Below are 111717 nucleotides of genomic sequence, written 5' to 3'. Positions count from 1 at the left end.
ATCTATCTCGCCGCCAACGAAGACCAGCGACAGGTGATCGCCGATCCTTCCACCTCGTATTTCGGCGTCGAACTCACCGGTGACGTGTTGCTGCCTCATGTCGGCGCGCGCGTGGCGACCCAGAAGCTCTCCGAATGGCTCTACCGATCGATGGCGGCTTAGCGGCCATCGTGAATTTTACCGAATGAAGGAAGTAATACCTTGTTCTTGGAGAGTATTACAGAAGGCGTTCGCTATGGCCACGACCGTTACTGCGAAAGGGCAGTGACTATTCCGAAGCCTGTACGGAACATCCTTGGCATCGTTCCTGGCAGCCAGATCGATTTTCATCGTGCTGCCGACGGCAGTGTGGTTCTGACGCGCGCCGACAAGAAACGGCCGGCAAGCCGCTGCGAGAAGCTGCGCGGCCATGCCGGCAAGGGCCTCGATACCGACGCTATCATGGCTTTGACGCGCGGGAAAACGTGACCTTCGTTGAGACCAATGTGTTCCTGGACCTCGTAACTGACCACTCGGAATGGGCGGATTGGTCTATTGCCCAGCTCGAAGCCGCGAGTATCGAGAGTCCTCTGCTCATTAACGATGTCGTTTAGAACTTGCGGTTCATACGAGAGATCGAGGCGCCGGCGGCCTTTGTGGAACAGGCTGCCCTCGAGATGAGGCCGATGCCGATACCCGCCTTGTTTCTTCCGGCAAGGGTTCGGCGAATGGCGGGTCGCACCAAACGTTGTATTCTGTGCTAATGATAGTTAGAGCATGATGCGTCCGAGACAGGCGCCATGCGTCAGCCCTGTCACGCCCGACGGGCGTTTCTCGTGCCTATCTCGGCGCTTGCGCGCCATCGAAGATATGCCGCGCCTTGGCCCTCGGCGCAGCGACGGAATGACGATTGACCAGCGAGCATTCGAGCTTCGTAATTGGGTAGCGCTTGCCGGGCATGGTCTGCAGGTTGAGATGTTCAATCGCCCACTGACCCATGGCGAGGTGCGGAAGGACCGAAGTGGTCAGCGCCGGTACCAGATGTCTCGAAATTTCTTCGTCGTCATAACCGACCACCGACATGTCCTGGGGAATGCGAAGGCCAGCATCTTTGAGCGCTTCGTAGCATCCCACGGCAGTGCGATCGTTCTGGCAGAAAATCGCGGTCGGGGGTTCCTGCAAAGCAAGCAATTGCATCGTAGCGGAGTAGCCGGCACCGGCCGACCAGTCGCCTTCAACGACTAATTCCGGATCGAAGGGTATATCGGCGGTCGCCAGTGCGCGGCGGTATCCCGTCAGCCGGTCTTGTGCAGCCTGCATCCAGATTTCACCAGTGATCGTCCCTATGCGATGGTGGCCGTGCGTGATCAGATGCCGGGTGGAGCTCTGGCCGCCGGCGATTTCACTTGGCACCACGGCTGGAAAGGCGTGATCCGCCGTGTAGCAGTTCAACAATACCGTCGGGATGTTGAGTTCACAGACATAAGAAGGGAGTTTGACCTCTCTGGTATAGATTGTCATGTATATGAGTGCGGATATGCCCCCGTTCGTCAGAGCCTTGATTGCTTTTGGCTCCATGACGGGATCACCGAGCGTTTGGGTAACCAACAGCACGTTGCCCGTATTCCACGACGCTTGGCGGGCGCCCTCGATCGCGACAATCGCTTCCGGGCTGGTAGCGAGCTGATCCACGGCGAAACCAATCACATTGTCCAGGCCCGAATAAGAGGCCTTCATATAGCTTGTCCCCATGTAGCCGAGGGCGCGCGCCGCCTCCAATACGCGGTCGCGCGTCTGCTGTGAGATGCGGGTGCCGGGCGTGTCGTTGAGCACGAAGGAAACAGCAGCCTGTGAGCAGCCGGCCGCTGCCGCGATGTCCATCATGGTCACGCGGGCGGGCTTATCCATTTCAGGATTCTTTCGGGTCTTAGGCTTTCGCATTCGGGGGGAATGATCTCCGGATCTTAGAAGGATTGGCGGTTTAGGTAATTAATATTAGCATTTATCCGAAAGTGCTGGCAATCTCGCGAACGCCTGCAATGCTTGCCAATCCTCACTGTAAAACTTCATTCTCACTGTTCCGCGATGAAATGTTTTGATGTGCATTGATAATACTATTTACTAATTAAGATTCTTGTATACCGTCAGAGAGCGATCGGAACCTATGCCACTCGTCGCGTTTTTGCGGCGGCCCTAGGAGGGGGCGCGCATTCGGCCGGCCGTAATTCGCAAACGGGCCCATGCGACTGCGGCCCCTCGGGAGGTATATTATGAAACAGCTGAAACGGAATGCAGCCTTGTTCCTTGCCGGGCTGATACTGAGCGCGGCGCCGATTGCAGTATCCGATGCCGCCGACAAACCGACTCTTGCTTTCGTCGTCAACGGAGCGTCCGACTTCTGGAAAGCTGCGGAAGCGGGCGTGAAGAAGGCCCAGGCCGAATTGCCAGATTACCAACTGGAGCTGAAGTACCCTGAGCAGGCATCGGTAGCCATCCAGCAGCGCCTGATGGAAGACCTCGTCAGTGCGGGGGTCAAGGGGATCATGGTTTCCGCAGTCGATCCCAAGACTCAGACCGAGGGCTTGAACAAGATCGGCTCACAAACAGCTCTCTTCACGACCGACAGCGACGCGCCGCAGACCAACCGCGTCGCTTATATCGGCTCATCCAATATCGACGCCGGTCTGCAGGCGGCCGAAATCGCGAAGAAGGCAATGCCGGATGGCGGCAAGTGCATTGGTTTTGTCGGGCTCCTTGGAGCCGATAATGCCAAGGAACGCATTCAGGGCATGAAGGATGGGCTTAAGGGCACGAAGATCGAGCTGACAGATGTGCGTGGCGACGATATCGACCAGACACGCGCAAAAAAGAATGTCGAGGATGCGCTGGTGGCCAGCCCGGACGTGACCTGCATGGTCGGCTTCTACTCCTATAACACGCCACGCATCTATGAGGCGCTGCGCGACGCCGGAAAGCTCGGCCAGATCACCGTCGTCGGCTTTGACGACGATCCGATCACGCTCGGCGGCGTCAAGGAAGGCACGGTCGCGGCAACCGTCGTGCAGCAGCCGTTCGAATGGGCTTATCAGGGGATGAAGCTGATGGCCGCCTACCTCAAAGGCGACAAATCAGGTGTTCCCAGCAACGGTTTGATCATCATTCCGACGGTGATCATCGGCAAGGATGACGTCGACAAATATGCCGCTAACCTGAAGGCCATGGCTGGAAAGTAATTCTCTTTCGCGGCGGGGTACTCCCCGCCGCGAAAGGCGTTTCATGCCGCAGCACCCGCAGTCATGGACAGGCAATGAATCATAGCTCAGACATCCCGTCACCGAACGCGCCTGCAACGCCGTTCCTTTCGCTTTCCGGCGTTGGTAAGACTTTTCCAGGCGTTGTAGCGCTTGAGGGGTTGTCGCTCGACATCGTGCCGGGAGAGGTCATCGGCTTGGTCGGCGAGAACGGGGCCGGGAAATCGACGCTGATGAATATTCTTGGCGGCGTGATCGCTCCGGATCGGGGCACGATCCTGCTCGACGGCGTAGAACTTCGCCACCTCACTGTGGAGTCGAGCATCGCCTCCGGCATCGCTTTCGTGCATCAAGAACTCAACCTCTTTGACAATCTCGACGTCGCCGCCAATATCTTCCTGGGCCGTGAGCCGTTGAAAGCGGGACCTTTCAAGTTTGTCGATCGCGCCCGGCTTCGAGAGATGGTGACCCCGCTCTTGAAGCGGGTAGGGGCACATTTTTCCGCCGACACACCCGTTGCGTTGCTTTCCCTTGCCGAGCAACAGATGGTGGAAATCGCCAAGGCACTGTCGATCAAGGCCAGGCTTGTCATCTTCGATGAACCCACTTCCAGCCTGCCGCTGGCCGAAACCGAACGGCTGCTGAACATCATCAAATCGCTGAAAGCGGACGGTATCAGTGTAATCTTCATCTCGCACCGCCTCCACGAAGTTGAGCGCGTAGCAGACCGGGTGGTCGTCTTGCGCGACGGCACGCTCGTGGGTACGCTCGCCAAGAAGGACATTGGCCATGATCAGATGGTCAAGCTGATGATCGGCCGGTTGCTCGCGGCACGGACGGCAAAACCGCAGCGTTCGCCAGGTCCGGTCGCATTGAAGGTAAACGGCGTGCGCACCGAGGCCTATCCCAGCCGCCCCGTTGACCTGGAAATCAGGTACGGAGAAATCCTCGGGCTTGCCGGCCTCGTCGGGTCGGGCCGCAGCGAGCTTGCAAGGGTACTCTTCGGCATCGACCGGAGTTACGGTGGAGCCATTCTGCAGGACGGACGCCAAATTACGATCGGTTCTGCCCGGGACGCTGTCGCCCGCGGCATCTTTCTGGTGCCGGAGGATCGCAAGCGCAATGGCATTCTTCTAGATCTTCCGATCGCCCAGAACATCACGCTTGCCGATCTTCCCAGGATTTCCAGCCGCTTCATGGTCTCCGCTGCGCGGGAGATCGAGGCCGCTGAAAAGCAGCGTGTTCGTCTCGGTATCAAAGCGCCCTCCGTTTCGACACGAACCGGCACTCTGTCCGGTGGCAACCAGCAGAAGGTGGTTCTGGCCAAATGGTTGTCGATGAGCCCGAGGGTAATGATCTTCGATGAGCCGACACGCGGCATCGATATCGGCGCGAAGAACGAAATCTATGGCCTGATGCGAGCGCTTGCCGATGCCGGTGTCGCGATCCTGATGATCTCCAGCGACATGGAAGAGGTGATCGGCGTTTCTGACCGCATCGCCGTCATGCACGAGGGCCAGATTGCCGGCATTCTCGAAGAGGACGAATTCAGCCAGGAAAGCGTCCTTTTGCTTGCTGTCGGCAAAAGCGTAAAATAGCGGCTGCGGCCATTATGAATTGGTATCGGGGGATGGGTCTCGAATGATCAAGAAAGATCTTGGACTGCTGCTTTTGATCGTCGTTGTCGGCGTCGTTGTCGCCATCATCAACCCGCGCTTCTTGCTGCCGATCAACCTTGCGAACACCGCCAACCTGATCGGCCTGTTCGGCATCCTGTCGATGGGGCAAGCTTTTGTCATTATTACGGGCGGTATCGAGCTTTCGGTGGGCTCGCTCGTAGCGCTTCTTGGCGTACTGTTCGTCGATTTCATTGCCGTACAAGATATGCCCTGGACGCTGGCGCTACCGCTCATTCTCCTGCTCGGCGCAGTCATAGGGGCCGTCCACGGTTGGCTCATCACCCGGCTCAACTTGCAGCCATTCGTCGTCACCCTCTGCGGCCTCCTGATCTATCGCGGGGCTGCGCGCTTCTATACGGCCGACGGAACGGCGGGATTTGCTTTCGGCCAGAATTTTCCGGAGCTTGAGTTTCTGACCGCGGGGCGGCTCTATGGCATTCCGAGCACCTTCATTGCTATGGTCGTCATTGCCGTGGCCATGTGGTTGGTGCTTCATCGCTCTGTGTTCGGCCGTTATCTTTACGCGATTGGAAAGAACGAAGAGGCTGCTCGCTATTCAGGTATCCGGACCGACCGTTTGGTTATGACGGCCTATGTCATCTGCGGACTGCTTACGGCGCTTTCGGCGATCTATTTCGCCATGTACACGCGGTCGATCTCGCCGGCGAGCCATGGCCAGTTCTACGAGCTCTACGCGATCGCCGCCGCCGTGCTCGGCGGCTTTTCACTCCGCGGCGGTGAGGGATCGATCGTCGGGGTCGTGCTGGGTACGGTCCTACTGCAAGAGTTGCAAAATCTTGTGAACCTGCTCGGCATTCCCTCGTCGCTGAACTTCGCCGTCATGGGTGGCGTGATTCTCATCGGCGTCCTGATCGACCAACAATGGCATTCGATCCGCGCAAGGCGACGTCTCGTCTCCGCCGCACGAAAGGCTGAATCCCGCCATCCGAATGACGGGACCTTGCCACTCGTTGCAAACAGGGATTAGGCAGGTTAGTCGAATTTTTACTGCTGCTCGTCGAGGTGAGCGTGACCGAAATTGGAGGACATTGTCGCGCCTTCCAGATCGATGATCGCCTGCCAATTTTCCTCAAGAAATCCGCTCGTCCCTCCGCGAGGGACAACGTTCGTGAAACGACCTTGACCGCAAACACAGACCCGAAACATACATAAAAGGCGGGTCAGATCTCGTTGGAAATACCGGTCAGTTCTCAGTGGAAACCAACGGGCCCTCCTTTATCCCTACTCCTTTTGAATTATCGAAAGCGTCGGGCCGCGCGGAGCGTGGCTTTGGGAGCAGACCGGGAAACTTACCTCCGCACGACCCAACTCTGGGATGGAGTGGATCGCTAAGAGAAAGGGCATTGTGCGATCTGAACGTTACTTGCTTTCTCTCGCGATCCGGTGAGTTAACTTTATTGTATCAACGCGGTTCCGATACGATGCCAAAAAAAGCCCCGCCGAAGCGGGGCGAGTCTTGACAACGGATCGCACAGGAGGAACACCCGTGCTTCCTGTTACTTCAACGAAAGAGGGACTGACTAGGTTCCACTGCGGTGTTGAACATAGTTTAACTCATCTTGGCAAGTGTTATTTGCTTCGCCAGGGAGGTTCTGACTGGATACGCAGCAACATTGCTAAAATCTCCCTGGCGTCCTCTCGACAAGGATGAAGAAAATCTATCTTGAATCTTAGCCAGAGAAAGACGGACTAAAGTCGCACTATGGGGCGCCGTGATTTGTAGTGCGGTTCCAGTAGATGCCAAACAAAAAAAGCCCCGCATTCTCGCGGGGGTGAACACCATGGGGTTATTTTACGGCATTATGGAGCAAGTGCCACAAAGCATCGACGTGTTCCTTGAAATTGTCACGGCGACAACAAGCGAATTGACTGCTGGTCAATCAGCGGCTGTCTGGGAGCAAATGAACGGAGACCTTAATGTTGGTACAGATTTTCCAGGTAGACGCCTTTACGCGGCGGCGCTTTGGCGGCAATCCGGCTGCCGTGATGATCCTCGAAAGCTTCCTCGATGATGCGCGTCTGCAGGACATCGCCGCCGAGAATAATCTCGCAGAGACCGCATTCCTAGTTCGTGACGGCGCCGACTATCGTTTGCGTTGGTTCACGCCGACCGTTGAGGTGCCTCTATGCGGCCATGCCACGCTCGCAAGCGCTGCTGTGGTTCTTGAGCGGCTTGAGCCGCGTCGGGAGGTCGTAACCTTTCATTCCGCGAGCGGCCCGCTCGTCGTTTCCCGTTCGGGGGACAGCTACGTCATGGACTTTCCGGCTCGGCCCATGCTTGCCACTTCCACGCCCGAGGCGCTGACCGCGGCGATTGGGCAGAACCCGACCGAGACTTTGGTGGATCAGCATAACTATCTCGCGGTCCTGGAAACTGCCGAACAGGTTCGGAAACTGGCCCCGGATCTCGGGGTAGTCACCCTTCTTGGTCGGGCTGGTCTGATTGTCACCGCACCGGGCGACGATGGTTATGACTGCGTCAGCCGCTATTTCGCCCCCGCCAAAGGCATTCCTGAAGATCCGGTCACGGGCGGAGCGCATTGTGCGCTCACGCCCTATTGGGCAAACCGGCTCGGCAAAACCAGCCTACACGCATTCCAGGCCTCCGCGCGTGGTGGTGAGCTACGTTGCCGTACTCTAGGCGAGCGCGTCGAGCTTGAGGGTTCTTGCGTCTTCTACCTCGAAGGCCAGGCAGAAATTTGATGCTGCCATTCGAACCGCTAGTGTTTTCAGCAGCGCCGACATAGTTGCGGCATTATGTAGCAAGTGCCACGGTAGCATCAGCCCTTCGCTTGGATATTGTGGCAGCTGCTCCATAATGTCGCTATTTGCTAGCAGCTTTGGGCGACTTAGGTGCCTTCGAGCCTGCTCGAGGCAGGGCATCGGACAATTTCGTTGCTGCGACAAGCTCCAGTGCCACGGCATCGTGTGAAGTCAATTCGGGGCGGCAAAAGAGCAGCTTCAGGACAGGCCCAGCGCCCCTATCTGCTCCGGTTGAGCCTGAGAATCCGCGTTAATCAGGTCATTGCGTGCTTCTTTACAATCATGATTGGCAGCGCTACCATTGGCTGCGTGACGCCCTCGGGAGGAGCCCATCCGGCGTCATTTGGATAGCGTGTCGACATGCATTGCCGGACCGGCAACCGACTGCAGAACAAACTGCAGCGGACAGTCGATGATTCCGACACCCATTCGATGCCGATCCGAACATGGCAACAAATGGGAGGATTCGATGTACAAGACATTGGTCGGCGGCCTTCTCGCCGCGGCTGTATTTACGCTTTCCCACTCCACGGCTCTTGCCCAACCGGAAATTGTCAGCGGGCCTGCGGCCGACCCTGACTGCTTCGTGCCGTGGACGGCGGATACCAAGTTCTTCAAATTTCCCAAAAAAGACGGACCGTATCGCATCGCGCTCGCCAATGGGTATATCGCCAACACCTGGCGCATTCAGATGATCCAGACGGCGAAAGCCTATGCCGCTCAGCCGGATGTCGCCGCCAAACTTAAGGAGTTCAAGGTCGTTTCCACCGGTGAAGACGTGCCGGCGCAGATTTCGGCGATCAACAACTTCATCGATTCCGGTTACGACGCCATCGTCGTCAATGCCCAGAATCCGACGGCATTCGGACCCGTCATCAAGCGCGCCAAGCAGGCCGGCGTTGTCCTGGTCGCCTTCGACAATATTCTGGATACGCAAGACGCAATCAACGTCAACGTCGATCAGAAGGGCCTCGGCGTGTTGTGGGCGAACTGGCTAGCAAAGCACCTGCCTGACGGCGGCAAAGTTCTCGAGGTGCGCGGGGTTGCCGGAACGTCAGTCGATACCGACCGCCACAACGGCATACACGAAACCCTGGATGCCACGGGCAAGAAGTGGGATGTGGTCGAAGTACTAGGCAAGTGGGACGACCCAACGGCACAGAAGGCCACCGCCGACGCGATAGCCGTGCACAAGAAGTTCGACGGCATCACCGCGCAAGGCGGCGATACCGGCGTCGTGCAGGCAATGATCGATGCCAAACATCCATTCGTGCCGTTCGGTGGCGAAACCGAGAACGGCTTCCGTAAGTTCTGCGCCAAATATGCTGGTGAGGGCCTGAAATGCTCCTCGGCCGGCACCGGGCCTGCCCAGGTGGCGGTTGCAATCAAGACGGCGATCGCAGCACTTGAAGGACAGGTCGTGCCGCAGTCCATCAAGCTGCCGCTGGCAATCGTCGAAGACCCGAACTTCAAGGAGGGCCAGGACTACTATCCGGATCAGTCGGACAATTTCTTCGTCGGCAACGCTTTTCCGACCTGCGGCATCAATTTCACCGCACAGGAGATCATGGGGCAGTCGAAGGAAAACCAATAGGCCGGGGTCCAACCGGATCGCTTGAGCGGCGTGCCGCGGCTCTGCCCGCGGCGCGCGAGAAACACCTGCCCCGAGGACATTCATGACGGTAACAGAAAAAACGGCGGCAACCCCGCTCTTTGAGATGAGCGGTGTATCGAAGCGTTACGGCGGCGTGCATGCGTTGGAAAACGCCAAACTCGCCGTGGAAGCCGGGAAAATCCACGCCATTCTCGGCGAGAACGGGGCGGGCAAATCCACGCTGATCAAGATCATGGCCGGCGTCGTCGCGCCGGATGAAGGCCGCATGCTGCTCAACGGACATCTGGTGACCTTCCGCTCTCCGGCCGAGGCTTCCGCCGCCGGCGTCACCTGCGTATTTCAGGAACTCTCGCTGATCCCGGACCTCAGCGTTGCTGACAACATCTCTATCGCCGCTCCGCCGCGCCGTTTCGGCCTGATTGACCGGAAGGCGCAACGCGTCATCGCCGAGGAGATGCTCGCGCGGGCAGGCGCCAGCGACATTCATCCGCGCGAGCTGGTCAAGGACCTGCCGCTCTCGCGCCGACAACTGGTGGAGATCGCCAAGGCGCTTGCCTGGAAACCGCGCATTCTCATTCTTGACGAAGGAACGTCGGCACTGACGGCAGCCGATGTCGCCGAGGTCTTCTCCGTTTTGCGGCGGCTGAGGTCCGAAGGGCTGGCACTCCTTTACATTTCTCATCGCATGCAGGAGATCGCCGAATTGGCGGATCAATGCACGGTCTTGCGCAACGGCCGCAATGTGGCGAGTTTCCCGGCAGCCACGCGCAGCGATGGCGAGATCGTCGAAATGATGATCGGACGGGAATACAGCCGCGCCTTTCCGCCGAAACCGGAACGGGTTGCGAAGGATGAAGTTCGTCCGGTCCTGGAATGCCGCAAGCTCGGCTGGGCGGATACGCTGCACGACATTTCACTCACTGTCGGTCGTGGTGAAGTCGTCGGCCTTGGAGGCCTGGATGGACAAGGGCAGCGCGAGCTGCTGCTTGCGCTCTTTGGCGTCCTGCGCGGGACCACAGGTTCCGTCCTTGTCGACGGCAAGGCGGTTACGCTCGCAAGCCCGGCAGCGGCAAAATCCGGACAGATCGGCATGGCGCTCATCCCCGAGGACCGCAAGACGGAAGGCTTGATGCTGCCGATGACGGTCCGGGAAAATCTATCCTTTGCGGTACTGGACCGGGTGTCCAGAGCGTGGGTGATAGATCAGGAAAAGGAAGAACGGCTGATCGAGGAGATGGTACAGCTACTGGCGATCAAGACGGCAGGTCTCGACATTCCGGTAGGAGCGCTCTCCGGCGGCAACCAACAGAAGGTCGTCATCGCCAAGTGGCTGATGCGCAAGCCGCGGATCATTCTGCTCAACGATCCGACACGCGGCATCGATGTCGGCACCAAGCAGGAGATCTATCAGTTGCTGCGACGCTTGGCCGAAGCGGGAGCAGCCATTCTCTTTTATTCGACGGATTACGGCGAGTTGATCGGCTGCTGCGATCGCGTTCTCGTCTTCTACAACGGCAGCATCAGACGCGAATTGAAGGGCGACGGCATCACCGAGCATGCGCTGGTGGCGAGCGCACTGAATGTCGGCAGCGAGAATGTGGGGAGCGCGGCATGACGGAGTGGCGTTACCGGTTGGGCGAACGGCGCGGCACGCTGATGGCAGCCGGCATATTCCTCGTCATGTTTGCAATCTACGTCTCCAATCATCCCGCCGGACTGACGGCCAACGTCGTCCAGACCGCGGCGAACAAGGGCGTGCTGCTTGCCTTCGTCGCGATGGCTCAGACGTTGGTGGTGATCACCGCCGGCATCGACCTCTCGGTCGGCATGATCTTCATCCTGACCAATGCGCTGGCCTCCTGGCTCGTGCTCGGCTCGCCGCTTGAAACTGCTCTTGGGGTGATGGCCGTCCTGGCAACCGGTCTTGCCTGCGGCGCGCTCAACGGCCTGATCGTCATCTATGGACGGTTGCAGCCGATCGTTGCCACGATCGCCACCGGCGCTGTGTTCTTCGGCATTGCCCTCCTGCTGCGACCCTTTCCCGGCGGATCGGTCAACGAGGAACTGGCCGACGTCATGACCGGCAAGGTCTTCGACCTCTTGCCGGCCAGCCTTGTCGCTCTCATCGCCGTCGTTCTCGTCATATGGGTACCGTTCAGCCGCTCCCTGATCGGGCGGGCAGCCTATGCCTCCGGTTCATCGGAGATCGCGGCTTATATGTCCGGCCTGCCCATCCGCCGCGCGAAATTTACCGCCTATGCGCTCGCCGGTCTTCTTGCGTCGATTGGCGGGCTTTTCCTCACCTTCTTCACCTTCACCGGCGAGGCAGCCTTTGCGAGCGGCAATGCCTACACGCTGTTCTCAATCGCTTCGGTGGTCCTCGGCGGCGTATCCCTGTTCGGCGGCAAAGGCAGCGCGATCGGCGCAATCTTCGGAGCCCTCGCCTTCCGAACCATCGGCGACCTGCTCTTCGTCTTCGATTTCGATCCGCTGTGGCAGCCGCTGTTCCAGGGTGTGGTGCTGCTCGTCGCGGTGAGCCTTGGCGCGTTCGCATTGTTCCGTGTGCGCAATCGCCTGGAATGGTTCGGATGAACAAACTAATGCGAGAACACTCAGTGACCCGGCTTTCCAAGTTCATGCATCGGCTGGACCCGGCCATCGCCACCGCCTTCGCCTGCATTTTCCTGCTGCTCATCATCGGCAGTTTCTATTCGGCGAGTTTCCTGTCGCCGGAATATCTCCTGCAGCAGTTGAAGGTCGCATCCTTTCTTGGCGTGATCGCCACAGGCATGATGATCGTCGTGCTGCTCGGCCAGATCGATCTTTCCGTACCGTGGTCTGTCGCCGTCGGCGGAATGATGGCGTGCGCGGCTGCCGCTTACGGGCCACTCGGCGAGGCTCTGGCCATTCCCTTCGGCATTGCCTGCGGCATGGCGATCGGGCTCTCCAACGGGATCGGCGTCGCCTATTTGCGCATCCCCTCGATGATCATCACGCTGGCGACCAACGCCGTCGCGCAAGGACTGATGGTCGTCTATACTGGCGGCTTCTCGCCACAGGATTCGGCAACATTTGCGATGCGCTATCTGGCAACCGGCTTCCTTCTGCCCGGGCTACCCAATGCCGTTCTCATCTGGGCGGTCGTCGGCGCTGCAACGGTCTTCGTCCTTAACCGCACGACATTCGGCCGGTCCGTCTATGGTATCGGCAATCGGGAGAGTGCCGCCTATCTTTCCGGTATCAATACCCGCCGGATCGTCATGATCGCCTTCATTGCCTCAGGGGCGCTGAGCGCCTTCGGCGGTGCGCTGCTTGCTGGCTATGCCTCGAAAGCGGCACAATCCATGGGCGATGCTTATCTCCTGCCCTCGATCGCCGCCGTCGTCCTCGGCGGAACCTCCATTCTCGGGGGCAAGGGCTCCTATCTCGGCACCGTCGCCGGCGTGATCCTGATTACGCTGCTGCAATCGATCCTCTCCGTCATGCAGATGCCGGAGGCAGGGCGGCAGATCATCTACGGCATCGTCATCATCGCCATGCTTTTGCTTTACGGCCGCAGCCCAGCCAACCGGCAGTAGCGCGCCTGCGTTACTGCAACGCCGGATCAAAATCGCAGGACCACCGCCGCCCCGTCAGTCCGGCACCCGCCGAGCCAGAAGGAGCGTCTCTCCTGGAACAAACCGGCGCTCCTCATTGGCAATCGACAGCGACAGCGGAATGGTCGTGGCGGACGATTGCCGTAATCGCCGATCGTGTTCACCGTCTTCGCAGTCGGGATACCCAGCTTCTCGCACACAGCGCTGAAGATTCTAGTATTGGCCTGATGCGGGGCAAAGCGGCTGATAACCTCTACCGCAATTCGTGACTGGTCGAGTGCCCGCTTCGAGGTGACTGTCATCATTTCAACGGCCCGCGAAAACACCTCGCGTCCATCGCGCATCGTCATCAGGAAGTTTTCCGTCCTGATCCCGGTGCAAAGGGGCGGTTGCTGCCGCCGGCGGAAATCGAGATCAAGTCGCAACCGCTTCCGTCGGCGGCAAGATCGCCGCCGAGGAGACCGCTGTAACAATCACGCGATGATAAAAGCACGACTGCGCCGGCCGCATCGGCGAAGAGAATCGAACTCGCGCGCTCTCGTCGAGATCACCACGATCTTCAGGAATTAGGTGACTACTTCGTTCGGCAAGGCGGGCAATTCGGACCCAGCCCACACGAGACCCCGCTGTCGGAGAAGAAGTATTGTCCTTCTTTGAGGTAAGTATACACGCCTCGAGCCTGGAGTGGACAATGAAGCTTACCGGCGTCTCGATCGCGGTTTCGTGGATCAGGCGGTCGGCCGCCTTGGACCAGTATTCGGCGAATTCGCAGAGCTTGCCGTTGTTGCCGATTATCGGGAGATCGAACTCGTTGAAATCGTCTTCCAAAAGGAGAGTAGAGACACGATCGGGATATCCGGGCCACAGTGATCGGGGGAATGCTATTCTGAAGCTTCACGGGCTTTCAGCCCTACTTGAAATCCGACCGGCCTGCCAGTCGAATGTCGCCGTCGAGATGGCTGGCAAAGCCATGAAATCTATCTCGCTCGGTTCACCGTCTGGGATCTGAACAGTGCTGTTTAGTTAAGCGTTTGTAAAGTGCCAACGAATCGGGGCATATAGCAACTGCGCAACTGAAGCGCTTTCGTTAAAAATTGCGCAGTTACGTGGGAAAACCAATATGCAGCCGAGTCTTGCTCTCCAAGACGATCAAGAGCATCTCCCGTCGCTTCTGGCAACAGATGCGCAGGAGTTATCCTATCAACTTCAGCAGCATCAGGCCAAAATCTTTCCCCCGTTGTCGCAAAAGACGATCAGGACATTTTCGCCGGCGGAAGCCGCTGCCTTCATCGGCATCGGCGAAGGTTATCTCCGGCAGGTGGCGGCCGATGGTCATGGTCCGGATCCGCTGGCAAACGGACGACGGCTCTATAGCGCAACCGACATGGACCGGATCCGCCGCGTCCTCGACGAGCGGAACGGAACGCCGAAATATGTGCCGGCCCGCAGGCCGGGCGAAAAGCTCCAGATCGTCTCGGTGATGAATTTCAAGGGCGGCTCGGGCAAGACCACGACCGCGGCCCATTTTGCGCAATTCATGGCGCTCCGGGGCTATCGCGTGCTCGCCGTGGACCTCGACCCCCAGGCCTCCCTGTCCGCGCTGTTTGGCCATCAGCCGGAGTTCGACGTCGGCGAAGGCGAAACGATCTACGGCGCAATCCGCTATGACGATCCGCGCCCGATCGCCGATATCGTGCGCGCCACCTATACGCCGAACCTGCATCTCATTCCCGGCAATCTCGAATTGATGGAATTCGAGCACGAGACGCCGAAGGCCATGGCATCGGGCACGGCGGAGACGATGTTCTTTGCCCGTATCGGCGAGGTGCTGACCGACATCGAAAGCCTTTACGACATCGTCGTCGTCGACTGCCCGCCGCAGCTCGGCTTCCTGACGATGTCGGCGCTCTGCGCCGCGACCTCGGTCCTGATCACGGTTCACCCGCAAATGCTCGACGTCATGTCGATGTCGCAGTTCCTGACAATGACCAGCGAATTGATGTCTGTCGTCGAGAAGGCCGGCGGGCGCACCAGCTATGACTGGATGCGCTACCTCGTGACCCGGTTCGAACCGAATGACGGGCCGCAAAGCCAGATGACCGGCTTCATGCGGGCGATCTTCGGCAATCGCATGCTCCACAACGCGATGGTGAAGTCGACGGCCGTTTCCGATGCCGGCGTCACCAAGCAGACACTCTACGAAGTCGAACGCTCGCAGTTCACACGCGGAACCTATGATCGCGCGCTGGAGTCGCTGAACCTCGTGAACGGTGAGATCGAAGCGCATATTCGCTCCACCTGGGGAAGGAGATAGCATGGCGCGCAAGAACCTCATCGAATTCTCCGCACCGAGCCCAGCAAGAGCAGAAGCGGTCGCGCCCCGCGATAATCGCCCGATTGCCGGTTTCGTACCGCAGGAGCGCAGTGGAGGGCCGGTCGGCGGCATCACGAAGACGCTCGGCAACATCACCGAGAAGATGGAGCGCGCCAGCGAGCTGGAGCGGCAGCTTGCCGCGGGCCAGATGATCATCGAGCTCGATCCCGGTCTGATCGATGCGTCCTTCGTCAGCGATCGCCTGGCGATCGACGCTGGCGAACTGGCCGAGCTGGTCGAGCAGATCCGCGAGCATGGGCAGCAGGTCCCAATCCTCGTGCGTCCGCATCCGGAAGTCAAAGGCCGCTATCAGGTTGCCTATGGCCATCGCCGCCTTGCGGCTGCGCGGGCAATCGGCATCAAAGTGCGCGCGGTCGTTCGCGACCTGACAGACGGCCAGCTGGTCGTCAGCCAGGGCCAGGAAAACAGCGCCCGCACCAATCTCTCCTATATCGAGCGCGCGCTCTTCGCGTCGCGGCTGGAAGAACGCGGTTTTGGCCGTGACGTAATCATGGCGGCGCTGAGCGTCGACAAGGCGGCGCTGTCCAGAATGCTGATCGTGATACGGCAGGTGCCCCTTGATCTCATCAACGCCATCGGGGCGGCGCCTGACATCGGCCGGCGGCGATGGCTGGAACTGGGCGAACGGCTGGAAAGCGCCGACGTCGACAGGATCATCGCGGAGTTGTCCGCGGACGACGCACGCAAGATGCCGAGTGACGAGCGATTTCACCGGGCATTCGTTTTGTCAACGAAGAGGGTCGCGGCGCCTAAGCCGGCAGTCGTCAAATCCGAGGTCAGCGGCGTGCCGGTGACCGTTAAGAAAACAGCGTCCGGCGCCACCTTTATCTTCGACGGCAAGACCGCGCCCGGTTTCGATCAATTCGTCCAGGAACGGCTGCAGGGCCTGTTCCAGGAATTCAAAAAGCACAGAGGAGCGTAGCGCGCAAAAGAAAAAGGCCCCCAACGACGCCGTCGCGGAAGCCCTTCTCAGATCTTAAGCACATCGAGAATCGCATTTCCACGAATCACAGTCAAGCGTCTTAGGCACCAAATTGGTGGACTGTTTTCTTTTGCCTGAACGAAGGTGAAGGCGAATGGAGAGTGGATATGTGACGACGCCCTTTGGGCGGCGGCCGATGTCGCTCGGCATGCTGGCAAGCCAGCAACTGGCCGAGACGATCGAGCCTGGAATGAGACGCAGCAAGTGGAAATTGTTCAGGGCGATCTGCGAAGCGCGGCCGGCGCTTGGCGTGACCGACCGGGCGTTGACGGTGCTCGATGCGCTGTTGACCTTCTATCCCCACGACGAAATTTCCGAGGAAAACGGCCTGATCGTCTTTCCCTCGAACGCGCAGCTTTCGCTTCGCGCCCGCGGAATGACGCCGGCAACGCTGCGGCGGCATCTTGCCGTGCTGGTTGAGGCCGGCCTGATCCTGCGCAAGGACAGCCCGAACGGAAAGCGTTATGCGCGCCGCGACAGGGAAGGGGAGATCGATGAGGCTTTCGGCTTCAGCGTCGCGCCACTGCTGGCGCGCGCGGTCGAAATCGAAAACCTGGCCGCCGAGGTGGTTGCCGACCGAGAGCTCATCCGGGCGACCAGGGAGCGCCTCACCGTGTGCCGGCGGGATATCTCGAAGCTGATCGCAGCAGCGATCGAGGAAGCTGTGCCTGGCGACTGGGAGCAGATGTCGCTGATGTTTCGCGATCTTGTTCGCAGGATTCCGCGTGTCGCAGGGGCCGAGGAATTGGCATCACTGCTCGACGAGATGGGGCTGCTGCGCGAAGAAGCCATCAACCTGCTGGAAAGACATATAAAATTACAAAAATTAGACGCCAATGAGTCTCAAACTGAGCGCCACAAACAGAATTCAAACCCCAACTCCATATCTGAACTTGAACCAAGCTTCGAAACGAAGCAGGGCGCGAAGCCGGTGGCCGACAATAGACCTGTCGCCGGGCCGCAAGACGAGCAAGGGCTGAAACATTCGGCATCTGCCGGCGGAATGAATGGTAGGAGATCCGGCGCGGCTGAACCGGATCCGGGACATACGCTGAAATCCTTCCCGCTGGGCCTTGTCCTCCACGCTTGTCCGCAAATCCTCGATTACGGGCCGGGTGGGACGATCGGCAACTGGCGCGACCTGATGTCGGCTGCGGTCGTTGTCCGCTCCATGCTCGGCGTCAGCCCCTCTGCCTATGAGGAAGCCTGCGCCGGCATGGGGCCGGAAAACGCCGCGACGGTGATCGCCTGCATTCTGGAAAGGGGCGGGCATATCAATTCGCCTGGCGGTTATCTCCGCGATCTCACCCGGAGGACCGAGAGAGGTGAATTTGCGATCGGCCCGATGCTGATGGCGCTGGTGCGCGCGAATGGTGGAGTGCGGCGCGACGCCAGCTGATGGACTTCGACTGGAGCGCAATCGTGCATCGGGTGGTTGCTCAAGTCAGCGCGGCGGCGCGGTACTTTCCCGCAGGATCAGCTCGACAGGCCACAGTTCGTGGATCTCGTCTGCGGGGCGGCCAGCGATAAGCTGTAGTGTCAGCTCGGCACAACGTGTGCCCGCGGCGCGCATGGAGGACCGCGTGGTCGAAAGCGACGGGACCATGTTCTCGGCCGTCAGATAGGGGAAGACGTCGTCATGGGCTATGACGGAAATATCCTGTCCCACCGTCATCCCAAGCGAACGGACGGCGCGATAGACACCAAGGGCTGTCATGGTGGAACCGGCAACGATGGCGGTTGGCGCGTTCGAACTCTCCAGGAAAGAGCGGGCATGGCGAAAGCCGCTTTCGTCGGAGAATTTGTCGCAGACCATCAGGCTGGGATCGGCGGTGAGCCCACGCTCCTGATGGGCGATGCGAAAACCCTGTTCGCGATGGATCGAATAGGTCTTGCCACGCAGGCCATTGATCATCCCAATGCGCCGGTGACCGAGATCAAGCAGGTGTTCGGTGGCCCGGCGAACAGCACCTTCGTTATCGATGTCGAGCCAGGCATGAACGTGCTCGGTCTCCGAGCGGCCGTGGACCAGGAAAGGCACGCCCAAGCCGTTTAGCATCTCGATCCGCGAGTCCCTGGGGCGAGGCGAATGAATGATCACAGCATCCACCCGGCGGCTCTCGACTAGGCGCCGATAGGCCTGGATCTCGTCGTCATCATTGTGAGCGGTAATTGGTGTGATGAGAATATCCGTATCGGCCGTTTCCAGGCGCTGCGCCATCCCCGATACGAACTCTGAGAAATGAATTTCACCCGAACGCCCCATCAGAACGCCGATCGCTCCAGCTCGGCCGGTCTTCAGGCGCACAGCATTGATATCGGGGCGATAGCCAAGCCGGATTGCTTCGCTTGCAACCCGGGCGCGCGTGGCTTCGCTCACCTCCGGATAGCCGCTAAGTGCGCGGCTGACCGTTGTCGGAGAAAGCCCAAGCTGCTTTGCAAATTCACGAAGTTTCATCGATGTCTTCTTTGTCCGGGAAATCAATGGACGATGCGTTGATGATGCGCAACGGGCAAGTGCTGATTCAGTTCAAATTGAAAACGGTTTCAATTATGTGGCGATGAAATGTCGGCTGCGGATGCCGAATCTACGCCCTTATCCGCGCAGCATGGCTGTTATTATCAAACCAATGCAACCTCAAGGAGCTCATTTTGGTGTCTTGACGTCATCAAAGCCTTCTGCAATGTTCCGTTTGCCAAATCGATTTCAATTTCTGGGAGGAGATTATGAAAAAGTTTGCTCTGGCCTTGTCCGCGCTTGGCCTTGCTATCGCGGCCGGCCCCATTCACGCCGCAGAAATTTCGTTTGCCGCGAACACCACCGGGAAAAACGTCGAATTCCTGAACAAGCAGCTTGCGATTTTCGAGAAGGAGACCGGCAATCAGGTGAAGCTCGTCACCATGCCGTCATCGAGCAGCGAGCAGTTCTCGCAATATCGCTTGTGGCTTGCAGCAGGAAACAAGGACATCGACGTCTATCAGACCGATGTCATCTGGGCGCCGCAGCTTGCCGACCAGTTCATCGATCTGAAGGAGGCCACCAAGGACGTGGTCGGGCAGTTCTTCCCGTCGATCATCGCCTCGCAGACTGTCAACGGCCGGCTCGTGGCGCTGCCGTTGTTTACCGATGCTCCGGCGCTGTTCTACCGAAAGGACCTGCTCGAGAAATATGGCAAGCAGCCGCCGAAGACCTGGGACGAGATGGCCGCAACCGCCAAAGAGGTTCAGGACAAGGAACGCCAGGCCGGACAGAAGGACCTATGGGGCTACGTCTTCCAGGGCAATTCCTATGAAGGGCTGACCTGCAACGCGCTGGAATGGGTGAAGTCGTCGGGGGGCGGCCAGATCGTCGAGCCGGACGGCACGATCTCGATCAACAATGAGAAGGCGGCAGCAGCGCTTGAACGCGCCAAGGGATGGATCGGTACGATTTCGCCGCCCGGCGTGCTCGCCTATCAGGAAGAAGAATCGCGTGGTGTCTGGCAGACCGGTAACGCCGTCTTCATGCGCAACTGGCCATATGCCTATTCCCTCGGCAACGGCGCCGACAGCGCCGTGAAGAGTAAGTTCGACGTGATGACGCTGCCGGTTGCGGCCGCCGGCGACAAGCCATCCTCGACACTCGGCGGCTGGAACCTGGCGGTGTCGAAATATTCGGAAAAACAGGAAGCAGCCATCGCGCTCGTCAAATTCCTGGCGTCGAAGGATGTGCAAAAGGCTCGCGCCATCGAGCTGTCCAATCTGCCGACACTGACCGACCTTTATGACGACAAGGATATTGCCGCCGCGCAGCCCTTCATGCCCAACTGGAAGCCGATTTTCCAGGATGCGGTGCCGCGTCCTTCGGCGACGGCCAAGGTGAAATACAACGAAGTTTCCTCGAAGTTCTGGACGGCAGTGCACAATACGCTATCCGGCAGCGGCTCGGCCGCCGAGAACCTCGAGCTCCTCGAAGCCGACCTGACGACCCTCAAGGGCGACGCCTGGTGAATATCGGGACCGCCGGCCGAGAGGTCGTCGGTCCATCCTCCGGATGGGCTTAACAGGGGATAGGCTTTCATGACTGAAATCGTAGCTCCACAAGCAGTTGAACGAAGGGTTTCCCGTCTCAGCGCCTCTACGGAGCTGCGATCCGAACGCATTCGATCGGCCTGGGTGTTTCTGGCGCCGACGCTGTTGATCCTAGCAATCGTCGCTGGCTGGCCGCTGTTCAGAACGATCTATTTCAGCTTTACGAATGCGTCACTCAACGACCTTGGCAATGCGCAATTCGTCGGATTCGCCAATTATCTGTCGTGGGTGACGCTGAAGAGCGGGAAGACCGTCTATCGGGGTCTGCTTGCCGATCCGGTCTGGTGGAATGCCGTCTGGAACACGGCCAAATTCACTGTCCTTTCCGTCGCGATTGAGACGATGCTCGGCTTGATCGTCGCGCTGGTGCTGAACGCTCAGTTCGTCGGACGTGGAATCGTTCGGGCTGCGATCCTCATTCCTTGGGCAATCCCGACCATCGTTTCGGCCAAGATGTGGGCCTGGATGCTCAACGACCAGTTCGGCATTCTCAATGATATTCTGCTCGGCCTCGGCCTGATCAGCGAGAAGATCGCCTGGACCGCCAATCCGGAAACGGCGATGGTCGCCGTGTTGATCGTCGACGTCTGGAAGACGACGCCCTTCATGGCGCTTCTGATCCTTGCCGGGCTGCAGATGGTGCCGGGAGATATTTATGAAGCGGCCAAGATCGACGGCGTCAACCCGGTCAAGGTTTTCTGGCGTCTGACGCTGCCGCTGATCCGGCCTGCCATCATGGTTGCCGTGATCTTCCGGATGCTGGATGCGATGCGCATCTTCGACTTGATCTATGTGCTGACGCCCAATAATGCGCAGACGAAGACCATGTCGGTCATGGCGCGTGAGAACCTGTTCGACTTCGACAAGTTCGCCTATGGCGCCACCGCCTCGACGGTGCTTTTCCTCATCATCGCCTCTGTCACCGTCTTCTATATCTGGCTCGGCCGCGTCAAGCTCGGCGGGGAGGAACGCTGATGCTGCTTTCGATCACCAAGAACACACTCTTTTACCTGCTCGTTACGATCATCGTCATCACTGCGGTTTTCCCGTTCTACTATGCGATCCTCACCAGCCTGAAGACCGGCACTGCGCTATTCGAAGTTGATTACTGGCCGACCTCGATCTCCTTCGGCAACTATGCTTCCGTGATGGGCCAAGGCAGCTTCGTCCGCAGTCTTGCAAATTCCGCGATGATCGCCTGCATCGTGGTTTCAGCATCGCTGTTGCTTTCGATCACCGCTTCGTTCGCTCTCGCGCGGGTGAATTTCCGCGGACGGGCACTGTTGATGCTGACCATCCTTTCGGTGTCGATGTTTCCGCAGATTGCGGTTCTTGCCGGCCTCTTCGAACTCATCCGATGGATCGGCATCTTCAACACGCCCTTCGCGCTGATCTTTTCCTACGTGATCTTCACGCTGCCCTTCACCGTCTGGGTGCTGACGACCTTCATGCGGGAATTGCCGATCGAGATCGAGGAGGCGGCGATCGTCGACGGCGCTTCACCATGGGTCATCGTCACCCAGGTGTTCATGCCGCTGATGTGGCCGGCGCTGGTGACGACCGGGCTGCTCGCCTTCATCGCCGCCTGGAACGAGTTTCTTTTCGCGCTGACGTTCACATCGTCCGATACACAGCGGACCGTGCCGGTTGCCATCGCCCTGCTGTCGGGCAACAGCGAATTCGAAATTCCCTGGGGCAACATCATGGCGGCTTCGGTGATCGTCACTGTCCCGGTTGTCGTGCTTGTTTTGATATTCCAGCGCCGGATCATTTCAGGGCTGACCGCCGGCGGCGTTAAGGGTTGAGGGAGTAGGACATGGCAGAAATCCGACTGGAAAATATCCGCAAGAGCTTCGGCGCGTTCGAGGTGATCAAGGGCGTGACGATGGACATCCGCCGAGGCGAATTCATGGTGTTCGTCGGGCCTTCGGGATGCGGCAAGTCCACGCTGCTGCGGCTTATCTCCGGGCTCGAAGACATCACCTCGGGAAACCTCGCCTTCGACAATGAGACGGTAAACCGGCACGCGCCGTCGAAGAGAGGGGTCGCCATGGTGTTCCAGTCCTACGCGCTCTACCCGCATATGACGGTCTTCGACAACATGGCTTTCGGCATGAAGCTTTCCGGGAGCAACAGAGACGAATGCCGCCAGCGCGTCGAGCAGGCGGCCGGTATGCTGCAGCTCTCATCCTATCTGGACCGCTTGCCGCGACAGCTTTCCGGCGGACAGCGTCAGCGCGTCGCCATCGGCCGGGCGATCGTGCGCGATCCCAAGGTCTTTCTCTTCGACGAGCCGCTGTCCAACCTCGATGCGGCGCTTCGGGTCGCGACGAGGCTCGAGATTGCCAAGCTTCATCGCAGCATGCACGGCACGACGATGATCTATGTGACGCATGATCAGGTCGAGGCCATGACGCTGGCCGACCGGATCTGCGTGTTGAGGGACGGCGTCGTCGAGCAGATCGGCACGCCGCTGGAACTTTATGAAAGCCCGAATTCGGTCTTCGTCGCCGGCTTCATCGGTTCGCCGAAAATGAATTTCCTGTCGGGCGGGCTGGCGCAGCCCTATGACAGCCATACGATCGGTGTACGTGCGGAGCATGTGCGCATCACGGCCGAGTCGCCGGTTTGGCGTGGCACCGTCATCCATTCGGAAATCCTCGGTTCCGATAGTTTCGTCTATCTGGACATCGGGGCGGATGAGCCGCTTGTCGTGCGGGAGGCCGGCGTCTCTCGTCATGAGCCGGGCCAGACGCTTGGACTCGCGCCACTTGCCGGTCACATCCACCGTTTCGACCGGTCGGGCCGGGCGCTCGAACGTGAATCCATGCGGGCAGCCTGATCCACGCATCGATTTCCTTCCCAGGCTCGATCCGCTTCAACTACAAGGAGAAAACGACGTGACCATACGCACCGTTGTGTGGGGTGAAAACATCCACGAGAATACCAATGCGATCGTCCGGGGCATCTACCCCGAAGGCATGCATACGACGATCGCCAATGCGCTGAATACCGACCCAGGCATCTCCGCCACCACGGCGACGCTGCAGGAGCCGGAACATGGGCTGAGCGAAGCCCGGCTTGCCGAAACCGATGTGCTGACCTGGTGGGGCCACAAGGATCACGGCGCGGTGTCAGACGTCGTCGTCGAGCGCGTCGCCAAGCGCGTCTGGGAGGGCATGGGCCTTCTCGTCTTACATTCCGGCCATTTCTCGAAGATCTTCAAGCGGCTGATGGGCACGCCCTGCGCGCTGAAATGGCGCGAGGCGGGCGAGCGCGAGCGGCTGTGGACGATCAACCCGCGCCATCCGATCGCCGCCGGCATCGGCGAGCATTTCGAGCTTGAGAACGAGGAAATGTATGGCGAGCAGTTCTCGGTGCCGGAGCCTCTGGAAACGGTGTTCATCTCCTGGTTCCAGGGCGGGGAAGTGTTCCGCTCGGGCCTGACATGGCGCCGCGGCGCCGGCAACATCTTCTATTTCCGCCCGGGCCATGAGACCTATCCGACCTATCACGACGCCACCATCCAGAAGGTGCTGATCAACGGCGTCAAGTGGGCCTACAACCCTGAAGGCGCGTTGACTGCCATTACCGACGCTCCAAATGTGCCGGTAGAGAAGGCACTGGAGCCGATCGTCGAGCGCGGCCCGAAACTGCACCAAGCCGGCGAAGCCGGTTACCGCTGAATTCGATAAACGACCATGAGGACAAAAATGCGCTTGATCATTCTCGGAACTGGAGGATGGGCAAATACCCATGCCATGAATTTCTCGGAAATCACCGGCGTCAAGATTGTTGCTGCCGTCGATACGGACGAGGTCCGGCTGCGGGCCTTCGCGCTCAGGCATAGCATCCCGCTTACTTTCACATCACTCGATGACGCCCTTGCGTGGGGGGAGTTTGACGCCGTGACCAATGTCACGCCGGATCGAGCGCATTATTCCACGACAATGAAGATACTCGGCGCCGGCAAGCATGTGCTCTGCGAGAAGCCCCTTGCGGTCAACTACCGCGAGGCCAAGGAGATGGCCGACGCCGCGGCGGCGTCCGGCAAGGTCACGATGGTAAACCTTACCTATCGTAACGTGGCGCCGCTGCAGGCGGCGCGAAAGATGGTGCTGGATGGCCGTCTCGGCGCGATCCGCCACTTCGAAGCCTCCTATCTCCAAAGTTGGTTGGTGTCCAAGGCTTGGGGCGACTGGACCAAAGAGTCGCAATGGCTTTGGCGGCTGTCGACAAAGCATGGCTCCAACGGCGTGCTGGGCGATGTCGGTATTCACATTCTCGACTTCGCGGTCTTTGCCGCCGGCAGCGACGTCAAGGCGGCGGCATCGCATCTCAAGGTTTTCGACAAGAGCCCCGGGAACCGGATCGGGGAATACGAGCTCGATGCAAACGACAGCTTCCTGATGATGGCCGAGCTCGAAAACGGCGCGGCCGGCGTCATCCATGCGACGCGCTGGGCAACCGGCCATCTGAACGAATTGCGCCTGCGCCTGCATGGAGACAAGGGGGCGCTGGAGGTGGTGCATACGCCTGAAGGTTCGACCCTCAGGGCCTGCGAAGGCGCCGATGCCGACAAGGCGATCTGGCGCAAGATCGAGGTCGAACCGGTGATCACCAATTTCCAACGATTTGCAAACGCCGTGCAAAAGGGCGAGTCGGAGGAGCCGGGTTTCGGCCATGCCGCCAAGCTGCAATTTGTTCTTGATCACGCAGTCAAGACGGCCGGCGCCCTGACGGAGCTGTAGACAGGTTCTTCGGAGGGCGGTCGAGCTCGTCAGATGCGCTGGTTCAGCTCGTCTTCGCTGATGCCGAAATGCTCGAGGATGATGCCGACATTCCGGCGGTGAGACTTGAAATAGACGTCGAAGAGATCGCCGATCAGCGGAACCGTGCCGCAGGCGGCGTCGACGCCGAGATTGACCGCCATGCGGGCGAGTTTGTGGGCGGGAAGGCCGAGCCGCCTTGCCTCGTCGATGATGAAAAGACCGATCAGGGATCCGGCAATGTCGCCGACAGCGGGGATAAGGCCGAGGACCGAGTCCGCGCCGATCCGCACGCCGACGACCGGCAATCGGACGGCGGTATCCATCAGACGGGCTATGCTAGCAGCGCGGCGAATTCGCGCGAGTTCGGCAGGGGTGAGATATGTCGTTTTGCCGCTGTCCATGGCCGTGAAACGCCGCTAAACCGATAAGGTTCGCCGGCGGTGTGATCGGGGAAGCGCACTATCTCTGGTCGGGAACCACGACCAATTTGCCGACGAAGTTCTTCGCCATGAAATCGGTCTGGGCGCGATGAAATTCCGACAGCGGATAAACACCGCCGACGAGAGGCCGGATCTTGCGGCTTTCGATATGGCCGACCAGCCGGCGGAAGTCGGCGCGGCTTCCCTGGCTCGATCCATGTAGTTCCAGCTGCTTCAGATACATGGTCCTCAGGTCGAGCTGGACGACGGGCCCGGCGATGGCGCCGGCCGTCGTGTAACGGCCTTCGGGACGCAGGATCTTCAGGAGATCGTTGAACAGCGGTCCGCCGACCAGATCGGCGACGACGTCGATCGGCTGGCCACCGCTTGCGGAATGGACGGCTTCGACAAGATCGCCCTTGCCGCGGGTCACGACCGCTTCGGCGCCGATATCGATCATCGCCGCCTCCTTGCCGGGACCGGCGACGGCGATCGGAATGGCGCCGCGGGCGCGCGCAAGCTGGATGATTGCCGAGCCGACGCCGCCGGAGGCGCCGGTGACGAGGACGCGTTCGCCGGCGGCAAGCCTTGCCCGTTCCAGCACTCGTTCGCCTGTGAGATAGGCACAGCAGAAGGTGGCGAGCTCGACATCGGTCAGATCGGTCGCGACGACATGCGCGTTCTCGGCAGGCAGCACCATATATTCGGCGTAGCCGCCATCCCGTCCGTGACCCATGTAATCGATGTCGGCGAGGCTGTCGTCGTCGCGATTATAGATCGAGAAGTCGACCATGACGCGTTCGCCGATGCGTCTCGGATCAACGCCGGTCCCGACGCCGACGACATGACCGACGGTATCGGTGCCCTGGATGCGCGGGAATGTCAGCGTGTTGCCCTGCCTGCGCCAGGTGGAGACGGCGGAGGGATCATCCTCTGTACCGTAGGCGCCTTGGCGCACCCAGACGTCGGTATTGTTCATGCCGCAGGCGGTAACACGGATCAGCACCTCGCCTTCAGTCGGCGTCGGGACAGGCACATCCGTGGCATAGATGAGCTTTTCCAGGCCGCCATGGCCGGTGAGCAACACCGCCGCCATCTTTTCCGGGATCGTCATGCGGCTCTTCTCCTCAGATGGTTTTGAAAACACTTTCGATCGCGTCCGCAGCCGCCTTGACGACGACGTCTGCTTCTTCGCGGGTGAGGCAGAGTGGTGGAGCGAAGCCGAGAATATCGCCCTGCGGCATGGCGCGGCCGATGACGCCACGTTCGAGAAGGGCGGATGCGACCTGCGGACCGATCTTGCGGCCGGGATCGAAGAACCGGCGGTCGTCCCGGTCCTCGACGAATTCGACAGCGGCCATCAGACCGTCGCCGCGGACTTCACCGACATTCCGATGGCCGCCAACCGCCTCTTGCAACTGCGACCGGAAATAGCTGCCGGTCGTGCCGGCATTGTCGACGATGCCGAGTTCGTCGATCAACTCCAGATTGGCGATACCTGCGGCAGCACAAATCGGGTGGGCGGAATAGGTCCAGCCGTGGCCGATCGCTCCCAATTCATCGGAACCCTGCACCAGCACCTGCCACATCTTCTCCGAAACGATCGAGCCGGAAAGCGGAGCATAGGCTGAGGTCAGGCCTTTGGCGATGGTGATCAGGTCCGGCTTCATGCCGTAGTGATCCGAGCCGAACATCGTGCCGAGACGGCCGAAGCCGGTGACGACCTCGTCGGCGACCAGCAGGATATCGTATCTGTCGAGCACCGCCTGGATCTTCTGCCAATAGCCCTGGGGCGGCGGGACGATCCCGCCGGTGCCGAGAATTGGTTCGCCGATGAAGGCGGCGATGGTGTCGGGCCCCTCGGTGACAATCATCTCCTCCAGTCTGTCGGCGCAATGTTGCGAGAATTGCTCCTCGCTCATCGACCGGTCGGGCCGGCGGAAATAATAGGGCGCTTCGGTGTGGAGGATCGGCGCGCGCGGCAGATCGAAAGCATTGTGAAAAAGCGCAAGACCGGTGAGGCTGCCTGTCATGACGCCGGAGCCGTGATAGCCACGCCAGCGTGAGATGATCTTCTTCTTTTCCGGCCGGCCGAGAATGTTGTTGTAATACCAGATCAGCTTGATGTTGGTCTCGTTGGCATCCGAGCCGGAAAGGCCGAAATAGACGCGGCTCATGCCCGCTGGTGCGCGGTCGATAATCATTTTCGCAAGCGTAATCGACGCTTCCGTGCCGTGGCCGACATAGGCGTGGTAGTAGGCGAGGTTCTTCGCCTGTTCGGCGATGGCGTCGGCGATCTCCTGGCGACCGTAGCCGACATTGACGCAATAAAGCCCGGCAAAGGCATCGACGCTTTTGCGGCCGCCGGTGTCGGTGATGTAGACACCTTTGCCCCCGGCGACGACGCGCGTCGGCGTCTCGCCGCGCGCATGCATGCCCATATGGGTGGAGGGATGAAAGAAGTGGTCGCGGTCCCAGGCGGTGAGTTCGTTGCTTTTGTCGAGCATGTCCTATCCTCTCTTGAAATGGGCGCTCAGGCGGCCGTGTCGATGCAGAGATATTTGAGCTCGGTGAAAGCTTCGAGCCCGTGGCGGGAGCCTTCCCGGCCGAGGCCGGACTGTTTCCAGCCGCCGAAGGGGATGGGGCCGCCGGTGATCTTCACGCGATTGATCGCCACCATGCCGTATTCCAGCGCGCGGCCGAGGCGCATCTGGCGGGCGCCATTCTCGGTGACGACATATGCAACCAGGCCATATTCGGTATCGTTGGCACGGGCGACGACCTCTTCCTCCGTATCGAAAGTGGCAAGTGCGGCCACAGGCCCGAAAGTCTCCTCCCGCATGATCAGCGCATCCGCCGGAACATCCGTCAGAAGCGTCGGCTTATAGAAGAGCGGGCCGGCCCTATGGCGGCTGCCGCCGGCAACGAGCCGGGCGCCACGCGCCAACGCGTCAGCCACTTGGTCCTCGATCTTGACGACGGCGCGTTCATGCATCAGTGGCCCGATTTCGCTGTCAGCCTCGATGCCTGCGCCGACCTTCAGCGGGCCGATGCGCGCGGCAAAAGCCGTGGCGAAGGCATCGGCAATGCGCCGCTGGACGAAAATGCGGTTGGCGGCAAGGCAATCCTGGCCCGATGTCGCAAACTTGGCGCCGACGGCGATCTCGACGGCTTTCGCGACATCGGCATCGTCGAAGACAATCAGCGGCGCGTGCCCGCCGAGTTCCATTACCAGCCGCTTCATGGTCGGCGCGCACTGGGCGGCGATCAGGCGGCCAACCTCGGTCGAACCGGTGAAGCTCATGGCGCGCAGGCGGTTATCGCTGCACATCCGTCCGACGATCGTTGCGGCATGGCCGGTGACCACGTTGAAGACGCCGGCGGGAATGCCGGCCCGTTCGCCGAGTTCGGCAAGCGCGAGGGCCGAAAGTGGCGTCTCCGAAGAAGGGTGGGCAACGACCGTGCAGCCTGCGGCAAGTGCTGCGCCCGCCTTGCGGGTGAGCATGGCGGAAGGGAAATTCCAGGGGGTGACGACGCCGACGACCCCAAGCGCCTCGCGCCGCACGATCATTTCCGCTCCGGCCAGATGGCTGGTGACACTTTCGGCGTTCAGCCGCTTGCCTTCTTCGGCATACCACTCGATGAAGGAGGCGGCGTAGTCGATCTCACCACGCGCTTCGGCAAGCGGCTTGCCCTGTTCGAGCGTCATGATCAGCGCCAGGTCTTCCCTGGCGGCGAGCATCAACCCGTGCCATTTCCGCAGGATCGCCGCGCGGTGCTGCGGCAGCATCGCGCGCCAAGCGGCAAAGGCCTGCGACGCCGCATCGATCGCCATCGCCGTCTCCTCCGCATCGAGGCTCGCAACCCAGGCCAGAGTTGCCGAAGAGGCCGGATCGGCAACAGCGAAGCTTTTGCCTGTCGCCCCCGCGATCCACCGGCCGCCGACATAGGCGAGATCGCGCAGGAGATGACGGTCGGCAAGCCGTGACAGCGCATCATGATAGTCGGGGCGGGCAAAAACGGCGTTCATGTCCATCTCCTCGTTTGCGGTTGACGCAAGTCTTCCACAAGAGCCGACGAGAGATTGTCCTTTACCGAAGGCGGAAAGAGACAGACGGTCTAAAGGACGGCCGTCTGCTAGACAGATTGTCTAGGAGACGTTGTGTTCTTCCTCCCCGGAGGCGGAGAAGGAAGAGACCGGAAGGACTGTGTCCTCCTTCACCGTCTTGGTGACGATGTAGGTGAAGTAGCGGTCGATGCCGAGTTCGCGGTCGAGAAGACCGTCGACCAGCCGCTGATAAGCGTCGATATCGGCCGCGATGATTTTCAGGATATAGTCGACGCCGCCGCCGACCGACCAGCAGGCGACGATCTCGGGGGTTGCGGCAACGGCGCGCTCGAAGCGCTCGAAATCGGCCTGGCGATGATTGGCGAGCGTCACTTCCATCATCACGCTGGCGACCGGCGCTATGCGCCGCGGCGCGATGCGGGCGTGGTAGCCGGTAATGATCCCCGCCTTTTCGAGCTTGCGCAGCCGCATCCAGCACGGCGTAGGCGACAGCCCTGCCTTTTCGGCCAGCGCCAGCTTGGTAATGCGTCCGTCGTGCTGGACGGCGTCGAGGATACGCAAATCGATGGCGTCGAGTTTCATGGCGCTTTCTTTAGAAAAAAACATTTCAAACGCGGTGAAAAGACAATGGAAGCGCATTTTGGCATTGTCAATTGAACTGATTTTCAGCAGTGTTGAAATCATGACAAATTGGCGCCCCGATCCCTCGCAACTCCGCCGGCCTGCCTATCTCTCGCTCGCCGAGCAGATCGCCAATGCGATCACCGACGGCAAGCTCTCCGACGGCATGCAATTGCCGCCGCATCGCAAGCTGGCGGATGATCTGCATCTTTCCGTGCAGACGGTGAGCCGAGCCTATGACGAACTGAGCCGCCGGGGGCTGATATCAGGCGAGATCGGACGCGGCAGCTTCGTGCAGACGCGGCCGCGCGAGCCGGAACCACCTTATCTGCCGGAACGGCTGGGCGAGGTGATCGATCTCTCTATCCTGAAGCCGGTCTGCGAGCAGATTCATCTGGAAAGGCTGCGCCAGGCCTTTGGCTGGCTCTCCGAAAATCTGCCGTCGAGCTCGGCCCTGTCGTTCCGGCCGAACATGGTCTTTCCCCGCCATCGCGTCGTTGCCACGGAATGGCTGGCGCGCTGCGGCCTCGACGTATCGCCGCTGAACATCAGTCTGACGAATGGCGCGACATCGGGCATGACCGTGGCGCTGATGAGCGTCGCCCCGCCCGGTTCGACCATTGCGACCGAGGCGATCAGCCATCATACGCTGGTGCCGCTCTCCACCTATCTCGGCCTGCATCTCGAGGGGCTGGCGATCGACGAGGAGGGCATGATTCCCGAAGCGCTGGACGAGGCCTGCCGGACCGGGCCGATCCGGGCGATCTTCCTGCAGCCGTCGGTGATCAATCCGATGGCGGCGCTGATGAGCGCAGAGCGCCGGCAGGCGCTCGCTGCCGTTGCCGCCAAGCATGACATAGCGATCATCGAAAACGACATTCTCGGGCCGATGGTCGAGGACCGCGCGCCGCCGATGGCCGCCTTCGCGCCGGAGCGGACGCTTTACGTCACGAGCTTCACGAAGATCACCGTTCCGGGCCTCAGGATCGGTTATCTCGCAGCGCCGGACCGCTATGTCGCCGCCGTTGCCAACCGGCATCTGGTCTCCAGTTGGATGGCGACGCCGGCGATGGCCGAAATCGCCACCCGCTGGGTCAGCGACGGCACGGCGATGGAGCTCGTCAACTGGCAGCGCCGCGCCCTTGTCGGGCGCCATGCAATCGCGGCGGAGATGCTGGCCGGCCTGTCCTATCGAACGCATCCGCAAAGCCTGCATGTCTGGCTGCCGCTTTTCGGCAGCCATACGGAGGATGGTTTCGTGTCGCAGGCAAGGCTGCGCGGCGTGGCGATCGCGCCGGGCAAATCCTTCCGCACCGCCGATCACGGCTGGACGCCGGCGGTACGCATCTCGCTCGGCTCGACGACGGAAGGCGAGCTGCGGACGGGACTGGGGATCGTTGCCTCACTGGCACAGGGAAATCCCGAAGAGCTGCTGCTCGCGATTTGAGGCGGGCGCCTCATTTGCCGGCAGCCGCAGAATAATTGTCATGATATTATTTTACGAATTGACATGATTTTCGAGCGCCGTCATCGTTAGGTCATTGCTTGTCTCAACAAGGAGAGACATGAATGCCTGCGCCCATCATCCGCATCGACAACATCGTCAAGAGATACGGCCCGCTGACCGTGCTCGACGGCCTGTCGATGAATGTCATGCCGGGCGAGAAGCTGGCGCTGATCGGGCCGTCCGGCTCCGGCAAGACGACGATCCTGCGCATTCTGATGACGCTGGAGACGATCAGCGGCGGTCATATCGAGGTCGATGGCGAACAGCTCTATCATATGCCGAACGGTGGCGGACTTGTGCCGGCCGATGAGCGGCATCTGCATCGCATGCGCGAGAAGATCGGCATGGTCTTCCAGCACTTCAATCTGTTTCCGCACAAATGCGTCCTCGACAACGTGACGCTGGCACCCATGTTGACCAAGGGTATCAAGCGGCCGCAAGCCGAGAAGCGGGCGATGGAGCTTCTCGAGATGGTCGGCCTTGCCGACAAGGCCAGAAGCGTCCCGGCGCAGCTTTCCGGCGGGCAGAAGCAGCGTGTCGCCATCGCCCGGGCGCTGGCCCTGTCGCCGAAGATCATGCTGTTCGACGAGGTGACCTCGGCACTCGACCCGGAACTCGTCGAGGAGGTGCTGAACGTCATGCGGAAGCTCGCCTCCGAGACCGATATGACGATGCTTCTCGTCACCCACGAAATGGGTTTCGCCCACGACTTTGCCGACCGCGTGCTGTTTTTCGATCGCGGCAGGATCGTCGAGGAAGGCAAGCCCGGCGACATCTTCCGCAATCCGACGCAGGAACGGACGCAGACCTTCCTGCGCAAGATCATCGCGGCAGGGCACCGCGTCTGACCTCAGACATTGCCCGCGAACAACAAAACTCAAAGAGAAAGCCAGAGGAGTTGGGAACGATGAAAGCAGGATATGTTTTGAGCGCCGTCAGCCTGTCGGTGCTTCTGGTTACGGCGGCCGCCCCGGCATCCGCCGCCGATGACAAGCTCGAACAGCTGAAGGAGCAGGGTTTCGCCCGCATCGCCATCGCCAACGAGCCGCCATTCACCGCCGTCGGCGCCGACGGCAAGGTGTCGGGCGCCGCCCCCGATGTGGCGCGTGTGATCTTCGAAAAACTCGGCGTCAAGGAAGTGGTCGCCTCGATCTCGGAATACGGCGCGATGATCCCCGGCCTGCAGGCCGGCCGACACGACGCAATTACGGCGGGCCTTTTCATGAAACCCGAACGCTGCAACGCCGTTGCCTATTCCGAACCGATCCTGTGCGATGCCGAAGCCTTTGCTCTCAAGAAGGGCAACCCGCTGAAGCTGACGAGCTACAAGGATATCGCCGACAATCCGAACGCCAAGATCGGTGCGCCGGGCGGCGGCACTGAGGAAAAGCTGGCGCTGGAAGCCGGCGTGCCGCGTGACCGCGTCATCGTCGTTCCGGATGGGCAAAGCGGTATCAAGATGCTGCAGGACGGCCGCATCGACGTCTATTCGCTGCCGGTCCTGTCGATCCACGATCTGATGGACAAGGCGAAGGATCCGAACCTCGAAACCGTCGCCCCCGTCGTCAACGCGCCGGTCTATTGCGACGGCGCCGCCTTCCGCAAGCAGGACGTCGCGCTGCGCGATGCCTTCGACGTCGAGCTGAAGAAGCTGAAGGAATCCGGTGAATTCGCCAAGATCATCGAACCCTACGGCTTCTCGGCCAAGGCGGCGATGTCGACGAGCCGCGAAAAGCTCTGCGCCGCCGCCAAGTAACCTGATGTAAGCAGCCGGCCATGCTCCTGATGGCCGGTTGCCCTTCACACCATCTCCAGAGAAATGAGCTGCCGATGTCGGTCTGGTCCGGCTATCTGACACTGATCCTTCAAGGCGCCCTGGTGACGCTCGAGCTGACGATCATGGGCTCGGCGCTGGCGCTCGTCATGGCCTTCCTGGCCGGCCTCGGCCGATTATCACGCTTCTTCGCCGTCCGCGCTGTGGCGACGGCCTATATCGAATTCTTTCGCGGCACTTCGATCTTCGTCCAGCTCTTCTGGGTCTATTTCGTCCTGCCCTTCGCGGGATTGACGCTGACGCCGCTGCAGGCGGGCGTGCTGGCGCTCGGTCTGAATGTCGGCGCCTATGGGGCGGAGGTGGTGCGTGGCGCCGTCAAGGCCGTCGGGCGCGAACAATCGGAAGCCTGTATCGCGCTCAATCTGTCGCGATACCAGCGCATGCGCCACGTCATACTGCCGCAGGCGTTGCCGCTCATGCTGCCGACCTTCTGCAACAATGCGATCGAGCTTTTGAAGGGCACGGCCGTCGTGTCGCTGATCTCGCTGACCGACATGACCTTTCAGGCGCAAGTGGTGCGGGCGCAGACCGGCAATACGCTGGTGCCCTTCGCAACGATCCTCATCCTCTATTTCCTCATGGCCTCCGCCATCTCGGCGGCGATGCGCCTTTTGGAGCGACGGATGACACGCGGCCTCGACGGTATGAGGACTTGATCAAATGGAATGGGATTGGGATTTCGTCTGGCAGATCATGCCGACCCTTCTCGAAGGGTTCAAGATCACCATTCTCGCGACCATCCTCGGCGCTGCTGTCGCCATGGTCGCAGGCCTCGCGCTTGCCATCGCGCGGCGGTCACCGGTCGCCGCCATTTCCGGAACGGTCGGCTTCGTCTCGGAATTCATCCGCGGTACGCCGCTGCTGGTGCAGCTCTACTTCATCTTCTACGTCCTGCCGGATATCGGCATCCGGCTGTCGCCGCTCACCGCCGGCGTCATCGGCATGGGCATTCATTATGCGACCTATACGGCCGAGGTCTATCGCGCCGGCATCGAGAACGTTTCGCGCGGACAATGGGAAGCGGCCAGGGCCACCAATCTGACGACGCGCCAGGCCTGGATCCACGTGATCTTGCCGCAGGCGATCCCGCCAATGATCCCGGCGCTCGCCAATTATTTCATCGCCATGTTCAAGGAAACGCCACTGCTATCGGCGATCACCGTGCTGGAACTGATGAACCAGGCCAAAAGCATCGCCAATAGCAACTATCGCTATATTGAACCCATGACGCTCGTCGGCGTCTTCTTCCTCGTCATCAGCCTGGTCTCGGTCGTGGGCTTGCGCTGGCTCGAGGAGCGCTATGCCAGGATGGATGACTGACATGACGAAATCGATCGAGATCATTCCCGCCGGCCGACTGCCACGGCTGGACGACCGGCCGCTGGAAAAACGCATCGGCCTCGTCATTCTGGCGACCGACCACACGACGGAAGCCGACTTCCGACGTATGGTCGCCAGCGACCGTATCGGCGTCTATGTCAGCCGCATTCACTACGCCAATCCCGTGACGGCGGAAAATCTCCTGAAGATGCAGCCGTCGCTGACCCAAGGCGCAGGGCTCATTCTGCCGGGTGAGACGCTGGATGCCGTCATGTATTCCTGCACCGCCGCCTCGGTCGTCATCGGCGACCGCAAGATCGAGGAAGCGATCCATGCGGCCAAGCCGGGCGTTTCAGTGGTGACGCCAACGGCGGCTGCTGTAGAGGCCCTGAAGGCGCTCGGCGCCAGGCGGATTTCCGTGCTGACACCCTATACGATCGAAACCAGCCGGCCGATGGCGGATTATTTCACCCGTCTTGGTTTTGCGATCGACCGCTTTACCTGCCTCGGTCTGAGCGACGACCGCGAGATGGCACGGATTGCGCCGGATGAAATAGCCGCCTTTGCCCGCCAGGCGCTGGCGCCGCAATCCGATGCACTGTTCATTTCCTGCACCGCCGTGCGCGCCGCAAAGGTCGCCGCCCGCATCGAAGCCGAGACGGGCAAGCCGGTGGTGACCAGCAATCTCGCCACCGCCTGGGCCTGCCTGCGGCTTTGCGGCGACGATCAGCCGCGGCCCGAGCTCGGTCAACTGATGACCAGGCCCTATGGGGAAGGCTGAGCGCATGAGGGGCCCCTTGCCAGTTTCCGTGGAGGATATCCGTGCGGCGGCGCACCGGATCGCCGGCCGTGTTGTGGAAACGCCGATCGTGTCGTCGGCATCGCTCGGCGAGATCGCGGGCGTTCCGGTCTGGCTGAAGCTCGAACATCGTCAGACGACGGGCAGCTTCAAACTTCGCGGGGCGACCAATGCAGCAGCGTCGTTGTCGCCGGCGGAACGCGCGCGCGGCGTCGTCGCCGCCTCGACGGGAAATCACGGCCGGGCGCTTGCCCATGCGGCGAAGGCACAAGGCATGGCCGCGACGATCTGCATGTCGCGGCTGGTGCCGGCGAACAAGGTTTCAGAAATCCGCCGTCTCGGCGCCGATGTGCACATCGTCGGTCGATCACAGGACGAGGCGCAGGAGGAGGTGGACCGGCTGGTGCGAGAGCAAGGGTTCGTGATGGTTCCGCCTTTTGACCATCCGGCTGTCGTAGCCGGTCAGGGGACGCTGGGGCTCGAGATCGTCGATGCATTGCCGGAGACAACCACGGTTCTGGTGCCGCTCTCGGGTGGCGGCCTTGCTGCGGGCGTTGCCGCTGCGATCAAGGGCGTCAATCCGAAAACGAGAGTGATCGGCCTGACGATGGAACGCGGCGCCGCGATGAAAGCGAGCCTCGATGCCGGACGGCCGGTGCAGGTCGAGGAAGTGAGAAGCCTTGCGGATTCGCTCGGAGGTGTCATCGGCCTCGACAATCGCGTGACTTTCACCATGTGCCAGGCGCTTCTCGACGAGGTCGTCCTGCTGACGGAGGCGGAGATCGCCGCAGGCATGCGTCATGCCTATGCCTGTGAGCGCGAGATCGTCGAGGGCGCGGGAGCGGTCGGAATAGCAGCGCTGCTGGCGGGCAAGATCAGCTCCGGCGGCCCGGTCGTTGCGATCCTTTCGGGGCGGAATGTCGACATGGAACAGCACCGCCGGGTGATCAACGGCGAGGGTACGGCATTCACGGAGGATGGCCCATGAACCGCATGATCATTTTGACGGAAGCGGAATTGCGCAAGATCGTGGTGCTCGATCGCGATGCGGTCGCCTGCATCGAGCAGGCTTTCGCGGCGCTTGCAACGAAGGCGGTCGCCATGCCGCCGATTCTGCGGCTCGACATTCCGGAATATCGGGGTGAGGTCGATGTGAAGACCGCCTACGTTCCGGGCATTGAAGGTTTCGCCATCAAGATCAGCCCCGGTTTCTTCGACAATCCAAAGATCGGCCTGCCGAGCACCAATGGCATGATGGTGCTGCTGTCCAGCCGGACAGGTCTGGTACAGGCGCTGCTTCTGGACAATGGCTATCTCACGGATGTGCGCACCGCGGCAGCCGGCGCCGTCGCTGCGAAATACCTGTCACGGCAAGACTCCAGCGTGGCCGCAATTTTCGGCGCCGGAATGCAGGCTCGGCTGCAGCTCGAAGCACTGACGCTGGTGCGACCTATCGCCGAGGCCAGGATCTGGGCCCGTGATGCCGCCAAGGCGCAGAAGGCAGCGGCCGAATTGCGCGGAGAACTCGGATTTCCCGTCATCGCTGCGTCGGATCCGAGAGAGGCAATCTCTGGTGCCGACATTATCGTGACCACCACGCCTGCGGAAAAACCGATCGTCGAAGCCGGGTGGCTCGAACCCGGGCAGCATCTGACAGCGATGGGATCGGATGCGGAGCACAAGAACGAAATCGATCCCGTGGCCATCGCCCGGGCCGGCCTTTATGTCGCCGACAGTCTGAAACAGACGTGCCGCCTCGGCGAGCTGCACCACGCAATCGAAGCCGGTCTGGTCGCGGCCGATGCGGATTTCGCCGAGCTCGGCCGGATCGTTTCCGGCCGGACGCCGGGCAGGACGAGCAGCGAGCAGATCACCATTGCCGACCTCACCGGCACCGGCATCCAGGACACCGCTATCGCCACTCTCGCCTTCGCCCGCGCCGGCGCGATGAAGGCAGGAACCACGTTCGAAAGCTGACCGGCGCGGCGCCGGAAAAGAAGGGAAGAAACATGACCCAGCCCAATCTGAAGTTTTCGCTCGGCGAATATGCCGCGCGGCTGGAAAAAACACGACGTGCCATGGAAGCGAAGGGTGTGGACCTGCTTGTTGTCAGCGATCCCTCGAACATGGCCTGGCTGACCGGCTATGACGGTTGGTCCTTCTACGTGCACCAGGCGGTGATCGTGCCGCCGCAGGGCGAGCCGATCTGGTTCGGCCGCGGCCAGGACGCCAATGGCGCCAAGCTCACCGCCTACGTCAAGCACGACAATATCGTCGGCTATCCCGATCACTACGTGCAGTCCACCGAGCGTCATCCAATGGATTACCTCTCCGGCATCCTGACGGAGCGCGGCTTCGCCAAGCTGACGATCGGCGTCGAGATGGACAATTACTGGTTTTCCGCCGCCGCCTTCGCTGCGCTGCAGAGGCATCTGCCGAATGCGCGCTTCGTCGACGCGACCGCGCTGGTCAACTGGCAGCGCGCGGTCAAGAGCGAGACCGAAATCAAATATATGCGCAACGCCGCCCGCATCGTCGAAGCGATGCATGCCCGCATCTTCGACAAGATCGAAGTCGGCATGCGCAAGTGCGATCTGGTGGCGGAAATCTACGATGCCGGCACCCGTGGCGTTGACGGCATCGGCGGTGACTATCCGGCGATCGTGCCGCTGCTGCCGTCCGGCGTCGAGGCGTCAGCACCGCATCTGACCTGGGACGATCGGCCGTTGAAGAAGGGGGAGGGCACCTTCTTTGAGATCGCCGGCTGCTACAACCGCTATCATCTGCCGCTGTCGCGCACCGTCTTCCTCGGCAAGCCGACGCAGGCCTTTCTCGACGCCGAAAAAGCGACGTTGGAAGGCATGGAAGCCGGTCTTGCGGTCGCCAGACCCGGCAATAGCTGCGAGGATATCGCCAATGCCTTCTTCGCGGTGCTGAAGAAATACGGGATCGTCAAGGACAACCGCACGGGTTATCCGATCGGGCTTTCCTATCCGCCGGACTGGGGCGAGCGCACCATGAGCCTGCGGCCCGGCGACCGGACGGAGCTGAAGCCCGGCATGACCTTCCACTTCATGACTGGCCTCTGGCTCGACGATATGGGGTTCGAGACGACGGAGAGCATTCTCATCACCGAAAGCGGTGTCGAGTGCCTCGCCAACGTGCCGCGCAAGCTGATGGTCAAGGATTGAGGCTGTCATGACAGAGACTGGCTTGCGGCCGTCGCCGATCAGCGCGACGGTGGATTTGGCCGCCGAGGGTGTCCAGCACGGGTTCCTGAGGCTGCCCTACAGCCGCGACGATTCCGCTTGGGGCTCGGTGATGGTTCCGATAACGGTCGTCAGGAACGGCAAGGGACCGACGGCGCTCCTGACCGGCGGCAATCATGGCGACGAGTACGAGGGACCGATTGCGCTCTTCGATCTCGCCCGCTCGCTGCAGGCAGAGGAGGTGAGCGGCGCTGTCATCATCGTGCCGGCAATGAATTACCCGGCATTCCTTGCAGGGACCCGGACATCGCCGATCGACAGAGGCAACATGAACCGCAGCTTCCCGGGTCGTCCGGACGGCACGGTGACCGAAAAGATCGCCGATTATTTCCAGCGTGTGCTTCTGCCGATGGCGGATCTCGTGCTGGACTTCCACTCCGGCGGCAAGACGCTCGATTTTCTGCCGTTCTGCGCAGCGCACATCCTGCCGAACAAACAACAGGAGGCGCAGGCTTTCAATTTCGTGACAGCCTTTGCCGCACCCTATTCGATGAAGATGCTGGAGATCGATGCGGTCGGCATGTACGACACGGCGGCCGAAGACATGGGCAAGATCTTCATCACCACCGAGCTCGGCGGTGGAGGTACCGCCACGGCCAGAACAGCGGCGATCGCCAAACGCGGCACCATGAACGTGCTGCGACATGCCGGTATCGTCGCCGGCGCCGTCGATATCGGGCCAACGATCTGGCTGGATATGCCGGATGGCCGCTGTTTCTCCTTCGCTGAACAGGGCGGTTTGATCGAACCCGCGATCGACCTCGGTGAAGCGGTCGCCAAGGATGCCGTTATCGCTCGCGTCTATCCGACCGGCAGGACGGGTGAGGCGCCGCGCGAGATCCGTGCCGCCATGGACGGTATTCTCTGTGCGCGGCATTTCCCGGGGCTGGTCAAATCAGGCGATTGCGTTGGGGTCGTGGCGATCGTGACGAACTGACGACGACTGGCGCGTGATGAACGTCACTGTCCGATCAACATCAAGCTGCCTTCCGCGCTCTTGATCCGGCAGCTGCCGCATCGGTCTGGAAGCGACCGACAATCCCTTCCAGCGTCTGCGTCTGGCCGCCGAGCGCACGGCAGGCTGAGACCGTTTCCGCGGCCATGGCGGCGTTGCGCTGCGTGACCTCATCGAGCGCGTTGACGGAAGCATTGATTTCCCCGATCGCCACCGCCTGCTCGGAGGAAACCGAAACGATGCGGGCGATCAGGCCGGCGACCTGCTCGACCTGGCCTTCGATTTCCATAAGCGCCTTGCCGGTGCGGTTGACGAGCTCCACGCCGGTGGAAACCTGAGACGATGACGTGGAAATCAGAGATCTGATCTCCTTGGCGGCATTGGCCGAACGGAGGGCGAGCTCACGCACTTCCTGCGCTACAACGGCGAAGCCTTTGCCCGCTTCGCCGGCGCGGGCGGCTTCCACACCGGCGTTGAGCGCCAGAAGGTTGGTTTGGAAAGCGATCTCGTCGATGACGTTGACGATCTCGCCGATCTGGGCGGATGAACCTTCGATCCGTTCCATGGCGGCAATCGCATCGCGAACGATGGCCGCCGAATGTTCGGCGCTGTTGCGCGTCTCGGCCATCATGCCGGTCGCCTTGCCGGCATGGTTCGAAGCATCCTTGGCCTTGGCGTTCATTTCGCCGAGCGCGCTCGTAGCCTCTTCGAGCATCGCTGCCTGCTGTTCGGTACGCAATGCGAGGCTGTCGGCGGCATTTGTGATGCCGGCGGAAGAGCTGCCGACCTGCCTGGAGGTCTGGGCGACCTCCGCCATCGAAACGCAAAGCGCATCCAGGCTGTCGTTGAACTTGGCACGCAACGTTTCGTAGGCCGGTGCGAAGGCTGCGGTGATGCGGCAATCGAGATTGCCGAGCGAGAGCTGGTCCAGGCCGTAGGTCAGTTCCTCGATCACCGTTTCGCGTCGCTGGTCCTCGGCGGTCTTTTCAGCCATCTGGCTGCGTTCGCGCTGGAATTCCTGATCGCGAAGCGCCGTCTCGCGCTTCTGGGCATCTTGTCGTTCCAGCGCATTGCGGCGGAACACCGCCACAGCCTTGGACATGGCGCCGATCTCGTCGGAGCGGTCGGAATAGGGAACCTCGGTCGAAAAATCGCCTTCGGCGAGGCTGCCCATATAGGCCTTCATGCCATCCAGCGGCACAATGGCTCGACGGCGCAGAAAATAGAGCCCGACCAGCAACAGGGCGAAGGAGCCGAAGCCCGCGGCGCCCGCATAGATTGTCCAGGTTACGATTTCCGAAGCGGCATTGCTCTCTTCGTCTTTCAGGAAAGCGTCGGAATTGGCGACGAGCTTCTCTACAGCATCCTGATGCGCATGGAAGGCGACGCGCAACTGCTCGATCGCGCCATGTGCTTTACTTTCGTCCTTGGCGTTCAAGGCGGGGATGATTTCGCGGTTCATCACCTGCCAGAATACATCGCCCTTGGCGAGCACATCGCTTTCGAGCTCATCCTTCAAAGACTGCGGCAACCGGGTGGTTTTCCAATAGGCGCGACGGTCGTCGTAAGCGGCTTTCAGATTGGCGATCTTCCCCAGATTGGTTTCGGTGAGTTCGGGGAATTTGCTCGCCTCGAAGGACAGCATGTAGGATTCGACCACAAAGAGAGGCGGCGGCAATATATCGGCGATGAGATCCTTGCCATAGACCACCTGCTCGTAAACCGGGCCATTGACTTTCAGCCTTTCAAGCGCCGATTGCTGCAATCCAATCGACATGAAAAGACCGGCTGAAACGGCGATGCCAAACGCCACCAGGCTGCGCGCAATGGTAAATGCCAAGACTCTCTCCAAATAACTTTGGGCTTCTCTTCTTCGAGATGCCTGATCTACGTATGCCATTATTTCTCAAGAACGCTGAAATATGGTTAACTTCTTACCCGGACGCGAAGTCGACTAACTGTCTAGGGTCGAGTAACCGTCCAAAATTGGGGTGATCGTCATATAGCCGTTAGTCAGCCATCATCTGCAATTTACATTTAATGGCTGTGGCGGAAAAGCAGCTGCTGGCGAAGCCCCACTGGCCGAAACGGTCCCGCGCCAGCGTCACAAACTGGGCCGTCAGTTTGTCGCCGCCGCTGGACGTGTCTCGGTCGAGCCGGCCGGTCGCAGTTGATTTTTTTTTAAATCAGACTACAGGAGAGGATGTTCTGGGATGCGGATGTCGGGCTCTTGCTTTAGGTAGGAAGAGACTGACGCGGCGGCAGAAGGGTCGACAAAAGCGCTATATCGCTAGAGGGTGGGGGCGCATCGCATTGCAGAATTATTTAGTTCTCTGAATCGAATTGCTGATGCCGCAACCGGAAAAATCATCCCTCAGATATAGCAGGCTGCTTTTCAGGATCGGTGGCATGCGCTTCGGCAAAGCGGTGTGATCGTCATGGATATTGCCGACGAGCGCGTAGATGAGCCGCGAAAGCGGGGGCGGCCGAAAGTCTCCAGCGACGAAGACAAGCGGACGCATATCGTTGAAGTCGCCCGCCGCGTTTTCGTAAAATATGGCTATGCCGGAAGCACGACCGCGGTCGTCGCCTCGGAGGCGGGTGTTTCCAAGCAGACGCTCTACAAGCTGTTTCAGAGCAAGGAAGAGCTGTTTGCCGCCGTGGTCGGCGCACACCGGCGCCTGATGCTCGACCTGCCGAGATCCGCTGAAGATATCCCGATCGCCGAGAGCCTCGAACGTATATTCATGATCGACATGGACGAGGAACTGGATGCGGAACGCGCCGGTTTCCTGCAGCTCGTCTTTCGGGAAGCGGCGCAATTTCCCGAGCTTATCGACATTCTCCAGCGCGAAGGCATACTCGCCAGCCGGCAGCATCTCGCTGACTGGCTCACCGATCGCCGGGCGGAGGGCAGGCTGTCGCTGGATGATCCGGAGAGCGGCGCCCGCATGCTGATGGATATGATCTTTGGCGGCATGGGCCCACCGGAAGGCCGCGTGCTGGCTTGGCCCGACCGGAGCCTGATGCTTGCCCATCTTCACCGCTGCATCGCGATCTTCGCCGCGGGCATCGGGGCCGCTTAGAGTGGAAGAGCGGCGCAGCAACTCTCGCTCTTTACACCGCCAATCTCTCGATTAAGTGCCTGCCGCTTGCCCTCGACCGCCGTCACCGGCCGATTTCGACTTCCAATTCCTGATTGTATTATTGATAGAACCATATGGTTCCATTAATTCGATTTCGCCATATTCACCTGGCCCCGCCTCTTTTCACCAAAGAACAGAAGCTTCAACCGCCGCTGATAGGCTTTCGCGCTACGTTGCCGTGTTGGAGCAATTTCAGCAAAAGTGCGTCGCGGTTGCGCGTCCGGAATTGCGGCTTCTCCGCCGATACGCTGCTCGCCGTGGCAACTAAAAAGCAGCGAAATGCGCCGACTGCATTTGTGGCGGGCTGAAGAAGACTCACCAGCCTCCGCTTTCGCTGAACTCGGAGTGCAGGGTCGTTCAGAGATATTTTGAGCACCCGAAAGTCGGCGAGAGGTTGTCCTGCTCCGCCGTCTGCGATGCTGGGTTGCAATCTCTGCGGACTTGAAAGCCACCTGCCGGCCCAGAGCGTGCAGGTCGAATATTCACTTCAGCAGCCCTGATCTCGCTTCGGTGTCTGCCGAGTAGCGCGCAGTGCGGCGACTTCATACTGCGCGTTTTTCGTCACAGCCCATTGACAATTCATCCGCAATGGCACTTGATACATCATTCCAGTAAAACAGACATGCGTCCATTATATTGGAATAATAGGAACTAATCACAAGGGGAACGCCATGACCATTTCCTTTCGCACCTGCGCGATGTCGCTGGCCGCCGCCGCGCTCATGTCCACGCCTGCACTGGCTGACGGCAGCAAGCTCGACGAAGTGCTGGCCCGCGGCCATCTTGTGCTCGGCACGGGCAGCACCAATGCGCCCTGGCATTTCAAGAGCGCGGACGACAAGCTTCAGGGCTTCGATGTCGACATGGGCCATATCGTCGCCAAGGCTCTGTTCGGCGATCCGGACAAGATCGAATTTGTCAACCAGTCGTCGGACGCCCGCATTCCGAACATCACCACCGATAAGGTCGATATCACCTGCCAGTTCATGACCGTTACGGGCGAACGCGCCCAGCAGGTCGCTTTCACCATTCCCTATTATCGTGAGGGCGTCGGCCTGATGCTCAAAGCGGATGGAAAATATGCCGATTATGCTGCGCTGAAGGCTGCCGGCTCCTCGGTCACCATATCGGTTCTCCAGAACGTCTATGCCGAAGCTATGGTGCACGCCGCATTGCCGGAGGCGACCGTCGACCAATACGAATCCGTCGACCTGATCTATCAGGCGCTGGAGTCGGGGCGCGCCGATGCCGCCGCCACGGACCAGTCGTCGCTCGCCTGGTACATGACGCAGAACCCGGGCCGCTACAAGGACGCCGGGTACGGCTGGAACCCACAGACCTATGCCTGCGCCGTCAAGCGAGGTGATCAGGACTGGCTGAACTTCGTCAACACCGCTCTTCACGAAGCGATGACTGGTGTCGAGTTCGATTTCTATGCCAAATCCTTCAAGACCTGGTTCGGCAAGGATCTGGCGCCGCCGCAGATCGGCTTCCCCGTCGAATTCAAGTAACCGCGATGCGGGGCGCGGGAGCGAGCTCCCGCTCCGCTGGAACAGGATGATCTTGGGTCCAGGTCGGGCTGAGATCCGAATCCGCTTCTGAATCGAATGGTTGGAGCATGACTTCGTCCGGGTCGCTCGTACATTCGGCGGCATGCTCCGGTCTGAAAGGACCCGTATGGGTTACACACTGAATTTCGCTGCCGTCTGGCGCAATTTCGACTTTCTTTTAAGCGGACTTGCCCTCAGCCTTGGCCTTGCCGTGATCTCGATCCTGATCGGGGCCGCAATCGGTCTTGTCGTGGCCTTTGCGCTGACGTCGAGGAGCCGCTTCGCGCTCGTGCCGGCGCGGGTCTATGTCACGGTCATTCGCAACCTGCCGATTCTCGTCCTCGTACTTTTCGCTTTCTTCGCACTGCCGCAGATGGGCTTGCGCCTCGACAAGATGAAAAGCTTCGTGCTGGTTCTTTCCCTCTATTCCGGCGCCTATCTGGCCGAGGTGTTCCGCGCCGGACTGCTGTCGATCCCGAGAGGATTGACGGAAGCCGGCCTCGCCATTGGCCTGACGCCAATACAGATCCGCAGCTCGATCATCGCTCCGTTGATGCTGCGCAACGTGCTGCCATCGCTCTCCTCGACGATCATCTCGCTCTTCAAGGACACCTCGCTCGCCGCCGCCATCGCCGTGCCCGAGCTGACCTTTGCCGCACGCAAGATCAATGTCGAGAGCTTCCGCGTCATCGAAACATGGATGGTTACATCAGCCCTTTATGTTGCGACCTGTTTCCTCATCGCTGCCTTGATGCGCCTCGTCGAGCGCCGTCTGGCCCTGCCGAGGTAATCCGATGTCTCACACCTTTCTCGAACAACTCTGGATCGCCCGCTATGTCATCGTGAACGGCATGGCCATGACCGTGTCGATCTCGCTGCTGGCCATTCTCGCCGGCTCCGTTCTCGGCGTATTTGTCGGCCTGGCGCTGGTTTACGGCGGCATCGTCTTACGTCTCCTCGTGCGTGCCTATACGGATATCATCCGCGGCACGCCGGTGCTCGTGCTCGTGCTGGCAAGCTATTACGTCTCGGCCGCGGTCGGTCTTGATCTCGGACCGTTCTCCGCCGGCGTCCTCGCCCTTGCCGTCTTCTGCTCTTCACATGTCGGCGAAATCGTGCGTGGAGCGCTTCAGGCGATCCCGAAAGGTCAGACCGAAGCCGCCAAGGCGATCGGCCTGACCTTTACCCAGACTTTCACTTCGGTACTGTGGCCGCAGGCCATGCGCCAATGCCTGCCGGCCTGGGTGAATACGGCGGCCGAGATGGTGAAGGCCTCGACGCTGCTCTCCGTCATCGGCGTCGCGGAGCTTCTCCTGCGCACGCAGGAGATCATTTCCCGCAATTTCATGAGCCTCCAGTTCTATTTTCTGGCCGGCGGTCTCTATTTCATCGTCAACTACGGCATCGAGCACTTCGGCAAATATGTCGAGCGCAAGACCGCCCTGCCGTCCTGAGGAGCCTATCGATGGCCAAGACCATTCTCGACATCAAGGGTCTGCGCAAGACTTACGGCATCCACGAAGTTCTCAAGGGCGTCGATTGCGCCGTGCAGGAGGGCGAGGTCATCTCCATCATCGGCTCCTCCGGCTCGGGCAAGACCACCTTGCTGCGCTGCGTCAACATGCTCGAGGAATTCCAGGGCGGCACGATCAGCCTCGACGGCGAGGAGATCGGCTATCACGTCGACGGCGCGACCCGGCGGCGCAAGAGCGAGAAGGAGATCGCGCGCCAGCGCGCCCTGACCGGCATGGCTTTTCAGCAGTTCAATCTCTTTCCGCATATGAGTGCGGCCGAAAACGTCATGCTCGGCCTCGTTAAGGTGAAGAAGATGACGAAGCCCGACGCCCGCATTATTGCTGAAAAATGGCTCGACCGGGTCGGCCTCGCCGCCCGTGCCAACCATTATCCCGGTCAGCTCTCCGGCGGCCAGCAACAGCGCGTCGCAATTGCCCGCGCGATCGCCATGTCGCCGCGGTTGATGCTGTTCGACGAGGTGACCTCCGCGCTCGACCCGGAACTGGTGGGCGAAGTGCTGCAGGTCATCAAGGGGCTTGCTGCCGACGGCATGACCATGCTGCTCGTCACTCATGAGATGCGTTTCGCCTACGAGGTTTCGTCCCGCGTGATCTTCATGAACCAGGGGGTCATCTGCGAGGAGGGCGATCCGAAGGAAATGTTCGTGCGTCCGAAGACCGAACGGTTGGCGGAATTTCTCAAGACCTCGAGCTTCAACTAAAAAGGCGATGGCCGGCTCGCCCCGTCAGATCGCCCGCGTCGCCTCAAGTCGGGCGGGGTCTTGAGCGGCGGCATCGGCCACGGGGCCAATGTCGGGGGAGGGGGAGCGGCTGCACAATTTACATTCAGTCTGCATTCCCGGCAGGCAAGTTTTCCACCAAAAATCCGGGACGGTTTGAAAAGTCTGAGGGCAGGGTTTTTGGCACGGGCTTTGCTTCCTGTCTTGTATGCAAGAGAGCCAGACATCCGAAACCACGCAGAAATCCATTGAAGCAACGATCGTCTCCGGGATCCTTTCTGCCAAGATTCGGCCGGGCACGCGTCTTGGCGAAAATCAGCTGGCGGCGCTCTTCGGTGTGTCCCGAACCCGCGTCCGTGAAGCGATGATGCGTCTGGAGACACGCGGCATCGTGCATGTCAGCCCCCGGCGCGGCTGGTTCGTCGTCGAGCCCTCCGCTGAGGATGCGATCGCCGTCTATGAGGCAAGGCGTGTCGTCGAGGCCGGATTGCTGCGCAGCATGGCCGTGCTGACAGAGGAGGGACGCAAGGCTCTCGACGCCCATCTGAATGAGGAGAGGAATGCCATGGCGGCGGGCGACCGCCAGCGGCTGACTTATTTGATGGGCGATTTCCATATCCGCATCGCGGAATGAGCGGGAACACGATCATCGTCGACATCCTGCGCGACCTGACCGCGAGGACGATCCTCATTTCGATGCTCTATCAATCCGAATTTCATGCGGCCCAGTCCCATGAGGGGCACTGCCGCATTTTCGAGGCGATGCAGACAGGTGATTTCGTCAGAGCTGCAGAGCTCTCCGTCGAACATCTTGACGAAGTGGAAATGGGCCTCGACCTGACGGCGCGGCCGGATCCGCTTTCGGATCTGCGCAAGTCCTTGTCGCTTCCGCCCAGGACCGCGTCCTCCACCTTCCAGCCGTCAGATCCAAAAATCACAACATCAAAGGAGCAATGAACACATGCTGACAAGACGGATCTTCTTCGCAATCGCGGCTCTCGCGGCGACCTTCGGCTTCAACTCCCCGTCTCATGCCGATGCTCTCGCCGATATTACGGCGCGCGGCACGCTGCGTGTCGCAGTCCCGCAGGATTTCCCGCCTTTCGGCAGCGTCGGCACCGATATGGCGCCGATGGGCTACGATATCGATATGGCCAATCTCATTGCTGAAAAGCTGGGCGTCAAAGCCGAACTCGTGCCGGTCACGAGCGCCAACCGCGTCCCCTATCTGCAGACGAATAAGGTCGATCTCGTGATATCGAGCCTCGGCAAGAATCCGGAGCGCGAAAAGGTGATCGATTTCTCGGTCGCCTACGCGCCCTTCTTCAACGGCGTGTTCGGGCCGGCCGATCTTTCGGTCGCCAAGGCGGAAGATCTCGCGGGCAAGAGCATCGGCGTCACGCGCGGCGCCGTGGAGGATCTCGAGCTGACGAAGATCGCGCCGGCCGATACGACGATCAAGCGTTACGAGGACAATAATGGCACCATCTCGGCCTTCCTGTCCGGCCAGGTCGACATCATTGCCACCGGCAACGTCGTGGCGGCCGCGATCCTCGCCAAAAATCCTCCCAAGCGCCCTGAGTTGAAGTTCCTCATCAAGAACTCGCCCTGCTTTATCGGCCTCAACAAGGAACAGTCAGCGCTTCTGGAGAAGGTGAACGGCATTGTCACTGCTGCCAAAGCCGATGGCAGCTTGAACGCCATATCGCAGAAGTGGCTCGGCGCCAATCTGCCGTCCGATCTCTAAGGAAACCCGGTCTCGCGCATGTCTTCTGCTGCCGCGGGATGACATGCGCTCCGTCACCGCAAGAGGGGACATTCCTTGAGCTACCATTTCGAATTCGGCTGGCTGCTTGAATATTATCCCGAAATCATCAAGGGCGTGCTGATCACCCTGGAGCTTATCGCGATCGGCGGTGTGCTCGGTATTTCGCTCGGCATCGTCTGCGCCTGGGTGCGGGCGCTCGGCCCGGTCTGGCTGAAGCCGGTCGTTGCGACCTATGTGGAACTGATCCGCAACACGCCGTTCCTGATCCAGCTTTTCTTCATCTTTTTCGGTCTGCCGTCGCTCGGCCTCCACCTTTCCGAATTGACAGCCGCCAACCTTGCGATGGTCGTCAACCTCGGCGCCTATAGCTGCGAGATCATTCGTGCGGGCATTCAAGCAACGCCGAAAGGCCAGTTCGAGGCGGGCGAGAGCCTCGCCATGACGCGCTTTGAGACTTTCCGCCATGTCGTGCTCGTGCCTTCGCTGCAGCGCATCTGGCCGGCGCTGTCGTCGCAAGTGGTCATCGTCATGCTCGGCTCGGCGGTCGTATCGCAGATCGCCGCCGAGGATCTGACCTTCGCCGCGAATTTCATCCAATCGCGAACCTTCCGAGCCTTCGAGGCCTACATCGTCTCGACATCACTCTATCTCGCGCTGGCGATCCTGCTCCGGCAGGTGCTGGGCCTGATCGGCTGGTTCATCTTCCCGAGGAGAGCAGCACGATGATCACGTTCACGCTTTGGGACATCCTGCGCAACCTGCTGCTCGCCACCCGCTGGACGATCCTTCTTTCGCTCGTCTCGTTCGTCGGCGGCAGTCTGGTCGGCCTGGGCCTGCTGTTCCTGCGCATCAGCAGGCGCAAGGCCGGCCGGGCATTTGCGAAATATTACATCGAGCTCTTCCAGGGCACGCCGCTGCTGATGCAGCTCTTCATCGCCTTTTTCGGTCTTGGCCTCTTCGGAATAGACGTGCCGGCCTGGCTTGCTGCGGGATTGGCGCTGATCCTGTGGAGCGCCGCCTTTCTCACCGAGATCTGGCGAGGCTGCGTCGAAGCGGTTGCGAATGGGCAATGGGAAGCTTCCGCCAGTCTCGGCATGGGGCGTCTGCAGCAGATGCGTTACGTCATCCTTCCGCAGGCCCCACTGCTGTCCGGTTTAAATTCGTTACCATTGGAGGCTCATCTGGTGGAGATGGTGTGGCGGAGTGGCGGTGGGTTGCAGCAGGCGGTCGATCCTGCGGCGGTGCATGAGATTGGCGCGCACCAGGCGGGCGAAAGCGAGCGGGCTTGTGACGGTGGTCTGGTCAGCCTTGGCCATCTGCAGCAGCAGGTAGGCGATCAGGGCAACGGCGATCTGGATGCGCACGGCATTCTCGCTGTTGCCGAGGAAATGGCGGATCTTCAGCGTCTGCTTGACCCAACGGAAGAACAGCTCGATCGCCCAACGGCGCTTGTAGAGCGCGGCGATCTCCTCTGCCGGGGCATCGAGATCGTTGGACAGGATGCGCAATATCTTGCCGGTTTCGATCTGCACGCAGATCTCCCGCACCGGCCCGCTCATCGGATTCCTGCGGCTTTTCGCCATGCGCTGCGGCAGGAGGCCGACCCGATCCGACATGATGGTTCCATCCGGGCTGACCGCTTTTTCCTCTGTGACGGCCAATCTGGTATGGGATTTGAGGCGCGTGACGATGCGGCAGCCGGCGGCATTGAGCTTCGCCCACCAGCCGAAATCGTAATAGCCGAGGTCGAAGACATAGGTGGCGCCCGCCTCGATCGGCATTACCTTGGCGGCGGTGATGTCGTTGACATTGGCCGGCGTCACCGCCGCATAGATCGGCCGTTCGGCATTGGCATCGTAGACGACGTGAACCTTGGCGCCGCAGGCCTGATCGGAAAAGCGTGCCCAGTCCGATCCCGCTCCGGAAAGGCGCAGACTGCTGCTGTCGATCAGATGGACCGCCTCGCCGACGGCCCGCTTGAGCCCACGCCCGGCGCGTGACACCATCTGCGCGAACAGCTCGGCGAAAACCGCACTCGAGCGCCGGCCATTGGCGTCGGCAAGGGTCGAGCGTGACACCGGTTGGGCGCCGAGATGGTAAAGACCGCTGCGGTGGCTTTGCAGGCCGCCGACGATTTCGCGCAGGCTGACAGCCCCGGAAAGCTGGCCGTAGAGCAGCGCGACCAATTGGCTCTTCGTCGACAGCCGCCGCACGTGCTTGTCGGCCTGATGCTCCTCCACAAGTCTTTCGAAGGCCGCCCACGGAATCCGCTTCAACAGATCATGAAAGACGCTATTCTGATGCCGCACGGTGTTGTTCCTCTTTCGTGTCCGGGATTGTCGCCAAACATCCGAATACGAGTAGAATCAACACCGTGCGCCATGTCCACCAAATTTAAACCGGACAGCCGTGCGCAGGCCCTGAGGATCGCCATACCGCCGACCGTCGGTTTCTCCGTTCAGATCATCAAGGGCACGGCGCTGACCTCGATCATCGGCTTCGTCGAATTGTCGAAGGCCGGCACCGTGGTCACCAACGCCACCTTCCAGCCTTTCGCCGTCTATGGGCTCGTGGCGCTCATCTATTTCGCCCTTTGCTGGCCCTTGTCGAAAAGCAGCCAGATCCTGGAGAGAAAACTCAATGTCGCTCATCGAAATCACTGACGTCCGCAAGAGCTACGGATCCAACGAAGTACTGAAAGGCATCAACCTGAATGTCGAGCCTGGCGAGGTCATCGCCATTATCGGCAAGAGCGGTTCGGGCAAATCGACCCTGCTTCGCTGCATCAATGGTCTTGAGACCATCACCAGCGGTTCCATCTCCGTGGCGGGCGCGCAACTCATCGATGACGAAGTCCATCTGAAGGCGCTGCGTCTCAAGGTCGGCATGATCTTTCAGCAATTCAATCTCTTCCCGCATCTGACTGCCGGCGGCAATGTCATGCTGTCGCAGACGGTGGTCAAAAAGACACCCAAGGCCGAAGCCGAGGCCGCCGCCCGCAGGATGCTGGAACGTGTGGGGCTGGGTCACCGGTTCGACGCCTATCCGGACGAGCTCTCGGGCGGGCAACAGCAGCGCGTCGCCATCGCCCGCGCGCTCGCCATGCAGCCGACCGCCCTTCTCTGCGATGAGATTACCTCGGCGCTCGATCCGGAACTGGTCGCCGAAGTTCTGGCTGTCGTGCGCGAACTTGCCGCCGAGGGCATGACGCTGCTGATGGTCACACACGAGATGAGGTTCGCCCGCGACGTCTGCAGCCGCGTCGTCTTCATGCATCAGGGCCGTGTCCATGAAGGAGGCCGGCCGGAGGATGTCTTCGCCAATCCGCAGACTGCCGAGCTCAGGCAGTTTCTCGGTGTCAACGCAGATTTGCCCGGCAAATCTGCAAGACTTTAGAATGCCGGATGCATTTATCGCTCGCCACAGCGAAGCGGTGCGGCCTCTATGCCGGGTATTTCTCTAGCCAGGATCAAAGGCGATCGGCTCGGACGTACCAATGGATATGCCTTCGCCAATCGCCTTTGCCCTGACGAAAACCTGCTCCGGCAGAGTGCTTCAAGCTAGCCCGAAAAGCTCAACTCAGTGGCTCAGCATTTCCTCGGCGATCCGCTTCCCACTCAGGTTTGAGGGGTAGTAGGTCGGCCAGTTGGTGACCTCATTCAGTAGCGCGGCGCGGTCATTGCCCCAATATAGATGGTAGTGGTCGGCCTTCTCTGGGGCGACGATGTGGTCGCTGAACTGGATGAACTGAGGTGCCGCGTCATCACCGGCGCTTTTTCTGAAGATGAAACGAACCCCTCGATTGCCTTTCTTGTAGGTGAGGGTTTCGTGCCCATCCGTCTCGTAGTCTCCGGTCACTGAGTCCCTGCCGCGGAAAAACGTAACCTTCTTTCCGCTGATGACGATCCGGTCGACGTCGGTCTTGTATCCCGTCTCGTAATAGGCACGATATTCCCCGGCGTTCTTGTCGCCATGTTTCGCCTTGTCGGCCATCACCGGATCCAAGGTTCCGTCGACAAGATAGGGGTAGACCGACTGCCAGTCGCCTTCCCAGTCCGACAGTTCACGCGCCTTTACCTGATCGTCATCGAAATACCCATCATACACCGACCCCTCTTTATCGTGGGTATGGCTGTGGTTGTGATTGTTTCCCGAGGATGTCTCAGCGCCTGCCATTCCTGCAAAAGTCAATGTTGCGGATACAGCCAGTGCGTAGCTGAGTGTTGTCATCGCCTTGTTCATTCACTGAAACCCTTTCGATTGGCCGACACGGCTTGTGCTAGTCTGTGATGTAATAACATTACAAACGCGAATTAGCGCGGTTTGATGGCAAGCGCAAGGCGGAAACCGCTGAGACGCATCGCTTGGGTCACCATGCACGACACCAAGTCAATTCAGGAGGCGCCCGTCGCTAGGCGCGGTCGGCGAGCGCGTGTTTGGACGGTCCAGTGACGGGATCACAGGAGGAACCGTCTTTTCCTCGTCGATCCGCTGCAGATCGCGCTCGCTCATCGCAATCAATCCCATCTGCAATCTCCCACGTCAGCAAATGCGGGGAGAGAGTGACATTCCTACTTTGCAGAAACAGGACATTCTAACTTTGCGGTGTGACTTCTAATGTAAATGCAACAAGGGCTTAAGGCTGCTACAGGGCAGGGAGATCAGCCCCCGATCCGACCGGCTGGGCCGGGTTGCAAGGGAGGAACGGGGGCGGGTGATGACGCTCCCCTTTGGCTTTAGCTTTCTCAGTAGCAATTGTTCCGTCGCCGGTTGATACTCGCTTGCACCTGCATGGGACGGGGTAGGGATCAAAGCCGCACGATGCTTCCGGAAATCAATCTGCACGGGGACGTCGATGTCGCCGCTCTGTCACCACTTGTTCGTGGCATGCTTCTTTCGATTGCCTATGCTGACGGTGAGGGTGGCATAGGATTGACGGCGACCGGCGCCATGAACCGCAAGTTCGTGCATTGGGCCGCTGTGCACTTCCTCTGGCCGGGCTTCACAGCCGAAGACCTCTACAGCATGAACAAGGTGCTCAATGAAAGCGACATGCCGCCGCTTTGGGTCGTGCGTGACATGACCCATCATCTGAAGCTTCTTCGCCGGAAAAAGGATGTGCTGCTGCCAACCAGACGCGGCCGGGAGTTTCTGGTGAACCCGCAAGCCTTCTTCGATCTGGTCGCCACGGATTATCTCTATTCGTATGTCCACGCCACCGAGCGGGAAGAGGAGGTCCGAGCGCGTTTACGCTGGTGGCGCATGTTCCTCAATCTTCTCAATATCAAGGCCAGAGAAGGTTGCACGCCAATGGAAGTTGTGAAGGTCCTCTATCCAGACCTGGCGCCTCTGTCGGACACCGAAATGACCATAGAAGCCTGGGAGTTGAAATCCGATCTTCGGTATGGCGTCTTCCAACGCTTATGCTGGCTCGGCTTGCTCTATGAGGCACGAGAGGGGCTCTCTCTTCTGCAGGATGGATCCTTCCACAAGACGCCACTTTGGGCAGCTTGCCTGCAGTTAGAGTCGGATACGCAAAGCGATATCGGCGTGCATTGACGATCTCTATCCTGCCGCTGGCTGCCTAATAACGCTTTCTCTCGCCGCGCAATCACCGCAGGATCATTCATAAAATCCGTCCTCCGCCCCGGCTTGCCGTCATTTGTTCACTTCACGCCTGAACACTTCAGCTGGGGTGTGGAAACCAAGGCATTTTCTGGGCGTACTGTTCAACCGATCGATCAGTAATCCTATCAATTCATCAGGAACTGACAGGACAGCAGTATCCCTCGGCAGGTAACGCCGAATCCGCCGATTCATGTTCTCGACGGAGCCTTTTTGCCAGGGCGCAGACGGATCGCAGAACCATGCATCGGTTCCCATTCCTTGCTTCAGTCGCCGCCAGGAGACGAATTCAAATCCGCGATCAAACGTCAAACTTTGCCGGGCATGCCTGGGCAGGGGGCTGAGCACGTTGATGAGCCGCTCCATGATCGGCTTGGACTGCCGGTCGTTGTTCTTGAACAGCATGGTGAACCGGCTCGTCCGCTCGACAATCGTTGCCACATTGGCATTGCCCTGAACCCTTTCGAAGATCATGAGATCGGCTTCCCAGTGACCGAATTCCTTGCGATCGTTGATGGCTTCCGGCCGATGTTTGATCGAACGCTCATCTGGAAAGACTGGATTCTGCGGCTTGCGAGCATATCGCGGCCGGCGCTTTCTCCGCCGTTCCGGTAGAAGCCGCGCGAGTTGCTGCCTTTGTCCTTCTGGTGAATAGACATATCGGTAGATCGTCTCGTGACAGACGCTTGCCTTGGCCGCTGGTTCGATCTTCAGTCGTCCAGCAATCTGTTCCGGTGACCAGCCGGATTCCAACTTTCCGATCACTTCGTTCCGCAGATCCTCGCGACGAAAGAGCTTGCCGATCCGCCGGCGCCTTTCGCGCGCCATGTCGTTGGCGGTCATCGCCCAGTAGCCCTCGGCATCGGGGAATTCCTGATCGTGCCAGTAGTTGCGTTTGATCTCCCGGGAGATGGTCGCACGGTCCCGGCCGAGGCGTCTGGCGATCTCAGACTGGCTAAACTTCTGATCCAACATCCTGGAAATCGATCGGCGTTCGTCAAAGCTCAAATGCGAAAAGGTACGGCTCAAACCATGGCTCCCGAAAGCAGGCAGCTTAGCGCCTTTGTTGCAGTTCGAGATAGAATGTGCCCGGCTACAGGCGAATCTGGCGTAAGATAGCTTATGGAACTCTCATAAGAGGCCTATCAAAATACGCCGAGCTAATCCGATGCTTCTAAATCCTGTAACCACGCCGGAATATCCTGCTTGGCGTGCAGAACCCGCCACACGTCGACCTGGTCGGCTCGTTCAAGATAGAAGATCACATAAGGAAAACCCTTCAGCGTCGCACAGCGCAGATCGGGCAGACCGAGTTCATATGAGTAGCGCAGTGAGCCCGATGCAGGATGCTCTGCGATCAAAGTATAGGTCGATTGCAGTGCATCGATGAAGCCTACCGCTATCTGCGCTCCCGCCACGCGAGCGTAATAGTCCACGGCATTCTCGACATCCCCGCGAGCCGAGTGGCGGGGGACGATAGGTTTTGCGGTCACTTGGAGCTTTGTTTCGTTGCGCGCTCGCGCAAGCTATCGAAATAGCTGGTATCGATGGGTTCGGTCGTCTCGGATGACGCGCCCTCGAGCAGAAGATTCCGCAACTGCTGCCGATCCTTGTCGCGACGGATCAGTTCGCGCACGTACTCGCTGCTCGTGCCATATCCTCGACCGGCGACCTGCTGGTCGACGAAGTGCTTCAGATTGTCCGGCAGCGAGATATTCATAGTGCTCATGGGACCAGGATAGCCAGCATGGCAAAATTTGGCAAGGTCTAGCCCGTTTCTCTCACAGCCGCGTTGATTTTGATTAGGGCAGTGGTGAGTTTTGGTAGTGGGAGGACGAACGATCCGAAACCTTGGTTGGCTTGCTCGGCGCGGTCTTCCGGGCGCGCTGCCGCGCCGGTCCGCCAGCGCTAACAAGATTATGTGCCGTATTGATCAGGCCGATGTGCGAGAAGGCCTGGGGAAAATTGCCGAGCAGGCGGCCCGTCGCGGCGTTATATTCCTCCGCGAGCAAGCCGAGATCGTTGCGGAGGTCGAGCAAGTGGTCGAACAACTCCCGGGCGTCATCCCCGCGGTTAGCAAGGACATAGGCGTCAGCCAACCAGAAGCTGCAGGCTAGAAATGCCCCTTCGCGGCCACCGACCCCGTCGTCGGTCTCATCGGTCGAGTAGCGCAGGACCAGCCCGCTCTGCAACAGATCCCGCTCAATCGCTGCGATCGTGCCGATGATACGCGGATCGTCGGGCGCCAGGAAACCGAGTTGCGGCATCAGTAGCAGGCTCGCATCGAGTGTATCCCCTCCGTAATATTGGACAAAACTGTTCTTTCCGGCATCGAAACCGTTAGTGCAGATATCGTCGTGAATCTGCTGGCGCAGCTCACGCCATTTGGCAATCGGTCCTTCGAGCCCGTATCTCTCGACGCCGATGACGGCTCGGTCGAAAGCAACCCAGGCCATCAAGCGAGAGTGGGTAAACGAGCGCGCCGGACCGCGCACTTCCCAAATTCCGCGGTCGGGAATATGCCATGCACTTTCCAAATGACGGAGCAGGACCTTTTGCAGCCGCCAAGCCTCGTCGCGCGGCTGAAGTTCGGCATCGCGTGCCGCATGGAGGGTGTCGATCAACTCGCCAAAAACGTCGATTTGCACCTGCTCAGCTGCCTTATTGCCGATCCTGACCGGACTACTTCTCTCAAATCCTTCCAGCCACGGCACCTCGACCTCGGGCAGCCAGCGCTCGCCCCCGATCCCGTACATGATCTGGAGTTGATCCGGAGAACCGGCGACTGCGCGAAGCAGCCATTGCCGCCAGTCTTCCGCTTCCTTGCGATATCCTGAATTCAACAGCGCGTAGAGCGTCAAGGCGGAATCACGCAGCCAGCAATAACGATAGTCCCAATTGCGCGTGCCTCCGATCTTCTCGGGAAGCGAGGTCGTGGGTGCGGCGACGATGGCGCCCGTCGGCGCGTAGATCAGCATCTTGAGCGTGATGAGCGAGCGGACCACCGGCTCGCGCCAAATGTCCGGCATGTCCTCAAAACTCCCCCTCTTGACCCATTCGCGCCACCAGATTGCTGTGCGTCCCAGCACCTCGCGGCGGTCAGCGACGAAGTGCGGCTTCTCGTTCGAAGCGTGGTAGGACAATGTCAGCGGTACGCTTTCACCTTCACTCACGCGGAAACGTGCGCAGGTCTTCATGTTGCGGCCTTCAATCGGCAAAGCAGTGTGCAGTTCAATCGCGTGAGGACCCGCGACCGCGCTCAGGCCATAATCCTTACGCCGCACCCAAGGTACTGCCTGGCCATTTTCGAACCTCAGAACGAGTTCCATATCCATTTCGACCGTGCCGGAGACACCCGTCACGATGCGGATCACGTCGAGTGTGCGATCCGTTTCGCTGATCGGCATGAAATCCGTAAGGGTAGCGGCACCGGTAGGCGTCTCGAACCGGGTTTCAAGAATTGCGGTGTCGGGAAGGTAGCGCCGGCTCGTTTTTACTCCCTTTCCGACGGGTGCGATCCGCCAACGGCCGTTGTCAGGGGTCCCGAGAACCGCTGCGAAGCAGGCAGGCGAGTCAAAGCGGGGGAGACATAGCCAATCGATTGATCCGTCCTTGCCCACAAGTGCTGCAGACAGCATATTGCCGATCAGACCGTAATCTTCGATGCGCCTGACCATGTCCTTATTCAACCACCGTGCGCAAAGGAAGGATAATCGGTCATACCGCCATCGACGAAAACTGTCGTCCCGGTAACGTAGCGGGCGGCCTCCGACGAAAGCATGATGGCCATACTTGCGACATCCTCCGGCTCGCCTATGCGCCGCAGTGGGATTTTCGTCAGCAAATCCTTGTGGCCCTCGGCATCCTGCCAGACTGCCTGATTGATCGGGGTGCGGATCGCTCCCGGAGCGATGCAAAGCACGCGCACACCATGCGGCGCCGCTTCCTGTGCCAGCGATTTGGACATCATCGAAACGCCCGCCTTGCTGGCCGTATAAGCGCTGTAGCCGGTCCAGCCGATGACCTCATGGACACTGGTGGTGTTGAGCACGACGCCGGACCTCTGCGCGACCATGCGCTTCAGCGCTTCGCGCGTACACAGGTAGGTTCCCTTGAGGTTCACATCAATGACCTCACACCAGGCTTCGACATCACCTTCCCAGCCAAGCGAATAGCTACCGTCGATTCCTGCGTTGTTAACGAGAATATCGATGCCGCCCCACGCGGCGTCGATAGCACGGAACGTCGCCTCGACTGCTGCAGCATCCCTGATGTCGGCCATCACTGCGAAAGCTTGACCACCAGCGGCGGTGACCTCGTCAACGAGCTTATCGGATTGCTCAGGGTTGGTCAGATAGTTGATCGCGACCCGTGCGCCCTCCGCGGCGAATGCCTTCGACATCGCAGCACCGAGACCAGAGTTGCCTCCTGTCACGAGAACGCGCTTGTTTGCCAGCCCAAGATTCATTGTGATTTCCGGTGAAATCGATTGAACGCGCGCCGCCAAGCAGCGCAACCATTAACGCCGAAGGGAAGCGCTTGTTCCTGACAATGAGGATGCTCGCTCCCAATCGACACGGGAGCAATCGCTACGGGATCCGCCGATCAGGCACCTGGCGTCCACTGAAACAACCTCATTGCCCCGCAGTTCCCGGCCTTTACAAAAGAGTCCCTCATTTCTTGCGGGCTGACGTGCATGATACGACGAACCATTCTGCGGCAAGCGAGGTGACGATGAAGCGCGGATTGGCCTTCGCCGTCGTCCATTCGGCCTTGGCCACGACCCGCCGGCGGCGTGACCAGCTGTCCTTCGTCGACCACAGCAAGTCACGGAAGACACGGGCCGCCGCGCCGCTTGCCTAGGCCGCCAGGCGCGCTTCTTCCGGGGCGCCGGCAATCCACGTCCGGCCTCATCTATTGAACTCGATATCGCTCATCTTCCGGGAAACGCGGACGTTCCAATGCCGTAGAGCATCGCACGCCTCGGCCCGCGTGGGTGCGCCGATGCGTCCGCCGAACACCTGGCATTTGAGAGCCGCCGCCATGGATGACAGTCGCATCGTCTCTTCGATCGGCATGCCTTCCGCGATTGCCAGCGCGAAGGCGCCGTGGAAGATGTCGCCGGCTGCAAGTGTGTCGATCGCTCTCACCTTCGGCGCGGCAAGGTGACGGATGTCGCCGCTTGGATCATCGAACCACAGGGAGCCATGTTCGCCAGCCGTGACGCTGATGAAGGCATGTTCGAATTTCCGTTTCAGCAGGCCGACGGTCTCGACGAGATCCGCCGTCCCGGCAAGCCGCTCGGCCGCGGGCTGCGAAAACACGATGTGGCTGGCGGCCGGCGCCAGCATCTCGATGACCCCCTCGCCGGCAACGTCGCCGTCGAGTATGGCCGGTTTGCCGGCTTTGCCAGCTGCGATCAACACCCGCAGTGCAAGCTTCGGCCATCGGACATCGACAAGCACCGCATCGAAAGCAGACATCTCCTGCTCGGTGACCAACCTGACCGTATCGTGGAGCCTCTCATCGTAGAAAGGCACAATCAGGCGTTCGCCCTCATCATCGATGAGGATCGTCGAGACGGCCGAGCGGGCGCCCTGCACAACCGTCATGCCGCTCGTGTCTATGCCGCTGTCGCCGAGGTCGGAAATGATCCGTTCGCCGGTGGCGTCGTCGCCGACCGCGCCCCAGAGGCTGGCATGGCCGCCAAGCCGGGCGACGGCGAATGCCGCGCTCGACGCCATGCCTTCGGCGACCTGCAGCATCTCATAGGGCAAGATCTTGCCCTGGCCCGATGGCAATGAGCGCACCCGGAACAGGGTGTCGAGCACCGCCGCGCCGATGCAAAGCACGCGGCGTGGCGGACCCGGCGGCGGGCCGAAGGCAGAGGAACTCATTAGCGGTCGCCTCACCTGCTCACTTGACGGCCCCGGCCGTCAGCCCGGCGACGATCTGTCGTTGCGCAAAGACGGTCAAGATCAGCACCGGCAAGGTGACGATCAGCGCGGCTGCCGCGAGCGGCCCCCAACTCACCTGTTCGAAGGACAGCATATTGTAGACGGCGACCGGCAGCGTGCGCGTCTCTCGGCTGGCGAGCACGATGCCGAAGACGAAGTTGTTCCAGGAGAAGATCACCGACAGGATGAAGGCGACGACGATGCCGGGCCTCGCGATCGGCAGGGCGACCAGGCGGAAAACCTGCCAGGGCGTGGCGCCGTCGATGCTCGCAGCCTCTTCCAGTTCCATCGGCGTCGTCTCGAAATAGCCGATCATGATCCACACGACGATCGGCACGGTGACGACGAGATGGATGATGATCTGCGGCATGAGCGTGCCGAGCAGGTTCAGCCACTGGAACAACAGGAAGAGCGGGATCAGGAAGGACAGGCCGGGCGTCATGCGCGCGATCATGATGACCATCGCGGATTTCTCCGCCTTCAGACGCGCGATGCCATATCCGGCCGGCACGCCGATCAAAAGCGCCAGAAGCGTGGCGCTGCCGGTCACCAGCAGCGAATTCCAGAGATAGAGGAAGAAATTGTTCTCCTCGAAGACCTTCACATAGTTTGACCAGGCGAAACGCTCCGGGATGAAGATCGGCGGATAGGCGCCGTTGTCGATTTCATATTTCAGCGACAGCGAGATCATCCAGAGGAAAAACAGCACGACCGGCGAGATCATCACCAGCGCGACGAACAGCAGTCCGATGCGATCGAGCGTCTTGCGCTTCATCAGCGTGCCTCCCCGTCGGACCAGTTGACGCGCTGCCGGATCATCATCAGGACGAAGGAGAGCAGCACGATGAGGATGAAGAAGACGACCGCCATGGCTGAGCCATAGCCGATATCGTAATAGGCGAAGGCGGTGTTGTAGAGATAGATGTTGATCGTTTCCGATGCCGTGCCGGGGCCGCCCTGGGTCATGGCATAGATGATGTCGAAGCTCTTCACCGCATCGATGCTGCGGATGATCACGGCGATCATCAGGAAGGGCGCGATCATCGGCAGCGTCAGATAGCGGAATTTCTGCCAGACATTGGCGCCGTCGATCTCAGCGCTTTCATAAGGTTCGCGCGGAACCGCCGCCAGGCCGCCGAGCACGATCAGCATGACGAGCGGCGTCCACTGCCAGCTTTCGACCAGGACCAGCGAGGGAATGACGCTGCGCTGATTGTAGATCCACTCCTGCGGGCCGATGCCGACGAAGGAGAGGAGATAGTTGAGCACACCGAGCTGCGGATGATACATCATCGTCCAGACGAGCGCGATGGCGACGGGGGTCGCCATCATCGGCATCACGAATATGCCTCGTATGAGGCCGCGCAGCGGGAATCGGGCATCGAAGATCAGCGCGGCGAGCGTCCCCAGAAAAAGGGGAACCAGCACGGAGAGCGCCGTATAGAGCACCGTATGCCACAGCGACTCCCAGAAGCGCATGTCGGTGGCGAGTCTGATATAATTGTCGAGCCCGGCAAAGACCTGCGACTGGCCGAGCGTCCAGCTGTTGACGCTCATCCATACCGTAAACACCCATGGAAAGACGATGACGGCTGAGATGACAATGAGCGCCGGGATGACGAAGGGCCAGTAGTTGGGAGCAAACCGATCCGGTTTGCTCCTTCCTTTCGACGCCTTGGCCATAGCGGCCGTTTCGATGCCTGCCGAGGCCATTATCCCTCGCTTTTCGCCAGGACGGGTTCGAACTGTGCCGTCGCCGTCTTCAGTTCGGTTTCAGGATCGGCGCCGCCGATCATGTTGGTGAGACCGACGCCATAGATATCGCGGAACTCGGTGACCGGAATGATGACCGGCAGGGCGAGTTGCGAGATCTTGCCGGAGCCGGCAACTGCATCCAGCCATGTGCCTGGCATCTTGACGCCTTCGCGGACCTTGGCGTCCTCAAGGACGGACTGGCGGAACGGAACGCCGGCGCCGGCCTGCAGCAGGCGTGCGCCCATGTCGTGCGAAATCGCCCATTGGCAAAACAGGTAGGCGGCTTCCTTCTTCTGGCTTGCCGCGACGACACCGAGGCCGTCGCCGAAGGTGCCCGCGGCCTGCGCCTTCGGTCCTTTCGGCATGACGCCGTAACCGACCTGGCCGACGACGCGCGACTTTTCCGGATTTTCGATCGGCGGGGCGAAGCCGACGCCATCCAGCCACATGCCGATCTTGCCCTGCAGGAAGGCCGACTGCGCCTCGGCCCAGTTGAAGCCGGAAACGCCGGGAGGAGCGGTCTTGGTCATCAGCCTCTGATAAAGTTTGGCCGCGTCGATCGCTTCCTGCGATGTCGTGCGCAGCTTGCCGTCCGGGCCGAGCGGGCTCGAGCCGTAGCCAAGCAGCAACGTCGTCCAGACCGGCGTGTTGGCGTTCTTCAGGCCGCGGGCGACGAAACCGTAGGTATTGGTCGAGGGATCGGTCAACGCCTCTGCAGCACTTGCGAGTTCTTCGAAGCTGGTGGGGTAGGCAAGCCCCTTCTTCTCGAACAGCGCCTTGTTCCAGTAGATGATCCAGTAATCGACCGAGAAAGGCAGCGAACGGAGCACGCCGTCGGCATCCTTGGCGAAAGCGAGGCCTGCTTCGGCGAAATCGCTTTCCACCAAGGAGGGATCGGTCAGCGAAGCGTCCTTGAGGAAGCCGCTGATATCGGCAAGCCAGCCGCCTTTCTCGAACTGCCGCTTCTGGACGTGGTAGCTGAGGTGCACAACGTCGAAGCTCGGTTTTCCGGAGCTCAGCTCGATGGTTGTCTTCTGGCGCTGCTGCTGTTCAGGCGTTGCTTCGGCATTGACCTTGATGCCGGTGAGCTCCTCGAACTCGGACAGATACTTGGTCAGGATTTCGCTGCGCGGGCTCTTGACCAGATTGACCTCAAGCGTGGTGCCGGCGAAGCGCTTCCAGTCGACCGCAGCCGCTGCCGGCCGCATGCCGAGCACGCTGCTGGCCCCAAGGGCGGCCGTGCCGGCTAGAAAGCCGCGCCGCGTCGGGTTGAAGAATGATGGCATGTAATCCTCCTCCTTTTGCCGGCGATCTCCTCATCTCCGGCTGTTCATTCTCGATTATATCCCGAGCGCACGATCCCTTGCATGATTGATGTGTGCGACAAGGCTGTTGACGGCGTCCTCCGCCGAACGGCGTTCAATCGCCTCGAGCACCTTCAGGTGCTCGCCCATCACAGGCCCGACGTGACCGTCGATGCGAAAGCGGTCCTGGCTGATCAGGCGCATTTTGATCGAGTTCACGCGGTAGGCGTTCGAAATGATAGTATTGCCAAGGGCGTCGATAAAGGCATCATGCATGCCCCAGTCGACAGCCTGCGCGCGCAGCTCCAATTCGTGCGATCCGTCGCCGCTGCGGATGGCGTCGGCGATATCCCGATGCTGTTTCACGAGCTTTGCGATCGTCTCGTCCGACGCGGACCGGGTGAAGAGGGCCACGGCTTCCTTCTCCAGGAACACGCGCAGCTGGAAGGCCTCGCGGATGAGGTTGAGATCGATGTGAGCGATCTGCAAACCCCGCTGCGGCACGGTCTTGATCAGCCCTTCGGCTTCAAGCCTGGGGATGAGCTCTCGGATGGCGCCGAGCGGCAGCCCCGTCAGTTCCACGAGACGGCGCTGGGACACGAACTGGCCAGGGCGCACGTCACGTGCAAGAAGGTGACGCGTAAAGCTCGCATACGCCTTTTCCCGCAGTGTCGGCTGCTCCTCCGTTCCGTCCATCGCCTTCTCCAGAAACATGCCCGACCTATGCGGCTTTCGAGCGGAAAAGAGTATCGAATGCCAGAGCGAGTTGCGCCCGCGCTTCACCGGATATCGAAGTAAGCGGCGGACGGACCGCGATCCATGTCTCCTCCGACGTCGTGCGCGCGACCATCGCCTTCACGGCCGGAACGACAGGATGTTTCAGCAATTCAAGGACGAAATCGGCGACGCGGCTATCGTCCTTACCCTCTTCGGCCATCGGCTTGAGTTCGTGGGGCACGAAATTCGCCATGCCCGAGATCGCGCCCTGGCCGCCGAGGCGCACGGCCCTTGCGAGGTGCCGCTCGTCGCCGACCAGGATGATGAGATCACTATGCGCTTCGAGAAGCGCTTCGGTGTAGGGCCAGTCGCCGGAGGAATCCTTGACGCCTGTGACGATATGCGGAAAGGCCGTCCGCAGCCGGCCGATCAGCGACACGCTCAGCGGCACCATGGTGACCGACGGAAGATTATAGACGATAATGTCGCGTGCTTTGTCCCCTAACAGGGCGAATACGGCGGAAAACCACTGAAAGACGCCGTCGTCACTGACGTTTTTGAAATAGGACGGCGGGGCAAGAAGGATGTTGCGGGCGCCCCTGGACAGAGCCTGACCGGCCTGCATCGCCGCATCCTCTGCGGCATCGACCAGCACGCCGACGATAATGTTGCCAGGCGCAATACCGGCATCGAGAAACGCGGCCAGCACGCGTTCCCGTTCGCCATTCCCGATGGAGGAACCCTCGCCCGTCGTCCCAAACAGCGTCACGCTGGAGCATCCGGCCGCAAGACTGCGCCGCGCCTGCGCGATCATCGCCTCGATCGCAATATTGCCATCGCCGTCGAACGGCGTGGCGAGAGCGACGGAAAGTCCGAATCTTGATGTCAACTTTATTCCTCCCAGCTAACGGGTCAGACGTAGCAGACTGACATGTTAGTTGTAAAGGGGTGATTGTTCGGTCGTGCCCTTCAGCAGACTCTCGACCACCGAGGTTTCCAACGCTCCGCGGCCGGCCCGATCTACGAGACTACTCCTTCACCGCGCCCGTCATCGAGGAGACGTAGTAGTCGACGAAGAAGGAATACAGGATGACGACAGGCAGCGAGCCGAACAGCGCGCCCGCCATCAGCGATCCCCATTCGAAGACGTCGCCGCGGACCAGTTCCGTGAGGACGCCGACCGGAATGGTCTTGTTCTCCGAGGACTGGATGAAGGTCAGCGCATAGATGAATTCGTTCCATGAGAGCGTGAAGGCGAAGATGCCGGCGGAGATCAGGCCCGGCACCGCAAGCGGCAGGATGATCTTGACCAGGATCTGCCAGCGGTTGGCGCCGTCCACCAGCGCGCTTTCCTCGAGCTCGAACGGGATCGAGCGGAAATAGCCCATCAGCAGCCAGGTGCAAAACGGGATGAGGAACGTGGGATAGGTGAAGATCAGCGCCAGGCGCGAGTCGTAGATCCCGAGCTTGAAGACGATGAAGGCGAGCGGGATGAAGAGGATCGACGGCGGAATGAGATAGGCGAGGAAGATGACGAGGCCGATCTGCCGCGAGCCGGTGAAGCGGATGCGCTCGATCGCATAAGCGCCGAACACCGAGGCCACCAGCGACAGCGCCGTCGACCCGACGGCCACCAGCATCGTGTTCCACAGCCAGCCGGGATAGGACGTCTCGAGGAACAGGTATTTGATGTGGTCGAGCGTCGGCCCGACCACCCAGAAGGGGCTGTAATTGTTGTAGTCGGTCAACTGTTCGTTCGGCTTCACGGCGGTGATCGCCATCCAGTAAAAGGGAAAAAGCAGAACGAAGACGAAGACCGCCATCGGCAGGTAGAGCATCACTACGCGCCGCGGCAGGCGGTTCAGATAGCTCATGCCCTCGGCATTGTCGGTCAGGACCTCATCGGCCGTTTTGAGATTGGTCGACATTTTTTCCCCCTTAGAGCAATTCCAGCAAAAGTGCGTAGCGGTTTTGCGTCCGGAATGCGTAAAAACAAAGAGATAGAGTATTTCCGTGGAAATACTCTAGTCCTGGCCGCCCTGCTGCCATTTGCGGCGTTGCAGGCCGAAGAAGCTGAACATGATGGCACCGAGCAGGAAGGGTATCATGGCGACCGCGATGGCCGCCCCCTCGCCGAGCTGGCCGCCCGGAATGCCGCGCTGGAACGAGAGTGTGGCCATCAGATGCGTGGCGTTGACCGGTCCGCCCTTGGTCAGCACGTAGATCAGCTGGAAATCCGTGAAGGTGAAGAGCACCGAGAAGGTCATGACGACGGCGATGATCGGCGTCAGCATCGGCAGCGTCACATAGCGGAAGCGCTGCCAGCTCGTCGCGCCGTCGAGCGATGCCGCCTCCTGCAGCGAAGCCGGAATGGTCTGCAGGCCGGCAAGCAGCGAGATCGCCACGAAGGGGATGCCGCGCCAGACATTGGCGACGATGACCGATATCCGCGCATTTGTGGGATCACCGAGGAAGTTGATCGGCGCGCTGATCAGCCCGAGCTTCATCAGCGACCAGGAGATGATCGAGAACTGGGAATCGTAGATCCACCAGAAGGCCAGCGCCGAAAGCACCGTCGGCACCACCCAGGGCAACAGCACGATCGCCCGAAAGAAGGATTTGAACGGAAGGTGCTGGTTCAGGAGCAGCGCCAGCCAGAGGCCGAGCGCGAATTTCAGAGCCGAGGCGATGACCGTGTAAAGGATGGTGTTGAAGACCGACAGCCAGAAAACGGCGTCATCGGCCAGGAACTCATAGTTCTCCAGGCCGATGAAGATGCCATCCCGGCCGATCCGCGTGTCGGTAAAGCCAAGCCAGACGCCGAGCCCCAGGGGATAGGTGAGGAAGCAGACAAGGAACACGGCGGCCGGCAGCATGAACAGGAAGCCGAGCACATTGTTGTTCTGCATCAGCGAGGGGCCGCGCGTATCCCCGGATTTCAAGGTCGACATTGCTTGTCTCCAGATTGCATTCAGTCCTGATGCATGTCGCCCGGAAGTGTGCAGCGGTTCCGGGACTACGACATGCATAAAAACAAGGAGCTAAAGCGCGGCGCATGGATCAAATCTGATGTGACGCGCTTTAGAGGCCTGCGGCATGCCGGATATCGGGCGTGCCGCATGTCCCGGCTTCGGATCAGACGCGGTAGTAGCGGTTTGCCCGGCGTTCGGCTTCCTTCATAGCGTCCTCGGGCGACTTCTGGCCGGTGACGGCGGCGGCATACATGTCGACCAGCACGTAGTCGGCCATGGTTGCCGCCGAGGCGTAGCCGAGCGGACCGGCATAGCCGTTCGGGCGCAGCTTTTCCGAGGCGCGCGCATAGGGCGCGTGAACCGGATCGGCGGTCCAGACCGGGTTCTTGGCGAAGGCCTTGAGTGGCTGGCAGCAATAGGCGCTGGAGCCCTGGATCCAGGCATTCATCTGATCAGCTTCCATCATGAACTTGATGTAGGCCTTGGCCGCTTCCGGGTATTTGCTGTGCTTGAAGAGCAGCAGCGAGCTCGTCTGGAAAAGCTCGACGCTCTTGCCGACCGGTCCGATCGGGAAGTTCGTCGTGCGAATGTCCTTTGCGATCTCGGCGAGCTTCGGATCGTTCTTGGCCGTGTAATAGACCGAGACGCCGTTGGCGATCAGCGATACCTGGCCGGCGAGGAAGGCGCGGTTGTTGTTGACATCCAGCCAGCTTTCCGTGCCCGGAATGAAGGTCGCGTAGAGTTCCTTGGCATAGTTGATCGAGGCGAGCGTTTCCGGGCTGTTGATCGTTACCGTGCCGCTTTCGTCAACCATTTTGCCGCCATGGCTCCAGAGCAGCCAATGGGCGTAGTTGTTACCGTCGCCGACCGCCTTGCCGTGCGGGAAGCCGGCGGGCGTGCCCTTTGCCTTCATCGCCTTGCAAAGCTCGAGGAAGCCTGCGGTATCGTTCGGGAATTCGTTGAAGCCGGCAGCCTTCACATGGCTGTCGCGATAGACCACGGCATTGCCGATCGTCGTCAGCGGCATGGCGATGAACTTGTCGTCACGGGTGGCATAACCCTTCAGGCCGTCGTACCAGCCCTCGTACTTGTTGCCGAGATAGTTGCCGAGTTCCGTGAGATCGACCAGCTTGTCCGGATATTGGTGCGCGTCGTCGAACCAGCACATGATGAGATCCGGACCGGAGCCGACATTGGCCGCAACGGCGGCTTTCGGACGGATGTCCTCCCAGCTCTCCTTGTCGATGCGCACTTCCACGCCGGTGGCTTCGGTGAACTTCTTGGTATTGGCAAGCCAGGCCTCCTCATCGCCCTTCACGAAAGGCGTCCAGCGCAACAGACGCAGGCTCGCGCCGCTTTCCGGCGTGTAGGTCGGTTCGGCCTGCGCAAAGGACGGCTTGATGCCGAGGCCGGCGACACCGGCGACGGCTGCCGATGCAGCAAGAAATTCACGTCTCTTGATCGTCATGAGATTCCTCCTCATTGAAACAGCGGGAGCAATTCTCCGGCATTCACCTCCCGCTTGGTGAACGGCGGCCTGGCATCCCGGGAGCGCAAAGCTCCCCAGGGAGGTTTGCGCTCCCGTGGGGCTCACCCCTCGAATGCTTGCGCTCCGGCGGAACGGGAGACTCCTCCTCTCCCGTAACCCGCCTAGTGGCGTCAGTCGGTCAATCTCATGCCGCCTTCGGCGTCGAAGAGATGGACATGTTTGGCGTCGATCGCCACCCGGATGGCTTCGCCCGGGCGGGCATCGACACGCTCGCGGAAGACGCAGCTGACATCGCTGCCGCCGAGGCGGACGGTCAGATGCGTCTCATAACCGGTCGGTTCGATCACCACGATCTCGGCCGGCACGCCGTTCGGATCGAGCGAGATATATTCGGGGCGCAGCCCGTAAACGAGGTCGCGGCCCACAGCACTTGCAGGCGGTTTAGCGACCGGCAGCCGCGTACCGTTGGCGGCGACGAACTGGCTGGGGTTCTCAGGATCGAGCCTGCCGTGGATCATGTTCATCGCCGGCGAACCGATAAAGCCGCCGACGAAGAGATTGGCGGGGCGGTCGTAAAGCTCAAGCGGCGTGCCGATCTGCTCGACGATGCCGTCATGCATGACGACGATCTTGTCGGCCATCGTCATCGCCTCGATCTGGTCATGGGTGACGTAGACGGTCGTCGTCTTCAGGCGCTGGTGCAGTTCCTTGATCTCGGCGCGCATGGCGACGCGCAGTTTCGCATCGAGGTTGGACAGCGGCTCGTCGAACAGGAAGACCTCCGGATCGCGTACGATGGCCCGGCCCATGGCGACGCGCTGGCGCTGGCCGCCGGAAAGCTGGCGCGGATAACGGTCGAGCAGCTTGTCGAGGCCAAGGATGCCGGCGGCATATTTCACCCGCTTTTCGGCTTCTGCCTTCGGCGATTTGTTGAGCATGAGCGAGAAGCCCATGTTCTGCTCCACCGTCATATGCGGATAAAGCGCATAATTCTGGAACACCATGGCAATGTCGCGGTCCTTCGGCGGCAGCGTGTTGACGACGCGCCCGCCGATCTTGATCTCGCCACCGGAAATATTCTCGAGCCCCGCCAGCATCCGGAGAAGTGTGGACTTGCCGCAGCCCGAGGGGCCGACGAGGATGACGAATTCGCCGTCGGCGATATCGATGTCCACCCCCTTGATGACGGGATGCGCGCCGAATGATTTCCGGACATCCGCGAACTGAACGTTTGCCATACTCCCTCCTCCCAGATCATGAGCACTGCATAACTGCATATATGTCGCTTCGGCCGCGACAGCAGGCCTTAGCCCCTCCCGACAAAGGGCATTTTCGTCGCCATCACGGTCATGGTCAGCACATTGGCGCTGAGCGGCAGTCCTGCCATGTAGACGACCGCGTCGGCAATATGGGCCGGGTCGATCGTCGCCTCCGCGGCAATGCTGCCGTTGGCCTGCAGCACACCGGCCGCGATCCTCGTCGTCATGTCGCTGGCGGCGTTGCCGATATCGATCTGGCCGCAGGCGATGTCGAATTCGCGCCCGTCGAGCGCGGTGGATTTGGTCAGGCCCGTAATGGCATGCTTCGTCGCGGTGTAAGGCGCCGAATTCGGGCGCGGCGTCGTGGCCGAGACGGAGCCGTTGTTGATGATGCGGCCGCCGTGCGGGCTCTGGCTCTTCATCAGTCGGAAGGCCTGCTGCGTGCAGAGGAAGGCGCCGGTGAGATTGGCGGCGACGATGGCGTTCCATTGCTCGAAGGAAACCTCCTCGAGCGGTACGCCCGGTACGGTGACGCCGGCATTGTTGACCAGGAGGTCGAGCCGTCCGTATCTCTCCGCGATCGCATCGAAGAGAGCCCGCACCGAAGCGGGATCGCCGACATCGGCGGGAACCGCGAAAAACTCGGCCCCCGTTTCGCTGCCAAGCTCGCTCGCCGCCTTTTCAAGCACATCGGCCCGTCGTCCTGAAATCACCACTCTGTAGCCGGCCGCGCCGAGTCCCCTCGATATGGCACGTCCGACGCCGGTGCCACCGCCGGTGACAAGCGCGATCCTTGCTTCTCCGCTCGCCGATACGCTCACGCAATCCTCCCGCCGAGTTCATCCTCGATATGCACTTGCAGAATTTCGTCGAAGCTCGTTTCCGCCTTGAAACCGAGCGAAGAGGCTCTCGTCGCATCGAACTGGGTCGGCCAGCCGGCGACGATGCGTTCGATCACAGGATCGGGCACGCGTTTGATGAGGGCGACCGCCTTGTCGCCGGCCACCCGGCGCAGAGCGTCGATCTCTTCGGAGACCAGCGCGGAAAGGCCCGGCATGGTCAGGTTGCGCCGCGCGCCGATCCTCGCCGTATCGATCGTCGCGGCATGGACGAAGAAGCCGACGGCCGCGCGCGGACTGGCAAACCAGTGCCGGACGCTGTCGCTGACCGGCAATATGGCTTCCTTACCGACCAGCGGCTCGCGCAGGATATTGGAGAAGAAACCGGAGGCCGCCTTGTTGGGCGCACCGGGGCGCACGCAGATGGTCGGCAACCGGATGCCGATGCCATCGAAGATGCCGCGGCGGGAATAATCGGCAAGCAGCAGTTCGGCAATTGCCTTCTGGGTGCCGTAGCTCGTCAGCGGCGTGGCAAAGAATTCATCCGGAATGACCTCCGGGAACGGCGTGCCGAAGACGGCGATCGAGGATGCAAAGACGACGCGCGGCACATAGGCGCTCTTGAGGCTGAGCTGGCGGATCGCATCGAAGAGAGCGCGCGTGCCATCGAGGTTGACGGCGTAACCCTTGTCGAAATCTGCCTCGGCCTCACCCGACACGATGGCGGCCAGGTGAAAGATCAGATCCGGCCGGCTTTCGATCAGCCTGTCAGCTACGCCGGCGGCGGCAAGGTCGACTATCTGCGTCGTGGAGACGGACTGGAGCGTCTCCGGCACCGGCGGCTGAAAAGCATCTGCCAGCGTCAGACGGGTGATGGACCGGCCGAAAGCGAGCGGCTCGCGCGCAATCTTCTCGACCAGCTTGCGGCCGACCATGCCGGCTGCTCCCAAGATCATCACATGCATATCGGCTCTTCCTCCCGTCGGCCGGTCTCTTCGGTCAAGATCGCGCTACTCGTCTTATTGTCCTTGTGGTCACTCCCGGGCCGGCTCGCGACGCGATCTGGAACCAGCCCGATCGGCATATGCCCGATCGAATTCAGATAGGTTTGCAACCTGCGGGTCAAGTCACCTTTCCTGATCCGCAGATCATCGCTATCGAACGTTAATTAGATGTCGGATCCTCCGAAGCGCTGCCTGTGCGCCCATCGACTCCGATTCTATGACCATGGCTTTCCCTGTCTCCCGCCCGGCTTCTCTCCCATTTCCCATGGCTGGTATCGATACCGGTATCGGTAACAACGCCTATTTTTATCGTGCATGTCAAGTAGCGAGTGTTTTCCTTTTTTTAGAAAAGAGCCTATGAGTCTGACGTTGCCCGCTGGCGAGGCAGTTCGACGATGGGGTCGGTGCGATGCGTAAATCCACACTGGAAGAGGTTGCCGCTGCGGCAGGCGTCAGCAAGATGACGGCATCGCGCGCCCTTCGCGGCGCCGCCGACGTTTCCAAGGAGACCCGCGAAAAAGTGCTTCAGCAGGCCGAGCGGCTAAACTACGTCGGTAACCGGCTGGCGCTCTCACTGTCGTCGCAGCGCACCAACCTCGTCGCCGTCGTCGTTCCCAGCATGTCCAACATCGTCTTTCCCGAGATGCTGGCGGGCATTTCCGCGGGGCTGCGGGGATCAGGCATGCAGGCGGTGTTCGGCATCTCTGATTACGATATGGCGAAGGAACGCGAGATCATCCGCGACATGCTCTCCTGGCGCCCTGCCGCCATCATTGTGACGGGTCTCGATCAGCCGGCAGAAACGGTGAGAATGTTGCAGAATGCCGCGATCCCCGTCATTCAGCTGATGGATCTCGATGGCACGCCCATCGATTTCAATGTCGGTCTTTCGCATGGCAAGGCCGGGGAAGAGATGGCAAAAGCGCTGTTGGCGGCCGGCCGGCGGCGATTCGGCTATATCGGCAGCGCGATCGACAGAGATCTGCGCGCCGGCAAGCGGAAGGCCGGCTTCGAGAAAGTGCTGCGTGAGAGCGGCCTTGCTTTCGTGGACGAGCGGTTCAACGCCGCCTATTCCTCGGTGGCGCACGGCAAGCGGCTGTCCATGTCGATGCTCGCGGCGACCAGGGATCTCGACTGCATCTATTATTCCAACGACGACATGGCGACGGGCGGCGCCTTTGCCTGCCTGGAACTCGGCATTTCCAGCCCTGCGGAAATCCTGATCGCCGGATTCAACGGGTTGGATGTCGCCAGCGCCCTCCCGGTCAGGATCGCAACCTCGATTTCGCCACGGCGTCAGATGGGCGAAGTCGCCGCCGCGCTTCTGCTCGCTGCGAGCAGCGGAGACGGCAGCCAGATATCCGAAAAAATCATTGCCTTCACTCCGGAGATCACCGGCGTGGATTGAAGTCTGAATGCCTCGTGCTCGCCTCCAGAAGAGTTGGCTCGATGCGTCGGTTTGCAGAATTGCAGCCGCGCCGTTGCGCGCATGCAAAGACCCGTGGCCCTGCCAGTCCTGGGAACGTTGTTCGGTGTCGAACATTGAAATGATGCGACGCTCGAATATGTCGCTTCGAGGCTGACGGTGATCGGAGTTCCAGGGAGTCGGTGCAGATGAGCCTGAAAGGCGCCTGGCATTGGCAAGTTGCACTGGCAGTCCTGCTTCTCCTCGTTGCAGCCTCGGCCTCGGCAGCAGGCGTCGCCGATCGGGACGCGCCATCGGAAACGCTGTTTCTCGTCCAGATCATCGTGCTCGTCGCCATCGGGCGATTGCTCGGCGAGTTCATGGTGCGCATCGGCCAGCCCTCCATCATGGGTCAGATCATCGGCGGTGTCCTCCTCGGGCCATCTGTATTCGGCTCTCTATGGCCTGACCTTCAGCATCAGCTGTTCCCGGCGGGCGAAGCACAAAAAAGCATGACCGACGCCATTGCCCAGCTCGGCATCCTGTTCCTCTTGCTTCTCGCCGGTATGGAAACGGATCTCGGCCTGGCGGTCCGGCTGCGCCGCGCCGCCTTCGGCGTTTCGTTAAGCGGTATTCTCATCCCCTTCGCCGCGGGTTTTACTCTAGGAGAGCTCCTCCCTGCCTCGCTGTTGCCGAATGTGCAGGCGCGGCTGGTGACGGCGCTCTTTCTTGGAACGGCTCTCTCCATCTCCTCCGTCAAGATCGTGGCATCCGTCGTCCGGGAAATGGATTTCATGCGACGCAATATCGGCCAATTGATCGTCGCGTCGGCAATCATCGACGATACCGTCGGCTGGGTGATCATCGCCGTGACTTTCAGCCTTGCCGAACATGGCGCCGTCGATCTGTGGATATTGGTGAGGAGCGTAGCCGGCACGCTTGCTTTCATGGCGTTCAGCTTCACGATCGGGCGCCGCATCGTCTTCGAAATCATCCGACTGACGAACGATAAGTTCAAAAGCGATCTGCCGGTCCTTAGCGCCATCATCGCCATCATGGGCGCCATGGCGATCATCACTGATCTGATCGGTGTGCACACGGTTCTCGGCGCGTTCGTCGCCGGCATTCTGGTCGGTCAATCGCCGATTTTGACCCGCCAGATCGACAGCCAGCTTCGGGCGCTGACAACGGCGCTGTTCATGCCGGTCTTTTTCGGCCTGACCGGCTTGGAGACGGATCTCGGCGTTCTCAGCGATCCCGCCATTCTGCTCCTGGCGCTCGGCCTTATCCTGATTGCGAGCTTGGGAAAGTTCGGAGGCGCCTTTGCCGGCGCCAAATTCAGCGGCTTTACCAATCCGGAAGCCGTCGCGCTTGGCTGCGGAATGAACGCCCGCGGCTCCACCGAGGTCATCGTCGCATCGATCGGTCTTTCCATCGGGGTTCTCGATCAGCGGCTGTTTTCCGTCATTGTGGCGATGGCGGTGGTCACGACCATGGCCATGCCGCCATCGCTGCGTTGGGCGCTTGCAAGGCTGCCGATGCGGGAGGACGAGCGTGATCGTTTGGCCCGTCAAGGATTCGAAGAGCAAAGCTTCCTTTCGAAATTTGAACGCATCCTTCTTGCCGTCGACAATTCCGCCAGCAGCGGCCTTGCGACCCGCATTGCCGCCCATTTTACTGCCTTGCGAAAGATGCCGATCACCGTGTTGAACATCGATGGAAAACCCCAAGGCCCAGAAGCCCAATCCGGCGGCAACAAGGACGAAGCGGGACGGACAATCGATAACACCGCCATGGCGATTGCCGAACAAGTGAGGGAGAGCGCGCAGCGAACCGTCGGCCGCCTCGGCAGTCAGGAGGCCGCCATCGATGGCGATCTTCACGTTACAACGAGTGGGACGAGCGGGGACCTCGAAGCACTGCTGGCCGAGAGTGCCGAAAAGGGTCATGACATGCTCTTTGTCGGGGTCGAACCCACCGCAGCGCCCGAGGGAGGTCTTGACCAGAAAATTTCGAGGATGAGCAAGTCGTTCAAAGGAACGACTGCCATCTGTTCGCAACGTGACGCCTTGCCCGACGATGACGGAAGGCTGCGCATCTTGGTGCCGATCAGCGGGACAGAACGGTCCATGCGGGCGGCGGAATTCGCGTTGGTCGTGGCCAAGGCCAGCGGCGCGCACGTAGCTGCGATTTACATCCGTGAGCCGCAACAGGCGTCATTGGCGCCGCGTGTGAGCGATATCGCCAACGCGCATCTGGCCGCATTCAGGAAGATTGACGAAATCGCGAGCTACAACGACATTTCGGTCGAAAAGATCACCCAGTCGGGCGGCGCACCCGATCTGTCGATCCTGCGTCAGGCGCGCCGAGGCAGGTTCAATCTGATCGTGCTCGGCGTCAGCCGACGGGCCGGCGAGATGCTGTCATATGGACCGATCGCTGATACTTTGCTCGAGGCCGCCGACCGCTCCTTCATTCTTGTCGAAACAGAATGATGAGCGTTTACTGGTCCTGGCCGAGCTGTCTTGCGAGATCGGCAAGCATGGCAACCTGGCCTTTGAGAATCTTGATTTCAGCTTCTGCGATGGGAAACCACCCGGCGCGGTCGACCTCGGGGAAATTCTGGATGCGGCCCGATCGCGGTGGCCATTCGATCTGAAACTCCGCACTCCGCACTGTCTCGACGTCAAGCGCGGCGTCCGCCTCCACCGACCAGACGACCACCACTTTTCCGCCGCGCTGGCGATATTCTCCGAGCCGGGCGAAGCTTCCTTGAATTTCGACGCCGAGCTCCTCCTGCGCCTCCCGGATCGCTGCCGACAATTCGTCTTCGCCGGCTTCGATCAATCCTTTCGGGATCGACCAGGCGCCCTCGTCCTTCTTCGCCCAGAAGGGACCGCCGGGGTGGACGAGCAGGACCTCCGGCCTCGTCTCGCAAAGGCGGTAGATGAGAAGCCCGGCGCTACGGACCGGCATCGGCAACTCCCTCAATGATCATGGTCTTTCCTCGATGACAACTTTCCGCGCAGTAGCGCGTTAGAGCTGACAGCCACACACGGACGCGCGGAGAATATCATGCCCAAAGGATTTCGTTTCGACCTGCTTGCCAAGAGCGGCTATGTGGCGCGCGGTATCGTGTTCCTCCTCGTGGCGGGCCTGGCCCTCTTCTCCGGCGTCGCCGGCGGAAAGTCGGAAACGAAATCGGCACTTTCGACGCTTCTCGGACAGCCCTTCGGCCGCGTCTGGGTTGGTCTCATCGGCATCGGACTTCTGGGTTTCGTCGCCTGGCGGCTGGCGCAGTCGCTCGCCGACAGCGACGGCCACGGCCGCGACGCCAAGGCCATCGCCATCCGCACGGTTTTCTTCGGCAGCGCCGTCGTCTATCTCGGGCTTGCCGGATACGCGCTGGGGCACGCACTCTTCAGCGGCGGCGGAAGTCAGGGATCGGGTGAGAAGGGATTGGCAGAATGGATCATGTCGCAGCCGTTCGGCGCCTATCTGGCCATGGCCGTCGGTCTCGGCTTCATCATCGGCGGGGCCGTGACGGCAGCCAAGGGCATTACCAGGAAATTCGAACGCTATCTCAGGCTCGCCGACACAAGCGGCGTGGTGACCTCGGTCTGCGTCTACGGCCTCGTCGCCCGCGGCGTCGTCTTTGTGATCACCGGAATATTCTTCGTCTATGCAGGTTTTCGTGTTGATCCTGAGCAGGCTGGTAGCATGGCGGACGCGCTCGAATGGGTGAGACGGCTTCCTTTCGGCGCGATCCTCTACATCGCCATTGCGATCGGCCTGGCGGCCTTCGGGATCTATAACCTCGTCGAAGCGCGTTATCGCGTCGTGCACAGCCCGTCCCTTGACGACGTGAAACATTCGATTCCTACACCTGGCCATTAGCAAACACGTCGGCTTCCCAAGCGGACGGACTGCGCCATCTCTGTCAGATGATTTACTTTATCGGCGATACCCACTTTGCAGATCCCCGCGTCCTTCGCATCGACCGACGCCCCTTTCCCGACATGGCGTCCCACGACGTGACGCTGATCCGCAACTGGAACGAGATCGTTGATGCGCAGGACGACATCTGGCATCTCGGCGACTTCATGTCCTTCCGCGGCGGCGATTGCGACCAGCTCCTTTCGATGCTGAACGGGCGGAAGCACCTCATCATCGGGAATAATGATCCCCCGACGACGACCGAGGCGACAGGATGGGCAAGCGTTCAGCACTACAGCGAAATGACGCTGGACGATCATCTGCTGATCCTGTGCCATTACCCGTTCCGCACCTGGAACAAGATGGGCAAGAAGTCGATCAATCTGCACGGACATTCCCACGGCCGCCTCAAGCCCCTGCCCCGCCAGTACGATGTCGGCGTCGATGCGCAGGGCCTCAGGCCGGTGTCGCTGCAAGCCCTGTTGTCGACGAAGCCGGGGTCATGATGCCGCTGAAAAGTGCTAAGCGACAGAACGAAATGACCGCCTGGTTCTCTTCGCTGGCGCCGGTCCGGCCGGCCGAGATGCTCGGCCTGTGGCGAGGTGCGGGCATCCCATCGGGCCACCCGCTCGACGGCGTTCTCGAGAACCTGGGCTGGTTCGGCAAGCGGTTTCACGCCGACATGCGCGCCGACGCCCTCCTCTTTCAGTGGCGGTCGGATCGGCTGGTGGCGATCGACCCCGGCATTTTTCCGATCCGCCTGGCCATCAAGGCGGCGCCGTTCGGCCGCACTCGGATCGCCCGGAGCTGCTTCTCCTACCTGCAGAAGGCGCTGCGGGCGCGGGGTACGACCGCGTCGCTGAGGCTTCAGACCTTCGATAACTTCACCACAGCTGCTATGGTCTACGACAGGCAGCCGATCGCCGACTATTTCCGCAGAACGGGAGACGACCAGGTCGCTGGTATGATGTGCGTCGACGGCGATGCCTGTCGTTATTTCTTCGAGCTCCGCAGGATCGACGCCGCATCGCAGCGACGGAGTGGATGAGGCGAGGGCAATGGTTGCACGAGTGCCGCGACGGGGAACAATCTGCTCCTCTCGTGAGTTAGGCCATGCAACCCTGGGGGATTTCATGCGTGCTGCGCTGATCGCGACTTTGCTTTCGCTCTCCTGCTTGCCGGCCGAGGCAACGGCGTCGGAGGCAGGATTTCTCCAGTCTTTGGACGGTGACTGGAGCGGAACCGGAATGGTCCTCACCAAGATAGGCGGCGCGAATCTGAAGGTCTCCTGCACCCTGCGATCTGATGCGGGTGCATCTGCCGTCTCGATGAATGGGACGTGTCGCGGCCTTGCCGTTTTCACCAGGAGCTTCTCGGCGACCGTAAATGCCGCCGGAGAGCGTTATACCGGCAAGTACGTGGGACCATCGGGGCTGCCGTCGAAGCTTGCCGGGAGCAGGAAAGGCACCGCCCTCAACCTGCGTGTGACGTGGGCGCGGCTGGTCAACGGCGACCGAGATGCAATTTTAACGATTGAGAAGGTCGGGCAGAACAAGCTTCGACTGCAGACCGTCGACAAAGACCCCGCTTCCGGCCAGCCGGTCGTAACCAGCCGCATCGATTTGCAGCGGCCTTCCATGGCAGAAAGATAGCCGCTCGAGCAGCCGCGCTCACAGGAGCGACGACTCGATTTCAGTGCCTTTTGGCGTGACGGTCGCCGCGATCGCCTTCTCCGGGCTTTGCATCATTTTTTGCCCGGCGCCGCTTGTCTGCCGAGAGCGAGCGGCTGACGTCCGCTGACTCGGTGAAACGACCCTGGTCGTCGCGGCGGACGTAGCGCTTGTCAGTGCCTGTATCGATGAGTTCGCGTTTGGACATGGTGGTCTCCTGCTGTTGAAGCAGGGAAAACGCACGAGATTCCAAAAGGATGCATCATCCCGCGTCATTTCCCGTCGCGCAGCCCGTGCCGCGGCCGAAGCCCTACGCGGCCATGCTGACGAGCGCATTGGTAAGCTGCCGGATATCGTAGGGCTTGGAGAAGAAGACGCCGCGCTCGGGCAAGGCGCCCGCGTCCGGCTGCTTCATGCCGGAGACGATGATGATTTCCACGGGCGGCCAGCGGTCGCGGACGGCCCTTGCGAGCATCAAGCCATCCATGCTGCCCGGCATGTCGATATCGGTAAACAGGATCCGGATGCCGGGCACTCTTTCGAAGAGCATGAGCGCCTCGTCGGCATTGCGTGCCTCGAGCGCTTCAAAGCCTGCCTCCTCGACGATGGCGACCGCCATCATCAGCAGCAGAGCCTCGTCCTCGACCACGACCACCTTGGTTTTCATCTCTAGCTCGTATGCTTTACGTCCCGGCTCAGAGGGTCAACTTCGCCTCTGGCAACCGGTTCCCCAATCGAAAATATTACTTCGAAGATGAGGCCTTCGGCCTGGTAGTCCACGCGGGATCGCGCCTGCGCCTTCGACGGGAAGGCACGTTCAATGAGCACCGAGCCGAAGCCCTTTTTCGTCGGCGTCGAGACCGGCGGCCCGCCGGCTTCCGTCCACAGAAGGAGGACACGTCCATCCTCGTGCTTCCATTCGATGGCGACTGTTCCATTTTCGCTGCCGAGGCTTCCATACTTGGTTGCGTTGGTCGCCAGCTCATGAATCACCAGCGAGAGCGGCAGGGCGGTGTCCGCCGGAAGAACCACGTCCGGTCCGTCGAGACGAATGCGCTCGGCTTGCGAGGCGACATGCGCCCGCAGGGCTGCGGACAGGATATCCCGAATGGGCGAAGCCGACCCCTCCCGCGACAGGATGAGGTCATAGGTACCGGCGAGGGCTGCGAGCCTCTCGGCGAAGGAATTGTATCTCTCCGGATCGGACCGCGAGAAGGTTTGTCTGGCAATCGCCTGCACGAGCGTGAAGCCATTCTTGACGCGATGCGCAAGCTCGCGGACGAGCAGGCTCCGTTCCTCCTCCGCCTGCTGATTTTGGCGCCGGCGGTCTTCGAGTTCGTCGAGCAGCCGATCGAAGGTTGCGCCGACGAGCCCCAGCTCGCCCGGTCCCTTCATGCCGGTCCGCGCCGTCGTCTGACCGCTGCGCCAACTTTCCATCACATCCGCGATCCTGGAGATCGGTATCAGGATGAAGCGGTTACCGATAAAGATCGCGGCGACGAAGGCGAAAAGCGCACCGCCGATGATGGCGAGCGTATTCATCAGCGTCGCCCGTTCGATCGGCGCGAAGACCTCCGTTTTCGAGAAGCCGGCGCTGACATAGAGGGGGTTGGAAGGCAAGGCTATCGGGCGATAACCGAGGATGCGCGCTGTTCCGTCCTGACTGGTGGTCTCGATGACATCAGGCTGTTCGGCGTGGATCAGCTGCTGGTATTCCTCGGGCAAGATCGTACCGACGAACTGATCGGGAGAGGGAACGTGCGCGACAATGGTTCCCTTGCCGTCGGCGATGGTCACCGCATTGCCGGGAGCAACGCCGCGCTCGGTGATGCGGTTCTGCAGCCAGTCCAGCCGGATCCCGCTGACGATGATGGCCTTGATGATATCGCCTTCCATCAGGGGGATCGCGAGCGGCAGCACCGGGCGGTCGGAAAGGCGACTCTGCGTATAGGTGCCGACGGAAAAGTCCTTGGTCTCCAAAGTCTGCTGGAAATAATCGCGGTCGGAAAAGACCACGCCTTTCGGGAAAGCCATGCTTCCGCAGATCGGCCGCCCATCGAGCCCGGCGACGAAGATGGTGCGGATGTTGGGAATGTTTTCGGCAACCGATTTCAGGGCGTCGTTGCAAGCCGGGACGTCGAGGTGTCGGACGGAAGGCATTGATGACACGGAGACGAGAAGGGCGTGCAGGCCCTCAATAATCCGTTCGACTTCCGACGAGGCTTGCCTCGCCGCCTGCGCAGCGGAGGTGCGCACTTCCTCGTTGCGCTGATGGCGGAGCGCGATCTCGTTGTAGAAGAGCATCGCAACCACCGGCGCCAGCGCCGCGACCGCAACTGCAACCAGTTTGAGCCTCATACTGTCCCCTCTCGGAAAAGGGTTGGTAGCATGATCGAGACGATCCGGCCCAGACCGCGCGCGCAATCTTGTTTACAAAATATCAACATACGAATCCCGATGCGGGTGGGTAAGCCTTGCCGAGTTTTGCATCGCGGCTAGTTAAATCAAAGATGAGTGATGCCAAAAGCACTTCCTCTGAAACCTCTCCAGCCGGGTCTGTGCCGCCACGGCCGTTGACTGGCGCAATGGCGGATGAGGTCGAACGTCTTTTATCGGGCCGAACCCGCGATATCCGCCTGACGGGCGAGCTGCGCCGTCGTTTTGATGAAAGGTTGTGGCGGCAGACGGCGAAGGTCATCCGCTCCTGGATGATTTGGGTCGCGTTTGTCGATGTTCTGACGCTGGCGCTGAACGCCGTCCTGCTTCCCCGGCAGATCGTTCTGTCGATGATTGCTCCCGCCTGCCTTTTGCCGCCGGCGGCAATTTTGACCGCGGTGGTTTGGAACAAGCCGCGCCCGGCGGCCGTTCAGCGGGCGTCGCTGCTTGTGGGAATGTTCCTTATTCTCCTCTCGGTCGGGCTGGTCGGCGTGTTTGCCGGCGGCGAATTTTACGAGCGGCATCTAAGCATCATGTTGTTCGTCGCGACGAGCGCAATCACGATCTTCAGCGTGCCGCTGGCCTGGACGACCGCAATCGCCTGTTATGCCCTATGTCTCTACTTCATCCTTCAATGGCACAATCCGCTTTTGGAAGCGGGCAGTGTCGTCGCCGCGACCCTGTTTTTTTCCTGTGGGATCATCGCGACGGTGGTCGCCAGGCGAACGATGAACATCCTGGCGCAGAAGACATTTCTCCTGGACTGCAGGGATCAGCGCCGCGTCGCGGAGCTTGCCGACGCGAACGCCCGATTGGAGCGGCTGGCCAGAACCGACCCGCTGACCGGGATCGCCAACCGCCGTTGGATGATGGAAACGCTCGAGAGCCTCTGGCGCCACGGCCGTGAGACCGGCATCGTCGCCATGCTGATGTGCGACATTGACCACTTCAAAGGGCTAAACGACAAGCTCGGACATAGCGAAGGCGATCGCTGCCTCGTCAAGGTTGCCGGCATCATCCAGAGCTGCGTGCGCGCCGATCGCGATCTCGTCTCGCGCCATGGCGGCGAGGAGTTTCTCATCGTGCTTCCGGATGTCGATGAAGAAGAGGCCGTCGCAGTCGCCAGGCGAATACGCGAGAGCGTGGAAGCGGCCGCCCTGCCGAACCCGGCCTCCAGCGTCGGGCCCTCGGTGACGCTGAGCGTCGGCGTGGCGTTCAAGTCGGCTGTCGACACGGATGTTTCGTTGGCCAATCTCCAACACGAAGCCGACATGGCGCTTTATCGCGCCAAGGAAGCCGGACGCAACCAGGTCTCGATCTTTCGTCGTCCGCCTGCTGCCGCCGGGCAGACCGCCGCGCGACGCCAGGGGTAGCGGATAGGCAGATCGATCAGAGTTCCTTCTCTCGAACGATCATCCAGCTCGCACCCAACATAATCGACGATCGCGGGAAGGTCGGGTCTATGGCCACTCGGGTGATCGAGGTCATCGGATCACCAGGATCAATACCATCGCGACGGCGGAGATGAAGCCGGTGACGCTCAGACCGAATGTCAGATATTCGGCTGCCTTTTGCCCGTGATGGCCAAGCTCCACGTTTCCAAGCACCGCCGCGAAGCCTCCGGCTAACCAACTCGCCAAGGTCAATATGCCGAGGAGAAGCGCCCAGTGAGTTGCTGTGTCCATCGTCTTGCTCCGGTTACGGCTCTTTCCTCGCAAGGGAAACGCTCCTGCGTGTGTCTATCAGTAACCACACAGCCGCCTTTTTGTTTCCGCGCGGCATCGCGCTTTCACTTTGCGAACCTCATCGCGCAGCTTCAGCTTCCAATCGCCGTCCCTTGACGTTTTCGATCTGTCTACTTAATGTCTACTTTAAGAATAATGAAGGCAGTCGACATGAGCACAGAGACCGCAGGTCCGGATCGCAAGGGCAGCCTTGAGCTCGCTTTGCGCAGACGCATTCTGACGATGGAGCTGCCTCCGGGAGCCGTGCTTGATGAAGTGGCCTTGAGCGAAGAGTTCGGGCTTTCCCGCCCGCCGGTGCGCGAGCTGATGCGACAGATGGCTGGCGAGGGTTATATCGAGCTCGAGACAAACCGCGCCGCCCGCGTCAGCTCCATGAGCTACCAGTCGCTGCGCGACTTCTTCCTGCTTGCGCCGATGATCTACATCACCGCAAGCAAGCTCGCAGCCGAGAATGGAACGAAAGCGGAGCTCGAAGCTCTGAAGGAAATCCAGCGCGCCTTCCGCAGAGCGGTGGACGATTGCGACGTCGAGGGCCGGGTATTCCAGAACGACCAGTTCCACCGGCAGGTGGGCGAGATGGCTCACAACGTCTACGTGGTCCCGAGCCTTCGCCGCCTGCAGATCGATCATGCCCGTATCGGGAAGATCTTCTATAAACATCCGAACACACCGCGCATGCAGGAAGAGCTCGAACTGGCGGCGCGGCAGCATGACCAGATGATCGAGGCGATCGAGCGGCGCGATGCCGAAGCCTCCGGTGAGCTGGCGCGGCTCCATCTCGAACTTTCCCGACGCAATATGGCCATGTACGCGGCCCCCGAGGGAATGGAAGCGCCGACCCTCTAGGCCGGCCAGGAACAAGATACGCAGCTCAAGCCAATCCGGCTCGCTCCAGTGCAAGGGATCCATCCAATGACCGCATTTCCGTTTCCGGGACTGAACCTCGCAATCACCACGCCGTTCGACGATGCCGGCCGCATCGACTACGGACGGCTTGAAGACAATGTCGAGCGCTATCTCGCCGCCGGGGTCAGAAGCTTCCTGTTCAGCTCCGGCACCGGCATGCATGTCTATCTCTCCAAGGCGAAATCCGAGGAACTGATCCGCCGCGGCGCCAGAATCGTCAACGGCCGAGCCAAGGTGATCGCCCAGACCTCGGCGCTCCTCGTCGAAGATGTCGTCGAGCGAACGGCACGAGCCCGCGATGCCGGCGCCGAAGGCGTCATGGTGCTTCCGCCCTTCTTCGAAGGCCCGACCGACGATCAGGGCATTCTCGATTTCTACGCCGAGGTCGCCGGATCAGGCCTTCCCGTCATCGGCTACAACGTGCCCCAGGCGGTGGGCGTCGCCATCACGCCGGAGCTCCTCGACAGGCTGAACGAGATTCCCGGCTTCTGCGCCGTCAAGGACAGCGGCGGGGACCTGAGCAAGCAGGCGGCGCTCATTCGCACCGGCCGCTTCGTGATGAACGGCGCCGATCCGCTCGTTCCCTACGCGCTCTATGCCGGATGCGACGGCCTGATCTGGGGCGGCGCGAATTTCGCTCCGAAAACCTGCGTCGCTCTCGTCGCGGCGGCGGCCGAGCGCAAGTGGGATGAGGTGCGCGCGCTCTGGAAGATCCTGGAGCCGGCAATGGGGCTGATCTGGGAAGGCGATTACGTGCAGTCCGTCTACGCTGCCGCCGATCTCACCGGTTACGGTGCCGGCGTTCCGCGCAAGCCGTTGCGCGCGCTGGCTCCCGAGAAGCTTCCCGCGCTGCGCCGCTCCCTCGAAGCGCTTATAAAGCGGGAGGCGATTTGACCGTGAGCGGGACCGCTAAGAACGTCTTCGTCGCATCCAGGCTTCCCAAACGTGCGGGCGTGTCGGGATGGGTGGCCACACTTGCCCCGCGCACGCCGCGGCCGGTCTTGAGCGAAGCGATCAGCGTCGATGTCGCGATCATCGGCGGCGGTTTTGCCGGTCTTTCGGCGGGCCACCGCCTCTCGCGGCTCGATCCGACAGTCCGGGTCGCCATTCTCGAAGCCGGCATCGTCGGCGAAGGTCCGGCCGGCGCCAATTCCGGCTTCATCATCGACCTGCCGCATGAGGTCTCCTCGGACGATTTCAGCGGCGAGTCGGAAGGCAGGTTCCGCGATTCCGTGCTCCTGCAGCGTTCGGCGATTGCTCTTGCCACCGAACTGGCTGCCGAAAACGGCTGGGGAAAGGATCTGTTCGATCCGTGCGGCCGCTACAGTATTGCGATGAGCGCGAAAGGCGACAAACATCTGGCCGCTTACTCGCGGCAGCTTTCGAAGATGGGCGAAGCGCATCGACTGCTCAAACGCGAAGAAATCGAGGCTGTGACCGGATCGAAATCCTTTACCTCCGGCCTGTTCTCGCCGGGGACGATCATCATCCAGCCGGCCGCCTATATAAGCGGCGTAGCCGACTGCCTGAAGGAGCCGGTGCGGCTCTTCGAGCAGACGCCTGCTCTCTCCTTCGAGCGCTCCGGCGACGGATGGCTGGTGAAGACGCCGAAGGGATCGGTGCGGGCTGCGAAGATCATCATGGCCAATAACGGCCACGCCGAAAGCTTCGGCTTCTTCCGCGGACGCCTCCTCCATGTCTTCACCTACGCGTCCATGACGCAGGAATTCGATCCGGCAAGGCTCGGCGGCGAAAGGAAATGGGCGGCGACCCCTGCCCTGCCGATGGGGACGACGGTGCGGCGCATCAACACTGCCGGCGGCGACCGCATCCTGGTGCGGTCGCGCTACAGCTACAATCCCCGCATTGCAATCAGCGATGCCGCCATCCGCAGCGCCGGCCGCCTGCATGACGACAAATTCGCCCACCGCTTTCCCGATCTTGCCGGTCTCGGCATGCAGTACCGCTGGGGCGGCGCGATGGCGCTGACGCACAATCATGTGCCGGCTTTCGGAGAAATCGAGCGCGGCGTTTTCGCCGCCTGCGGCTGCAACGGCCTCGGCGCATCCAACTCCACCGCCGCCGGCATCGCCGCGGCCGAACGCCTGCTGGGGCACGACTCCGAACTCGGCCGCGTCTACAGTCGTCTGGCGGCGCCGGTATCACTGCCGCCGCAGCCGCTGACGACGATCGGCGCGAAGATCCATCTCGCCTATCGCGAATGGCGTGCGGGGGCCGAATGAGTGGTGGCTTAGTCACTCGATGGCGCCGCGGGTCCATGACTGGTCCCCCAATAAAGGCAGCGATCGTCTCAAAACTACGGCCGTTGATCGCCACCCGGTGTTGCAATATTCCTCTCGATTGAATTGCAAATCCTGAAACAATGACATGAACGATTACAAGGCCCTCAGAACCTTCCTGCTCGCAGCCGAGAAGCGAAATTTCGCGCAGGTCGCCCGCGAGTTGGACATGACGCCGGCGGCTGTTACACGCGCGATCGCAGCACTCGAGGCGGAACTCGGCGTGCAGCTTTTCGTGCGCACGACGAGGCAGGTCTCGCTGACGACTGACGGCGCAATCTTCGCCGCGCAGATCCAGCCAGCGATGAAGACGTTGGAAGAAGCGCGACGGGATGTGATGAATGCACACAAGGCGGACGAAGGGCGCCTCCGGATCAGCGCGCCCACGTGGTTCGGCAAGACCGTGCTGCCGCCGATCCTGTCAGGTTTCAAGGAACGTTATCCGAAGATGAGCTTCGAGGTCTCCTTGTCCGACGGTTTAGTGAATATCGTCGATGACGACTACGATCTGGCGATCCGCATCTCATCACAGCCTTCAGACAAGTACACGATCTGGAGAAAAATCCGGGTGGTGCCACGCATCCTGGTCGCGGCCCCAGGGAGCCGTTTCGCCGATATGCAACACCCCAACGAGCTAAAGCCAGACGACTGCCTCGCCTATAGCGGCGAGAGCCGGCGCGAGAACTGGGTTTTGTCCGACGGCGGCTCAAGCATCACGATCTCGGCAGGTCGAGCCTTCAGCGCCAACAGTGGCGAGGTACTGGCGGACATGGCCGCCGACGGTGCAGGTGTCGCACTGCTCCCAGGATTCAACATCGCCGATCACATCAGGAGCGGTCGTCTCGTCCACGTCTTCAAGGGATGGGCACCGCCTGACCTGTGGCTGACGCTGTTCTATCCGCCGTACCAAGCGCTTCCACCACGCATCGCCTCATTCTCGAAATACTTCGAAGAGCAAGTCGCGGCGCAGATGGTCATGCTGGATTGACATACGCCGCGCACATCATCACTGATCTTCAGGAGACGTGCACCTTCTCTCACATCAAACCGTCCTGTGAGAGTGCCCGTAGTCTTGCGGCGACCATTTGCTGCAGCTGCCACAGGTTTCGATCGAAGATATTTCGCTCCGCCAGATCCAAGACCGTCCGATGCAGGTATTCCGCGCAGGATCCCGCCGGTCCGCATGCCTGAGCGATCAACACTGCGGCGTCATCGAGCGGTATCTTCTCCGTGAGCCCTGATCGCTTCGCACTCGCCCAGAATGTGAGCGCGCGGCGTGTACCCGTCGGTGTCTTGACCGAAACCCATCGCACCATGTCGCACACCTCGGCATATCGGATTTCGCGCGCCAGAAGCGTACGCAGATCCTGCCTTTTCGTCACGCAGGGGAGCTTCAGGACGAGGCCAGAGCAACTTCCTCCCGGCCGAAGCGCCAGCATCAGACCTGGCGCATCGGAGGTGGCCCTCAGCCGTTCTATCCTCAACGAGAACGCACGATGCCATCCGTACGCAACGGCCTCTTCACTTGCTGCCGCTTCAAAGCCCGGGTTCCACATCAAGGATCCATAAGCGAACACCCATATCTGCTCGTCGCCAGCCTCCTGCTCGACTCTGCTGACGAGTTGATCGAGTTGCTGACCCGAGATCGGCGTCCAGTTAGGCTCTGGGCCCTCGTCCTCGACTAGCTTGAAGGTTTTGGCTACGAGGTCGGGGGTCAGGTGCATGGCAACCGGTACCCGTGCCTTGGCGATGGGTGTTTTTCGCATGTGGGAAACCGTTTCAACGAGATAGCCGCCGGGAGACCACCGCGCCGAGCGCTTGTGAATCTGGTGCTTCGTGAGGCGACGGGTGCGTGGGAGGCCGCACTCGTCGCCAGGACCGCTCAAGCCCTCACGAAGGCGAGAAGGTCGGCGTTCAGCACATCGGCATTGACGGTCAGCATGCCATGCGAGAAGCCGGGGTAGGTCTTGAGCGAACCGTTCTTCAGAAGCTTCACCGACTTCAGCGCAGAGTCCGCAATCGGAACGATCTGGTCGTCTTCACCATGCAAGACGAGAGTGGGAACGCTGATCGCCTTCAGGTCCTCCGTCTGGTCGGTTTCGGAGAAGGCCTTGATACCGTCGTAATGGGCCTTGGCGCCGCCCATCATGCCCTGACGCCACCAGTTCTGGATCACGCCTTCCTGAACCTTGGCGCCATCTCGATTGAAACCGTAGAACGGACCGGCCGGAACGTCGCGGAAGAACTGCGCGCGGTTAGCGGCAAGTGCGGAACGGAAACCGTCGAACACTTCCATCGGCAGGCCTTCGGGATTGGCCTCGGTCTTGAGCATCAGCGGCGGCACGGCCGAAACGAGGACGGCCTTGGCGGCGCGGCCGGCAGGCTCGCCATGCTTGGCCACATAACGGGCGACCTCACCGCCACCGGTGGAATGGCCGACATGCACGACATTCTTCAGGCCGAGCGCCTCGACGACGGCAAAGGCATCGGCTGCGTAATGGTCCATATCGTGACCGTCGGCCACCTGGGCGGATCGGCCATGGCCGCGGCGGTCATGGGCGACGACGCGAAAACCTTTCGACAGGAAAAACAGCATCTGCGCGTCCCAGTCGTCGGACGACAGCGGCCATCCGTGGTGGAACATGATCGGCTGGGCATCCTTAGGGCCCCAGTCCTTGTAGAAGATTTCAACGCCGTCTTCGGTGCTTACATAGGCCATCGTCTTGGTTCCTTCGATTGGGTTAATGGTGGGAGCAGCATTGGCTGCGAAGCTGAGAGAGGGCGAAATGGCCATGGCCGCTGCTGCGGCGCCTATGGACAACAGCGCGTCTCGGCGCGTTATGGAATAGCGAGGCTGGGTCATCTCCGTCCTGCGATTTCGTTATTGAAAAGTTCAGGCGACACAGTGTTCGTCTGACAAGGGTGATATTGCCGTCGGACCCTCACATCCACAATTGCGAGAATAGTTTCGAATTTATTGCCTCCCATGAAATAATGGGGCCTTGGCCCGGGCCTGATGTGCTCCAGTCAAGTTAGGCTATCTGGAACTGGAATTTCCCACTTATGACCCTGTGGGGACGAGGAGGAGAACTCCGTGAGAGCATCGAAGTTTTTCTGAAGCGCAGATTGCGTTTGTGCTCAAGCAGGCGACGGACGGCATACGAGATGAGCCCGGTGCCAAAAGCGTCGCCGTGGCTGATTAGCGAGAACGTGAAGACGCTCGCCGCCGACGGCGACCTGCAGGCCATGCAAGAACCGGTGATCTGGAGATGGTCAATTCTGTCGACGCCGCTGCAATAACCTATCTTCTCCCGCCGCGTCGGACCGATCGGCGCCTACTTCGATGAGCTCCAGAAGGTTCGAAAAAGCACAGAGATAGCCAAGCTTGGCGAGGAAATCACCGCCAAGGGCATCGTCTCACCAACCGAGCTTATCGATATGAACAAACTGCGCGCACATCCGATCGAACGGATCGCAAGCCTGCCGGCAGGCACGAACGCGTTCATCCATCCTGCCGATCGGATTTCTGAACGGGCCTCAGAGCATTCTAGGAGATCTCCGCTCTCGCGGAGCCGGAGCCGATGTGACGGCGATCGGCTGAATCCAAGACCTCGCACCTTGTCACGATCCGCATTGGCCGCCCGAAAACTCCTCGTCATTCTCAGTGCAAAAGCACGAGATGCACGAAGAGAATTCGAACATGCAACTTGATAACCAGATAGTCGCTCTTTCCCGATTGGATCAGCGCGCCCGGGAGACGCCGGCCGGACTCGAAGCTTCGCTGCCCGAGAAGATGATGACGGCGAACATCAGCACGCCGGCGAAGGCGATGAGCGAGGAAATGGCGACAATCGGTTCCATCGCCGTGTTTCCGGAAAGCAGCAGATAAAGGGACGGGATCAGCACCGCGACACCGAAGGTGTAGACGACGTACTGGATCATCGCCAGGCGCTTCTCGGCCTTGTGTGGATTGAGCGCGTGGTAAACGCCGAAGAGCGCCATGGTGACCCAACCGAGCAGGTTGGCGTGGGCATGGGCCCCGGTCGGTGCGTGATTACCTGAGATCGACATGTGAAGGCCGACCGAGATGCCGGCGATCAGAAAAATGATGGCGGTCTTGAAGTAAAGATTTGCGATGCGTGGCATTGGTTTTCCCCCTCTGTTGCCGACGAAACTTAGCATGTTTTCAAGCTTCTGAGAACGAGCACATCAGAGGATCTTTGGAGCACCAGCCCTGTTATCAATATTAGAATAGAAATATTGTCGGGCAGCGAGACGACACTAGAACAACATTGCCGACGGGCGAAGCAGGTTAATCCGGATGGCACGTGTCAGTGGAACTTGTTACGGCGGCTTCCGCAGGGACGCTCCGGGTAGAACAGGTTGGTTGAACTAAGCCAAAAGCATCACGGAACCGAGAACCAACTGCGGGCGTTTGTTGGATCATGTTGAAGCAGCAGGCATTTTGCCCCCGGATCGGCACGATTTACCAGTTCGACAAGCAGCAGGTGCATGTTCTGGAGAGCGGCGACTTGAACGCAAGACCGATCCTTGTCCTCCATGGCTGTGGGAGCCTGGCTGAAGAGGTTCTGCTTCCGTTTGCTCAGAGCACGTTCCGCATGGTGGCCCCCGATCGCCCGGGCTACGGTTTCAGCAGCCCTCTTCCTCTCGCTGAACGAGGACCGATAGGCCAATCCTTTTGGCTCGAGCGCCTAATCGATGCAATGGACCTGCATTGCGTCTCGATCGTAGCCCACTCCATCGGCAGCGCGCCGGCACTTCATCTGGCAGCGCGCCGGTCGGAGCTGGTGAACGGGTTGCTTCTGATTTCGCCGTGCTGCAGGCCCGTCCCACCGAAACCGCTGCCCATCCTCCGGGCGTCCGTCGCCCCGGTGGTGGGATCCTTGATCCGCCAGCATGTAATCAGCCGATGGGCAGCGTTTTTTCTCGACCGTGGTCTGCGATCGTCATCCTTTCCAAACACGTTGCCTCCCCAGCTGTCGGTGTTGCCGGCCGCTCATATGGTCAATCCGGGCGCAATTGAAACGATGGCTAACGAGCTGCGGGCCTTCAACAAAGACATGGAACTGCTGCCGAAGCTGCCCAGCAATCTGCCACTGCACGTCCTGTTCGGTTCGGAGGATCGCATAGTTCAGCCGGCCTGGCATATCGATGGCCTTCGGCAGAAACATCCGAGGCCGATGATCAGGGTGATCGAGGGCGTCGGCCACCTTCCACATCATGTTGTGCCAGCCGTAGCCCGACAGATGCTGAGCGACCTTGTGAGGGAGCGAGTACAGCAATCTTCTAAGCGGCAGTATTTGGCTGGTGTCGCGTGAGTGGGCGCTGCTATCCCTCGCCTCAACTCTCGAGCGGGATGCGGCGCACAATCTCTCTGAAAGACGCTGCGGCCGTTCATCACCCATGGCGGACACCGCGCCGATCTCCGCGAATGAACCCCGACTGAATGATGCCTTCAGCTTCCGTTCCGAAGGGAGCGTCTAGAAGAAAGACGTTCAACCGCGGTCTTTTCCGCCTGAGGAGACATATTCATGATCCGCAAGTCTGTCATTGCAACCGCACTCGTCGCTCTCGTCGGCATTACCGCCGCAGCCCCCGCCATGGCCAATGATGTTCGTATCGAACAATATGGCTGGTCGAACTCTGCCGGTGGGGCACAGGAAGGATACGGAAACCGGATCAGAACCTACCAGAACGGTGGCTACAACCGAATTCTCGGCCGTCAATATGGTCATCATAATCTTTCAGCTGTCGGTCAGGAAGGCAACGACAACTATGGCGCCACCTATCAGCACGGCAACCGCAACGTAGCGGGCATTGGCCAATTCGGCTCCAGCCATACGACCATCCTTACTCAGGATGGTAATGGCAACATCGCGGCCGGCGTCCAGGTCGGCCACGGCTGCAGCGCCAATGTCAGCCAGGGCGGCAACGGCAATGTCGCCGCTTTCGTCCAGGCCTGCCCGTAAGCGGCTGCAGGATGCCGTGAAACAGGTCAGGATCGCAACAGCAGACCACCAGGGGAATCGACCATGCCAAATAGCATCAAACATCCGCGCCGCGCGATGACGATTCTCGCGCTGGTCCTGCTTCCCGTCGGCGCGGTTTCCGCCATGACGACAGCCAACCAATCTGACCGGGTGCAGCTTTGCGAAATCAAAGCAACCCCTGGGGCAGGTATGGTGAGACTGGACGCGCTCGTCCACGCCGACAAGCATGTCGGCGGGACTTACACCTTCCATGTCGAAAAGGTGGCAAACGGCGGAAGCTCCACGATCAACCAGAGTGGCGATTTTGATGCCGTCGAGGGACATGCGGCAATCCTTGGTTCGGTCTCGCTCGACTCGAAAGGAGCCAAATACAAAGCCACCCTGGACGTCGTCGTCGGGGATGAGAGTTTCAGCTGCGTGAAGCAGATCGGCGGCAACTGATCGGCCTCCACATTCTACAGTTTTCCAAAAGGGCGCCGTTTCCGGCGTCCTTTTGCATTCAATCAGACAGAAACGACTGAACGACAACTGAACGGGCAATTCCGACTGGGTTCAGCTGCAAGATGCGAAAGCTGAGCATCGGCTGAGGCAGCCGGAAATGGAGATCAGAATGACCCGCAACGTGTTTAAGATCCTTGCCGTCACCCTTCTTGCCGGGAGCCTGGGCCAAGTAGCCTTGTCTGCGCCAGCCTATGCCGGCGGTCGGATCTCGTTCAACCTCGCACCGGACAATGCCCAGGATGCCGGACTTTTTTCAACCGGGCTGCGCGTCTATTCCCTCTGCCGCGGTCTGAAAGATGCTGACATCCGGCAGCTGGGTCGGGGTAACGCGGCTGGTATCGCTCAGGCCGGCCGCGGCAATCTCGGCTTCGTCAGGCAACGGGGCAATGGTCATTCCGCGACCTTACGGCAGAACGGCAACAACAATGCCTATGGCATTTTCCAGTATGGGCGAAATACTGAAACGGACGTCGTGCAGGATGGGGATAACGGCAGTGGTGCTACCTTCAGCTATGGCTGGTAAGGCAGTTCACACGCCGGGCGCGACCGGTCGGCGCCCCATAAGGAATCTCTACGGCGAGTATTAAGCTGCTAAAATGTAAGCTGTACCTTACAGGCGGCCGTACGATCGCCGGCAAGGGTGAAGGCGGCGGCGGCTTCTTCCAAGGGTAAGCTGTGGCTGATGATCGGCCGCACATCGATCTTGCGGCTTGCGATCAGCTTGGCGGCAGTGGCGAATTCCTCGTGGAACCGCTGCGTTCCGTGGATATGCAGCTCCTTGCCGACGATGGCGTTGAGCGGGACCGGGATCTCGCCCGTGACGCCGACCTGCACAATCGTGCCGCGCGGCCGGACGGCGGCGATTGCGCTGCGGATCGCGGGTGCGGCGGCCGAGCATTCGAAGACAAGATCGAAATAGCCCTTTCCCGCCTCGAATTCGGCAAGTGCCGCAGCCCCTTCGGAAACATTGATCGCGCGGCTGGCGCCGATCGCTTTGGCCCTTGCGAGCGCCGCATCGGCAAGATCGGTCACCACGATCTCGGCCGCGCCGTGATGGCGGGCGGCGGCAACCATCAGGCAGCCGATCGGGCCGGCGCCGGTGACGAGGACGCGTTTGCCCGATATCTCGCCGGCGCGCGATGAGGCATGCAGGCAGACGGCGAGCGGCTCGCTGCAGGCCGCTTCCGCGGCGGTCGTCTCGGCTCCCATTTCGAAGCATTGCACGGCCGGTACTACCAGCCACTCCCGGAACATGCCCTGCTCGTGCGGCAGGCGCATCGCGCTGCCCATGAAGCGCATATCGAGGCAATGGATCGGCAGTCCCTGTACGCAATATTCGCAATGGCCGCAGGGCTGACTTGGATTGACTGCGACCAGCGTGCCGGCTTTGAGCTCGACCCCCTCGCCCGCTTGACTCACCCTCCCCGAGGCCTCGTGGCCGGGGATGATCGGCTCGCGCACCCTGACAGGCCCGAAGCCGCCGTCCTGATAATAATGCAGGTCGGAGCCGCAGATGCCGGCGGCCGCCATCTTGAGAAGCACCTCGCCTGGACCGGGAGCCGGGACTGTGTCCATTTCGACCCTGAGATCGCCTTTTTGGTAAAGCCGCGCCAGACGCGTCTGCATCCTACCCTCCTATCTCAACAGTCCGAGCTGCTGCGGCAGCCAGAGTGATACGGCGGGAATGAAGGTGATCAGGATCAGCGCCAGGAACAGCGGCACCAGCCATGGTACGATCGCCATTGTCGTGCGTTCGACCGAAAGCTTCGCCACCCGTGAGAGCACGAACAACACCATGCCGAGCGGCGGGTGAAGCAAGCCGATCATCAGGTTCAAGGTCATGATCAGGCCGAACTGAACGGGATCGATGCCGAACTTGGCGACAATCGGCAGAAGGATCGGCACGAGGATGGTGATCGCGGCGATCGTATCCAGGAAGCAGCCGACGAAGAGCATCAGCAGGTTCACCAGGATCAGGAACACCCATTTATTGTCGGTGATCGACAGGATCGCATCCGAGAGTAGCTGCGCGGCCTGGCTGACCGTCAAGAGCCACGCGAAGACCGATGCGGCGGTGACGATGAAGAGCACCGACGCCGTCGTTTCGATCGTATCGAAGCTCGCCTTGGCGAGCGTCGAGAGCGTCATCGTGCGGTAGCGCACGAGGCCGAGGAAGAGCGACCAGAGCACAGCCGCGACCGCTGCCTCCGTCGGCGTGAACCAGCCCATCGTCATGCCGCCGATCAGGATGACGGGAGTCATCAGGGCCATGACGGCGGAGAAGCCGAAATACCAGTCGAGCGCCAGGAGCACGAGGAGGGCAATACCCGCCGCGGCGTTCATCGAGAGGCCGGCGCGCATCATCAGATAGATCGCCACAGGCACCATCAGGACGACGAGGATTTCCATGCCGGCCGACAGGAGCTCGCGCACATTGAACGGCGCGTCGGAACCCCAGCGTTTGCGATAGGCGAAGGCGGCGACGGTGATCATCATCAGCAGCGTCATCACGACGCCGGGCAGGATGCCGGCCATGAAGAGAGCGCCGATCGAGACGTTCGCCATCATGCCGTAGATGACGAAGGGCAGCGACGGCGGGAAGATCGGCCCGAGCGTGGCGGAGGCGGCCGTCACACCGACCGCCGCTTCGACCGGATAGCCATGGTCCTTCATCGCCTTGATTTCGATCGTGCCGATGCCGGCCGCATCGGCGAGCGCGGTGCCCGACATGCCCGAGAAAATGACGGAGCCGATGATGTTGACCTGCGCCAGCCCGCCCTTCATCCAGCCGACCAGCGCGACCGCGAAGGAATAGATACGGCCGGTGACGCCGGCGGAATTCATCAGATTGCCGGCCAGGATGAAGAAGGGCACGGCGAGCAGCGGAAAACTCTCGACGCCGGCGATCATGCGCTGGGCGACGATGATGTCGGGCGCCACGCCGTAAAGGACGATGTAAAGCACGGAGGCGACGGCCATCGAGATGGCAACGGGCACGCCGACCAGCATCAGCAGCAGAAACGAGCCAAGAAGCAGCAGCATCGGGTCATCCTTCGACGGATTGGAATTCTTCCGGGCGCTCCAGGACGGAGTAGCCGCGGCGCATATTGGCGATGAAGACGATGACCGCGCGGATCAGCATCAGCACGAAGGCGACAAGCACCGAGTAGAAGACGATGTTGCGCGGCAGGTCGATGGTGACCATCTGCTCGTCGGCGACGATGTCGACGTAACGCCACATCAGAGTGCAGCCATAGGCGAAGAAGCCGATGCGGACGATATCGACGAAGGTCGCGAGCACGCGCGCCAGACCCGCCGGCATATAATGATAGAACACGTCCACCTGGATATGTCGCGAGGTGCGCACGCACATGACGGCGCCGAGAAAGACGACGCCGATCAGGCAGTTGATGGCGATCTCCTCGGTCCAGGCATAGCTGTCGTTCAGCACATACCGCGTGAAGAACTGCAGGAAGACGCAGCCGGCCATCAGCCAGAAAACGATCAACGTGATCCAGTCTTCGATGGCGTAGTCCGAGACCTTTGCGGTCGGCGCATGGCCTTCGAATTCGTGGCCGATTTCCTCGGCCGTAATTGGCGTGTGAATTTCTTTCGACATGATCGGCCTTGTTTCGGTTGGAGAAGGAGAGCGCACGACGCAGATGGCACCCGGCTTGAGGCTGCTGGGCTCGTTCCTCGCTCGACGTCATCCTCGGCCTTGTGCCGAGGATCTGCTGCCCCATCGATCTGAGGCAGATGCTCGGGACAAGCCCGAGCATGACGAAGGAAGAGTTGGCGGACGTCGCGCCAAGGCGCTTACTGGATCGCCCGGATCGCTTCCCAATCGGCCTTCTCATAGCCGAAGTCCTCAAACTTCACTTTTTCCATCACATTCTTCTCGAAATCGCTCTTGTCGACCTCGGTGACGTTGAGGCCCTTTTCCTTGAAGGTCGCAACCAGGCTGTTCTCCTTGCCGGCGATCGTCTTGGTCGTGCGCTCGGCCGCCTGCTGCATCACTTCGCCGAAGATCTTCTTGTCCTCGTCGGAGAGCTTCGCCCACAGCTGCTTCGAGATTACCGTGTTCAGGTGATCGACGATGTGGCCGGTGAGGATGATGTTCTTCTGGACCTCGTAGAACTTCTTCGCCTCGATCGTCGTCAGCGGGTTTTCCTGCGCCTCGACCGTGCCGTTCTGCAGAGCGAGATAGACTTCGGCGAAGGCGATGGGAGTGGTGTTGGCGCCGCAGGCGCGCGGCATCGCCAGATAGGCCGGAACGTCGGGCACGCGGATCTTCAGGCCCTGCATGTCCGCGCATTTGGCGATCGGCTTGTTCGAGGTCGTATGGCGCGTGCCGTAATAGCTGACGGCGGCGATGTGGTTGCCGGTCTTGTCCTCGTAACCTTTGGCGAGACGCTTGAAGACATCGCTCTTGGTATAGGCGATCAGATGATCGGGATTGCGGAAGATATAGGGAAAGTAGGTGACGCCGATCGGTTTGTAGTCGCGCGCGGCAAAGCTCGATCCGGAAATGATGATGTCGACCGTGCCGAGCTTGAGGCCCTGGTTGATATCGGCTTCCTTGCCGAGCTGCGAGGCCGGATAGACCTCGATCTTGTAGCGCCCGTCGGTGCGTTTGGCGATCTCTTCCGCAGCCCAGACGGAATCCGTGTGGAACGGCTCCGAGGTTTCATAGACATGCGCCCATTTCAGGACGGTCTGGGCATGTGCGACCGCCGTCGTCGCCATGATCGCGGCTGCAGTGCACAGTATCGTTGCCAGTCTCATTTTCATTGCTCTCTCCTCCCGAGCTCGGGTTTAAGTCTTGGTGGCTCCTTTCGCGGCCGCCTTGTCGCGGTCGCGCTCCTCCTCTCCCGAAAACTCCTCCCCGAAGCTCTCGGAAAATCTTCTCTGCGACAGGGTGAGATGGGCACGCATCGCAGCTTTTGCGCCTGCCGTATCGCCGGCGGCGATTGCATCGCGGATCGCCCGGTGCTCGTCGACGGCGCTGCGCCATGTCGTCGGCCCCTCGAAATGGCTGGCGAGCTTGGCGAAATAGGGGGTCATGCGCATGTCGAACATCTCGCCCGTCACACGGATCAGGGTGGCATTGCCGATAATGGCGGCAATGCCGGTATGGAAGGCGCGGTCGGCGGCGAGCACCGTCGCCGCATCGTTGAGGCCGCCGCTCATGTGCATCAGCGCCTCGTCGAGCACGGCGATATCTTCCGGCTTCGCGCGGGTTGCCGCTTCCTCGGCGATGGCGCATTCGATGATGGCGCGCGCCTGCAGCAATTCGAAAGGTCCCTCCACCGGCTCGCTTTCGCTTGTCGCCATGCTGATGCCCTGCCGACGCAACACATAGATGCCGGAGCCCATGCGGATGTTGACGAGGCCCTCAACCTCGAGGACGATCAGCGCCTCGCGCACGGTCGGGCGTGAGACCGACAGTTGCTCCGCAAGATCGCGCTCGGCCGGCAGCTTCTGACCGACGACAAGCTCGCCGCCGGCAATCATCGAACGAATCTGATCCGCGACCTGCCTGTAGAGGCGGCGCGATTCAACGGGCGAAAACATTCTGGCCTCCCCGGCGGCTTCTCCTCAAGCGCAGCTGGTCAACTGGCCTGACCAATTTGATGCGTACCACTGCGTCGGTGGTGCGTCAATGCGTCGCATGAAATTCCAGCCGGCATCGTTCCCGGCTGCAACGACCGAAAAGGATCTGCCGAGAAAGTGACGCTTAGGAGATCGTCGATCCCAGTGCGTGCTTAGCGGCTCAGCGCCAGAGACGGGCGGTCGATCACCCCCCATCCGCGTCCTGTGATGCCAGGGAGGTCGTAGGCGTCTGCTGCGAAGGCTTCGAGGGATGCGCGGTTGCGGATGATTACCAGGCCGCGGGTGGAATAAATGAGATGCTCGCCCTCAAGGATGTGTAAGGCATCAGTGACGCTGGAGCGGCGGACTCCCAGCATCGTGGCCATATATTCATGCGTGATTTCAATTCCTTCGCCATCGAGGCGGTCATGGCACATCAGAAGCCATTTCGCCAGCCGAACGTCGATCTTGTGAACGGCGTTGGACAGCGCGGTGTTGGCGACCTGCGCGAAAAAGCTATGGAGAAAACGTGAGAGCAGCCGGCGGACGGCGGGCCGGTCGGCGAGGAAGCATGCCAGAGCGCTGGCTTCCACACGGTGCCCATGACCGCCAACCTGCATCATGACGTCGAATGAAAACCGCTCCGCGTCCGCCGTCAGAGCCGGCGGCGACATCCCGTCCCTACCGAGCACGCCGATCTCGGCTTTCCTGCCCTCGGGACTCGTCGCCACCATGGAAGCAATGCCGGTTTCCAGGAAATAATAATGGCTGACCGGCATGCCCAAATGGACAAGCTCGAAATCGCGTGGAAGAACAAGTGGTTCCAGTATGCGCTCCAGAGCCAGAAGCTCCGGATCCGCCAACTGCGACAGAATGAGATTTTCGCTTTCGAATACTCGCATCGCTCTGCCCTTTGTTTGGCAAGAGGACACCGTCTCCCGGCCGTCAGCACCACAAGATCAGCTCAGCCGCACTTAAAATTATGAACTCCGGAATGGCCGATTGCAAGGCGCTGAGCCTTAACTCGCATGATCGGCAGAAGGTTCCTTGGTGGAGTTTTGTACGCAACCGCACGCGGCGAGAAATTGCTGTAGCAAGTGCTAATGTAGTGGGCGGGCAATTGCGGGGCAGCTGGCATGGATCAATATCCCCTCCCGAGTGACGAGACTGAAATTTATCGGCACATCGTCGAGAGCGCCCGGGATTATGCAATTTTTGCGATGAATCGCGACGGCACCGTCGTGACGTGGAGTGCCGGCGCGGAAAGACTCTTCGGCTATTCGCCGCCCGAAATCATCGGACAGAGCGGTGCTGCCATCTTTACGTTCGAGGATCAGCTTGCAGGGGCAATGCTCAAGGAGCTCAGGCTGGCGTTGACGACCGGACGCGCCGACGACAATCGCTGGCATGTGAAAAAGGACGGCAGTTCGTTCTGGGCTTCGGGACTGATGATGCCGCTTCGCAACGATGCCGGCGAGACTTACGGCCTTTTGAAAATCGTCCGCGACCGGACGCAGATGCTTCATGAGGACGAAACTCGGCGCGCCAGCGAAGAGCGTCTCCAGCTTATTCTCAAAAGCGCGATCGACTATGCGATCTTCGCTTTCGATCGGGACGGACGGATCATCAGTTGGAACACCGGCGCCTGCCGTATCTTCGGTTATGAGGAAGACGAGATCCTCGGTCGCGACGCCCGCATTCTCTTCGTTCCCGAGGACCGCAACGAGGGCGCCCTGGAACGCGAGATGAAGACGGCCGCCGAGCGCGGCCGCGCCGAGAACGAGCGGTTTCACTTACGCAAGGATGGCTCGACATTCTGGGGCAGCGGCTTGACCATGCCGCTTCGTGCCCAGCGTGCCGGCTACCTCAAAGTGCTCCGGGACGATACGGAGCGTCATTTTGCCGAAGAACACCAGCAGATCATGCTGCGGGAGATGAGCCATCGCGTCAAGAACAGCCTGGCCCTCGTCGCGGCCATGCTTGCCATGCAGGCCCGTTCGACCAAACAGGAGGAGGTCGGACAGGCGCTTCGCGATGCGGAAGCGCGTGTCGGAACCATCGCCCAGGTGCACGATCAATTATGGCGTCAACCGGATATCGAAACGGTAGATCTGGCGGATTTCCTGTCGAGCCTCTGCCAGCGCCTGCAGCAATCGGCCTCCCGCCACGCAGTATCCGTCAACGCTGATCCGTGCATGGTCGATGCCGACCGGGCGATCCAGATCGCCCTCCTCGTCAACGAGCTGGTGACCAATGCCTTCAAGCACGCCTATCCCGATGTCTCCGGCGCCGTCACGGTCAGCGCCCGCAGCATTGCCGATGAGATTCGCCTCGAGGTCGCCGACGACGGACGGGGTCTGCCCCCGGAAGTGCTGTCCTTCGAGAACGATGGGAAAAGCCTGGGAATGAAGATCGTGCGTGCGCTCGTCCAGCAGCTGAAGGCGGAGATGAATATCGAGGATCGGGCGCCCGGTACGGGGTTCGTGATCCGCTTGCCGAGGGAGGGATGACGGGCTTCTGTCCTTGAAGGATGTGCCGTGCGGCCCTCATCCGCCTGCCGGCACCTCCCCCGCTGGGGAGAAGAGGACGCGAGGGTAACGATCTGCCGCTGACTGACTCGTGAATTTCTGGCGCTCATGCTCGGCGTGCGCCGCTCGGGAGTGACGAATGAGCTGCATGTCATCGAAGGGCTGCGGGTCATCAAATCGACCCGCGCCAATGTCAGGATCCTCGACCGGGAGCGGCTGGAAGAGATCGCGGCCGGTAGCTGCGGCGTTCCGGAACGGGAATATGAACGTTTGACCGGCTTGCCGATCCGGCGCCCCGCTAATCGGCAGTTCTGATCGTATCGGCGAAACGTACGATCAGAAGCAGGGTCCCTTGTTCGTCGCAGATGTAGATCTTTCTCGCTGAGATGTCTTTCCCCGAAAGAACCGCTTGGCTCATGAGGGCTCTCGCATCCTGAACGGCTTCGCGCCTGGCGTCTTCGACGGTCGCCAGTTCCGAACCTTCGGGATCGACGATCATGCCGGTGTCTGAAACGACGTTAAAATAAAATCTTGGCATCGGCCGCCCCATCGTTGCAGAATCAATGCCAGAACGGGGAGTAAGGTTCCCTCGGAAAAGAACCGGGCTGTCATTCAAAACAGCAACATTATCCTTGTCTTAAATCGGGCTATCGAAATCAATGGGAGGTTTCGGCGACGCCGATAGCAAGACGCGTTATCGTCGCGCGAAGATCGAGGAGCTCCATTAGAATAATTTCCCAATCCACGTCATCCGCTTTGGCAATCGGTATGACCGAAGCGCTGATCACGCAAAGCAGGCGATCGAGAGCCGGAGATCGACCGAAGTCGTCCGGCGCGCCGCCGCGCAGCTTTCGGAGATCGTCGACGATTTGTCGCAAGGCGATCTGCCGGTCGACAAAACCGAGATCAGAGGGATCCGCCGTGATAGGAGCGCTTTGCCGGCTTCTATTCATGGTGACATTCCGCCTGTCCGGCGTTCTCATATGCCGTTGTGCCGAGCGGCGCATCCGGTGTGATCAGCAGGTCCTCCGGATCCAGATGCACATGCCGCATTAGGCCGGCGAGCTTGTGCTTGTCCCGGATGCCGCATTCGAACCAGGATACGAGTTCCCTGGCAACATGTTCGGCGGCCGGGCTGGCGATCACGCATGATTTCTCCTGACACCATCCCTCAAGGACCGTGGTCAGCATTGCCACGTCATCAGGCTGTAGCGCCGGCTTCGTGATTCCCGAGTGCTGGATCATCGGCTTCCTCCCCATTATATGCGACGATCCTAAACTTCGGATCTTCAATTTCAACCGCCGGTGCGGAAGCGTACGGACAGGACGATCGGGGCTTGATCCGGTCCGCCAGGGGGAACAAGGCGACCCGGCCGCGGTTCGGCGATCACGACGAATGAACGTCGCCTGATAGGCTCGAATCTGGTAGGCACGGTGCAGGCGCGGACCGCCTGATGCTTCGAACCGCTGTTGAACAGCATGATCACCTTAAAGCCAGGATTACATTAGGCAGTTCGCCATGAAATCGCTCAGCCCGATTGCCGGCAAGACGATCCTTATCATCGGTGAGGCCGGCTTCCTTTCGGACGATGCGCGAAAGGCATTTGCCGCGCTAAAGGCGGTGCTTGCCGGTCCTGTCGTCATTTCCAGCGCGATGGAGTGTTTGAGCGAGGGCCTCTTGTTCGATGCCGTGATCATCGACGTGACGATTTCCGACGAAGCCATGCTGTGGATGAACGAATGGCTGGAGACGCGCCGAATTCCTTTCATCTTTGCCCATGACGAGCGGTCCGAAACTCCGCCCGGCGGCTTTGTCGTCAGCGGGCGTCCGTCCGATATCGACGCGATGATCGCCGCTCTGTTCGGGGGAGACCCGTCTTATTATCACTAGAGCTTTTCCGGGTTAGCTTGAAGCATTCTGCCGGAGCAGGGTTTCGGCAGGGCAGAGGCGATTGGCGATGGGCATACCTCCAGGTACGTCCGAGCCGATCGCCTCTGATCCTGGCGGAAACATGCCCGGCCCTTCGGGTTGGCTGAAACGGGCCGGCTGATCGACCGGCCGGCTTGGCCGTAGAGCTGGGCTACGACGCGCGCCGGCCGGTCGACCATCCGACTCCGTTTGAGCCAACAGAATGCTTCAATCTAACCCGGAAAAGCTCTAGAGCGCCGTGCGTCCGTTCGGATGCACAAAGGACGTCTCACTCTTTAAATCTACGCATCGGACTTGCCGAAATCGATTCCGATTTTCGGGCCGATGTAACGCGATACGGCGAATTGTTCAGTTCCGTACAATTAGGGACGAAGAGTTGTTTCGGCCCCAATTGAGTCCCATTATTTCAAAACGCACGGTGAAAAGCTTCGGGACCAGGGTCATGCTCGATTCTCAGTCCATCCATCTGAAAGCGCTCGATTCAGCCGATCTCCAGCGTCTGCAAACCGTATTGAATGAGATCTGCCGCGAGGTCGATAAACCCATGCGCTCACCTGACATGCAGGAAGTTGCGGCGTTGCTCATCCGCCTTTATCGGCACGGTTTGACTGACGAGGACAAGCTGTTGTCGGTCGGCCGCCTGGCCTCGGCGAAAAAGGCGCTCTCGCCAACTGCTGCGGTCACGGCCGGGCCGAGGTCGAAAAGGCCGGTCGGCCACCTCAACCTGACGAGGACCAGCTCATGAATGACGGTGAAAAAGCGCGAGCCGACGTCGAAGGAACCGAAAAGGAAACCGCCGATGCGAGGAAAAACCCGCCCGCCGGTCCTCACGCCAAGGATCATCTCATAGACGAAAGCAAAACGCCCGGCGCCGGCTCGCTGTCCGAGAAGGACGAGCAGAGCATCACGCCAGGATCAGGCTGATCCACCGCCGACTTGGCTGGAAAACACTCTGGGCCTAGAATCTGATCCACGATGGGTAGATTCAGAGTGTCAGAGCGTCCTTTGTGCATCCGAAAGGACGCACGGCGATCTCGTCAGCGTGCGAGTTCCTTGCCGATCAGCCGCCGATATTCCTCCTCGGCAGCGCCGTAGGTCCATGCGCCTCTTCGATCAATCCCCGCCGGTTGAGGATGACGATCTGGCGCCGCGTGGACCGGATCAGCCCTAAGCCCTGCGAGGCCTCCGGCACTCTCGCACGCTCGAGGGAACCGCGACGAAGCATTCCAGTTAGGCTTTGTGTAAATAAGGAGGCAAGCGCGGTCTGATACGCGGGGCCTGGCCCCCGCGCACGCGGGAGATCGAGAATTGGCAGAAACGCACATGCGACCCAAGGAGAATCGTCTGCTCGCGCTCCTGCCGGAGAACGAGTATTCGGCCGTTGTCGCACATCTCGAGCCCTGCGACATCCCCCGCGGTTTCATCATCGTCGAGGCCGGTGCGACGATCGAGCATGCCTATTTTCCCTGTTCGGGGATAGGATCGGTGATCAATATCTCCCCGGAAGGCAATCGGGTCGAAGCAGGTTTGTTCGGTCGGGATGGATTTGCACCAACGGCGGCGGCGATAGAAGCGCCTGTCAGTATCCTGGAAGTTGCAGTCCAGGTGCCGGGCTCTGCCTACCGCCTGCCACAAGGCAGGCTGCTCGATCTGATGCAGACGCAGCCGATGTTTGCCAACCTGCTCCACAAAAGTCTGCATGTTCTCGCGATCCAGGCCGGATTCACCGCACTCTCCAACGCCGTTCATGCGATCGATGAACGGCTGGCACGCTGGATTTTGATGTGCCACGACAGGATCGACGGAAATGAGCTCGCCCTGACGCATGATTTCATCGCCTTGATGCTGGCGGTGCGGCGGCCGAGCGTCACCACGGCGCTGCATGTCCTCGAGGGAAACCGGTTCATCCGCTCTGTCCGCGGCCTGGTGATCGTCAGGGATCGCGCCGGCCTGGAGGATTTCGCCTCCGATGCCTACGGCAAGGCGGAGGAGGAATATGAGCGGCTGATCGGACCTCTCAGAAAATCCACGCGTTAAAATCACCATCGCAGCCCGTCCACTTGCCGGTGGCACTCCAGCCTTGGACGCAAGCGTGTCGGGTGATCTGCGTGCTCGACTGCCTCGCTTTCAGCGGCACGTCGCAATGCGTTACAGTTTCACGTGCATGTGATAGAGCTGTCGTGCAAAAATCTTTGGTTTTCGCTGTAACCGATTGGCTGCTTTTGCGAATGAGCTCTTTGACAGCATGACCACCGCCCATTCGGAAGAAGCCCTGAAAGCATTGATGCTTCTGTCCCTTGACGGGGACGAGGCTGCCTATCGGCGTTTGCTGACGGCTTTGCGCGTGCTGCTTGTCGGCTATTACAGCCGCAGGATGGCTGCGGCGACGAGAGCGGACATGGAAGATCTGGTCCAGGAGACTTTGCTGGCACTGCATTCCCGGCGATCCACCTACGACCGGAACAGACCTTTTACCGCCTGGTTTTTCTCGATCGCCCGCTACAAGCTGATAGACCATCACCGCGGCCGTGGCGGACGCAGGCTGGCTGAGACCGAGCTTGATGACGAGATCGAAAGCGACTTCAGCGAGGATAGGCTGACTGCCCGCATGGATGTCGAGCGGTTGCTCGACGGCTTGCCGCCGAGACAGCAGGAACTGATCCGGCAGGTGAAGCTCGAGGGCAGCTCCGTCGCCGACACCGCAACCCGCACCGGCCAGTCCGAATCGGCGGTGAAAGTCAGCATCCATCGGGCGCTCAAGGCGCTTGGAGAGAGATTGCGAGGCACATCGTGACAAAGACGGACGATATCATCGAACGATTGGCAAGCGACCTGAAACCGGTGCCGCGCAACGCGCTATGGCGTCGCTTTGCGCTCGGCATACTGCCGGCTCTCGGACTCTCTCTGCTGCTGATGCTGATCATTCTTGGTCCCCGGGTCGATATCTCAGACGTGCTGACGCTGCCGGTCTTCTGGATCAAATCGGCCTATAACGCCCTGATTGCGGCGGCCGCCTTTGCCGCGGTTTTTCGGCTTTCCCGACCCGACGGTTCCGAGGGACGCTTTTTCGGTTTGCTTGCCTTGATCTTCGCCGCGATGGCGGCCGTCGCGGCCATCCAACTCCTGACGGCGCCGAGCGAGAGCTATCGATTGCTGATCCTCGGCTCCTCGGCGCTGCATTGCCCGCCGCTCATCGCAGGCTTTGCGATCCCGGTCTATGCCGGCACGGTGTGGGCACTGCGCCGCGCGGCGCCGGTGGATCTGCGGCTGACCGGCTTCGTCGCCGGCATTGCCGCGGGAGGAGCCGGCGCCTGGGTTTATTCCTGGTTCTGCACCGAAAACGGCATGCCTTTCGTGTTGATCTGGTATACGCTCGGCATCCTGCTCATCGGTGCTGTCGGCGCCGTGACCGGACCTCGCCTGCTGCGCTGGTAGCCCCCTCTCGATTCGTTGATCCGGAACATTCCGGCTTTCGCCTGGTTCGAGGGTCGAAGGAGAGGAAGATGAACCACGAATCGGATCGTCGCGCTTTTATGATCTATTTAGGAGCCATCCTGCTGGTCGGGCTCGTGATCGTATTCGGCGCTACGCTCTCATGGAACTCGACCAGCAGAAGCGATCAGTCCATCCAATTTTCAAGGGAAGCCGACCCTTCATGAAATGGCCGAACGTCGACCCGATCCGGTTGCACCGGCCGAGCGCCGAACGGCAGCCGAACGGCCTGAAAACCCTGTGGCTGGTCATTGCCGTGATCGCGACGACGGTCGCTGTCGCCTTTCTGCTTTACGTCTCGATCCTCTTCTACGGCGTGATGCAAAGGCTGTGAGCCGGCGAGGATTGGGCGGTGCATCCTTGCGGCCGCAATTGAGGGTCATCTATTTCTCCCTGCGTCGTGCAGTCAGCCTTAGCCGAATGTCGAAGTGATTGAGGGTGCCAGGCAGGTTGGCGACGGTTAAAGACGGGTGCAGCAGCACAATATCGGCGGCCGACAAAAACGTGCCCACGGCAAGGCTTGCAATCGCCGGCACGAGATTATGTGCCGGGCAAATGACGGGACCGGCGCTGAAGGGCACGAGCCCGGCGGCCGGCAACGCGTCGTTCTGTCCCCAGATGCTCGGTTCCATCCGATTGGCATAGAGGAGCGCAGGGTCTCGATGGAAGAAGGGGACGAAGATGATGACGCCTGTGCCGCGGGCGATGACCCTGTCGCCTGACTGGATATCCTTGGTCAGCTGCCTGAGGATGGCGGGCGTCGTCGGCCAGAGACGCAAGACCTCCAGCAGACAACTGCGTGTGAAGGGCCGATCGAGATTCCCGCCCATGGCCTCTTCCACGGCTTTGCCCCAGTAGCTCACATGGCAGGCCAGCAAGGCGAGCGTCCTCATAACGGCAATTCCGGCTGCATCGAAGGCGAACAGCCACTGGGCCACCTGGTTTTCCGGAGCAAGCTCATCGCCTCTCGGAAACCGGTTGACAAGACTGTGCTTTTCCGGGTCCCTCAGATAGCGGCCGACCTGCTCATGAAACTGGGCAAGCTTGTGCTGATCGACCGGGGCGGCAAATGCCCAGTTGGCCCTCCCTCGAAGTTCGTTCAAGGTCTCGGTCAATGTGACGTCGTTGCGCGCTCGTTCGCCGAGGACGACTCGCCGGACGATCCGGAACCAGGCCTGCGAAAAGGCCGGCCAATCGAGCTCACGGGGTAGGTTCAGGAGCTGCAGAAATTCGGCGTCGACGATGTTCTTGAAATGCACCGTAAATGGATGCAGCCGGTCTGCGGTTGCCAAGGCGTGCTCATGGGCCGGCCGAAGCTCGGCCCGCCGAGAGCCCGATGAGATAAGCACGTTCTCCGGCTCGAAGTGAACAAGGGCCGCATGCTTTTCCGCCGTCGCCGCGGCAAACGGTTCGGGCGAAGATTGAAGCACCGTGGCGACATCGGCCGGATCGAGGATCAGCAGCTGTGGTCGCAATGGGATCGGCAGCAGAAGAGGCGCCGGCCCGTACTTGTGTTTCAGCCGCTGCATCTGTTTCACGGCGTTTGTGTCGAAGCGCTGCCGCTCCGCCAGACGCTCCATTGTCGGGCGGCGAATGATGATGCCCTTGGCAACCGTCGGGGTCACGACCGCCGTCAACACGCGAAGCGTATCGAACCATCCGGCGCGGTTAACTCTGGGAAAGATGGCGTGGCTTCGCGCGTTCATGACTCTTCAGCCTGGGCCCGGCGGTTGGCCCATATCGGTTCGATCGGCCGATCCTATCGATATGGGTTTGGAACCAGGACCACGACCGTTTGTTCCGCTCGAGGCGAAGCGGACCGGCGCAGGGCGCTCAATCGACGAGATGGTTTCCGAGCATCGCAATCAGGCACTCGCGGGCGCGACTCACGCGGCTTTTCAAGGTGCCGATCCGGCACCCGCACATTTTGGCGGCGTCCTCATAGCTCGTTCCGGCAGCCACCAATGTCAGAGCCCGGCGCCTGTCGTCGGAAAGACGCGTCAATGCCCGCTGCAATTCGTGCTCGCGCAGCACCCATTCCTGGGTTGGGGCGATCGCCACCTGTTCCATCGCCGCGTCCATTCCAGCCGGCTCGCGTTTCTGCCGGCGGTAATTGGTGCAAAACGTATTTCGCAGGATGGTGAAAAGCCAGGATTTGAGCGAGGTGCCGGGTTGGTAGAGATGAAGCGAATTCAGCGCCTTCAGCAAGGTTTCCTGAACGAGGTCATCGATGTCATCATCGCTGCGCAGGAACCTTCGGGCAAAGGCGCGCAATGCCGGCGTCAGTTCGACGATCTCGCGCTCGAGTGCGGACTTTTCTTTACAATGCGACGCGGGACGTACTGAAGACGGGGAAGCCATTTTTCTCTCCTGGGATGAGAAGGAAAGTCGCTGGCTCCCTATTCGTTGCCGTACGATACCGGACAAAAGTCTCAGCTTAGATGGCAGTTGCTCGTCGGCTGGAGAGTGGGAACAACGGCGTCTCGCAATCGTTCGGTGATCGCCGTCTCGATGCTGTCGAGCGGTCTCTTCTCCTTGGCTGGATAGAGGTGGCGCCGCCAGCCGAGGGGGCGTCATATTTCCGATCGGAACATCCGACCGATGCGAGAGTTGATTGTCGTCACGACACGCCATAGGAGGACTAAATGGCAACCGAGAAGACTCTGAACGACCTGTTTCTCGATACTCTCAAGGACATCTATTACGCCGAAAAGCAGATCCTGAAGGCTCTGCCGAAGATGGCCCGCGCCGCGCAATCGGAAGAGGGCAAGGCCGGTTTTCTGCAGCATCGCGACGAGACCCAGGCGCAGGTCGAACGCCTCGAACAGGTTTTCGAAATGATCGGCAAACCGGCACGCGGCAAGACCTGCGAGGCCATCCAGGGCATTATCGCCGAAGCCGAGGAGATCATGGACGAATTCAAGGGCACCGTTGCCCTGGATGCCGGCCTGATTTCGTCCGCCCAATCCGTCGAGCATTATGAGATCGCCCGCTACGGCACGTTGATCGCATGGGCAAAACAGCTCGGCCTCAAGGATGCCGTGCCGCTGCTGCAGGCTACACTGGCCGAAGAAGAGGCAACCGACAAGAAGCTCACGCGGCTCGCGGAGTCTTCAGCCAACATCAAGGGCAAGGGCAAGGCGGCCTAAGCCGCTCTGTGCGCTATGCTCCTTCGCAACGGCCGCCGCCTCGGCGGCCGTGCTTTTGCCCGGGCTCCCTGTGATCAGAGACCAAGCTGCCAGATTTCGGCGGTGAGCACATGTCCCTCCGGCGCGGCGAGACGCATGGAGTTTATCCCCTTGAACCCCGGCAGCCGCTTGGTTCCCGTCCAGCGGCCGTCATCACCGAAGACCTCGATGGAACCTGCGTCGAGGAATATGCGGATAGTTGACGGGCGTGCGCCGGCGGCGATGTAACGGGGCGACGTCTTGGCGCTCGCTACCGAAAAGAGAATGCTCAGTCCGTTGTCATTCAACTGAACCGCCACCGTCGCGTCGGGATATTCGAACGCGAGATGGAAGGCATTGCCCGCTTCCTTGAGCGTGAGGAGGATCTCGACAGAGCCGTTGGCAAGGTCGACCGGATGGCCGTCCAGAAGGCCCTGAGCATCCAATGGGCGCTGCCGCAGACTTTCGACATCGGCGATCGGTGGCGTGGTCAGCGCGCCGCCGCGCAATGCCAGCCGCCGCGGCAGTGTCATCGCCGTCGGCATGTCGACTTCCTTTGAAACATCCGTCCAGTTCGCGAGCCATGCGATGCCAACCGGACCGGTCTCGTCGACGAAGGCCTGGAACGCGTAGGCATCGGTGCCGAAGTCCAGCTCCTGCTCGAACTCCACAGAGAAGCTGTGACCATCGAAGCGGCCGATGGTGGCAAGAGTGATATTGCGCCGGCCCGTTGCCGGGTCGCGGCTGGTGAGAAGACCGAAGATCAGGGCCCATCGCGTCGACGGATCGTTCGCGGGATCATCGAGAGGCACCAGGCAAGGGCACTCCGCCGCCGTCATCCCGAAGCGGTTCTCGCGGTGAAGCATGCCGAGGAAGGTCCATCCCGTCGCCGCGCCCGGATCGTCCGTTTCGTAAAGCAGGATGATGCCGCCCTCGCGGTCCCGCGTGCCGAGCAGCATCTTCCATTTGTCGTCGGGGCCCATAAAGACATAGGGATCGCGGAAGTCAGTCGTCAGGCCGAGCCCCTCAGGACGCGCGGGCAGGATCAGGTTTGCCGGTTCGACGTTGACGAGATCGCCGCTGGTTGCGGTGAACTGAATTTGCTCCTCTGGCTGCCGGTCCTTCATATGCTCGGTGAAAAAGATGCGAATTCCGGCGCCATCGAGGGGGATCGCCGAGCCGGAAAATGCGCCGCCGCGCCCATCGGCCCGCGCGGCGAGGGCATCCGAAGGCGGAAGAAAGATCGGAAGATGCGTCCAGCGGAGGTAATCGTCCGAGACCGCATGCCCCCAATGCATGTTGTTCCACCGAAGCTTATGCGGATAGTGCTGGTAGAACAGGTGCACCCTGCCGCCGAATCTTCCAAACCCGTTGGGATCGTTCATCCAGCCGAAAGGCGGGCGGAAATGATAGCCGCCGGGAATCTCGGGCGCGGCATTGGACGGCCTGACATGCAGCAGCCGGACGCCCTCTTCGAGAACGCAGGGCTGACGGAAGGCATAGAGGACCGAGACGTCGGTCGTAGCGGGATCGTAGGAGAAGGCGGTTTCTCCGCCGCGCTCCAGCGTCAGCAGGCGAAACTCGAATTCATGTGGATTTGATGTTTCGACGGCACCGGCCTGATCGCCGTCGACATGTGCGGTCAGCCTTCCCGGGGCGGCGGCGCCATGCGAAGCCTTTATCCAGGCATGGATCGTGCTCCCTGCCGGCAGGACGGCGCTGATCGTCTCCAGCCCGCCTTCATCGGATGGAGACATCGCTTGGCTTGTCATCAATTCAACCTTTCACGGCAGAGCCGATAAAGGAACTCACGAACCAGCGCTGGAAAACGAGGTAGAGCCCCAGGATCGGGATCATCATCAAAACGGAGGCGGCCATTGCGCGATCCCAATAGATGCTGTCCTGCCCGAAGAAAGTGGCAATGGCGACGGCGATCGGCCGGGCATAATCCGTCTGCGTCACCAGGATCGGCCAGAGATACTGGTTCCAGGTCTCGATGCCCATCAGGATCGATACGGTGGCAAGGGCGGGTAGGCTGAGCGGCAGGAAAATGGAGCGGTAGGCCCGAAAAAAGGAAGCGCCGTCCATCTCGGCGGCTTCCAGCAGTTCCTTCGGCAGCTGCGTGAAGAACTGGTAGAACAGGAAGATGTAGAGAGGGCTCGCGACCCAAGGCACGATTTGCACCGCGAAGGTGTCGGACATTCCCGCCCTGGAAACCATGATCACGAGGGGCATGATGATGCTTTCCTGCGGGATCACATAGAGCGCGATCACCACCGACAGGATGACCGCCCGGCCCCGGAGCGATCCCCAGGCCAGGACGAAGCCGGCCATCGAATTGACGATCAGGCCGGAGCAGACCGTGGTGACCAAAATGATCAGCGAGTTGACGAGGTAACGGCCGAAGGCGAGTTCGCCCGAGAGGTGGCCGACCTCCGCATAGTTGGAGAGCGTCGGGTTCGAAACCCAGAAGGCCCGGAAGCTGCCCATGTCGGCAAGGATCTGGAACCGGTCGTCCTTGAGGCTCGCCACGACCAGAAGC

At 60.6% G+C, this 111717-nt stretch carries 112 protein-coding genes and 10 pseudogenes (2 of these 122 running past the window's edge); 68 read left to right on the top strand and 54 right to left on the bottom strand.

The window, feature by feature from the left end; translation table 11 throughout:
• Positions 1-162, top strand: the 3' end of a protein-coding gene (locus Tal182_RS29920; RefSeq protein WP_085861872.1) for an NAD(P)H-binding protein. It extends 591 nt beyond the left edge of the window; only the last 162 of its 753 coding nucleotides appear in the window; the start codon falls outside the window, past its left edge; its stop codon occupies positions 160-162.
• Positions 163-235: 73 nt separating this feature from the next.
• Positions 236-468, top strand: a pseudogene (locus Tal182_RS29915) (AbrB/MazE/SpoVT family DNA-binding domain-containing protein).
• Between the two features lie 351 nt (positions 469-819).
• Here Tal182_RS29915 and Tal182_RS29905 read toward each other — a convergent pair.
• Positions 820-1920 (bottom strand): LacI family DNA-binding transcriptional regulator, encoded by a 1101-nt coding sequence (locus tag Tal182_RS29905; protein ID WP_085861871.1) that lies wholly within the window; start codon positions 1918-1920, stop codon positions 820-822.
• A 329-nt stretch (positions 1921-2249) separates the two neighbouring features.
• Between Tal182_RS29905 and Tal182_RS29900 the strand changes: the two genes are divergently transcribed.
• From Tal182_RS29900 to Tal182_RS29865, 8 genes are all read left to right on the top strand, one after another.
• Positions 2250-3212: a sugar-binding protein gene (locus Tal182_RS29900; protein WP_011428525.1), complete on the top strand. Its 963-nt coding sequence runs from the start codon at positions 2250-2252 to the stop codon at positions 3210-3212.
• Positions 3213-3286: 74 nt separating this feature from the next.
• Positions 3287-4828: a sugar ABC transporter ATP-binding protein gene (locus Tal182_RS29895; protein WP_085861870.1), complete on the top strand. Its 1542-nt coding sequence runs from the start codon at positions 3287-3289 to the stop codon at positions 4826-4828.
• Positions 4829-4871: 43 nt separating this feature from the next.
• The gene (locus Tal182_RS29890) at positions 4872-5897 is read left to right on the top strand and encodes an ABC transporter permease (protein WP_085861869.1); all 1026 of its coding nucleotides are present in this window, start codon (positions 4872-4874) and stop codon (positions 5895-5897) included.
• Between the two features lie 950 nt (positions 5898-6847).
• A complete protein-coding gene (locus Tal182_RS29885) occupies positions 6848-7633 on the top strand; it encodes a PhzF family phenazine biosynthesis protein (protein ID WP_085861868.1) in 786 nt (261 codons plus the stop codon).
• Positions 7634-8162: 529 nt separating this feature from the next.
• Positions 8163-9287, top strand: coding sequence for a sugar ABC transporter substrate-binding protein (locus tag Tal182_RS29880; protein ID WP_085861867.1), 1125 nt, complete (start codon positions 8163-8165; stop codon positions 9285-9287).
• An 82-nt stretch (positions 9288-9369) separates the two neighbouring features.
• The gene (locus Tal182_RS29875) at positions 9370-10923 is read left to right on the top strand and encodes a sugar ABC transporter ATP-binding protein (RefSeq protein ID WP_085861866.1); all 1554 of its coding nucleotides are present in this window, start codon (positions 9370-9372) and stop codon (positions 10921-10923) included.
• On the top strand, positions 10920-11900 hold the full coding sequence (locus tag Tal182_RS29870) for an ABC transporter permease (protein ID WP_064812554.1): 981 nt from the start codon (positions 10920-10922) through the stop codon (positions 11898-11900). Before Tal182_RS29875 ends, Tal182_RS29870 begins: the two co-directional genes overlap by 4 nt.
• Before the next feature lie 8 nt (positions 11901-11908).
• Positions 11909-12886: an ABC transporter permease gene (locus tag Tal182_RS29865; RefSeq protein WP_064812553.1), complete on the top strand. Its 978-nt coding sequence runs from the start codon at positions 11909-11911 to the stop codon at positions 12884-12886.
• Positions 12887-12896: 10 nt separating this feature from the next.
• Here the strand turns inward: Tal182_RS29865 and Tal182_RS29860 are convergent.
• Together Tal182_RS29860 and Tal182_RS29855 are read right to left on the bottom strand one after the other, a co-directional pair.
• Positions 12897-13442: pseudogene (locus Tal182_RS29860) on the bottom strand (3-oxoacyl-[acyl-carrier-protein] synthase III C-terminal domain-containing protein); the annotation flags it as partial.
• Between the two features lie 90 nt (positions 13443-13532).
• Positions 13533-13717, bottom strand: a pseudogene (locus tag Tal182_RS29855) (nucleotidyltransferase); the annotation flags it as partial.
• Between the two features lie 307 nt (positions 13718-14024).
• Between Tal182_RS29855 and repA the strand changes: the two are divergent.
• The 3 genes from repA to repC all read left to right on the top strand — a co-directional run bounded on the left by repA (position 14025) and on the right by repC (position 17680).
• Positions 14025-15218 carry a plasmid partitioning protein RepA gene (gene repA / locus Tal182_RS29850; protein ID WP_085861865.1) on the top strand — a complete coding sequence of 398 codons (1194 nt, stop codon included), beginning with the start codon at positions 14025-14027 and terminating at the stop codon, positions 15216-15218.
• 1 nt (position 15219) lies between these two features.
• Entirely contained in the window at positions 15220-16221 is a 1002-nt protein-coding gene (repB, locus tag Tal182_RS29845; RefSeq protein ID WP_085861864.1) for a plasmid partitioning protein RepB, read from the top strand.
• Between the two features lie 154 nt (positions 16222-16375).
• The gene (gene repC, locus Tal182_RS29840) at positions 16376-17680 is read left to right on the top strand and encodes a plasmid replication protein RepC (protein ID WP_085861863.1); all 1305 of its coding nucleotides are present in this window, start codon (positions 16376-16378) and stop codon (positions 17678-17680) included.
• 45 nt (positions 17681-17725) lie between these two features.
• On the opposite strand, the gene Tal182_RS29835 is transcribed toward repC, so the two are convergent.
• Positions 17726-18739 carry a substrate-binding domain-containing protein gene (locus Tal182_RS29835; RefSeq protein ID WP_085861862.1) on the bottom strand — a complete coding sequence of 338 codons (1014 nt, stop codon included), beginning with the start codon at positions 18737-18739 and terminating at the stop codon, positions 17726-17728.
• A gap of 269 nt (positions 18740-19008) precedes the next feature.
• On the opposite strand from Tal182_RS29835, the gene Tal182_RS29830 reads away from it, so the two are divergent.
• The 6 genes from Tal182_RS29830 to Tal182_RS29805 all read left to right on the top strand — a co-directional run bounded on the left by Tal182_RS29830 (position 19009) and on the right by Tal182_RS29805 (position 25103).
• Positions 19009-20271, top strand: coding sequence for an ABC transporter substrate-binding protein (locus Tal182_RS29830; protein ID WP_085861861.1), 1263 nt, complete (start codon positions 19009-19011; stop codon positions 20269-20271).
• A 69-nt stretch (positions 20272-20340) separates the two neighbouring features.
• A complete protein-coding gene (locus tag Tal182_RS29825) occupies positions 20341-21327 on the top strand; it encodes a sugar ABC transporter permease (RefSeq protein WP_085861860.1) in 987 nt (328 codons plus the stop codon).
• On the top strand, positions 21327-22157 hold the full coding sequence (locus Tal182_RS29820; protein WP_085861859.1) for a carbohydrate ABC transporter permease: 831 nt from the start codon (positions 21327-21329) through the stop codon (positions 22155-22157). The genes Tal182_RS29825 and Tal182_RS29820 overlap by 1 nt, the downstream gene beginning before the upstream one ends.
• Before the next feature lie 11 nt (positions 22158-22168).
• Entirely contained in the window at positions 22169-23194 is a 1026-nt protein-coding gene (locus Tal182_RS29815) for an ABC transporter ATP-binding protein (protein ID WP_085861858.1), read from the top strand.
• Positions 23195-23252: 58 nt separating this feature from the next.
• Positions 23253-24038 carry a ThuA domain-containing protein gene (locus Tal182_RS29810; RefSeq protein WP_064812543.1) on the top strand — a complete coding sequence of 262 codons (786 nt, stop codon included), beginning with the start codon at positions 23253-23255 and terminating at the stop codon, positions 24036-24038.
• A gap of 27 nt (positions 24039-24065) precedes the next feature.
• Positions 24066-25103: a Gfo/Idh/MocA family oxidoreductase gene (locus tag Tal182_RS29805; RefSeq protein ID WP_085861857.1), complete on the top strand. Its 1038-nt coding sequence runs from the start codon at positions 24066-24068 to the stop codon at positions 25101-25103.
• A 29-nt stretch (positions 25104-25132) separates the two neighbouring features.
• On the opposite strand, the gene Tal182_RS29800 is transcribed toward Tal182_RS29805, so the two are convergent.
• From Tal182_RS29800 to Tal182_RS29780, 5 genes are all read right to left on the bottom strand, one after another.
• On the bottom strand, positions 25133-25525 hold the full coding sequence (locus tag Tal182_RS29800; protein ID WP_064807453.1) for a DUF4112 domain-containing protein: 393 nt from the start codon (positions 25523-25525) through the stop codon (positions 25133-25135).
• Positions 25526-25583: 58 nt separating this feature from the next.
• Complete coding sequence (locus tag Tal182_RS29795; protein ID WP_085861856.1) at positions 25584-26657, bottom strand: alcohol dehydrogenase family protein; 1074 nt, start codon at positions 26655-26657, stop codon at positions 25584-25586.
• A gap of 13 nt (positions 26658-26670) precedes the next feature.
• On the bottom strand, positions 26671-28050 hold the full coding sequence (locus Tal182_RS29790) for an aspartate aminotransferase family protein (protein ID WP_085861855.1): 1380 nt from the start codon (positions 28048-28050) through the stop codon (positions 26671-26673).
• Between the two features lie 26 nt (positions 28051-28076).
• Positions 28077-29573: an NAD-dependent succinate-semialdehyde dehydrogenase gene (locus Tal182_RS29785; protein ID WP_085861854.1), complete on the bottom strand. Its 1497-nt coding sequence runs from the start codon at positions 29571-29573 to the stop codon at positions 28077-28079.
• A gap of 120 nt (positions 29574-29693) precedes the next feature.
• Positions 29694-30194, bottom strand: coding sequence for an Lrp/AsnC family transcriptional regulator (locus tag Tal182_RS29780; RefSeq protein WP_064807448.1), 501 nt, complete (start codon positions 30192-30194; stop codon positions 29694-29696).
• 100 nt (positions 30195-30294) lie between these two features.
• Here Tal182_RS29780 and Tal182_RS29775 point away from each other — a divergent pair, with 100 nt between their 5' ends.
• From Tal182_RS29775 to doeB, 10 genes are all read left to right on the top strand, one after another.
• The gene (locus tag Tal182_RS29775) at positions 30295-31680 is read left to right on the top strand and encodes a PLP-dependent aminotransferase family protein (RefSeq protein WP_085861853.1); all 1386 of its coding nucleotides are present in this window, start codon (positions 30295-30297) and stop codon (positions 31678-31680) included.
• 122 nt (positions 31681-31802) lie between these two features.
• Positions 31803-32588 carry an ectoine/hydroxyectoine ABC transporter ATP-binding protein EhuA gene (gene ehuA, locus Tal182_RS29770; protein WP_004673709.1) on the top strand — a complete coding sequence of 262 codons (786 nt, stop codon included), beginning with the start codon at positions 31803-31805 and terminating at the stop codon, positions 32586-32588.
• Between the two features lie 59 nt (positions 32589-32647).
• Positions 32648-33496: an ectoine/hydroxyectoine ABC transporter substrate-binding protein EhuB gene (ehuB, locus tag Tal182_RS29765; protein WP_016735739.1), complete on the top strand. Its 849-nt coding sequence runs from the start codon at positions 32648-32650 to the stop codon at positions 33494-33496.
• Positions 33497-33570: 74 nt separating this feature from the next.
• Positions 33571-34230 carry an ectoine/hydroxyectoine ABC transporter permease subunit EhuC gene (gene ehuC / locus Tal182_RS29760; protein WP_085861852.1) on the top strand — a complete coding sequence of 220 codons (660 nt, stop codon included), beginning with the start codon at positions 33571-33573 and terminating at the stop codon, positions 34228-34230.
• A 4-nt stretch (positions 34231-34234) separates the two neighbouring features.
• The gene (ehuD, locus tag Tal182_RS29755) at positions 34235-34894 is read left to right on the top strand and encodes an ectoine/hydroxyectoine ABC transporter permease subunit EhuD (protein WP_085861851.1); all 660 of its coding nucleotides are present in this window, start codon (positions 34235-34237) and stop codon (positions 34892-34894) included.
• A gap of 1 nt (position 34895) precedes the next feature.
• Positions 34896-35675 carry an ectoine utilization protein EutA gene (gene eutA, locus Tal182_RS29750; protein ID WP_085861850.1) on the top strand — a complete coding sequence of 260 codons (780 nt, stop codon included), beginning with the start codon at positions 34896-34898 and terminating at the stop codon, positions 35673-35675.
• Positions 35676-35679: 4 nt separating this feature from the next.
• Entirely contained in the window at positions 35680-36681 is a 1002-nt protein-coding gene (eutB, locus tag Tal182_RS29745; protein ID WP_085861849.1) for a hydroxyectoine utilization dehydratase EutB, read from the top strand.
• Entirely contained in the window at positions 36678-37670 is a 993-nt protein-coding gene (gene eutC / locus Tal182_RS29740) for an ectoine utilization protein EutC (RefSeq protein WP_085861848.1), read from the top strand. The genes eutB and eutC overlap by 4 nt, the downstream gene beginning before the upstream one ends.
• A 32-nt stretch (positions 37671-37702) precedes the next feature.
• On the top strand, positions 37703-38884 hold the full coding sequence (gene doeA, locus Tal182_RS29735; protein WP_085861847.1) for an ectoine hydrolase DoeA: 1182 nt from the start codon (positions 37703-37705) through the stop codon (positions 38882-38884).
• Positions 38885-38891: 7 nt separating this feature from the next.
• Positions 38892-39899 (top strand): N(2)-acetyl-L-2,4-diaminobutanoate deacetylase DoeB, encoded by a 1008-nt coding sequence (gene doeB / locus Tal182_RS29730; RefSeq protein ID WP_085861846.1) that lies wholly within the window; start codon positions 38892-38894, stop codon positions 39897-39899.
• A gap of 40 nt (positions 39900-39939) precedes the next feature.
• On the opposite strand, the gene Tal182_RS29725 is transcribed toward doeB, so the two are convergent.
• Complete coding sequence (locus Tal182_RS29725; RefSeq protein WP_085861845.1) at positions 39940-41757, bottom strand: methyl-accepting chemotaxis protein; 1818 nt, start codon at positions 41755-41757, stop codon at positions 39940-39942.
• 598 nt (positions 41758-42355) lie between these two features.
• Here Tal182_RS29725 and Tal182_RS29720 point away from each other — a divergent pair.
• From Tal182_RS29720 to Tal182_RS29680, 9 genes and pseudogenes are all read left to right on the top strand, one after another.
• Positions 42356-43003, top strand: coding sequence for a TetR/AcrR family transcriptional regulator (locus Tal182_RS29720; RefSeq protein WP_064813181.1), 648 nt, complete (start codon positions 42356-42358; stop codon positions 43001-43003).
• A 731-nt stretch (positions 43004-43734) separates the two neighbouring features.
• Entirely contained in the window at positions 43735-44574 is an 840-nt protein-coding gene (locus Tal182_RS29715; RefSeq protein ID WP_085861844.1) for a transporter substrate-binding domain-containing protein, read from the top strand.
• Positions 44575-44740: 166 nt separating this feature from the next.
• Positions 44741-45403, top strand: coding sequence for an amino acid ABC transporter permease (locus Tal182_RS29710; protein WP_085861843.1), 663 nt, complete (start codon positions 44741-44743; stop codon positions 45401-45403).
• A 4-nt stretch (positions 45404-45407) separates the two neighbouring features.
• Complete coding sequence (locus Tal182_RS29705) at positions 45408-46067, top strand: amino acid ABC transporter permease (protein ID WP_064812526.1); 660 nt, start codon at positions 45408-45410, stop codon at positions 46065-46067.
• 11 nt (positions 46068-46078) lie between these two features.
• Entirely contained in the window at positions 46079-46849 is a 771-nt protein-coding gene (locus tag Tal182_RS29700) for an amino acid ABC transporter ATP-binding protein (RefSeq protein ID WP_064807421.1), read from the top strand.
• A 226-nt stretch (positions 46850-47075) separates the two neighbouring features.
• Positions 47076-47824, top strand: a pseudogene (locus Tal182_RS29695) (GntR family transcriptional regulator).
• A gap of 4 nt (positions 47825-47828) precedes the next feature.
• Positions 47829-48614: a transporter substrate-binding domain-containing protein gene (locus Tal182_RS29690; RefSeq protein ID WP_085861842.1), complete on the top strand. Its 786-nt coding sequence runs from the start codon at positions 47829-47831 to the stop codon at positions 48612-48614.
• 75 nt (positions 48615-48689) lie between these two features.
• Positions 48690-49361, top strand: coding sequence for an amino acid ABC transporter permease (locus tag Tal182_RS29685; RefSeq protein ID WP_085861841.1), 672 nt, complete (start codon positions 48690-48692; stop codon positions 49359-49361).
• Positions 49358-49774: pseudogene (locus Tal182_RS29680) on the top strand (ABC transporter permease subunit); the annotation flags it as partial. The gene Tal182_RS29685 and the pseudogene Tal182_RS29680, both read left to right, overlap by 4 nt.
• Before the next feature lie 24 nt (positions 49775-49798).
• Here Tal182_RS29680 and Tal182_RS29675 read toward each other — a convergent pair.
• The gene (locus tag Tal182_RS29675; protein ID WP_085858327.1) at positions 49799-50944 is read right to left on the bottom strand and encodes an IS4 family transposase; all 1146 of its coding nucleotides are present in this window, start codon (positions 50942-50944) and stop codon (positions 49799-49801) included.
• Positions 50945-51049: 105 nt separating this feature from the next.
• On the opposite strand from Tal182_RS29675, the pseudogene Tal182_RS29670 reads away from it, so the two are divergent.
• A pseudogene (locus Tal182_RS29670) lies at positions 51050-51298 on the top strand (amino acid ABC transporter permease); the annotation flags it as partial.
• Positions 51276-52031, top strand: a complete 756-nt coding sequence (locus Tal182_RS29665) for an amino acid ABC transporter ATP-binding protein (protein ID WP_085861840.1) — start codon at positions 51276-51278, stop codon at positions 52029-52031. The pseudogene Tal182_RS29670 and the gene Tal182_RS29665, both read left to right, overlap by 23 nt.
• Before the next feature lie 183 nt (positions 52032-52214).
• Here Tal182_RS29665 and Tal182_RS29660 read toward each other — a convergent pair whose 3' ends face one another.
• Both Tal182_RS29660 and Tal182_RS32495 read right to left on the bottom strand, forming a co-directional pair.
• Positions 52215-52877 (bottom strand): metal-binding protein ZinT, encoded by a 663-nt coding sequence (locus Tal182_RS29660; RefSeq protein ID WP_085861839.1) that lies wholly within the window; start codon positions 52875-52877, stop codon positions 52215-52217.
• A 147-nt stretch (positions 52878-53024) separates the two neighbouring features.
• Complete coding sequence (locus Tal182_RS32495; protein ID WP_164517832.1) at positions 53025-53162, bottom strand: hypothetical protein; 138 nt, start codon at positions 53160-53162, stop codon at positions 53025-53027.
• 294 nt (positions 53163-53456) lie between these two features.
• Here Tal182_RS32495 and Tal182_RS29655 point away from each other — a divergent pair, with 294 nt between their 5' ends.
• A complete protein-coding gene (locus Tal182_RS29655) occupies positions 53457-54194 on the top strand; it encodes a hypothetical protein (RefSeq protein ID WP_085859525.1) in 738 nt (245 codons plus the stop codon).
• 99 nt (positions 54195-54293) lie between these two features.
• Here Tal182_RS29655 and Tal182_RS29650 read toward each other — a convergent pair whose 3' ends face one another.
• From Tal182_RS29650 to denD, 18 genes and pseudogenes are all read right to left on the bottom strand, one after another.
• Complete coding sequence (locus Tal182_RS29650) at positions 54294-55289, bottom strand: IS30 family transposase (protein ID WP_085859526.1); 996 nt, start codon at positions 55287-55289, stop codon at positions 54294-54296.
• A 131-nt stretch (positions 55290-55420) separates the two neighbouring features.
• A complete protein-coding gene (locus tag Tal182_RS29645) occupies positions 55421-55753 on the bottom strand; it encodes a type II toxin-antitoxin system RelE/ParE family toxin (protein ID WP_085861838.1) in 333 nt (110 codons plus the stop codon).
• Positions 55750-55989 (bottom strand): type II toxin-antitoxin system ParD family antitoxin, encoded by a 240-nt coding sequence (locus Tal182_RS29640; RefSeq protein WP_064807406.1) that lies wholly within the window; start codon positions 55987-55989, stop codon positions 55750-55752. The genes Tal182_RS29645 and Tal182_RS29640 overlap by 4 nt, the downstream gene beginning before the upstream one ends.
• A 73-nt stretch (positions 55990-56062) precedes the next feature.
• Positions 56063-57937, bottom strand: coding sequence for a glycoside hydrolase family 15 protein (locus Tal182_RS29635; protein ID WP_085861837.1), 1875 nt, complete (start codon positions 57935-57937; stop codon positions 56063-56065).
• Between the two features lie 8 nt (positions 57938-57945).
• Positions 57946-58728 (bottom strand): 3-oxoacyl-ACP reductase FabG, encoded by a 783-nt coding sequence (gene fabG, locus Tal182_RS29630; RefSeq protein ID WP_085861836.1) that lies wholly within the window; start codon positions 58726-58728, stop codon positions 57946-57948.
• Between the two features lie 241 nt (positions 58729-58969).
• Positions 58970-59158, bottom strand: a pseudogene (locus Tal182_RS29625) (transposase); the annotation flags it as partial.
• Positions 59159-59170: 12 nt separating this feature from the next.
• Positions 59171-60157 (bottom strand): sugar kinase, encoded by a 987-nt coding sequence (locus Tal182_RS29620; RefSeq protein ID WP_064807402.1) that lies wholly within the window; start codon positions 60155-60157, stop codon positions 59171-59173.
• 19 nt (positions 60158-60176) lie between these two features.
• On the bottom strand, positions 60177-60992 hold the full coding sequence (locus Tal182_RS29615; protein WP_085781403.1) for a carbohydrate ABC transporter permease: 816 nt from the start codon (positions 60990-60992) through the stop codon (positions 60177-60179).
• Positions 60992-61930: a sugar ABC transporter permease gene (locus Tal182_RS29610; RefSeq protein ID WP_064807399.1), complete on the bottom strand. Its 939-nt coding sequence runs from the start codon at positions 61928-61930 to the stop codon at positions 60992-60994. The genes Tal182_RS29615 and Tal182_RS29610 overlap by 1 nt, the downstream gene beginning before the upstream one ends.
• Positions 61930-63258, bottom strand: a complete 1329-nt coding sequence (locus tag Tal182_RS29605) for a sugar ABC transporter substrate-binding protein (RefSeq protein WP_085861835.1) — start codon at positions 63256-63258, stop codon at positions 61930-61932. The genes Tal182_RS29610 and Tal182_RS29605 overlap by 1 nt, the downstream gene beginning before the upstream one ends.
• A 54-nt stretch (positions 63259-63312) precedes the next feature.
• Positions 63313-63990, bottom strand: coding sequence for a GntR family transcriptional regulator (locus tag Tal182_RS29600; protein WP_170965813.1), 678 nt, complete (start codon positions 63988-63990; stop codon positions 63313-63315).
• A 7-nt stretch (positions 63991-63997) separates the two neighbouring features.
• Positions 63998-64882 carry a dihydrodipicolinate synthase family protein gene (locus Tal182_RS29595; RefSeq protein ID WP_085861834.1) on the bottom strand — a complete coding sequence of 295 codons (885 nt, stop codon included), beginning with the start codon at positions 64880-64882 and terminating at the stop codon, positions 63998-64000.
• A gap of 139 nt (positions 64883-65021) precedes the next feature.
• A complete protein-coding gene (locus Tal182_RS29590) occupies positions 65022-65921 on the bottom strand; it encodes a carbohydrate ABC transporter permease (protein WP_064812401.1) in 900 nt (299 codons plus the stop codon).
• Positions 65922-66017: 96 nt separating this feature from the next.
• Positions 66018-66944 carry a sugar ABC transporter permease gene (locus Tal182_RS29585; RefSeq protein ID WP_064807391.1) on the bottom strand — a complete coding sequence of 309 codons (927 nt, stop codon included), beginning with the start codon at positions 66942-66944 and terminating at the stop codon, positions 66018-66020.
• Between the two features lie 184 nt (positions 66945-67128).
• Positions 67129-68433: an ABC transporter substrate-binding protein gene (locus Tal182_RS29580; RefSeq protein ID WP_064807389.1), complete on the bottom strand. Its 1305-nt coding sequence runs from the start codon at positions 68431-68433 to the stop codon at positions 67129-67131.
• 191 nt (positions 68434-68624) lie between these two features.
• The gene (gene ugpC, locus Tal182_RS29575) at positions 68625-69692 is read right to left on the bottom strand and encodes a sn-glycerol-3-phosphate ABC transporter ATP-binding protein UgpC (RefSeq protein WP_085861833.1); all 1068 of its coding nucleotides are present in this window, start codon (positions 69690-69692) and stop codon (positions 68625-68627) included.
• A gap of 68 nt (positions 69693-69760) precedes the next feature.
• Complete coding sequence (locus Tal182_RS29570; RefSeq protein ID WP_064807385.1) at positions 69761-70534, bottom strand: SDR family oxidoreductase; 774 nt, start codon at positions 70532-70534, stop codon at positions 69761-69763.
• Positions 70531-71517 carry a D-erythronate dehydrogenase gene (denD, locus tag Tal182_RS29565; RefSeq protein WP_064807383.1) on the bottom strand — a complete coding sequence of 329 codons (987 nt, stop codon included), beginning with the start codon at positions 71515-71517 and terminating at the stop codon, positions 70531-70533. The genes Tal182_RS29570 and denD overlap by 4 nt, the downstream gene beginning before the upstream one ends.
• A gap of 448 nt (positions 71518-71965) precedes the next feature.
• Here denD and Tal182_RS29555 point away from each other — a divergent pair, with 448 nt between their 5' ends.
• On the top strand, positions 71966-72964 hold the full coding sequence (locus tag Tal182_RS29555; protein ID WP_082240389.1) for a LacI family DNA-binding transcriptional regulator: 999 nt from the start codon (positions 71966-71968) through the stop codon (positions 72962-72964).
• 206 nt (positions 72965-73170) lie between these two features.
• Complete coding sequence (locus tag Tal182_RS29550) at positions 73171-75456, top strand: cation:proton antiporter (protein ID WP_085861832.1); 2286 nt, start codon at positions 73171-73173, stop codon at positions 75454-75456.
• A gap of 7 nt (positions 75457-75463) precedes the next feature.
• Here Tal182_RS29550 and Tal182_RS29545 read toward each other — a convergent pair whose 3' ends face one another.
• Positions 75464-75937: an NUDIX domain-containing protein gene (locus Tal182_RS29545; RefSeq protein ID WP_085861831.1), complete on the bottom strand. Its 474-nt coding sequence runs from the start codon at positions 75935-75937 to the stop codon at positions 75464-75466.
• A 99-nt stretch (positions 75938-76036) separates the two neighbouring features.
• On the opposite strand from Tal182_RS29545, the gene Tal182_RS29540 reads away from it, so the two are divergent.
• The 4 genes from Tal182_RS29540 to Tal182_RS29525 all read left to right on the top strand — a co-directional run bounded on the left by Tal182_RS29540 (position 76037) and on the right by Tal182_RS29525 (position 78549).
• On the top strand, positions 76037-76858 hold the full coding sequence (locus Tal182_RS29540; RefSeq protein WP_064807376.1) for a DUF1206 domain-containing protein: 822 nt from the start codon (positions 76037-76039) through the stop codon (positions 76856-76858).
• A 47-nt stretch (positions 76859-76905) separates the two neighbouring features.
• Entirely contained in the window at positions 76906-77403 is a 498-nt protein-coding gene (locus tag Tal182_RS29535) for a metallophosphoesterase family protein (protein ID WP_064807374.1), read from the top strand.
• A complete protein-coding gene (locus tag Tal182_RS29530) occupies positions 77403-77945 on the top strand; it encodes a GXWXG domain-containing protein (RefSeq protein ID WP_085862110.1) in 543 nt (180 codons plus the stop codon). The genes Tal182_RS29535 and Tal182_RS29530 overlap by 1 nt, the downstream gene beginning before the upstream one ends.
• An 85-nt stretch (positions 77946-78030) precedes the next feature.
• Positions 78031-78549: a hypothetical protein gene (locus tag Tal182_RS29525; protein WP_085861830.1), complete on the top strand. Its 519-nt coding sequence runs from the start codon at positions 78031-78033 to the stop codon at positions 78547-78549.
• 40 nt (positions 78550-78589) lie between these two features.
• On the opposite strand, the gene Tal182_RS29520 is transcribed toward Tal182_RS29525, so the two are convergent.
• From Tal182_RS29520 to Tal182_RS29510, 3 genes are all read right to left on the bottom strand, one after another.
• Positions 78590-78775: a hypothetical protein gene (locus Tal182_RS29520; protein ID WP_020919137.1), complete on the bottom strand. Its 186-nt coding sequence runs from the start codon at positions 78773-78775 to the stop codon at positions 78590-78592.
• Positions 78776-78877: 102 nt separating this feature from the next.
• On the bottom strand, positions 78878-79234 hold the full coding sequence (locus tag Tal182_RS29515; RefSeq protein ID WP_064807371.1) for a response regulator: 357 nt from the start codon (positions 79232-79234) through the stop codon (positions 78878-78880).
• A gap of 2 nt (positions 79235-79236) precedes the next feature.
• Positions 79237-80925 (bottom strand): HWE histidine kinase domain-containing protein, encoded by a 1689-nt coding sequence (locus Tal182_RS29510; RefSeq protein ID WP_064807369.1) that lies wholly within the window; start codon positions 80923-80925, stop codon positions 79237-79239.
• Positions 80926-81077: 152 nt separating this feature from the next.
• Here Tal182_RS29510 and Tal182_RS29505 point away from each other — a divergent pair, with 152 nt between their 5' ends.
• Positions 81078-82376: a diguanylate cyclase gene (locus Tal182_RS29505; protein ID WP_064812399.1), complete on the top strand. Its 1299-nt coding sequence runs from the start codon at positions 81078-81080 to the stop codon at positions 82374-82376.
• A gap of 111 nt (positions 82377-82487) precedes the next feature.
• Here the strand turns inward: Tal182_RS29505 and Tal182_RS29500 are convergent, their stop codons facing one another.
• Positions 82488-82688 (bottom strand): hypothetical protein, encoded by a 201-nt coding sequence (locus Tal182_RS29500; RefSeq protein WP_064807949.1) that lies wholly within the window; start codon positions 82686-82688, stop codon positions 82488-82490.
• A 210-nt stretch (positions 82689-82898) separates the two neighbouring features.
• Here Tal182_RS29500 and Tal182_RS29495 point away from each other — a divergent pair, with 210 nt between their 5' ends.
• From Tal182_RS29495 to Tal182_RS29480, 4 genes are all read left to right on the top strand, one after another.
• The gene (locus tag Tal182_RS29495) at positions 82899-83594 is read left to right on the top strand and encodes a GntR family transcriptional regulator (RefSeq protein WP_085861829.1); all 696 of its coding nucleotides are present in this window, start codon (positions 82899-82901) and stop codon (positions 83592-83594) included.
• Positions 83595-83660: 66 nt separating this feature from the next.
• Positions 83661-84548 carry a dihydrodipicolinate synthase family protein gene (locus Tal182_RS29490; protein ID WP_085861828.1) on the top strand — a complete coding sequence of 296 codons (888 nt, stop codon included), beginning with the start codon at positions 83661-83663 and terminating at the stop codon, positions 84546-84548.
• A 2-nt stretch (positions 84549-84550) separates the two neighbouring features.
• The gene (locus tag Tal182_RS29485) at positions 84551-85897 is read left to right on the top strand and encodes an FAD-binding oxidoreductase (protein WP_085861827.1); all 1347 of its coding nucleotides are present in this window, start codon (positions 84551-84553) and stop codon (positions 85895-85897) included.
• 145 nt (positions 85898-86042) lie between these two features.
• Entirely contained in the window at positions 86043-86942 is a 900-nt protein-coding gene (locus Tal182_RS29480) for a LysR family transcriptional regulator (protein WP_085861826.1), read from the top strand.
• Between the two features lie 49 nt (positions 86943-86991).
• Here the strand turns inward: Tal182_RS29480 and Tal182_RS29475 are convergent, their stop codons facing one another.
• Entirely contained in the window at positions 86992-87720 is a 729-nt protein-coding gene (locus Tal182_RS29475; protein ID WP_085861825.1) for a gamma-glutamylcyclotransferase, read from the bottom strand.
• A gap of 116 nt (positions 87721-87836) precedes the next feature.
• Positions 87837-88673: an alpha/beta hydrolase gene (locus Tal182_RS29470; protein WP_094299131.1), complete on the bottom strand. Its 837-nt coding sequence runs from the start codon at positions 88671-88673 to the stop codon at positions 87837-87839.
• Between the two features lie 446 nt (positions 88674-89119).
• On the opposite strand from Tal182_RS29470, the gene Tal182_RS33170 reads away from it, so the two are divergent.
• Positions 89120-89254 (top strand): hypothetical protein, encoded by a 135-nt coding sequence (locus Tal182_RS33170; RefSeq protein ID WP_281063681.1) that lies wholly within the window; start codon positions 89120-89122, stop codon positions 89252-89254.
• Between the two features lie 441 nt (positions 89255-89695).
• On the opposite strand, the gene Tal182_RS29460 is transcribed toward Tal182_RS33170, so the two are convergent.
• Positions 89696-90100, bottom strand: a complete 405-nt coding sequence (locus Tal182_RS29460) for a hypothetical protein (protein ID WP_064807357.1) — start codon at positions 90098-90100, stop codon at positions 89696-89698.
• Between the two features lie 299 nt (positions 90101-90399).
• On the opposite strand from Tal182_RS29460, the gene Tal182_RS29455 reads away from it, so the two are divergent.
• From Tal182_RS29455 to Tal182_RS29440, 4 genes are all read left to right on the top strand, one after another.
• Complete coding sequence (locus Tal182_RS29455) at positions 90400-91293, top strand: alpha/beta hydrolase (RefSeq protein WP_085861823.1); 894 nt, start codon at positions 90400-90402, stop codon at positions 91291-91293.
• A 213-nt stretch (positions 91294-91506) separates the two neighbouring features.
• On the top strand, positions 91507-91944 hold the full coding sequence (locus Tal182_RS29450) for a curlin (RefSeq protein ID WP_085861822.1): 438 nt from the start codon (positions 91507-91509) through the stop codon (positions 91942-91944).
• Positions 91945-92007: 63 nt separating this feature from the next.
• Positions 92008-92406 carry a curli-like amyloid fiber formation chaperone CsgH gene (gene csgH / locus Tal182_RS29445; protein WP_085861821.1) on the top strand — a complete coding sequence of 133 codons (399 nt, stop codon included), beginning with the start codon at positions 92008-92010 and terminating at the stop codon, positions 92404-92406.
• A gap of 169 nt (positions 92407-92575) precedes the next feature.
• Positions 92576-92989: a curlin gene (locus tag Tal182_RS29440; protein WP_085861820.1), complete on the top strand. Its 414-nt coding sequence runs from the start codon at positions 92576-92578 to the stop codon at positions 92987-92989.
• A 68-nt stretch (positions 92990-93057) separates the two neighbouring features.
• On the opposite strand, the gene Tal182_RS29435 is transcribed toward Tal182_RS29440, so the two are convergent.
• From Tal182_RS29435 to Tal182_RS29410, 6 genes are all read right to left on the bottom strand, one after another.
• Entirely contained in the window at positions 93058-94092 is a 1035-nt protein-coding gene (locus Tal182_RS29435; protein WP_085861819.1) for an L-idonate 5-dehydrogenase, read from the bottom strand.
• A gap of 9 nt (positions 94093-94101) precedes the next feature.
• Positions 94102-95508, bottom strand: coding sequence for a TRAP transporter large permease (locus tag Tal182_RS29430; protein WP_064807345.1), 1407 nt, complete (start codon positions 95506-95508; stop codon positions 94102-94104).
• A 4-nt stretch (positions 95509-95512) separates the two neighbouring features.
• Entirely contained in the window at positions 95513-96085 is a 573-nt protein-coding gene (locus tag Tal182_RS29425; RefSeq protein ID WP_085861818.1) for a TRAP transporter small permease, read from the bottom strand.
• A gap of 197 nt (positions 96086-96282) precedes the next feature.
• The gene (locus tag Tal182_RS29420; RefSeq protein WP_085861817.1) at positions 96283-97257 is read right to left on the bottom strand and encodes a sialic acid TRAP transporter substrate-binding protein SiaP; all 975 of its coding nucleotides are present in this window, start codon (positions 97255-97257) and stop codon (positions 96283-96285) included.
• Positions 97258-97281: 24 nt separating this feature from the next.
• Positions 97282-98040, bottom strand: a complete 759-nt coding sequence (locus Tal182_RS29415; RefSeq protein WP_085861816.1) for a FadR/GntR family transcriptional regulator — start codon at positions 98038-98040, stop codon at positions 97282-97284.
• Between the two features lie 191 nt (positions 98041-98231).
• On the bottom strand, positions 98232-98837 hold the full coding sequence (locus Tal182_RS29410) for a Crp/Fnr family transcriptional regulator (RefSeq protein ID WP_245344924.1): 606 nt from the start codon (positions 98835-98837) through the stop codon (positions 98232-98234).
• 357 nt (positions 98838-99194) lie between these two features.
• On the opposite strand from Tal182_RS29410, the gene Tal182_RS29405 reads away from it, so the two are divergent.
• Together Tal182_RS29405 and Tal182_RS29400 are read left to right on the top strand one after the other, a co-directional pair.
• Positions 99195-100568, top strand: coding sequence for a PAS domain S-box protein (locus Tal182_RS29405; RefSeq protein WP_085861814.1), 1374 nt, complete (start codon positions 99195-99197; stop codon positions 100566-100568).
• 102 nt (positions 100569-100670) lie between these two features.
• A pseudogene (locus tag Tal182_RS29400) lies at positions 100671-100901 on the top strand (helix-turn-helix domain-containing protein); the annotation flags it as partial.
• Here Tal182_RS29400 and Tal182_RS29395 read toward each other — a convergent pair.
• From Tal182_RS29395 to Tal182_RS29385, 3 genes are all read right to left on the bottom strand, one after another.
• A complete protein-coding gene (locus Tal182_RS29395; protein WP_064807944.1) occupies positions 100885-101124 on the bottom strand; it encodes a hypothetical protein in 240 nt (79 codons plus the stop codon). The pseudogene Tal182_RS29400 and the gene Tal182_RS29395 sit on opposite strands and share 17 nt — an antisense overlap.
• Positions 101125-101242: 118 nt before the next feature.
• Positions 101243-101539, bottom strand: coding sequence for a hypothetical protein (locus tag Tal182_RS29390; RefSeq protein ID WP_085861813.1), 297 nt, complete (start codon positions 101537-101539; stop codon positions 101243-101245).
• Positions 101532-101831, bottom strand: a complete 300-nt coding sequence (locus tag Tal182_RS29385; RefSeq protein ID WP_085861812.1) for a hypothetical protein — start codon at positions 101829-101831, stop codon at positions 101532-101534. Before Tal182_RS29385 ends, Tal182_RS29390 begins: the two co-directional genes overlap by 8 nt.
• Before the next feature lie 274 nt (positions 101832-102105).
• Between Tal182_RS29385 and Tal182_RS29380 the strand changes: the two genes are divergently transcribed.
• The 3 genes from Tal182_RS29380 (at position 102106) to Tal182_RS29360 (ending at position 103440) form a co-directional block, all read left to right on the top strand.
• Positions 102106-102477 carry a hypothetical protein gene (locus Tal182_RS29380; RefSeq protein ID WP_085861811.1) on the top strand — a complete coding sequence of 124 codons (372 nt, stop codon included), beginning with the start codon at positions 102106-102108 and terminating at the stop codon, positions 102475-102477.
• Positions 102478-102958: 481 nt separating this feature from the next.
• Positions 102959-103261, top strand: a complete 303-nt coding sequence (locus tag Tal182_RS29365) for a hypothetical protein (protein ID WP_064812383.1) — start codon at positions 102959-102961, stop codon at positions 103259-103261.
• Positions 103258-103440, top strand: coding sequence for a hypothetical protein (locus Tal182_RS29360; protein WP_064807321.1), 183 nt, complete (start codon positions 103258-103260; stop codon positions 103438-103440). Before Tal182_RS29365 ends, Tal182_RS29360 begins: the two co-directional genes overlap by 4 nt.
• A 113-nt stretch (positions 103441-103553) precedes the next feature.
• Here the strand turns inward: Tal182_RS29360 and Tal182_RS33050 are convergent.
• A pseudogene (locus Tal182_RS33050) lies at positions 103554-103690 on the bottom strand (Crp/Fnr family transcriptional regulator); the annotation flags it as partial.
• 149 nt (positions 103691-103839) lie between these two features.
• Here Tal182_RS33050 and Tal182_RS29350 point away from each other — a divergent pair.
• The gene (locus Tal182_RS29350) at positions 103840-104553 is read left to right on the top strand and encodes a Crp/Fnr family transcriptional regulator (protein ID WP_085861810.1); all 714 of its coding nucleotides are present in this window, start codon (positions 103840-103842) and stop codon (positions 104551-104553) included.
• A 13-nt stretch (positions 104554-104566) separates the two neighbouring features.
• Here the strand turns inward: Tal182_RS29350 and Tal182_RS32035 are convergent.
• Positions 104567-104647 (bottom strand): annotated as a pseudogene (locus Tal182_RS32035) (molybdopterin-binding protein); the annotation flags it as partial.
• Positions 104648-104761: 114 nt separating this feature from the next.
• On the opposite strand from Tal182_RS32035, the gene Tal182_RS29345 reads away from it, so the two are divergent.
• The 4 genes from Tal182_RS29345 (at position 104762) to Tal182_RS32485 (ending at position 106342) form a co-directional block, all read left to right on the top strand.
• Positions 104762-105310, top strand: coding sequence for a sigma-70 family RNA polymerase sigma factor (locus Tal182_RS29345; protein WP_064807942.1), 549 nt, complete (start codon positions 104762-104764; stop codon positions 105308-105310).
• Positions 105307-105951: an NrsF family protein gene (locus Tal182_RS29340; protein WP_085861809.1), complete on the top strand. Its 645-nt coding sequence runs from the start codon at positions 105307-105309 to the stop codon at positions 105949-105951. Before Tal182_RS29345 ends, Tal182_RS29340 begins: the two co-directional genes overlap by 4 nt.
• 68 nt (positions 105952-106019) lie before the next feature.
• Positions 106020-106175 carry a hypothetical protein gene (locus Tal182_RS32490; protein ID WP_164517831.1) on the top strand — a complete coding sequence of 52 codons (156 nt, stop codon included), beginning with the start codon at positions 106020-106022 and terminating at the stop codon, positions 106173-106175.
• Entirely contained in the window at positions 106172-106342 is a 171-nt protein-coding gene (locus tag Tal182_RS32485; RefSeq protein WP_164517830.1) for a hypothetical protein, read from the top strand. Before Tal182_RS32490 ends, Tal182_RS32485 begins: the two co-directional genes overlap by 4 nt.
• 49 nt (positions 106343-106391) lie before the next feature.
• On the opposite strand, the gene Tal182_RS29335 is transcribed toward Tal182_RS32485, so the two are convergent.
• A complete protein-coding gene (locus Tal182_RS29335; protein ID WP_085861808.1) occupies positions 106392-107714 on the bottom strand; it encodes a cytochrome P450 in 1323 nt (440 codons plus the stop codon).
• A gap of 127 nt (positions 107715-107841) precedes the next feature.
• Positions 107842-108369 carry a sigma-70 family RNA polymerase sigma factor gene (locus tag Tal182_RS29330; protein WP_064807311.1) on the bottom strand — a complete coding sequence of 176 codons (528 nt, stop codon included), beginning with the start codon at positions 108367-108369 and terminating at the stop codon, positions 107842-107844.
• A gap of 284 nt (positions 108370-108653) precedes the next feature.
• Between Tal182_RS29330 and Tal182_RS29325 the strand changes: the two genes are divergently transcribed.
• Complete coding sequence (locus Tal182_RS29325) at positions 108654-109157, top strand: ferritin-like domain-containing protein (protein ID WP_064807309.1); 504 nt, start codon at positions 108654-108656, stop codon at positions 109155-109157.
• Positions 109158-109231: 74 nt separating this feature from the next.
• On the opposite strand, the gene Tal182_RS29320 is transcribed toward Tal182_RS29325, so the two are convergent.
• A complete protein-coding gene (locus tag Tal182_RS29320) occupies positions 109232-110947 on the bottom strand; it encodes a GH32 C-terminal domain-containing protein (RefSeq protein ID WP_085862109.1) in 1716 nt (571 codons plus the stop codon).
• 4 nt (positions 110948-110951) lie between these two features.
• A protein-coding gene (locus Tal182_RS29315) for a carbohydrate ABC transporter permease (protein WP_085861807.1) crosses the window boundary here: on the bottom strand, positions 110952-111717 show its 3' portion. 128 nt of this gene lie beyond the right edge of the window; only the last 766 of its 894 coding nucleotides appear in the window; its start codon lies off the right edge, out of view — the gene reads right to left on this strand; it ends in the stop codon at positions 110952-110954.

It is taken from the genome of Rhizobium sp. TAL182 (assembly GCF_002117725.1).
Classification (GTDB): Bacteria; Pseudomonadota; Alphaproteobacteria; order Rhizobiales; family Rhizobiaceae; genus Rhizobium; species Rhizobium esperanzae.
The sequence above is the reverse complement of the archived record's forward strand: the minus strand, read 5'-3'. Positions and strand labels throughout refer to the sequence as shown.

Coding starts and splice junctions, on each gene's coding strand:
- Tal182_RS29450 (WP_085861822.1), top strand. CDS start 91,507: ATGATCCGCAAGTCTGTCATTGCAACCGCACTCGTCGCTCTCGTCGGC.
- Tal182_RS29410 (WP_245344924.1), bottom strand. CDS start 98,837: ATGCCGGTCAGCCATTATTATTTCCTGGAAACCGGCATTGCTTCCATG.
- Tal182_RS29610 (WP_064807399.1), bottom strand. CDS start 61,930: ATGGCCTCGGCAGGCATCGAAACGGCCGCTATGGCCAAGGCGTCGAAA.
- Tal182_RS29805 (WP_085861857.1), top strand. CDS start 24,066: ATGCGCTTGATCATTCTCGGAACTGGAGGATGGGCAAATACCCATGCC.
- csgH (WP_085861821.1), top strand. CDS start 92,008: ATGCCAAATAGCATCAAACATCCGCGCCGCGCGATGACGATTCTCGCG.
- Tal182_RS29870 (WP_064812554.1), top strand. CDS start 10,920: ATGACGGAGTGGCGTTACCGGTTGGGCGAACGGCGCGGCACGCTGATG.
- Tal182_RS29690 (WP_085861842.1), top strand. CDS start 47,829: ATGCTGACAAGACGGATCTTCTTCGCAATCGCGGCTCTCGCGGCGACC.
- repB (WP_085861864.1), top strand. CDS start 15,220: ATGGCGCGCAAGAACCTCATCGAATTCTCCGCACCGAGCCCAGCAAGA.
- Tal182_RS29525 (WP_085861830.1), top strand. CDS start 78,031: ATGCGTGCTGCGCTGATCGCGACTTTGCTTTCGCTCTCCTGCTTGCCG.
- Tal182_RS29900 (WP_011428525.1), top strand. CDS start 2,250: ATGAAACAGCTGAAACGGAATGCAGCCTTGTTCCTTGCCGGGCTGATA.
- Tal182_RS29830 (WP_085861861.1), top strand. CDS start 19,009: ATGAAAAAGTTTGCTCTGGCCTTGTCCGCGCTTGGCCTTGCTATCGCG.
- ehuD (WP_085861851.1), top strand. CDS start 34,235: ATGGAATGGGATTGGGATTTCGTCTGGCAGATCATGCCGACCCTTCTC.
- Tal182_RS29865 (WP_064812553.1), top strand. CDS start 11,909: ATGCGAGAACACTCAGTGACCCGGCTTTCCAAGTTCATGCATCGGCTG.
- Tal182_RS29590 (WP_064812401.1), bottom strand. CDS start 65,921: ATGTCGACCAATCTCAAAACGGCCGATGAGGTCCTGACCGACAATGCC.
- Tal182_RS29780 (WP_064807448.1), bottom strand. CDS start 30,194: ATGAAACTCGACGCCATCGATTTGCGTATCCTCGACGCCGTCCAGCAC.
- Tal182_RS33170 (WP_281063681.1), top strand. CDS start 89,120: ATGAGCCCGGTGCCAAAAGCGTCGCCGTGGCTGATTAGCGAGAACGTG.
- Tal182_RS29825 (WP_085861860.1), top strand. CDS start 20,341: ATGACTGAAATCGTAGCTCCACAAGCAGTTGAACGAAGGGTTTCCCGT.
- Tal182_RS29880 (WP_085861867.1), top strand. CDS start 8,163: ATGTACAAGACATTGGTCGGCGGCCTTCTCGCCGCGGCTGTATTTACG.
- Tal182_RS29785 (WP_085861854.1), bottom strand. CDS start 29,573: ATGAACGCCGTTTTTGCCCGCCCCGACTATCATGATGCGCTGTCACGG.
- Tal182_RS29795 (WP_085861856.1), bottom strand. CDS start 26,657: ATGACGATCCCGGAAAAGATGGCGGCGGTGTTGCTCACCGGCCATGGC.
- Tal182_RS29520 (WP_020919137.1), bottom strand. CDS start 78,775: ATGTCCAAACGCGAACTCATCGATACAGGCACTGACAAGCGCTACGTC.
- Tal182_RS29395 (WP_064807944.1), bottom strand. CDS start 101,124: ATGCCAAGATTTTATTTTAACGTCGTTTCAGACACCGGCATGATCGTC.
- Tal182_RS29655 (WP_085859525.1), top strand. CDS start 53,457: ATGCTTCCGGAAATCAATCTGCACGGGGACGTCGATGTCGCCGCTCTG.
- Tal182_RS29905 (WP_085861871.1), bottom strand. CDS start 1,920: ATGCGAAAGCCTAAGACCCGAAAGAATCCTGAAATGGATAAGCCCGCC.
- ehuC (WP_085861852.1), top strand. CDS start 33,571: ATGTCGGTCTGGTCCGGCTATCTGACACTGATCCTTCAAGGCGCCCTG.
- Tal182_RS29615 (WP_085781403.1), bottom strand. CDS start 60,992: ATGAAGCGCAAGACGCTCGATCGCATCGGACTGCTGTTCGTCGCGCTG.
- Tal182_RS32495 (WP_164517832.1), bottom strand. CDS start 53,162: ATGGGATTGATTGCGATGAGCGAGCGCGATCTGCAGCGGATCGACGAG.
- doeA (WP_085861847.1), top strand. CDS start 37,703: ATGACCCAGCCCAATCTGAAGTTTTCGCTCGGCGAATATGCCGCGCGG.
- Tal182_RS29775 (WP_085861853.1), top strand. CDS start 30,295: ATGACAAATTGGCGCCCCGATCCCTCGCAACTCCGCCGGCCTGCCTAT.
- Tal182_RS29405 (WP_085861814.1), top strand. CDS start 99,195: ATGGATCAATATCCCCTCCCGAGTGACGAGACTGAAATTTATCGGCAC.
- Tal182_RS29700 (WP_064807421.1), top strand. CDS start 46,079: ATGGCCAAGACCATTCTCGACATCAAGGGTCTGCGCAAGACTTACGGC.
- ugpC (WP_085861833.1), bottom strand. CDS start 69,692: ATGGCAAACGTTCAGTTCGCGGATGTCCGGAAATCATTCGGCGCGCAT.
- Tal182_RS29835 (WP_085861862.1), bottom strand. CDS start 18,739: ATGAAACTTCGTGAATTTGCAAAGCAGCTTGGGCTTTCTCCGACAACG.
- Tal182_RS29420 (WP_085861817.1), bottom strand. CDS start 97,257: ATGAAAATGAGACTGGCAACGATACTGTGCACTGCAGCCGCGATCATG.
- Tal182_RS29585 (WP_064807391.1), bottom strand. CDS start 66,944: ATGTCGACCTTGAAATCCGGGGATACGCGCGGCCCCTCGCTGATGCAG.
- Tal182_RS32485 (WP_164517830.1), top strand. CDS start 106,172: ATGAAATGGCCGAACGTCGACCCGATCCGGTTGCACCGGCCGAGCGCC.
- Tal182_RS29365 (WP_064812383.1), top strand. CDS start 102,959: ATGCTCGATTCTCAGTCCATCCATCTGAAAGCGCTCGATTCAGCCGAT.
- Tal182_RS29510 (WP_064807369.1), bottom strand. CDS start 80,925: ATGAGGCTCAAACTGGTTGCAGTTGCGGTCGCGGCGCTGGCGCCGGTG.
- Tal182_RS29440 (WP_085861820.1), top strand. CDS start 92,576: ATGACCCGCAACGTGTTTAAGATCCTTGCCGTCACCCTTCTTGCCGGG.
- Tal182_RS29705 (WP_064812526.1), top strand. CDS start 45,408: ATGTCTCACACCTTTCTCGAACAACTCTGGATCGCCCGCTATGTCATC.
- repA (WP_085861865.1), top strand. CDS start 14,025: ATGCAGCCGAGTCTTGCTCTCCAAGACGATCAAGAGCATCTCCCGTCG.
- Tal182_RS29545 (WP_085861831.1), bottom strand. CDS start 75,937: ATGCCGGTCCGTAGCGCCGGGCTTCTCATCTACCGCCTTTGCGAGACG.
- Tal182_RS29515 (WP_064807371.1), bottom strand. CDS start 79,234: ATGAAAACCAAGGTGGTCGTGGTCGAGGACGAGGCTCTGCTGCTGATG.
- Tal182_RS29665 (WP_085861840.1), top strand. CDS start 51,276: ATGTCGCTCATCGAAATCACTGACGTCCGCAAGAGCTACGGATCCAAC.
- Tal182_RS29710 (WP_085861843.1), top strand. CDS start 44,741: ATGGGTTACACACTGAATTTCGCTGCCGTCTGGCGCAATTTCGACTTT.
- Tal182_RS29660 (WP_085861839.1), bottom strand. CDS start 52,877: ATGAACAAGGCGATGACAACACTCAGCTACGCACTGGCTGTATCCGCA.
- Tal182_RS29335 (WP_085861808.1), bottom strand. CDS start 107,714: ATGAACGCGCGAAGCCACGCCATCTTTCCCAGAGTTAACCGCGCCGGA.
- Tal182_RS29800 (WP_064807453.1), bottom strand. CDS start 25,525: ATGGACAGCGGCAAAACGACATATCTCACCCCTGCCGAACTCGCGCGA.
- Tal182_RS29790 (WP_085861855.1), bottom strand. CDS start 28,050: ATGCTCGACAAAAGCAACGAACTCACCGCCTGGGACCGCGACCACTTC.
- repC (WP_085861863.1), top strand. CDS start 16,376: ATGGAGAGTGGATATGTGACGACGCCCTTTGGGCGGCGGCCGATGTCG.
- Tal182_RS29720 (WP_064813181.1), top strand. CDS start 42,356: ATGGATATTGCCGACGAGCGCGTAGATGAGCCGCGAAAGCGGGGGCGG.
- Tal182_RS29895 (WP_085861870.1), top strand. CDS start 3,287: ATGAATCATAGCTCAGACATCCCGTCACCGAACGCGCCTGCAACGCCG.
- Tal182_RS29430 (WP_064807345.1), bottom strand. CDS start 95,508: ATGCTGCTGCTTCTTGGCTCGTTTCTGCTGCTGATGCTGGTCGGCGTG.
- Tal182_RS29530 (WP_085862110.1), top strand. CDS start 77,403: ATGCCGCTGAAAAGTGCTAAGCGACAGAACGAAATGACCGCCTGGTTC.
- Tal182_RS29540 (WP_064807376.1), top strand. CDS start 76,037: ATGCCCAAAGGATTTCGTTTCGACCTGCTTGCCAAGAGCGGCTATGTG.
- Tal182_RS29815 (WP_085861858.1), top strand. CDS start 22,169: ATGGCAGAAATCCGACTGGAAAATATCCGCAAGAGCTTCGGCGCGTTC.
- Tal182_RS29360 (WP_064807321.1), top strand. CDS start 103,258: ATGAATGACGGTGAAAAAGCGCGAGCCGACGTCGAAGGAACCGAAAAG.
- Tal182_RS29415 (WP_085861816.1), bottom strand. CDS start 98,040: ATGTTTTCGCCCGTTGAATCGCGCCGCCTCTACAGGCAGGTCGCGGAT.
- Tal182_RS29505 (WP_064812399.1), top strand. CDS start 81,078: ATGAGTGATGCCAAAAGCACTTCCTCTGAAACCTCTCCAGCCGGGTCT.
- Tal182_RS29500 (WP_064807949.1), bottom strand. CDS start 82,688: ATGGACACAGCAACTCACTGGGCGCTTCTCCTCGGCATATTGACCTTG.
- Tal182_RS29345 (WP_064807942.1), top strand. CDS start 104,762: ATGACCACCGCCCATTCGGAAGAAGCCCTGAAAGCATTGATGCTTCTG.
- Tal182_RS29495 (WP_085861829.1), top strand. CDS start 82,899: ATGAGCACAGAGACCGCAGGTCCGGATCGCAAGGGCAGCCTTGAGCTC.
- Tal182_RS29535 (WP_064807374.1), top strand. CDS start 76,906: ATGATTTACTTTATCGGCGATACCCACTTTGCAGATCCCCGCGTCCTT.
- Tal182_RS29330 (WP_064807311.1), bottom strand. CDS start 108,369: ATGGCTTCCCCGTCTTCAGTACGTCCCGCGTCGCATTGTAAAGAAAAG.
- eutA (WP_085861850.1), top strand. CDS start 34,896: ATGACGAAATCGATCGAGATCATTCCCGCCGGCCGACTGCCACGGCTG.
- Tal182_RS29620 (WP_064807402.1), bottom strand. CDS start 60,157: ATGAGTTCCTCTGCCTTCGGCCCGCCGCCGGGTCCGCCACGCCGCGTG.
- Tal182_RS29715 (WP_085861844.1), top strand. CDS start 43,735: ATGACCATTTCCTTTCGCACCTGCGCGATGTCGCTGGCCGCCGCCGCG.
- Tal182_RS29350 (WP_085861810.1), top strand. CDS start 103,840: ATGCGACCCAAGGAGAATCGTCTGCTCGCGCTCCTGCCGGAGAACGAG.
- Tal182_RS29875 (WP_085861866.1), top strand. CDS start 9,370: ATGACGGTAACAGAAAAAACGGCGGCAACCCCGCTCTTTGAGATGAGC.
- Tal182_RS29640 (WP_064807406.1), bottom strand. CDS start 55,989: ATGAGCACTATGAATATCTCGCTGCCGGACAATCTGAAGCACTTCGTC.
- Tal182_RS29820 (WP_085861859.1), top strand. CDS start 21,327: ATGCTGCTTTCGATCACCAAGAACACACTCTTTTACCTGCTCGTTACG.
- ehuA (WP_004673709.1), top strand. CDS start 31,803: ATGCCTGCGCCCATCATCCGCATCGACAACATCGTCAAGAGATACGGC.
- Tal182_RS29480 (WP_085861826.1), top strand. CDS start 86,043: ATGAACGATTACAAGGCCCTCAGAACCTTCCTGCTCGCAGCCGAGAAG.
- Tal182_RS29490 (WP_085861828.1), top strand. CDS start 83,661: ATGACCGCATTTCCGTTTCCGGGACTGAACCTCGCAATCACCACGCCG.
- Tal182_RS29425 (WP_085861818.1), bottom strand. CDS start 96,085: ATGTCGAAAGAAATTCACACGCCAATTACGGCCGAGGAAATCGGCCAC.
- Tal182_RS29390 (WP_085861813.1), bottom strand. CDS start 101,539: ATGAATAGAAGCCGGCAAAGCGCTCCTATCACGGCGGATCCCTCTGAT.
- Tal182_RS29380 (WP_085861811.1), top strand. CDS start 102,106: ATGAAATCGCTCAGCCCGATTGCCGGCAAGACGATCCTTATCATCGGT.
- Tal182_RS29475 (WP_085861825.1), bottom strand. CDS start 87,720: ATGCGAAAAACACCCATCGCCAAGGCACGGGTACCGGTTGCCATGCAC.
- fabG (WP_085861836.1), bottom strand. CDS start 58,728: ATGAATCTTGGGCTGGCAAACAAGCGCGTTCTCGTGACAGGAGGCAAC.
- Tal182_RS29460 (WP_064807357.1), bottom strand. CDS start 90,100: ATGCCACGCATCGCAAATCTTTACTTCAAGACCGCCATCATTTTTCTG.
- Tal182_RS29385 (WP_085861812.1), bottom strand. CDS start 101,831: ATGATCCAGCACTCGGGAATCACGAAGCCGGCGCTACAGCCTGATGAC.
- Tal182_RS29555 (WP_082240389.1), top strand. CDS start 71,966: ATGCGTAAATCCACACTGGAAGAGGTTGCCGCTGCGGCAGGCGTCAGC.
- Tal182_RS29550 (WP_085861832.1), top strand. CDS start 73,171: ATGAGCCTGAAAGGCGCCTGGCATTGGCAAGTTGCACTGGCAGTCCTG.
- doeB (WP_085861846.1), top strand. CDS start 38,892: ATGACAGAGACTGGCTTGCGGCCGTCGCCGATCAGCGCGACGGTGGAT.
- Tal182_RS29600 (WP_170965813.1), bottom strand. CDS start 63,990: ATGTTTCTGGAGAAGGCGATGGACGGAACGGAGGAGCAGCCGACACTG.
- Tal182_RS29605 (WP_085861835.1), bottom strand. CDS start 63,258: ATGCCATCATTCTTCAACCCGACGCGGCGCGGCTTTCTAGCCGGCACG.
- Tal182_RS29470 (WP_094299131.1), bottom strand. CDS start 88,673: ATGGCCTATGTAAGCACCGAAGACGGCGTTGAAATCTTCTACAAGGAC.
- Tal182_RS29435 (WP_085861819.1), bottom strand. CDS start 94,092: ATGCAGACGCGTCTGGCGCGGCTTTACCAAAAAGGCGATCTCAGGGTC.
- eutB (WP_085861849.1), top strand. CDS start 35,680: ATGAGGGGCCCCTTGCCAGTTTCCGTGGAGGATATCCGTGCGGCGGCG.
- Tal182_RS29885 (WP_085861868.1), top strand. CDS start 6,848: ATGTTGGTACAGATTTTCCAGGTAGACGCCTTTACGCGGCGGCGCTTT.
- Tal182_RS29455 (WP_085861823.1), top strand. CDS start 90,400: ATGTTGAAGCAGCAGGCATTTTGCCCCCGGATCGGCACGATTTACCAG.
- denD (WP_064807383.1), bottom strand. CDS start 71,517: ATGCATGTGATGATCTTGGGAGCAGCCGGCATGGTCGGCCGCAAGCTG.
- Tal182_RS29890 (WP_085861869.1), top strand. CDS start 4,872: ATGATCAAGAAAGATCTTGGACTGCTGCTTTTGATCGTCGTTGTCGGC.
- Tal182_RS29635 (WP_085861837.1), bottom strand. CDS start 57,937: ATGGTCAGGCGCATCGAAGATTACGGTCTGATCGGCAATATGCTGTCT.
- Tal182_RS29325 (WP_064807309.1), top strand. CDS start 108,654: ATGGCAACCGAGAAGACTCTGAACGACCTGTTTCTCGATACTCTCAAG.
- Tal182_RS29320 (WP_085862109.1), bottom strand. CDS start 110,947: ATGACAAGCCAAGCGATGTCTCCATCCGATGAAGGCGGGCTGGAGACG.
- eutC (WP_085861848.1), top strand. CDS start 36,678: ATGAACCGCATGATCATTTTGACGGAAGCGGAATTGCGCAAGATCGTG.
- ehuB (WP_016735739.1), top strand. CDS start 32,648: ATGAAAGCAGGATATGTTTTGAGCGCCGTCAGCCTGTCGGTGCTTCTG.
- Tal182_RS32490 (WP_164517831.1), top strand. CDS start 106,020: ATGAACCACGAATCGGATCGTCGCGCTTTTATGATCTATTTAGGAGCC.
- Tal182_RS29580 (WP_064807389.1), bottom strand. CDS start 68,433: ATGACGATCAAGAGACGTGAATTTCTTGCTGCATCGGCAGCCGTCGCC.